The organism is Ruegeria sp. G10, assembly GCF_056533645.1.
In genome coordinates, this window is record NZ_JBQFOQ010000004.1 from 56,371 (window position 1) to 165,381 (window position 109,011).

Annotated in this window: 117 protein-coding genes (2 of these 117 cut by a window edge); 69 read left to right on the top strand and 48 right to left on the bottom strand. The window is 61.0% G+C overall.

Going from position 1 to position 109,011, the window contains the following annotated elements:
• The 3 genes in view from ACR0KM_RS08805 to fliP are tightly spaced (each overlapping or abutting the next) and all read left to right on the top strand, a layout consistent with a single transcriptional unit that may run on beyond the window.
• On the top strand, positions 1 to 137 hold the 3' end of the coding sequence (locus ACR0KM_RS08805; protein WP_480858649.1) for a FliH/SctL family protein. Its footprint begins 460 nt before the window's first position; only the last 137 of its 597 coding nucleotides appear in the window; its start codon lies off the left edge, out of view; it ends in the stop codon at positions 135 to 137.
• Entirely contained in the window at positions 130 to 417 is a 288-nt protein-coding gene (locus ACR0KM_RS08810; protein WP_480824238.1) for a FliM/FliN family flagellar motor switch protein, read from the top strand. The genes ACR0KM_RS08805 and ACR0KM_RS08810 overlap by 8 nt, the downstream gene beginning before the upstream one ends.
• The gene (gene fliP / locus ACR0KM_RS08815; protein ID WP_480858650.1) at positions 417 to 1,136 is read left to right on the top strand and encodes a flagellar type III secretion system pore protein FliP; all 720 of its coding nucleotides are present in this window, start codon (positions 417 to 419) and stop codon (positions 1,134 to 1,136) included. The genes ACR0KM_RS08810 and fliP overlap by 1 nt, the downstream gene beginning before the upstream one ends.
• Before the next feature lie 341 nt (positions 1,137 to 1,477).
• Here fliP and ACR0KM_RS08820 read toward each other — a convergent pair whose 3' ends face one another.
• Both ACR0KM_RS08820 and ACR0KM_RS08825 read right to left on the bottom strand, forming a co-directional pair.
• Positions 1,478 to 2,086 (bottom strand): MlaC/ttg2D family ABC transporter substrate-binding protein, encoded by a 609-nt coding sequence (locus tag ACR0KM_RS08820; protein ID WP_480824242.1) that lies wholly within the window; start codon positions 2,084 to 2,086, stop codon positions 1,478 to 1,480.
• Positions 2,076 to 2,858, bottom strand: coding sequence for an MlaA family lipoprotein (locus ACR0KM_RS08825; RefSeq protein WP_480843430.1), 783 nt, complete (start codon positions 2,856 to 2,858; stop codon positions 2,076 to 2,078). Before ACR0KM_RS08825 ends, ACR0KM_RS08820 begins: the two co-directional genes overlap by 11 nt.
• A gap of 344 nt (positions 2,859 to 3,202) precedes the next feature.
• On the opposite strand from ACR0KM_RS08825, the gene ACR0KM_RS08830 reads away from it, so the two are divergent.
• Genes ACR0KM_RS08830 through ACR0KM_RS08845 form a run of 4 tightly spaced genes read left to right on the top strand, consistent with a single transcriptional unit; the run spans position 3,203 to position 5,949 of the window.
• Positions 3,203 to 3,658 carry a RidA family protein gene (locus ACR0KM_RS08830; protein ID WP_480858652.1) on the top strand — a complete coding sequence of 152 codons (456 nt, stop codon included), beginning with the start codon at positions 3,203 to 3,205 and terminating at the stop codon, positions 3,656 to 3,658.
• Positions 3,655 to 4,425 (top strand): glycerophosphodiester phosphodiesterase family protein, encoded by a 771-nt coding sequence (locus ACR0KM_RS08835; protein WP_480858654.1) that lies wholly within the window; start codon positions 3,655 to 3,657, stop codon positions 4,423 to 4,425. The genes ACR0KM_RS08830 and ACR0KM_RS08835 overlap by 4 nt, the downstream gene beginning before the upstream one ends.
• Before the next feature lie 46 nt (positions 4,426 to 4,471).
• Positions 4,472 to 5,659, top strand: coding sequence for a GNAT family N-acetyltransferase (locus ACR0KM_RS08840; RefSeq protein ID WP_480858655.1), 1,188 nt, complete (start codon positions 4,472 to 4,474; stop codon positions 5,657 to 5,659).
• The gene (locus tag ACR0KM_RS08845; RefSeq protein WP_480471572.1) at positions 5,656 to 5,949 is read left to right on the top strand and encodes a 4a-hydroxytetrahydrobiopterin dehydratase; all 294 of its coding nucleotides are present in this window, start codon (positions 5,656 to 5,658) and stop codon (positions 5,947 to 5,949) included. Before ACR0KM_RS08840 ends, ACR0KM_RS08845 begins: the two co-directional genes overlap by 4 nt.
• A gap of 9 nt (positions 5,950 to 5,958) precedes the next feature.
• On the opposite strand, the gene ACR0KM_RS08850 is transcribed toward ACR0KM_RS08845, so the two are convergent.
• From ACR0KM_RS08850 to ACR0KM_RS08860, 3 genes are all read right to left on the bottom strand, one after another.
• Complete coding sequence (locus tag ACR0KM_RS08850; RefSeq protein ID WP_480858657.1) at positions 5,959 to 6,306, bottom strand: EF-hand domain-containing protein; 348 nt, start codon at positions 6,304 to 6,306, stop codon at positions 5,959 to 5,961.
• A 10-nt stretch (positions 6,307 to 6,316) separates the two neighbouring features.
• On the bottom strand, positions 6,317 to 6,562 hold the full coding sequence (locus ACR0KM_RS08855; protein ID WP_480824254.1) for a glycine zipper 2TM domain-containing protein: 246 nt from the start codon (positions 6,560 to 6,562) through the stop codon (positions 6,317 to 6,319).
• Between the two features lie 101 nt (positions 6,563 to 6,663).
• Complete coding sequence (locus tag ACR0KM_RS08860) at positions 6,664 to 7,149, bottom strand: redoxin family protein (protein WP_480824256.1); 486 nt, start codon at positions 7,147 to 7,149, stop codon at positions 6,664 to 6,666.
• Between the two features lie 99 nt (positions 7,150 to 7,248).
• On the opposite strand from ACR0KM_RS08860, the gene ACR0KM_RS08865 reads away from it, so the two are divergent.
• From ACR0KM_RS08865 to ACR0KM_RS08880, 4 genes are read left to right on the top strand one after another with little or no spacing between them, the layout of a single operon-like run.
• Positions 7,249 to 8,460 carry an NAD(P)/FAD-dependent oxidoreductase gene (locus ACR0KM_RS08865; protein WP_480858942.1) on the top strand — a complete coding sequence of 404 codons (1,212 nt, stop codon included), beginning with the start codon at positions 7,249 to 7,251 and terminating at the stop codon, positions 8,458 to 8,460.
• Positions 8,457 to 9,017: a 16S rRNA (guanine(966)-N(2))-methyltransferase RsmD gene (rsmD, locus tag ACR0KM_RS08870; RefSeq protein ID WP_480858659.1), complete on the top strand. Its 561-nt coding sequence runs from the start codon at positions 8,457 to 8,459 to the stop codon at positions 9,015 to 9,017. The genes ACR0KM_RS08865 and rsmD overlap by 4 nt, the downstream gene beginning before the upstream one ends.
• Positions 9,010 to 9,645: an HAD family hydrolase gene (locus ACR0KM_RS08875; RefSeq protein ID WP_480858661.1), complete on the top strand. Its 636-nt coding sequence runs from the start codon at positions 9,010 to 9,012 to the stop codon at positions 9,643 to 9,645. The genes rsmD and ACR0KM_RS08875 overlap by 8 nt, the downstream gene beginning before the upstream one ends.
• Before the next feature lie 25 nt (positions 9,646 to 9,670).
• Positions 9,671 to 9,850 (top strand): hypothetical protein, encoded by a 180-nt coding sequence (locus tag ACR0KM_RS08880; protein ID WP_480824262.1) that lies wholly within the window; start codon positions 9,671 to 9,673, stop codon positions 9,848 to 9,850.
• On the opposite strand, the gene map is transcribed toward ACR0KM_RS08880, so the two are convergent.
• Positions 9,838 to 10,650, bottom strand: a complete 813-nt coding sequence (gene map / locus ACR0KM_RS08885) for a type I methionyl aminopeptidase (protein ID WP_480858663.1) — start codon at positions 10,648 to 10,650, stop codon at positions 9,838 to 9,840. The genes ACR0KM_RS08880 and map overlap by 13 nt on opposite strands.
• A gap of 177 nt (positions 10,651 to 10,827) precedes the next feature.
• On the opposite strand from map, the gene ACR0KM_RS08890 reads away from it, so the two are divergent.
• On the top strand, positions 10,828 to 11,193 hold the full coding sequence (locus tag ACR0KM_RS08890; protein WP_480858664.1) for a hypothetical protein: 366 nt from the start codon (positions 10,828 to 10,830) through the stop codon (positions 11,191 to 11,193).
• 2 nt (positions 11,194 to 11,195) lie between these two features.
• Here the strand turns inward: ACR0KM_RS08890 and sfsA are convergent, their stop codons facing one another.
• Positions 11,196 to 11,897 (bottom strand): DNA/RNA nuclease SfsA, encoded by a 702-nt coding sequence (sfsA, locus tag ACR0KM_RS08895; RefSeq protein ID WP_480824581.1) that lies wholly within the window; start codon positions 11,895 to 11,897, stop codon positions 11,196 to 11,198.
• 51 nt (positions 11,898 to 11,948) lie between these two features.
• Between sfsA and ACR0KM_RS08900 the strand changes: the two genes are divergently transcribed.
• The 4 genes from ACR0KM_RS08900 to ACR0KM_RS08915 are packed head-to-tail and all read left to right on the top strand — an operon-like array spanning position 11,949 to position 14,860.
• Positions 11,949 to 12,671, top strand: a complete 723-nt coding sequence (locus ACR0KM_RS08900) for a competence/damage-inducible protein A (RefSeq protein WP_480824268.1) — start codon at positions 11,949 to 11,951, stop codon at positions 12,669 to 12,671.
• The gene (locus ACR0KM_RS08905) at positions 12,668 to 13,378 is read left to right on the top strand and encodes a GNAT family N-acetyltransferase (protein WP_480858666.1); all 711 of its coding nucleotides are present in this window, start codon (positions 12,668 to 12,670) and stop codon (positions 13,376 to 13,378) included. Before ACR0KM_RS08900 ends, ACR0KM_RS08905 begins: the two co-directional genes overlap by 4 nt.
• A gap of 25 nt (positions 13,379 to 13,403) precedes the next feature.
• Entirely contained in the window at positions 13,404 to 13,961 is a 558-nt protein-coding gene (locus ACR0KM_RS08910; protein WP_480858944.1) for a peroxidase-related enzyme, read from the top strand.
• Positions 13,958 to 14,860, top strand: coding sequence for an OmpA family protein (locus ACR0KM_RS08915; protein WP_480858668.1), 903 nt, complete (start codon positions 13,958 to 13,960; stop codon positions 14,858 to 14,860). The genes ACR0KM_RS08910 and ACR0KM_RS08915 overlap by 4 nt, the downstream gene beginning before the upstream one ends.
• A gap of 65 nt (positions 14,861 to 14,925) precedes the next feature.
• Here ACR0KM_RS08915 and ACR0KM_RS08920 read toward each other — a convergent pair whose 3' ends face one another.
• From ACR0KM_RS08920 to ACR0KM_RS08930, 3 genes are all read right to left on the bottom strand, one after another.
• A complete protein-coding gene (locus ACR0KM_RS08920; protein ID WP_480824274.1) occupies positions 14,926 to 15,831 on the bottom strand; it encodes a LysR family transcriptional regulator in 906 nt (301 codons plus the stop codon).
• 226 nt (positions 15,832 to 16,057) lie between these two features.
• Positions 16,058 to 17,338 carry an MFS transporter gene (locus ACR0KM_RS08925; RefSeq protein WP_480858671.1) on the bottom strand — a complete coding sequence of 427 codons (1,281 nt, stop codon included), beginning with the start codon at positions 17,336 to 17,338 and terminating at the stop codon, positions 16,058 to 16,060.
• 66 nt (positions 17,339 to 17,404) lie between these two features.
• Positions 17,405 to 19,432, bottom strand: coding sequence for a 2,4-dienoyl-CoA reductase FMN-binding domain-containing protein (locus ACR0KM_RS08930; protein ID WP_480858673.1), 2,028 nt, complete (start codon positions 19,430 to 19,432; stop codon positions 17,405 to 17,407).
• A 136-nt stretch (positions 19,433 to 19,568) separates the two neighbouring features.
• On the opposite strand from ACR0KM_RS08930, the gene ACR0KM_RS08935 reads away from it, so the two are divergent.
• The 3 genes from ACR0KM_RS08935 (at position 19,569) to ACR0KM_RS08945 (ending at position 22,353) form a co-directional block, all read left to right on the top strand.
• Entirely contained in the window at positions 19,569 to 20,054 is a 486-nt protein-coding gene (locus ACR0KM_RS08935; RefSeq protein WP_480858674.1) for an RNA pyrophosphohydrolase, read from the top strand.
• Between the two features lie 77 nt (positions 20,055 to 20,131).
• Entirely contained in the window at positions 20,132 to 21,517 is a 1,386-nt protein-coding gene (locus tag ACR0KM_RS08940; protein WP_480858676.1) for a radical SAM protein, read from the top strand.
• Positions 21,514 to 22,353, top strand: a complete 840-nt coding sequence (locus ACR0KM_RS08945) for a DUF547 domain-containing protein (protein ID WP_480858678.1) — start codon at positions 21,514 to 21,516, stop codon at positions 22,351 to 22,353. Before ACR0KM_RS08940 ends, ACR0KM_RS08945 begins: the two co-directional genes overlap by 4 nt.
• Before the next feature lie 17 nt (positions 22,354 to 22,370).
• Here the strand turns inward: ACR0KM_RS08945 and ACR0KM_RS08950 are convergent, their stop codons facing one another.
• Together ACR0KM_RS08950 and nth are read right to left on the bottom strand one after the other, a co-directional pair.
• Entirely contained in the window at positions 22,371 to 23,360 is a 990-nt protein-coding gene (locus ACR0KM_RS08950; RefSeq protein WP_480858680.1) for an adenosine kinase, read from the bottom strand.
• Positions 23,357 to 24,001, bottom strand: a complete 645-nt coding sequence (gene nth, locus ACR0KM_RS08955; RefSeq protein WP_480858681.1) for an endonuclease III — start codon at positions 23,999 to 24,001, stop codon at positions 23,357 to 23,359. Before nth ends, ACR0KM_RS08950 begins: the two co-directional genes overlap by 4 nt.
• A 119-nt stretch (positions 24,002 to 24,120) precedes the next feature.
• Between nth and ACR0KM_RS08960 the strand changes: the two genes are divergently transcribed.
• Complete coding sequence (locus ACR0KM_RS08960) at positions 24,121 to 24,972, top strand: methylated-DNA--[protein]-cysteine S-methyltransferase (protein WP_480824290.1); 852 nt, start codon at positions 24,121 to 24,123, stop codon at positions 24,970 to 24,972.
• Between the two features lie 55 nt (positions 24,973 to 25,027).
• Here ACR0KM_RS08960 and ACR0KM_RS08965 read toward each other — a convergent pair whose 3' ends face one another.
• Positions 25,028 to 26,467 (bottom strand): aldehyde dehydrogenase family protein, encoded by a 1,440-nt coding sequence (locus ACR0KM_RS08965; protein ID WP_480858683.1) that lies wholly within the window; start codon positions 26,465 to 26,467, stop codon positions 25,028 to 25,030.
• Between the two features lie 214 nt (positions 26,468 to 26,681).
• Here ACR0KM_RS08965 and ACR0KM_RS08970 point away from each other — a divergent pair, with 214 nt between their 5' ends.
• On the top strand, positions 26,682 to 27,332 hold the full coding sequence (locus tag ACR0KM_RS08970) for a peroxiredoxin (protein WP_480695596.1): 651 nt from the start codon (positions 26,682 to 26,684) through the stop codon (positions 27,330 to 27,332).
• Here the strand turns inward: ACR0KM_RS08970 and ACR0KM_RS08975 are convergent.
• Positions 27,302 to 27,703 (bottom strand): chlorhexidine efflux transporter, encoded by a 402-nt coding sequence (locus tag ACR0KM_RS08975; RefSeq protein ID WP_480858685.1) that lies wholly within the window; start codon positions 27,701 to 27,703, stop codon positions 27,302 to 27,304. The two genes, ACR0KM_RS08970 and ACR0KM_RS08975, sit on opposite strands and share 31 nt — an antisense overlap.
• 246 nt (positions 27,704 to 27,949) lie before the next feature.
• Positions 27,950 to 30,097 (bottom strand): polyribonucleotide nucleotidyltransferase, encoded by a 2,148-nt coding sequence (gene pnp, locus ACR0KM_RS08980; protein ID WP_480858687.1) that lies wholly within the window; start codon positions 30,095 to 30,097, stop codon positions 27,950 to 27,952.
• 425 nt (positions 30,098 to 30,522) lie between these two features.
• On the opposite strand from pnp, the gene ACR0KM_RS08985 reads away from it, so the two are divergent.
• Both ACR0KM_RS08985 and ACR0KM_RS08990 read left to right on the top strand, forming a co-directional pair.
• On the top strand, positions 30,523 to 32,124 hold the full coding sequence (locus ACR0KM_RS08985; RefSeq protein ID WP_480824296.1) for a BCCT family transporter: 1,602 nt from the start codon (positions 30,523 to 30,525) through the stop codon (positions 32,122 to 32,124).
• Positions 32,125 to 32,312: 188 nt separating this feature from the next.
• Complete coding sequence (locus ACR0KM_RS08990; RefSeq protein ID WP_480858689.1) at positions 32,313 to 33,215, top strand: hypothetical protein; 903 nt, start codon at positions 32,313 to 32,315, stop codon at positions 33,213 to 33,215.
• Between the two features lie 86 nt (positions 33,216 to 33,301).
• Here ACR0KM_RS08990 and rpsO read toward each other — a convergent pair whose 3' ends face one another.
• The 6 genes from rpsO to rbfA form a co-directional block, all read right to left on the bottom strand.
• Positions 33,302 to 33,571: a 30S ribosomal protein S15 gene (rpsO, locus tag ACR0KM_RS08995; protein WP_008757925.1), complete on the bottom strand. Its 270-nt coding sequence runs from the start codon at positions 33,569 to 33,571 to the stop codon at positions 33,302 to 33,304.
• Between the two features lie 143 nt (positions 33,572 to 33,714).
• Positions 33,715 to 34,737, bottom strand: a complete 1,023-nt coding sequence (locus ACR0KM_RS09000) for a calcium-binding protein (RefSeq protein WP_480858691.1) — start codon at positions 34,735 to 34,737, stop codon at positions 33,715 to 33,717.
• 95 nt (positions 34,738 to 34,832) lie between these two features.
• Positions 34,833 to 35,336: a DUF1643 domain-containing protein gene (locus ACR0KM_RS09005; protein ID WP_480858693.1), complete on the bottom strand. Its 504-nt coding sequence runs from the start codon at positions 35,334 to 35,336 to the stop codon at positions 34,833 to 34,835.
• A 21-nt stretch (positions 35,337 to 35,357) separates the two neighbouring features.
• The gene (gene truB, locus ACR0KM_RS09010; protein ID WP_480858695.1) at positions 35,358 to 36,263 is read right to left on the bottom strand and encodes a tRNA pseudouridine(55) synthase TruB; all 906 of its coding nucleotides are present in this window, start codon (positions 36,261 to 36,263) and stop codon (positions 35,358 to 35,360) included.
• A 54-nt stretch (positions 36,264 to 36,317) separates the two neighbouring features.
• Positions 36,318 to 37,058, bottom strand: a complete 741-nt coding sequence (locus ACR0KM_RS09015; RefSeq protein WP_480858697.1) for a phosphodiester glycosidase family protein — start codon at positions 37,056 to 37,058, stop codon at positions 36,318 to 36,320.
• Positions 37,055 to 37,450 carry a 30S ribosome-binding factor RbfA gene (rbfA, locus tag ACR0KM_RS09020; protein WP_010438628.1) on the bottom strand — a complete coding sequence of 132 codons (396 nt, stop codon included), beginning with the start codon at positions 37,448 to 37,450 and terminating at the stop codon, positions 37,055 to 37,057. Before rbfA ends, ACR0KM_RS09015 begins: the two co-directional genes overlap by 4 nt.
• Positions 37,451 to 37,541: 91 nt before the next feature.
• Between rbfA and dapB the strand changes: the two genes are divergently transcribed.
• Both dapB and ACR0KM_RS09030 read left to right on the top strand, forming a co-directional pair.
• Complete coding sequence (dapB, locus tag ACR0KM_RS09025; protein ID WP_480858699.1) at positions 37,542 to 38,351, top strand: 4-hydroxy-tetrahydrodipicolinate reductase; 810 nt, start codon at positions 37,542 to 37,544, stop codon at positions 38,349 to 38,351.
• A 542-nt stretch (positions 38,352 to 38,893) separates the two neighbouring features.
• Entirely contained in the window at positions 38,894 to 39,577 is a 684-nt protein-coding gene (locus ACR0KM_RS09030) for a DUF2306 domain-containing protein (RefSeq protein ID WP_480858701.1), read from the top strand.
• Here ACR0KM_RS09030 and ACR0KM_RS09035 read toward each other — a convergent pair.
• From ACR0KM_RS09035 to tmpA, 4 genes are all read right to left on the bottom strand, one after another.
• Positions 39,574 to 40,434, bottom strand: a complete 861-nt coding sequence (locus ACR0KM_RS09035) for a hypothetical protein (RefSeq protein ID WP_480858702.1) — start codon at positions 40,432 to 40,434, stop codon at positions 39,574 to 39,576. The two genes, ACR0KM_RS09030 and ACR0KM_RS09035, sit on opposite strands and share 4 nt — an antisense overlap.
• Positions 40,435 to 40,526: 92 nt before the next feature.
• Positions 40,527 to 41,195, bottom strand: coding sequence for an ureidoglycolate lyase (locus ACR0KM_RS09040; RefSeq protein WP_480858704.1), 669 nt, complete (start codon positions 41,193 to 41,195; stop codon positions 40,527 to 40,529).
• On the bottom strand, positions 41,192 to 41,782 hold the full coding sequence (tmpB, locus tag ACR0KM_RS09045) for a (R)-1-hydroxy-2-trimethylaminoethylphosphonate oxygenase (protein ID WP_480858706.1): 591 nt from the start codon (positions 41,780 to 41,782) through the stop codon (positions 41,192 to 41,194). Before tmpB ends, ACR0KM_RS09040 begins: the two co-directional genes overlap by 4 nt.
• The gene (gene tmpA, locus ACR0KM_RS09050) at positions 41,779 to 42,915 is read right to left on the bottom strand and encodes a 2-trimethylaminoethylphosphonate dioxygenase (protein WP_480858708.1); all 1,137 of its coding nucleotides are present in this window, start codon (positions 42,913 to 42,915) and stop codon (positions 41,779 to 41,781) included. The genes tmpB and tmpA overlap by 4 nt, the downstream gene beginning before the upstream one ends.
• 99 nt (positions 42,916 to 43,014) lie before the next feature.
• Here tmpA and ACR0KM_RS09055 point away from each other — a divergent pair, with 99 nt between their 5' ends.
• Complete coding sequence (locus ACR0KM_RS09055; RefSeq protein ID WP_480858710.1) at positions 43,015 to 43,875, top strand: LysR family transcriptional regulator; 861 nt, start codon at positions 43,015 to 43,017, stop codon at positions 43,873 to 43,875.
• On the opposite strand, the gene ACR0KM_RS09060 is transcribed toward ACR0KM_RS09055, so the two are convergent.
• Complete coding sequence (locus ACR0KM_RS09060) at positions 43,872 to 44,054, bottom strand: DUF1674 domain-containing protein (RefSeq protein ID WP_480858712.1); 183 nt, start codon at positions 44,052 to 44,054, stop codon at positions 43,872 to 43,874. The genes ACR0KM_RS09055 and ACR0KM_RS09060 overlap by 4 nt on opposite strands.
• A gap of 91 nt (positions 44,055 to 44,145) precedes the next feature.
• Here ACR0KM_RS09060 and ACR0KM_RS09065 point away from each other — a divergent pair, with 91 nt between their 5' ends.
• From ACR0KM_RS09065 to ACR0KM_RS09095, 7 genes are all read left to right on the top strand, one after another.
• Complete coding sequence (locus ACR0KM_RS09065; protein ID WP_480858714.1) at positions 44,146 to 45,405, top strand: RsmB/NOP family class I SAM-dependent RNA methyltransferase; 1,260 nt, start codon at positions 44,146 to 44,148, stop codon at positions 45,403 to 45,405.
• Positions 45,406 to 45,493: 88 nt separating this feature from the next.
• Positions 45,494 to 47,233: a heparinase II/III family protein gene (locus ACR0KM_RS09070; protein ID WP_480858715.1), complete on the top strand. Its 1,740-nt coding sequence runs from the start codon at positions 45,494 to 45,496 to the stop codon at positions 47,231 to 47,233.
• Between the two features lie 22 nt (positions 47,234 to 47,255).
• Positions 47,256 to 48,845 carry a bifunctional phosphoribosylaminoimidazolecarboxamide formyltransferase/IMP cyclohydrolase gene (purH, locus tag ACR0KM_RS09075; RefSeq protein WP_480858717.1) on the top strand — a complete coding sequence of 530 codons (1,590 nt, stop codon included), beginning with the start codon at positions 47,256 to 47,258 and terminating at the stop codon, positions 48,843 to 48,845.
• Positions 48,845 to 49,315: a signal peptidase II gene (gene lspA, locus ACR0KM_RS09080; RefSeq protein WP_480824328.1), complete on the top strand. Its 471-nt coding sequence runs from the start codon at positions 48,845 to 48,847 to the stop codon at positions 49,313 to 49,315. The genes purH and lspA overlap by 1 nt, the downstream gene beginning before the upstream one ends.
• Before the next feature lie 50 nt (positions 49,316 to 49,365).
• Entirely contained in the window at positions 49,366 to 49,875 is a 510-nt protein-coding gene (locus ACR0KM_RS09085) for a DUF3035 domain-containing protein (protein ID WP_480858719.1), read from the top strand.
• A gap of 86 nt (positions 49,876 to 49,961) precedes the next feature.
• The gene (locus ACR0KM_RS09090; protein WP_480824332.1) at positions 49,962 to 51,302 is read left to right on the top strand and encodes a M16 family metallopeptidase; all 1,341 of its coding nucleotides are present in this window, start codon (positions 49,962 to 49,964) and stop codon (positions 51,300 to 51,302) included.
• A complete protein-coding gene (locus ACR0KM_RS09095; RefSeq protein ID WP_480858721.1) occupies positions 51,299 to 52,603 on the top strand; it encodes a M16 family metallopeptidase in 1,305 nt (434 codons plus the stop codon). The genes ACR0KM_RS09090 and ACR0KM_RS09095 overlap by 4 nt, the downstream gene beginning before the upstream one ends.
• 11 nt (positions 52,604 to 52,614) lie before the next feature.
• Here the strand turns inward: ACR0KM_RS09095 and ACR0KM_RS09100 are convergent, their stop codons facing one another.
• The 4 genes from ACR0KM_RS09100 to deoC all read right to left on the bottom strand — a co-directional run bounded on the left by ACR0KM_RS09100 (position 52,615) and on the right by deoC (position 57,643).
• Entirely contained in the window at positions 52,615 to 53,346 is a 732-nt protein-coding gene (locus ACR0KM_RS09100; protein ID WP_480858723.1) for a Crp/Fnr family transcriptional regulator, read from the bottom strand.
• An 87-nt stretch (positions 53,347 to 53,433) separates the two neighbouring features.
• Positions 53,434 to 54,249 carry an SDR family oxidoreductase gene (locus tag ACR0KM_RS09105; protein ID WP_480858725.1) on the bottom strand — a complete coding sequence of 272 codons (816 nt, stop codon included), beginning with the start codon at positions 54,247 to 54,249 and terminating at the stop codon, positions 53,434 to 53,436.
• 23 nt (positions 54,250 to 54,272) lie between these two features.
• Entirely contained in the window at positions 54,273 to 56,606 is a 2,334-nt protein-coding gene (locus ACR0KM_RS09110; RefSeq protein WP_480858727.1) for an aldehyde dehydrogenase family protein, read from the bottom strand.
• A 47-nt stretch (positions 56,607 to 56,653) separates the two neighbouring features.
• Positions 56,654 to 57,643 carry a deoxyribose-phosphate aldolase gene (deoC, locus tag ACR0KM_RS09115; protein WP_480824343.1) on the bottom strand — a complete coding sequence of 330 codons (990 nt, stop codon included), beginning with the start codon at positions 57,641 to 57,643 and terminating at the stop codon, positions 56,654 to 56,656.
• A gap of 199 nt (positions 57,644 to 57,842) precedes the next feature.
• On the opposite strand from deoC, the gene ACR0KM_RS09120 reads away from it, so the two are divergent.
• The 6 genes from ACR0KM_RS09120 to ACR0KM_RS09145 all read left to right on the top strand — a co-directional run bounded on the left by ACR0KM_RS09120 (position 57,843) and on the right by ACR0KM_RS09145 (position 65,159).
• A complete protein-coding gene (locus ACR0KM_RS09120) occupies positions 57,843 to 58,796 on the top strand; it encodes a metal ABC transporter solute-binding protein, Zn/Mn family (RefSeq protein ID WP_480858729.1) in 954 nt (317 codons plus the stop codon).
• Positions 58,797 to 59,603, top strand: a complete 807-nt coding sequence (locus ACR0KM_RS09125) for a metal ABC transporter ATP-binding protein (RefSeq protein WP_480858731.1) — start codon at positions 58,797 to 58,799, stop codon at positions 59,601 to 59,603.
• Positions 59,604 to 59,606: 3 nt separating this feature from the next.
• A complete protein-coding gene (locus tag ACR0KM_RS09130; protein WP_480858733.1) occupies positions 59,607 to 60,812 on the top strand; it encodes a metal ABC transporter permease in 1,206 nt (401 codons plus the stop codon).
• Positions 60,809 to 61,738: a metal ABC transporter permease gene (locus ACR0KM_RS09135; protein WP_480843432.1), complete on the top strand. Its 930-nt coding sequence runs from the start codon at positions 60,809 to 60,811 to the stop codon at positions 61,736 to 61,738. Before ACR0KM_RS09130 ends, ACR0KM_RS09135 begins: the two co-directional genes overlap by 4 nt.
• A gap of 282 nt (positions 61,739 to 62,020) precedes the next feature.
• Positions 62,021 to 63,877 carry a DNA mismatch repair endonuclease MutL gene (gene mutL / locus ACR0KM_RS09140; protein ID WP_480858735.1) on the top strand — a complete coding sequence of 619 codons (1,857 nt, stop codon included), beginning with the start codon at positions 62,021 to 62,023 and terminating at the stop codon, positions 63,875 to 63,877.
• Positions 63,878 to 63,929: 52 nt separating this feature from the next.
• The gene (locus ACR0KM_RS09145; protein ID WP_480858737.1) at positions 63,930 to 65,159 is read left to right on the top strand and encodes a DNA recombination protein RmuC; all 1,230 of its coding nucleotides are present in this window, start codon (positions 63,930 to 63,932) and stop codon (positions 65,157 to 65,159) included.
• Between the two features lie 3 nt (positions 65,160 to 65,162).
• Here ACR0KM_RS09145 and ACR0KM_RS09150 read toward each other — a convergent pair whose 3' ends face one another.
• From ACR0KM_RS09150 to ACR0KM_RS09160, 3 genes are read right to left on the bottom strand one after another with little or no spacing between them, the layout of a single operon-like run.
• Entirely contained in the window at positions 65,163 to 65,567 is a 405-nt protein-coding gene (locus tag ACR0KM_RS09150) for a hypothetical protein (protein WP_480858739.1), read from the bottom strand.
• Between the two features lie 52 nt (positions 65,568 to 65,619).
• Positions 65,620 to 66,270, bottom strand: coding sequence for a ChrR family anti-sigma-E factor (locus ACR0KM_RS09155; protein ID WP_480858945.1), 651 nt, complete (start codon positions 66,268 to 66,270; stop codon positions 65,620 to 65,622).
• Positions 66,271 to 66,280: 10 nt separating this feature from the next.
• Positions 66,281 to 66,937 (bottom strand): sigma-70 family RNA polymerase sigma factor, encoded by a 657-nt coding sequence (locus ACR0KM_RS09160; RefSeq protein WP_480858947.1) that lies wholly within the window; start codon positions 66,935 to 66,937, stop codon positions 66,281 to 66,283.
• 146 nt (positions 66,938 to 67,083) lie between these two features.
• Between ACR0KM_RS09160 and ACR0KM_RS09165 the strand changes: the two genes are divergently transcribed.
• The 4 genes from ACR0KM_RS09165 (at position 67,084) to ACR0KM_RS09180 (ending at position 68,934) form a co-directional block, all read left to right on the top strand.
• Entirely contained in the window at positions 67,084 to 67,854 is a 771-nt protein-coding gene (locus tag ACR0KM_RS09165) for a DUF1365 domain-containing protein (protein WP_480858741.1), read from the top strand.
• 84 nt (positions 67,855 to 67,938) lie between these two features.
• A complete protein-coding gene (locus tag ACR0KM_RS09170) occupies positions 67,939 to 68,256 on the top strand; it encodes a DUF3775 domain-containing protein (protein WP_480778702.1) in 318 nt (105 codons plus the stop codon).
• Between the two features lie 218 nt (positions 68,257 to 68,474).
• Entirely contained in the window at positions 68,475 to 68,708 is a 234-nt protein-coding gene (locus ACR0KM_RS09175; RefSeq protein WP_480858743.1) for a DUF1127 domain-containing protein, read from the top strand.
• 25 nt (positions 68,709 to 68,733) lie between these two features.
• Entirely contained in the window at positions 68,734 to 68,934 is a 201-nt protein-coding gene (locus ACR0KM_RS09180) for a DUF1127 domain-containing protein (RefSeq protein ID WP_480824366.1), read from the top strand.
• Between the two features lie 75 nt (positions 68,935 to 69,009).
• On the opposite strand, the gene ACR0KM_RS09185 is transcribed toward ACR0KM_RS09180, so the two are convergent.
• The 4 genes from ACR0KM_RS09185 to ACR0KM_RS09200 are packed head-to-tail and all read right to left on the bottom strand — an operon-like array spanning position 69,010 to position 72,500.
• On the bottom strand, positions 69,010 to 70,152 hold the full coding sequence (locus tag ACR0KM_RS09185; protein ID WP_480858745.1) for a saccharopine dehydrogenase family protein: 1,143 nt from the start codon (positions 70,150 to 70,152) through the stop codon (positions 69,010 to 69,012).
• 3 nt (positions 70,153 to 70,155) lie between these two features.
• Positions 70,156 to 71,208 (bottom strand): saccharopine dehydrogenase, encoded by a 1,053-nt coding sequence (locus ACR0KM_RS09190; protein ID WP_480858747.1) that lies wholly within the window; start codon positions 71,206 to 71,208, stop codon positions 70,156 to 70,158.
• Between the two features lie 15 nt (positions 71,209 to 71,223).
• Positions 71,224 to 71,838, bottom strand: a complete 615-nt coding sequence (locus tag ACR0KM_RS09195; RefSeq protein WP_480858749.1) for a glutathione S-transferase family protein — start codon at positions 71,836 to 71,838, stop codon at positions 71,224 to 71,226.
• A gap of 11 nt (positions 71,839 to 71,849) precedes the next feature.
• On the bottom strand, positions 71,850 to 72,500 hold the full coding sequence (locus ACR0KM_RS09200) for a histidine phosphatase family protein (protein WP_480824374.1): 651 nt from the start codon (positions 72,498 to 72,500) through the stop codon (positions 71,850 to 71,852).
• Positions 72,501 to 72,629: 129 nt separating this feature from the next.
• Between ACR0KM_RS09200 and ACR0KM_RS09205 the strand changes: the two genes are divergently transcribed.
• The 7 genes from ACR0KM_RS09205 to ACR0KM_RS09235 all read left to right on the top strand — a co-directional run bounded on the left by ACR0KM_RS09205 (position 72,630) and on the right by ACR0KM_RS09235 (position 82,431).
• Positions 72,630 to 73,826 carry a Zn-dependent hydrolase gene (locus tag ACR0KM_RS09205; RefSeq protein ID WP_480858751.1) on the top strand — a complete coding sequence of 399 codons (1,197 nt, stop codon included), beginning with the start codon at positions 72,630 to 72,632 and terminating at the stop codon, positions 73,824 to 73,826.
• 291 nt (positions 73,827 to 74,117) lie between these two features.
• The gene (gcvT, locus tag ACR0KM_RS09210) at positions 74,118 to 75,215 is read left to right on the top strand and encodes a glycine cleavage system aminomethyltransferase GcvT (RefSeq protein WP_480858752.1); all 1,098 of its coding nucleotides are present in this window, start codon (positions 74,118 to 74,120) and stop codon (positions 75,213 to 75,215) included.
• 18 nt (positions 75,216 to 75,233) lie between these two features.
• A complete protein-coding gene (gcvH, locus tag ACR0KM_RS09215) occupies positions 75,234 to 75,599 on the top strand; it encodes a glycine cleavage system protein GcvH (RefSeq protein WP_170798346.1) in 366 nt (121 codons plus the stop codon).
• Between the two features lie 111 nt (positions 75,600 to 75,710).
• Positions 75,711 to 78,566 carry an aminomethyl-transferring glycine dehydrogenase gene (gene gcvP / locus ACR0KM_RS09220; protein WP_480858754.1) on the top strand — a complete coding sequence of 952 codons (2,856 nt, stop codon included), beginning with the start codon at positions 75,711 to 75,713 and terminating at the stop codon, positions 78,564 to 78,566.
• 193 nt (positions 78,567 to 78,759) lie between these two features.
• The gene (locus tag ACR0KM_RS09225) at positions 78,760 to 79,914 is read left to right on the top strand and encodes a phosphoserine transaminase (protein ID WP_480858756.1); all 1,155 of its coding nucleotides are present in this window, start codon (positions 78,760 to 78,762) and stop codon (positions 79,912 to 79,914) included.
• A 73-nt stretch (positions 79,915 to 79,987) separates the two neighbouring features.
• Positions 79,988 to 81,583: a phosphoglycerate dehydrogenase gene (gene serA / locus ACR0KM_RS09230; protein WP_480824385.1), complete on the top strand. Its 1,596-nt coding sequence runs from the start codon at positions 79,988 to 79,990 to the stop codon at positions 81,581 to 81,583.
• Positions 81,584 to 81,702: 119 nt separating this feature from the next.
• Positions 81,703 to 82,431 (top strand): metallophosphoesterase family protein, encoded by a 729-nt coding sequence (locus ACR0KM_RS09235; RefSeq protein ID WP_480858758.1) that lies wholly within the window; start codon positions 81,703 to 81,705, stop codon positions 82,429 to 82,431.
• A 3-nt stretch (positions 82,432 to 82,434) separates the two neighbouring features.
• Here the strand turns inward: ACR0KM_RS09235 and ACR0KM_RS09240 are convergent, their stop codons facing one another.
• The 3 genes from ACR0KM_RS09240 to ACR0KM_RS09250 all read right to left on the bottom strand — a co-directional run bounded on the left by ACR0KM_RS09240 (position 82,435) and on the right by ACR0KM_RS09250 (position 86,110).
• The gene (locus tag ACR0KM_RS09240; RefSeq protein ID WP_480858759.1) at positions 82,435 to 83,952 is read right to left on the bottom strand and encodes a malonate--CoA ligase; all 1,518 of its coding nucleotides are present in this window, start codon (positions 83,950 to 83,952) and stop codon (positions 82,435 to 82,437) included.
• Positions 83,953 to 84,030: 78 nt separating this feature from the next.
• Complete coding sequence (locus tag ACR0KM_RS09245) at positions 84,031 to 84,735, bottom strand: UTRA domain-containing protein (RefSeq protein WP_480858760.1); 705 nt, start codon at positions 84,733 to 84,735, stop codon at positions 84,031 to 84,033.
• 19 nt (positions 84,736 to 84,754) lie between these two features.
• Positions 84,755 to 86,110, bottom strand: coding sequence for a formimidoylglutamate deiminase (locus tag ACR0KM_RS09250; RefSeq protein WP_480858762.1), 1,356 nt, complete (start codon positions 86,108 to 86,110; stop codon positions 84,755 to 84,757).
• A gap of 81 nt (positions 86,111 to 86,191) precedes the next feature.
• Between ACR0KM_RS09250 and hutI the strand changes: the two genes are divergently transcribed.
• The 8 genes from hutI to ACR0KM_RS09290 all read left to right on the top strand — a co-directional run bounded on the left by hutI (position 86,192) and on the right by ACR0KM_RS09290 (position 93,483).
• Positions 86,192 to 87,394 (top strand): imidazolonepropionase, encoded by a 1,203-nt coding sequence (hutI, locus tag ACR0KM_RS09255; protein ID WP_480858764.1) that lies wholly within the window; start codon positions 86,192 to 86,194, stop codon positions 87,392 to 87,394.
• Positions 87,394 to 88,929 (top strand): histidine ammonia-lyase, encoded by a 1,536-nt coding sequence (gene hutH, locus ACR0KM_RS09260; RefSeq protein ID WP_480858766.1) that lies wholly within the window; start codon positions 87,394 to 87,396, stop codon positions 88,927 to 88,929. The genes hutI and hutH overlap by 1 nt, the downstream gene beginning before the upstream one ends.
• On the top strand, positions 88,929 to 89,726 hold the full coding sequence (hutG, locus tag ACR0KM_RS09265; RefSeq protein ID WP_480858768.1) for an N-formylglutamate deformylase: 798 nt from the start codon (positions 88,929 to 88,931) through the stop codon (positions 89,724 to 89,726). The genes hutH and hutG overlap by 1 nt, the downstream gene beginning before the upstream one ends.
• Positions 89,723 to 91,405, top strand: coding sequence for a urocanate hydratase (hutU, locus tag ACR0KM_RS09270; RefSeq protein ID WP_480858770.1), 1,683 nt, complete (start codon positions 89,723 to 89,725; stop codon positions 91,403 to 91,405). The genes hutG and hutU overlap by 4 nt, the downstream gene beginning before the upstream one ends.
• Before the next feature lie 70 nt (positions 91,406 to 91,475).
• The gene (gene serB, locus ACR0KM_RS09275) at positions 91,476 to 92,354 is read left to right on the top strand and encodes a phosphoserine phosphatase SerB (protein WP_480858772.1); all 879 of its coding nucleotides are present in this window, start codon (positions 91,476 to 91,478) and stop codon (positions 92,352 to 92,354) included.
• 40 nt (positions 92,355 to 92,394) lie between these two features.
• Positions 92,395 to 92,724 carry an ArsR/SmtB family transcription factor gene (locus ACR0KM_RS09280; RefSeq protein ID WP_480824405.1) on the top strand — a complete coding sequence of 110 codons (330 nt, stop codon included), beginning with the start codon at positions 92,395 to 92,397 and terminating at the stop codon, positions 92,722 to 92,724.
• On the top strand, positions 92,712 to 93,140 hold the full coding sequence (locus ACR0KM_RS09285; protein WP_480858774.1) for an SRPBCC family protein: 429 nt from the start codon (positions 92,712 to 92,714) through the stop codon (positions 93,138 to 93,140). Before ACR0KM_RS09280 ends, ACR0KM_RS09285 begins: the two co-directional genes overlap by 13 nt.
• A 22-nt stretch (positions 93,141 to 93,162) precedes the next feature.
• The gene (locus ACR0KM_RS09290; RefSeq protein ID WP_480824409.1) at positions 93,163 to 93,483 is read left to right on the top strand and encodes a YciI family protein; all 321 of its coding nucleotides are present in this window, start codon (positions 93,163 to 93,165) and stop codon (positions 93,481 to 93,483) included.
• A gap of 3 nt (positions 93,484 to 93,486) precedes the next feature.
• Here the strand turns inward: ACR0KM_RS09290 and ACR0KM_RS09295 are convergent, their stop codons facing one another.
• Positions 93,487 to 94,485 carry an asparaginase gene (locus tag ACR0KM_RS09295; protein ID WP_480858776.1) on the bottom strand — a complete coding sequence of 333 codons (999 nt, stop codon included), beginning with the start codon at positions 94,483 to 94,485 and terminating at the stop codon, positions 93,487 to 93,489.
• Positions 94,486 to 94,667: 182 nt separating this feature from the next.
• On the opposite strand from ACR0KM_RS09295, the gene ACR0KM_RS09300 reads away from it, so the two are divergent.
• The 5 genes from ACR0KM_RS09300 to ACR0KM_RS09320 all read left to right on the top strand — a co-directional run bounded on the left by ACR0KM_RS09300 (position 94,668) and on the right by ACR0KM_RS09320 (position 98,090).
• Complete coding sequence (locus tag ACR0KM_RS09300; RefSeq protein WP_480824413.1) at positions 94,668 to 95,201, top strand: invasion associated locus B family protein; 534 nt, start codon at positions 94,668 to 94,670, stop codon at positions 95,199 to 95,201.
• Between the two features lie 174 nt (positions 95,202 to 95,375).
• On the top strand, positions 95,376 to 95,546 hold the full coding sequence (locus ACR0KM_RS09305; protein WP_480858777.1) for a hypothetical protein: 171 nt from the start codon (positions 95,376 to 95,378) through the stop codon (positions 95,544 to 95,546).
• Positions 95,547 to 95,635: 89 nt separating this feature from the next.
• Positions 95,636 to 96,007 carry a lysozyme inhibitor LprI family protein gene (locus ACR0KM_RS09310; protein ID WP_480858779.1) on the top strand — a complete coding sequence of 124 codons (372 nt, stop codon included), beginning with the start codon at positions 95,636 to 95,638 and terminating at the stop codon, positions 96,005 to 96,007.
• Between the two features lie 78 nt (positions 96,008 to 96,085).
• On the top strand, positions 96,086 to 97,270 hold the full coding sequence (gene rlmN, locus ACR0KM_RS09315; protein ID WP_480858781.1) for a dual-specificity RNA methyltransferase RlmN: 1,185 nt from the start codon (positions 96,086 to 96,088) through the stop codon (positions 97,268 to 97,270).
• A gap of 208 nt (positions 97,271 to 97,478) precedes the next feature.
• A complete protein-coding gene (locus tag ACR0KM_RS09320) occupies positions 97,479 to 98,090 on the top strand; it encodes a cytochrome P460 family protein (protein ID WP_480858783.1) in 612 nt (203 codons plus the stop codon).
• Positions 98,091 to 98,093: 3 nt separating this feature from the next.
• Here ACR0KM_RS09320 and ACR0KM_RS09325 read toward each other — a convergent pair whose 3' ends face one another.
• The 3 genes from ACR0KM_RS09325 to ACR0KM_RS09335 all read right to left on the bottom strand — a co-directional run bounded on the left by ACR0KM_RS09325 (position 98,094) and on the right by ACR0KM_RS09335 (position 101,065).
• Positions 98,094 to 99,749 carry a U32 family peptidase gene (locus ACR0KM_RS09325; protein WP_480858784.1) on the bottom strand — a complete coding sequence of 552 codons (1,656 nt, stop codon included), beginning with the start codon at positions 99,747 to 99,749 and terminating at the stop codon, positions 98,094 to 98,096.
• A gap of 63 nt (positions 99,750 to 99,812) precedes the next feature.
• Positions 99,813 to 100,151 (bottom strand): hypothetical protein, encoded by a 339-nt coding sequence (locus ACR0KM_RS09330; RefSeq protein ID WP_480824425.1) that lies wholly within the window; start codon positions 100,149 to 100,151, stop codon positions 99,813 to 99,815.
• Positions 100,148 to 101,065 carry a DnaJ C-terminal domain-containing protein gene (locus ACR0KM_RS09335; protein ID WP_480858786.1) on the bottom strand — a complete coding sequence of 306 codons (918 nt, stop codon included), beginning with the start codon at positions 101,063 to 101,065 and terminating at the stop codon, positions 100,148 to 100,150. The genes ACR0KM_RS09330 and ACR0KM_RS09335 overlap by 4 nt, the downstream gene beginning before the upstream one ends.
• 161 nt (positions 101,066 to 101,226) lie before the next feature.
• Here ACR0KM_RS09335 and ACR0KM_RS09340 point away from each other — a divergent pair, with 161 nt between their 5' ends.
• Positions 101,227 to 101,616 (top strand): hypothetical protein, encoded by a 390-nt coding sequence (locus ACR0KM_RS09340; protein ID WP_480858787.1) that lies wholly within the window; start codon positions 101,227 to 101,229, stop codon positions 101,614 to 101,616.
• On the opposite strand, the gene ACR0KM_RS09345 is transcribed toward ACR0KM_RS09340, so the two are convergent.
• A complete protein-coding gene (locus ACR0KM_RS09345) occupies positions 101,611 to 102,708 on the bottom strand; it encodes a cystathionine gamma-lyase (protein WP_480858789.1) in 1,098 nt (365 codons plus the stop codon). The genes ACR0KM_RS09340 and ACR0KM_RS09345 overlap by 6 nt on opposite strands.
• Positions 102,709 to 102,711: 3 nt before the next feature.
• Positions 102,712 to 103,554, bottom strand: a complete 843-nt coding sequence (locus ACR0KM_RS09350; RefSeq protein ID WP_480858790.1) for an LOG family protein — start codon at positions 103,552 to 103,554, stop codon at positions 102,712 to 102,714.
• Between the two features lie 80 nt (positions 103,555 to 103,634).
• Here ACR0KM_RS09350 and ACR0KM_RS09355 point away from each other — a divergent pair, with 80 nt between their 5' ends.
• Positions 103,635 to 104,546 carry a threonine/serine dehydratase gene (locus tag ACR0KM_RS09355; RefSeq protein ID WP_480858791.1) on the top strand — a complete coding sequence of 304 codons (912 nt, stop codon included), beginning with the start codon at positions 103,635 to 103,637 and terminating at the stop codon, positions 104,544 to 104,546.
• Between the two features lie 107 nt (positions 104,547 to 104,653).
• Positions 104,654 to 105,481 (top strand): 2,3,4,5-tetrahydropyridine-2,6-dicarboxylate N-succinyltransferase, encoded by an 828-nt coding sequence (dapD, locus tag ACR0KM_RS09360; RefSeq protein ID WP_480858793.1) that lies wholly within the window; start codon positions 104,654 to 104,656, stop codon positions 105,479 to 105,481.
• A 51-nt stretch (positions 105,482 to 105,532) separates the two neighbouring features.
• On the opposite strand, the gene ACR0KM_RS09365 is transcribed toward dapD, so the two are convergent.
• The gene (locus tag ACR0KM_RS09365) at positions 105,533 to 105,868 is read right to left on the bottom strand and encodes a cupin domain-containing protein (RefSeq protein WP_480858794.1); all 336 of its coding nucleotides are present in this window, start codon (positions 105,866 to 105,868) and stop codon (positions 105,533 to 105,535) included.
• Between the two features lie 99 nt (positions 105,869 to 105,967).
• Here ACR0KM_RS09365 and ACR0KM_RS09370 point away from each other — a divergent pair, with 99 nt between their 5' ends.
• Positions 105,968 to 106,312 carry a hypothetical protein gene (locus ACR0KM_RS09370; protein ID WP_480824441.1) on the top strand — a complete coding sequence of 115 codons (345 nt, stop codon included), beginning with the start codon at positions 105,968 to 105,970 and terminating at the stop codon, positions 106,310 to 106,312.
• On the opposite strand, the gene ACR0KM_RS09375 is transcribed toward ACR0KM_RS09370, so the two are convergent.
• Entirely contained in the window at positions 106,309 to 107,367 is a 1,059-nt protein-coding gene (locus tag ACR0KM_RS09375) for a transporter substrate-binding domain-containing protein (RefSeq protein ID WP_480858796.1), read from the bottom strand. The genes ACR0KM_RS09370 and ACR0KM_RS09375 overlap by 4 nt on opposite strands.
• A gap of 208 nt (positions 107,368 to 107,575) precedes the next feature.
• Here ACR0KM_RS09375 and dapE point away from each other — a divergent pair, with 208 nt between their 5' ends.
• Together dapE and ACR0KM_RS09385 are read left to right on the top strand one after the other, a co-directional pair.
• On the top strand, positions 107,576 to 108,715 hold the full coding sequence (gene dapE / locus ACR0KM_RS09380; RefSeq protein WP_480858798.1) for a succinyl-diaminopimelate desuccinylase: 1,140 nt from the start codon (positions 107,576 to 107,578) through the stop codon (positions 108,713 to 108,715).
• Positions 108,716 to 108,718: 3 nt separating this feature from the next.
• On the top strand, positions 108,719 to 109,011 hold the 5' portion of the coding sequence (locus ACR0KM_RS09385; RefSeq protein WP_480858799.1) for a TIGR04282 family arsenosugar biosynthesis glycosyltransferase. Its footprint extends 283 nt past the window's final position; the window shows 293 of its 576 coding nt (coding positions 1-293); its start codon is at positions 108,719 to 108,721; its stop codon lies off the right edge, out of view.

A 109,011-nucleotide genomic window follows, 5' to 3' on the forward strand; every position in this document is an offset into this window, starting at 1 on the left:
CCCTGAACCCTGGACAGGCCAATCTGCAGGTGGGCATTGCACGACGCGAGGTGGACTGCAGTGCCTTGATCGACGCCATTGCCGGGGCTTTCGACGCATATCTGTTTGAAGCAAAAGAGGCTTTGTCAAATGAGTGACCTTCAATCTCCCAAACCAGAGAAAACCAACCCCTTCGAGGCGGTTCCGATCGAGGTGACTGTCTCGGTTGGGCGCGCACGTCCATTGATCCGGGATCTGCTGAACATGGGCGAAAACGCTGTTCTCACGCTGGACAAACGGATCGAGGATCCTGTGGATTTGTATGTCGGCGACCAACTTGTCGCGCGCGGCGTCCTGGAAGAGATGGAAGGCGATCAGCCCGGGCAATTGGCCGTGCGGCTCACCGAGATTTCGGATTTGCAGAACGGGATTGGCTGATGCGTCTCGCTGTTTGGCTGGTCATACTGCTTTTGCCTTCGATCGCCAGCGCACAAGAGGTATCGCTGTCGCTGGGAGAAGATGGTTCGATATCGGCGCGCACCATTCAGCTGATCTTGTTGATCACGGTGCTCAGCTTGGCGCCGGGGCTGGCAATTATGATCACCTGCTTCCCGTTTCTAATTACCGTGCTGGCGATTCTGCGGCAGGGGATCGGTTTGCAGCAATCACCGCCAAATATGCTGATCGTCAGCCTTGCGCTGTTTCTGACCTATTTCATCATGGAGCCGGTTTTTACCGAAGCCTGGAGCGTAGGTATCCAGCCCATGGTAAACGAGACGCTGGATGTAGAGCCCGCGCTTGAACGCGCGTTGGACCCGTTTCGCCGTTTCATGGCGGCGCGGCTTGATGCCGACACATTTCAGGCGATGGCCGCGCTGCGCCCGGACGATACGGCGGTGCAACTGTCGCCCGATGCTCCGCTTTCGGTGTTGATGCCATCATTCATGCTGTCGGAGATCGCACGCGCATTTCAGATTGGATTTCTGATTTTCCTGCCATTCCTGATCATTGATCTGGTGGTTGCCGCTGTCCTGATGTCGATGGGCATGATGATGGTGCCCCCGGCAACAGTTTCTTTGCCCTTCAAGCTGGCATTCTTCGTCATCGCCGACGGCTGGGCACTGATCGCCAGCGCTTTGGTAAGAAGCTATGGATAGCCCGGCCTTCACCTATTGATCGCCTTGCCTTGCCGCGCAGATCGATCGCGTTCAGGGCCAGGCCTTGTAATGGTGCTTATCAAGCCAAACCCAACGGTGCGCAAAATGCATCTGATTGATGCAACGCTCATCTGCGAAAATGGTAAATGCAGCCGGGGGCGGCCTGCGGGCGGGGTCGCGCGCTGATGCCAGTGGGTTCGATGATGCGCTTGTGTCGCCAGATCTGTTTGAAATCAGTCTGAACGGGACAAGCTGGTGTACGGATCGCACGAGTGTCCTGAGGCGAAACACCGTTGCGCGTGATCGTCGCGCAGCGGCGTTTCAGGTCGTGACGGCCCGGTTTAGCTGATTTTGCCCAGATCGTTGATCAGTTGGTTCAAGTTGCCGCCGCGTGCGTCCAGCATGGCCCCGATCTCGGTGCGTTCGGTTAACAACAGGTTCACCCCTTCAATGAACATATTGAAGAATTTCCCGCTGCCAGACTTGTCCGACACCAGGAATGTCACTTCGAACGGCGACGATCCGCGCAGCTTGACCGAGGTGCGCACCTCGTAGCCTGCCTTGATCTTGCGCGCGTTGCGCACCGTGACTTCGCCGCCGATGAATTCCCTGAAGCGGCGGCCATATTTGCGCGAGATATAGCCTTGGAACGCGCGGGTGAACTGGCGCAGTTGTGCAGGAGAGGCACTGCGCGCTTCTACACCCAAAGCATAACGCGCCATGATCGGCACGTCGCCATACTGCACAAAAATCTTTTCAAAATCGCGCAGCATCGCGTTTTCGGATTTGCCCGAGGCAATCACGCGGTTGATATCTGCCACCACTGAATTGACCAGTTGCATGGCACCCGCCTCGGTCAGCGCGAAAGCGGGCAAGGGCAGGCCGGCTGCCGCCAGCCCGGTCACGGTGGTGGCGATAAACTGGCGTCGGTGCATCAGGTTACTCGGCATAGGGGTCCTCATAGGGGTCTAGGGAGGGATCTAGCAAGGGGTCCCTGACAGGGTCGGTCCCGGCGTCGGAATACGGGTCATCATACAATCCCAGATAGGCATCTTCATCGTCGCGTGCCAGCTCAAAGCGGCGGTTTTGCAGATAGATCGTGCGGGCCTGTGCATAGCTGTCGGCGCTTTCGTACAGAATCGAGTCGATGGTATCAGAGAACCGCCCCCGATCCCCCATACGCCGCACGATTTCAGCATAGACGCCAACGTTGTCGACCGGTCGCACCGGCGAAAAGTTGATCGGGTTTGAGAACAGGTTGAAGACGACACCAACGGCATCGCGCGCCGTTGAGGGGCCATAGAACGGCAGCTCGACATAGGCACCTTCGTTGACGCCCCAGACATGAAGCGTTTCGCCGAAATCTGTGTCGACCGGGGGCAGGCCCAGCTCTTCCGCCGGAGCAAACAGACCAAAGCCGCCAATCGTCGAGTTGACGGCAAACCGCAGCAGCGCGTTACCTGACTGTTTCAGATTGCCCTGCAGCAGGTAGTCAAGCGCCTGGCCGGGCATCGTGAGGTTTATGGCGAAGTTATTGAAGCTCGTGACCACCGGATCCGGTACGATCTTGACGTAGCTTTTCGATGCTGGCCGGAACAGATACCGGTCCACGCCCAGATTGAACTTGTGAATGCCACGGTTGGTGTTTTCGTAGGGGTCGAATATCTCGCCCCGGGCGGCGGCGTCTTGTGGTTGGGACGCACAAGCCGAGAGAACCGTCATAATGGCCAGAATAATCAAGTGCTTTGGGCGGATAGGGCTTGGCACGGTCTTCGGTACTCCAAAAAATTACCCGGTGGTGTGGCCGGGCCTTCAATCAATACGGGCCTTTGCGGTCTTCGTGTCGCAATTGGTCTCACATAGACCTTTCGCGTGGAATTTGAAACAACAACTCGCATGTACCCCAGCCAGTAGGTTCGGGTAAAGTGACACGATATCAACACATCCTGAATAAGTGGAGAGGCGCCCAGATCGCCGATGATCGGAGAAATGCCGCTTTCCCGCTTTTCGAGACGGCGTTTCCCGTTTAGCGTCCCGGCTGAATGGAACCCTTGGAGACCCTTTCTATGAGCATCGCAGCAAAACTGGACAGCCTTGGCATCACGTTGCCGGACGCGCCCGCCCCGGCGGCCAACTACGTCCCTTTCGTTCGGATCGGCAACATCGTCTATGTTTCGGGCCAGATTTCGAAAGATGATGATCTGATCACCGGCAAGCTGGGCGATGACATGGATGTGGAGGCGGGTGCCGCGGCGGCCAAGGTCTGCGCGATCAACCTGCTGGCGCAGGTCAAAGCGGCCTGTGGCGGCGATATCGACAAGCTGGTGCGCGTGATCAAGCTGACCGGGTTCGTGAACTCGACCGCCGATTTCACCGCGCAGCCGCAGGTGATCAACGGCGCGTCCGATTTCCTCGTCGAGGCGCTGGGAGAGGCCGGTCGCCATTCCCGTTCCGCCGTCAGCGCGGCCTCGCTGCCGCTGGGTGTTGCGGTCGAAATCGAAGGTATCTTCGAGGTCCAATGACCCCGCCGTTGCCATCCGAATTCCTGCATCGCCCGATCGCGCATCGGGCGTTGCATGATGTCGCGGATCAGCGCCCCGAGAACAGTCGGGCCGCGATTCGTGCTGCGATTGACGCCGGTTACGGGATCGAGATCGATCTTCAGCTCACCTCGGATGGCCGCGCGATGGTGTTTCATGACTATGACCTGAAGCGCTTGACCGGGCAGTCTGGCCCAATCCAACAAATCACGACCATGCAGGCGCAACGGCTGACGCTATTGCAGTCCGAGGACGAGGGCATCCCGACCCTGGATGAGGTACTGGACCTTGTCGCAGGCCGTGCGCCGTTGCTGATCGAGCTTAAGGATCAGGATGGCGCGATGGGTCCGAATGTCGGCACGCTCGAAGCAGACACTGCGCGGGCGTTGCAGGGCTATGACGGTCCGGTGGCGCTGATGTCGTTCAACCCCAATTCGGTGGCCGAGCTGGCTCGGGTTGCGCCTCACCTGCCACGCGGGCTTGTGACTTGTTCCTACGATCCAAAGGTTGAGCTGCTGCCCACCGAAGTCTGCGATCATCTGCGTACCATCCCCGATTTCCAACGCTCCGGCGCAAGTTTCATCAGCCACGAGGCCGCTGATCTGACCCGTCCGCGCGTGGCCGAGATCAAGGCACAGGGTGTGCCTGTCCTGTGCTGGACCATCCGTTCGCCCCAACAAGAGGCTGAGGCGCGACAGGTTGCCGACAATGTGACCTTCGAGGGATACCTTGCCGCATATCCGGGTTGAACCGTGATCCGTCCGTCACAGATAAAGACAAAAGCGCGGAGGGCACATGGATCAGGCACAGATCGAAGTTCGGATTCTGACGTCGCTCTCGCAGATTCAGGCGAGCGACTGGGATGCGTGTGCCTGCTCCGAAGCAACGGATGGCGGGCGGCCGCTTGATCCGTTTACCACGCATCGGTTCCTGTGGGCATTGGAAGAGAGCGGCTCGGTCGGGCGGGGTACCGGCTGGCAGCCTCAGTATCTGACGGCCTATCTGGACGGGATGCTGATTGGCGCGGCCCCGATGTACGCAAAGTCACATTCTCAGGGCGAGTACATCTTTGATCACAGTTGGGCCCATGCTTATGAAAACGCGGGCGGTCGGTACTATCCGAAGTTACAGATCGCGGTGCCGTTTACCCCTGCAACCGGGCGTCGGTTCTTGGTCCGGCCGGGATATGAGGCAATGGGCATGTCCGCGCTGGTGCAAGGTGCGGTGCAACTGGCCGCAGAAAATCGCATCTCGTCCCTGCACGCCACCTTCTGCACCGAGGGCGAGGCGCTGGCTGGCGAGCAGATGGGTCTGCTGGTCCGGCATTCGCAGCAGTTTCACTGGTTGAACGACAGCTACGCGGATTTTGACGGTTTTCTGGCGGCGCTGTCCTCGCGCAAGCGCAAGAACATCCGCAAGGAACGTGCGCAGGCCTGCGATTTTGGTGGCCAGATTCGGACGATCACGGGCGATGATCTGCGACCCGAACATTGGGACGCGTTCTGGCGCTTTTACCAGGATACCGGTGCGCGCAAATGGGGCGCTCCCTATCTGACGCGGCAGTTCTTTGATATTGCGCATGAAACCATGGCTGATGATATCGCGTTGGTGTTGGCAGAACGCAATGGATATGCGGTGGCGGGTGCGCTGAACTTCATCGGACGCGAAACGCTCTATGGTCGTTATTGGGGCTGCGTCGAACACCACCCCTGCCTGCATTTCGAGCTGTGCTATTATCGGGCGATTGATTTCGCCATTGCCGAAGGGCTGGCGCGGGTCGAAGCGGGTGCGCAGGGCGAACATAAGCTGGCGCGCGGGTACCTGCCGACCCGTACGCATAGCTTGCATTGGGTCGGGGATCCGGGTTTTGCTGATGCGGTTCAGAAATTTCTGGACGCCGAAGCCCACGCGGTGGGAGAAGAGATCGAGATTCTGACGGATTATGGTCCGTTCAGGAAATCGAACCCGGAGGAACAGCAATGACCGAACTTCTGTCGACCGAGACTCGAGGCCCTCTGCTGGACCCGCTGTTCAGAAATGGATGGACGATGGTCGAGGATCGCGATGCCATCACCAAGACCTTTATATTCGAAGATTTCGTGCATGCTTTTGGTTGGATGACACAGGTGGCGATCTTTGCCGAGAAATGGAACCACCACCCGGAATGGTCTAATGTTTACCGCACGGTCGAGGTCACGCTGTCCACCCATGACGTGGGCGGCCTCTCGGCGCTGGACGCCAAACTGGCCCGCAAGATGGACAGCCTGATCTAAATTCTGGCGCTAGTCCAGCTGGCCGTTGCCATCCTGATCGGCGGCGTCAAAATCGCTTTGCATCTGCGCGTCATATTCATCCCGCGAGATCAGGTTATCGCGGTTTCGGTCGACTGCCTGGAACTGTTTGATATCCAGAAACGGCTTAGCCTCGTTCAGGCCCAGTGTGCCGTTTTTGTCGTCGTCCATCTCCTGAAACGCATAGTCCGAGAAGGCATTGAATTCATCCCGCGACAGGAAACCGTCATTGTTGCTGTCGATGGCCTTTAGTTCGGCCTCGTTCAGCTGCGACACGCTCTCGGCACTGGCTGTCGTGGCCAGTGCGATGGTGGCGATGGCGATACAGATATGTTTCATCTCAGCCCCCTCAACACGCATAGCTTTGACCGGCTGCGCCGCCCGCAACGGCTCCGGCCGCTGTCAGGATTGATTTACCCGATCCACCGCCGAATTGATTGCCCAATGCGCCGCCGATTAATATGCCGCCCACGGTACCGCTGAGGCATGCAATTTCATGCTGCCGCGCAGCCTGTTGTTGCGGCGTTGGGGCCGGACCACAGGCGGCAAGCGCCCCGGCGGCGCCAAGAACTAAGGTGATCACTTTCAAACGCATCAATGAACTCCCGCAATGTATGCTGCCGATTTTGGCAGATCGGGACGTTGCATCAAGTTAATTTCGGTTCATGTGCCCCGGTTGCGCCAGGGCACGTGATGTCAGATGGATTGCAGCAAACCCTCGCCTGCCGACACTTCGCATGCACCGGGGTTTTCTTCGAGGTTCAGTGCCATGACCTTGCCGTCTTCAACCAGCATCGCATAGCGTTTCGAGCGCGCAATAAGGCCCGCAGGCGGGGCGTCGAAATCCATACCAATGGCTTTGGTGAACTCTGATGCAGCGTCGGCCAGCATGGTCAGGCCGGCCTCGGATGCGCCGGTTGCTTCGCCCCAGGCTTTCATCACAAACGGATCGTTGACCGAAATGCAGATGATCTCATCCACACCTTTTGCATCGAACTGATCCTTGGTGCGCATGAAACTGGGTACATGGGCAGAATGACAGGTCGGCGTGAAAGCGCCCGGCACGGCAAAGATCACAACCTTACGCCCTTTGGTCTTGTCTGAAATCCGCACTTCCTCGGGGCCTTCAGCGCCCATCTGTGTCAGCGTGGCTTCGGGCAGCGTGTCACCTGTTGCAATCATTTTTCAGCTCCTGTCATTTGGATTTGCAGAGTCGGGCTGTGCCGCAATATAGGTGGTCCAAACAAAGAGACCATGGGTATTCTGCAGGGTGGGCACAACATGAGCCATATCGTCGTGATCGGGGCAGGGCAGGCCGGGGCCTCGTTGGTGGCGCGGCTGCGCAAGGATGGGTTTGCAGGCGACATCACCCTGATCGGGGCCGAGCCGCATCTGCCCTATCAGCGCCCGCCGCTGTCCAAGGCCTATCTGCTGGGCGAGATGGAGCTGGACCGCCTGTTCCTGCGGCCCGAAAGCTTTTATGCCGAGAACGACATCACCCTGCGTCTGGGTCAGCGCGTCACCGCCATCGACCCGCAGGCCAAGACGGTTTCGCTGGGCAATGAGGTCATCTCATACGACGAACTCGCCCTGACCACCGGGTCCGATCCGCGCCGCTTGCCAGCGGCGATCGGCGGCGATCTGGAGGGCGTCCATGTGGTCCGCGATCTGGCCCATATCGACGCGCTGGAGCCCGGCGTCAAAGACGGCGCGCGCGCGCTGATTGTGGGCGGCGGTTATATCGGGCTTGAGGCCGCAGCCGTCTGTGCCAAGCGCGGGGTCAAGGTCACTCTGGTCGAGATGGCCGAGCGTATCCTGCAACGGGTCGCAGCCCCCGAGACCAGCGATTATTTCCGCGCTCTGCACGCCGAATACGGCGCAGACATCCGCGAAGGGGTCGGGCTGGATCGTTTGATCGGGGAAGATGGCCATGTGACGGGGGCCGTCCTGACAGATGGCTCGGAACTGGCGGTGGATTTCGTCATTGTCGGCGTGGGCATCGCGCCCGCGACCCAACTGGCCGAGATGGCGGGTCTGGAACTGGATAACGGGATCAAGACCGACGCCCATGGCCGTACCTCGGACCCCTCGATCTGGGCGGCAGGCGATTGCGCGTCCTTCCCGCATAGCGAGGGGCGCATCCGTCTGGAAAGCGTGCCCAACGCCATCGATCAGGCCGAGATTGTGGCTCAGAACATGCTGGGCGCGGCCAAGGACTATGTGGCGACGCCATGGTTCTGGTCGGATCAATATGATGTCAAGCTGCAGATCGCTGGCCTGAACACCGGCTATGACCGCGTCGTCACCCGCAAGGGGCAGGGAGCGACGGTGTCCTTCTGGTATTACAAGGGTGATCAGCTGATTGCCGTCGACGCGATGAACGACCCGCGCGCCTATATGGTCGGCAAGCGCCTGATCGACGCGGGAAAAACCGCTGATCCGGCGGTGGTCGCCGACCCGGATGCGGACCTCAAACCGCTGCTCAAAGCGTGAGGATCATCGCCGGAGACTTCCGGGGCCGGGCGCTGGCCTCGGTCGGCAAAGGCGACGCGGGCGCACATCTGCGCCCCACCACGGATCGGGTGCGGGAAAGCCTGTTCAATGTGCTCAGCCACCAGATCGACTTTGACGGCTTGCGCGTTCTGGATCTGTTCGCAGGCACCGGCGCGTTGGGGCTCGAGGCGCTGTCGCGCGGCGCGGCGCACGTCACCTTTGTCGATGACGGGCGCGTGGCGCAGGGTCTGATCCGCAAGAATATCGACCTGACCGGCAGCAAGGCCCGCACGGACCTGATCCGCCGCGATGCAACCCGGCTGGGCGACAACCCCGGTGCGCCCTATGATCTGATCTTCCTCGACCCGCCTTACGGCAAGGCGCTGGGCCAGAAAGCCCTCGCCGCCCTGTCCGGCGGCTGGTTGGCGGGTGACGCCCTGATCGTCTGGGAAGAAAACGCCCCCATGGCCGCCCCCGACGGGTTCACCCTGAGCGATACGCGCAAATATGGCGACACGCATATCTCGTTGATGTGGAGGGAGACCCCCGATGCATGATCTGGTCATCTTCGATTGCGACGGCGTTCTGGTCGACAGCGAGGTTCTGTCCAATCAGGTCATGGTCAACAATTTCGCCCGCTATGGCCTGGACCTCAGCCTTTCCGAATGCATGGGGCTGTTTGTCGGCGGCACCATGACCAGCGTGCGCGACAAGGCGCGGGCGCTGGGGGCCGATCTGCCGGATGACTGGACCGAGCAGATTTATGCGGAAATCTATACGGCTTTGAAGGCGGGCACGCCGCTGGTCGAAGGCATTCCCGACCTGCTGGCGCAACTGGACGCACAAGGCATCCCCTATTGCGTCGCCTCGAATGGTCGCCCCGAGAAAATGCAGATCACCCTTGGCCAGAACGGTCTGTGGGACCGGTTCAAGGACGTGATGTTCTCGGCCCATGAACTGGGCACCGGCAAGCCCGAGCCCACGTTGTTCCTGACCGCCGCGCAGCGTTTCGGCGCGCAGAACCCGGTGGTGATCGAAGACAGCGAAAACGGCGTCACCGCCGCGATCCGGGCCGATATGCGCTGCCTTGCCTATGCCGCCCATGATGATGGCGCGCGTCTGGCCGCGCTGGGGGCCGAGGTCTTCACGGATATGTCACAAGTGCCCGGGCTTTTGGGACTCTGAGCGCGAAACATGGTAAGGTCCGGCCATGGACCGCGCCATCTCACCCCCGCTCTGGACCTTTGCCAAGGATACGGACACCACCACCGGGCCGCCGCCCAAGCCGATGCGCGCGCCGGTGTTCATCCATGACGCGGTGATCCCGTGGCGGGATGAGACATTGCTGCTGAAACTGCTGCGCGATCAGGCGGAAGATCAGGAGGAATAGGTCGGGTGATACTTATCGCCCGGTGACAGGGTGAAAATCTCGACCCCATCTGCCGTTACACCCACCGAATGCTCAAACTGCGCCGACAGCGATTTGTCGCGGGTTACGGCGGTCCAGTCATCGGCCAGCGTCTTGGTCTCGGGGCGGCCCAGATTAACCATGGGCTCGATGGTAAAGAACATGCCCTCTTCCAACACCGCACCGGTGCCCGGACGCCCGTAATGCAGCACGTTTGGTGGCGCATGGAACACCCGGCCCAGACCATGACCGCAGAAATCGCGGACAACGCTCATCCGGTGCGCCTCGACATAAGCCTGAATGGCGTGGCCGATATCGCCGAACGTATTGCCCGGCTTGACCATCTCGATGCCCTTGAACAGCGCGTCATGGGTCACTTGAATCAACCGCTCTGCCTTGCGGGGCAGTTTGCCCGCCACATACATGCGCGAGGTATCGCCGAACCAGCCATCGACGATGACGGTGACGTCGATATTCAGGATATCGCCATCCTTCAGCTTTTTGTCGCCGGGAATGCCGTGGCAGACCACATGATTCACGCTGATACAGCTGGCGTGCTTGTAACCTTTGTAACCGATGGTGGCAGACTCTGCGCCCGCATCCTCGACCATCTGCGTGATCAACCCGTCGATCGCGCCCGTGGTCTGGCCCACAAACACATGGTCTGCAATGTCATCCAATATCCGCGCCGCCAGGGCCCCTGCCGCGTGCATTCCGGCAAAGTCACCCTGTTCGTAAATGCGGATACCGTCCTTGGTCAGACGGCCACGATGTTCTTTCATCGACGCTTGGCTCCAAATATTTCGCGCAGCGCCCCTTTTACGCTGCTTGTGCAGAAAGTTCCAGAGGCTGCGACCTTTGGCCAATCAAATGGCGTTGAAGGCAGCATCTTCAATCTTTGACTGCTCGAAATCTCGGATAGGGTGACGAAACGCCTCAGAATCGATGCAGGGAAAGTGATGAAGAAATGGATCGCGCTTTTGCTGGTTCTGACACTGTCCGGCTGCCGGGATGAGGTGACGCTTCTGTCGGGGTTCGAGATAGAAGCGCTGCTGGCCAAAGATCGCAAGATCGCGTTTGACAGATTCCACTATTCCGGGACGGCAACCCTTAGGGCGGATGAAACCTTTGAGGTCCTTATCCCGCGATTGGGACAGGATAGTGGCGTTTGGTGGCTGGATGGTGACAAGCTGTGCAGTCGCTGGAAATCGTTTCAGCAGGGTCGCCAGCTTTGCGCGCGGGTCGGACGGCTGCCGGATGGCGGATATCGCGGTCAGTTTCCGAAATCGGGCGCGTTGATCGGGAATTTTCGGTTCGAGGACTGAATTCAGGCAAATTCCCAACGTCGCATGGGATCAACCCAAACGCCGTCTGGCGAGATCCGCGTACCGACGACCAGCCGCTCAACCCCCTTGGCTGCCTCGAACGCCGCCGCATAGGCCGGATCGATATCCGCAGCCAGCGTGAACCGGTCGCAATCGGTGCGCTGCACCAGATACAGCAACACCGCCCGATGCCCCTGTGCTGCCATCGCCGCCAACTCACCCAGATGTTTGGTGCCGCGCGCGGTCACGCTGTCGGGAAACTCTGCCAGACCGGGCTGGCGCGAAAGCGTGACGCTTTTGACTTCGACATAAGCATCCGGCAGGCCCGGTTGGGTCAGCAGGAAATCGATGCGGCTGTTCTCGCCGTATTTCACCTCGGGGCGGACGGTTTCATAGGCGGCCAGTTCCGGGATCTCGCGCGCCATCAGCGCCGCCCGCAGCGCCCGGTTCGGCAGCGAGGTATCGACCCCGGTGAAATGCCCGTTCTCATGATCAACCAGCCGCCAGCCGTATTTCAGCTTTTTCTTCGGATCGTCATTGGGCTCCAGCCAGATTTTCTCACCCGGTTCCGCCAGCCCCATCATCGAGCCCGGATTGGCGCAATGGGCCGTCACCTCGCGCCCGTCTTCCAGCGTGCAATCGGCCAGAAAGCGTTTATAGCGGCGGATCAGGCGGGCGGGGACAAGGGGGGTTTCAAATCGCATGGCCATGGGCCTATACCTGCCACATGGGCCGATCAAGAGGGAGGGCGCGCCATGGCCAATCCAACCGCCGCAATGCTGGTGATCGGGGATGAGATTCTGTCGGGCCGCACCCGCGACGCCAATATGCACTACCTTGCCGGAGAGCTGACCAAGCACGGCATCGACCTGAAAGAAGTGCGAATTGTCAGCGACGACGCCGCTGCGATTGAGGGCGCTGTAAAAGCGCTGTCAGATGCCTACGACAACGTGTTCACCAGCGGAGGTATCGGCCCGACTCATGACGATATCACCGCCGACTGCATCGCACGTGCATTTGGCCGCTCGATTGATGTACGCGCCGACGCGCGCGCTCTGCTCGAGGCGCATTACGACAAATCCGGGTTGGAGCTGAATGCCGCCCGCCTGCGCATGGCGCGCATCCCCGAAGGCGCGGCGTTGATCGATAACCCGGTCTCGACTGCGCCGGGCTTCACGCTCGGCAATGTGCATGTCATGGCCGGTGTACCTTCGGTGTTCCGCGCTATGGTCGCCAGCGTTTTGCCCGCGCTAACCGGTGGTCGCCCGCTTTTGTCCCAAACCCTGCGTGTGGATCGGGGCGAGGGTGATATCGCGGCGATGCTGGCTGTGCTGGCCGAGGATTTCGCTGATCTTTCGATCGGTTGTTATCCATTTCAGATCAATGGCGTCTTCGGGGCCAATGTTGTGGTGCGCGGTACCGAGGGTGCGCGCATTGACGCTGCCATCACGCGTCTGGCGAAAGAGCTTGAGCTTTGAGCATCGACTGGCCCGCCATCGTCGACGGCACATGGCCCGCGGCCGGGTATGACAGGCTGGGGCCTTTCCGGCTGCGGCGCGGGCAGGGCGGCGGGTCGCGTGTGTCGGCGGCCAGCCGGCTTGGGGGCGTGCATGATGGCGATATCGACACCGCCGAAGCCGCGATGGAGGCGATGGGACAGAAACGCCTCTTTTGCCTCTGGCCGGGGGATGAGGCACTGGATGCGCAGTTGGCTGCCCGTGGCTACGACATTCTCGACCCGGTCAATATCTATACTTGCCCGGCGGCGCATCTGACCGATACGCCCCTGCCACGCGTCACCGTGTTCAACGTCTGGGAACCGCTCGCCATCATGCGCGAGGTCTGGGCGCAGGGCGGCATCGGACCGGAACGGCTGGCCATCATGCACCGCGCGCCGGGGCCGAAGACGGGCCTGCTGATCCGCCGCAATGATCAGCCCGCCGGGGCCGGGTTTGTGGCCATTCATAACGATATCGCCATGGTCCATGCGCTGGAAATCCTGCCCGACCACCGCCGTCAGGGCATGGGCGCTTGGGCGATGCGCGCCGCGGCGTTCTGGGCGCTGGACAATGGCGCAAAGACCCTTAGCGTGATCTGTACCAAGGCGAATGCGGGGGCAAATGGGCTCTATCATGCGCTGGGGATGGAGATCGCGGGCGAATATCACTATCGCCAGCAGGTTTGAGGAGAGCGAAGTGACCACACAGGACATGCCCACCGCCCTGAACCTGCCGATGGTGGACCCGCTGCCGCCCGAGACGCAGAAATATTTCGATATCTGCGTCGAGAAACTGGGCATGGTCCCCAACGTGCTGCGCGCCCATGCCTTCGACATCGACAAGCTGAACACGTTCACGGCGATGTATAACGACCTGATGCTGGCCGATAGCGGGTTGACCAAGCTGGAACGCGAGATGATCGCCGTTGTGGTCTCGTCCATCAACAAGTGTTTCTACTGCCTCGTGGCCCATGGTGCGGCGGTGCGGCAGCTTTCGGGCGATCCGCAATTGGGTGAGATGCTGGTGATGAACTACCGCGTTGCACCCCTGGATGATCGCCAGCGTGCAATGCTGGATTTCGCGGCGCAGATGACCCATGCCAGCGCAACGGTCGAAGAGGCGGACCGCCAGCGCCTGCGTAATGCGGGCTTCAACGACCGGGATATCTGGGACATTGCCAATGTTACCGGCTTTTTCAACATGACCAACCGCGTGGCGAGCGCAACAGCGATGGTCCCGAACCCCGAGTACCACGCCCAATTCCGATGATTCGTTGCCTATCTCTTTTCTTGGTCCTTCTGACCGAAGCTGCACTGGCGCAGGAGATTGCCCTGCCCAGCAGCGCGCGCCAAGTCAGCGAACGCATCAGCGCGCTCGACAGCTATGATCTGCCCACGGGCGTGTTCACCGATGGCGTGGTGCCTGCGCGCACAGTCGAAGGCCGCGTTGAGCGTTTGACATGGCGCTTGCAAGCGGGCTCGAGTACCACGCTGCAAATCCTTGCGCCCTTGCGCGATCAGTTGCAGGCGCAGGGGTATGACATCACCTTTGAATGCGAGGCGCGTACTTGCGGCGGCTTCGATTTTCGCTTTGGAACCGAGGTTGTGCCAACACCCGATATGTATGTGGCAATTCATGATTATCGGTTTCTCTCGGCTACAAAAGGCGAGAACGCGCTGAGCCTGCTGGTCAGTCGTAACGAGCCTGATGGCTATGTGCAGATGATCCGCGTGACACCGGTCGGAACCCAACCTGCGCCACCTTTGGTGATCGAGGAAACCGTAGAGGGTACAGAGGGCCTGTTGAGTGATCTTGGTCAGAACGGCCATGTAATCCTTGACGACCTGCATTTCCGCACCGGCGAGGTGGCATTGGGTGAGGGGCCATTTACCTCGCTGGATTTGCTGGCGGGATATCTGACCGACAATCCGCAAGCTCGTCTGGCGCTGGTGGGTCACACCGATGATACAGGTGCGCTACAGGCCAATATCGCGGTCAGCAAACAACGCGCCGAGGCGGTTCGCACACGTCTGATCGAGGCACACGGCGTCGCCGCCGACCGGATCGAGGCGCAGGGCGCCGGTTATCTCGCCCCGATCACCTCAAACGCGACGCCCGAAGGACGCGACATAAACCGCCGGGTCGAGGCCGTCCTGCTGATCAACTGAGACCTGACGCAAAAAAAAGACCCGCACTTTTCAGCGCGGGCCATCGAGGTGCCTCAGGGAGAATTCTACCAATCCATCGAGCCTTTTTCAGCATAGGCCTCGACAAGAAAATCAATGAATGCCCGAACTTTGGGCTGGGTGAAGCGACCGGGCGGATAAACGGCATAGATGCCCTGAACCTCGTCCGGCAGCGACGGCATCGCGTCTACGACCTCGCCGGATTTCAGCGCGTCCGCATAGAGATAGCTGGGCAGATGCGCGATCCCCAGACCAGAGATGGCTGCGTTCAGCAGCGATTGCCCGTCATTCACGCTCAGCCAGCCGGCGGTGCGCACCTGACGCTTTTCGCCCGACGGCGCAGTCAGTTTCCAGACACTGCCCGAAGACTGGCTTGAATAGTGCAGTAGCTTGTGTTCGTTCAGATCGTCGATCTTTTGCGGGCGCCCGAACTGTTCGATATATTTCGGCGAGGCGACCAGCCGCTTGACCGTCTCGGTCAGCTTGCGGGCACGCAGGGTGCTGTCTTCCAGCTCGCCAATGCGCACAGCGACGTCAAAGCCTTCGGAAATCAGTTCCACATAGCGGTTGTTCAGCACCATGTTGACCGTGATCTCGGGGTAGGCCGACAGAAAATCCGACAGGACCGGGGACAAATGATTGACGCCAAAATCTGTCGCCACACTGATCCGCAGCAGACCAGAAGGAGCCGATTGCATAGAGGTCACCAGCGCATCCGCCTCGCCCGCGTCGTTGAGAACGCGACGTGCGCGGTCGTAGTAAGCCAATCCAATCTCGGTCGGTGAAACGCGGCGTGTGGTGCGGTTTAGCAGCCTCGCACCCAGCCGTGCCTCAAGGCTCGACACGTGTTTGGAAACGGCCGATTTGGAGATGCCCATTTTCTTGGCCGCGTCGGTGAAACCCCCTTGGTCCACCACGTTGGAAAAGGCCTCCATTTCGGTCAGTCGATCCATTATCGTACCCCAGGTCTTCAAGTTGTTGTCTCTTTATCGCGATCAATCTGGGCAAGAACGGGGCAGACATGGGATAATATCAGGGTTTTGAATCGGATAGTTTGCGACTGGGAAACGCCGGTGAGCTTTGGCACCGAGCGACCAGATTCTGCGCAAACCCCCGGTTTCTGGACTTTCTCTCAAATGTGCTAAGATCAGAGTGGCATTTTTGTGACCACCCTTGCCCTCAGGGCTGTTTATTTTGCGGGCCTTTTCTACCAGGCGGAACAATAGTCACGATCGCTGCCAAAGCCAGCAGACTACCGATCGAGACGGCGGTAACGGCCCAGATCGGATCACCGTGGTGGGCAAGGGCGGCCAGACCGGCGGATATTACAATGACCACTATACGGGCCAATGTGGAGGCCACGGCCTGTGCCCGCACCCGCTGCGCCTTGGGGGCGCTGTCCATAAAGTACAGCATCCGTGCGCTGCCCAGCCCGGTGACTGCGACTGTTACGACAAATACGGTTACCGCATGAATATGCTCGCCGTGATCAAGCCCGCTGCGATGCAGGACGATCAGGACCAGACCCGAGACGAGGATCATACCGGCACCGCACAGCATGACCGCCCGATTCGACAGAATGGTCATTGTGCGCCAAAGGGGGGCGGCCACCATAAGTGCTGCAGCCGATGATACGACGAGGGCCGTCAGCCCTTGGGTCGAACTGTGGTGCGCCGCTGCGGCCAGGAGGGCGTAAAACGGAACCGATAACCCGGCGATCACAAAGGTGATGCGGATCGCGATAAACCTGCGGAACCAGGCTTCGGCCCACAAATCACGTGTATCCCGCCAAAACGCCCTAACCGCCTGCGCAGGAGATTGTCGCTGGTTGGCGACCTGCCCAGGGTGCCGCGCCGTTTCGCGGATGCTTAGAATCAAGCAGGCCGACAGCATAAAGCACACCACACCGAACCCGATGACCAGACTGTGCCGTGTCGGGGCTGGTGCGTCCCGGACAAGCTGATGCAGCAGCAAAACGGTGATGATGGTCGCTGCCCCGCCGATGGTTTTTTGCGCATAGCTTAGCCGCATCCTGTCAGGTGAGGGCAGGGTATCGCTGATGAAGTCGACAATCATCAGGGTCTTGAACTCTTCCAACACGCCGATTGCGAAGATCACCGCGACAAAGGCGATCATCACCATCGTTTGCGAACCATAGAGCGCAACCAGAACAAGGGTCAGAAAGCAGGTGGCGATTGCCAAATCAACCCGGGCAATAACCGATGCTTTGCGCGGCAATCGAGCGACATATCCTGAAAGGATCATGTCTGACAGGGTTCCTGCGGCTTGCCTGACCGAGATCAAAAGCCCTGCCAGAACCAATGGCAGACCCATGGATACCGCTAGAAACGCCACCACGATCGACGGGTTCGCCATGGACCACGCCATTACCGATAACGAACCCTGTCCTGCCATCAGTGGTAGGGTATGACGGTTGGGCTGCATGCGGGTTTCAGTCACTGGCACATCCGCGGTAGGAACAGAACCTGTCCATACTGCGTCAGAGTTCCGCCTGCGGCAACATTGTCAGAACGTTGCCGCCAGACGCGTCCCTTGATCGATCGCCCGTTTCGCATCCAGCTCGGCGGCCACATCAGCGCCGCCGATGACATGGCATGGAATGCCGCGCGCGCCCAACTGATCCGCCAGCGACCTGTCCGAGACCTGACCCGCACACAGCACAATGGTCTCTGCCGGGATCACGGTCGGGTCATCGCGGGTTTCGCCAAAGCTGATATGCAGACCCTCTTCGTCGATGCGCTCGTAATTCACGCCGCCTACGAAATTGACATCCTTCATCTTCAGGGTAGCCCGATGAATCCAACCGGTGGTCTTGCCCAGCCCTTTGCCATGCCGTTGCGCTTTGCGCTGCAGCAGGGTGACCTGACGGGCGGGCGCGGCGGGCTGAGGCCCCTCAGGCGCCAGCCCTGAACGGTGCTCTGCGGGATCTGTCACGCCCCACTCTTTCATCCACGCGGGCAGGTCGGTGGTTATGCTGTGACCGTCCTCCAGCAGGAACTCGGACACGTCGAAACCGATGCCGCCTGCACCGATCACGGCCACGGATTTACCGACCTCGGCCGTGCCGCGCAGCACGTCAATATAGCTGAGCACATTGTCCCGATCCTGCCCGGGAATCTGCGGATCACGCGGTGTGACGCCGGTGGCGATGACCACCTCGTCAAACCCGGTCAGGTCGTCGACGCTGACCTCGCGGTTCAGTTCCAGCTTGACGCCCAGATCGTCCATCATGGTGCGGTACCAGTCGACGAGGCCCCAGAATTCCTCTTTCCCCGGCACCTGCTTGGCCATGTTCAACTGGCCGCCAATTTCAGCAGCGCGGTCGAACAGAGTCACGTCGTGTCCGCGTTGGGCGGCGGTCATCGCAGTAGAAAGCCCCGCCGGTCCTGCGCCCACGATGGCAACCGTTTTGCGGGTCTCGGCCGTGCCAATGACCAGCTCGGTCTCATGGCAGGCGCGCGGGTTGACCAGACACGAGGTCAGCTTGCCGCTGAACGTGTGATCCAGACAGGCCTGATTGCAGGCGATACAGGGTGCGATCTGTGCTGCCTGCCCGGCAATGGCCTTGTTTACGAAATCCGCATCCGCCAGCATGGGGCGCGCCAGCGAGACCATATCGGCGCAGCCCGTCGACAGAACCTCTTCTGCGACCTCGGGCGTGTTGATCCGGTTCGAGGTGATCACCGGGATGCCAACCTTGCCCATCAGCTTCTTCGTCACCCAAGCGAAGGCTGCGCGCGGCACGGACGTGGCAATCGTCGGAATCCGCGCCTCGTGCCAGCCAATGCCTGTGTTGATGATCGTCGCCCCGGCCTGCTCGATCCGCTGCGCCAGCTCGACCACCTCATCATGGGTCGAGCCATTGGGGACCAGATCGATCATCGACAGCCGGTAGATGATGATGAAATCCGTCCCGACCGCTTCGCGCGTGCGGCGCACGACTTCGATGGGCAGGCGCATCCGGTTCTCATACGATCCGCCCCAGCGGTCGGTACGCTTGTTGGTGTGGGTCACAAGGAACTGGTTCAGGAAATATCCCTCGGAGCCCATGATCTCGACCCCGTCATACCCGGCCTTCTGCGCCAGCACGGCGGCGTTTACGATGTCACCGATCTGCTTCTCGATCCCATCCTCATCCAGCTCATGCGGCGGGAATGGAGAGATCGGGGATTTCACCGGGCTGGGTGCCACGCATTTCGGCCCATAGGCATAACGCCCCGCGTGCAGAATCTGCATCGCGATCTTGCCGCCCGCCTCGTGCACTCGCTGCGTCACGATTGAGTGGTTCGCGACCTCTGTGTCATTCGTCATCATCGACGCACCGGGCAGAACCGAGCCCTCAAGGTTCGGGCCAATGCCGCCAGTCACCATCAGCGCCACACCACCGCGCGCCCGGTCGGCATAGAACTCGGCCACGCGGTTCCAGTCGCCGGTTTCTTCCAATCCGGTATGCATGGACCCCATCAGCACCCGGTTTTTCAGCGTGGTAAAGCCCAGATCCAGCGGGGCCAGCATGTTTGGGTACGCGGTCATGACGAACTCTCCCTCCCGATTTTGAGGTTAGATTGACCTTCGCGTCACCTTTGTCACGTGAAACCTAACGTCATTCCCTTTGCCTTTGCCGCACTGCTTGCTAGAGACGATGCAAAGCGAATTCATGAGGCCCCGCATGACCCCCGACCAGATTGCCGAACTGCCCTATCGCCCCTGCGTCGGGCTGATGCTGATGAATGCCGAGGGTCGGATATTTGTCGGCCAGCGTAACGATCGCCACAAGGACGCCTGGCAAATGCCCCAGGGCGGCGTGGACAAAGGCGAAGACCCGCGCGACGCGGCCCTGCGTGAGCTGTGGGAGGAAACTGGCGTGACCCCCGATCTGGTCGACATCATCGCCGAGACAGATGGCTGGCTGCCTTATGATCTGCCGCATGAAATCGTGCCCAAAATCTGGAAAGGCCGCTATCGCGGGCAAGAGCAGAAATGGTATCTGATGCGCTTTACGGGCCGCGACGACCAGATCAACATCGCAACCGATCACCCGGAATTTACCCGATGGAAATGGCAGGAACCTGCGCGCCTCATCGCCGAAATCGTGCCTTTCAAGCGTGCGGTCTATGAACAGGTGGTAGCGGCCTTTGCCGCGCATCTGCGCTGATCACCTCGACCTCATGAACTGACAACTTGCCGTGAGCGGCATAGCGCTGGACCTCATGCCTCACTAGCCTTTGAGGCATGAAAGATACCGCAGATCACCAAATCTCAGACGTTGTCGGAACGGCGCCCGCAGGCCGCCAATTCCATGGGGCTGATCGCCGTACGCCGCTGCGTGATGGCCTGTGGTCCGCAGGCGAATACGGACCCGGCCAGACCGCCGGGCGGTTCTACCCCATCGCCTGCGTCGCGCTTGAGGTCACTCAGCGCTGCAATCTGGATTGCACGCTTTGTTACCTCTCGGACCGGGCCGAGATGACCTATGACCCCCCGCTCTCGGTCCTGTTTGCACGGCTGGCCACGATCCACAGCCATTATGGGCCTGGCGTTTCCGTCCAGTTGACCGGCGGCGACCCGACCCTGCGCAAGGTCGGGGATCTTGAGGCGTTGTGCCGCGAGATTCGCCGGCTGGGGATGCGATCCTGCCTGATGACCAACGGCATTCGTGCCAGCCGTGCGGCGCTGACCCGGCTGGCGGCGGCAGGGCTGGACGATGTGGCATTTCACGTCGATCTGACGCAGGAACGAAAGGGTTTCGAGACCGAGGTCGAGCTGAACACGGTGCGGCGCGCATATATCCGTCGGGCCGAGGGGTTGGGCTTGCGTCTACTGTTTAACACCACCGTGTTCGAGGGTAATTTTGCGGAACTCCCTGCAATTTCGCGTTTTCTGCGCGATCAGCCCGATGTGGCATTCGTCTCGTTCCAGATGCAGGCCGACACAGGGCGCGGTGTTTTGCGCGAACGGCCTGACATCATCACGCAGGACAGCGTCATACGCGCGATCGAAGAGGGATACGAAACCCCGCTGCACTTCGATTCCGCTGCAGTGGGTCATTCCAAATGCAACCGCTATGCCAGCGTGTTCGCGGCCGGAGGCAAAGCGCGGTCAACCTTGTCCGACCGGCGCCTTGTTCATCGCGTGATCGAGGCGTTGGAACAGCAGGATTGCTCGGAGGATGGGCATCTGGACATCCATGACAGTGTGCGGCTTTTGGCGCTGCGGCGCCCCATGCTGGCACTGCGCGCCGCCGCTCACCTCGCGGGCTGTGCGCTGCGCCTTGGAGCAGGATTGCTGCGGGGGCCCCTGCGCCGGCAGTCGGTGTTCATTCACAACTTCATGGCGGCTGACGCGCTGGAAGAAGACCGCTGTGCCTCGTGCGTCTTTATGGTCGCAACTGCCAACGGCCCACTGTCGATGTGCGTTCACAATGCGCAACGCGATCTGCATCTTGCAGCGCCCGATCGCGTCGACAGCGACGATGGCCCGCGTTGGTGGAACGCTGCGGCGCGCGATTTGTCCACAAACCCGAACCTACCGGACCTGAACGACCCCGCGCTGGCTCCGCTCAAAAAGCTCAAAGGGCAGCTTCGGGCGAAACGCGCAAACCAGAAGGCCGCCTCATGAGAAAACTGCTGATCCTGCTGCTTCTTCCGCTGCTTGCCGCCTGTGCCAGTGTCGAACGTTTGGCGCTGCCAGCGCCCACACCGCTTGAGAACACCGCCCTGACCCGGACTGCGCCCCCACCCGGAGAGCGGGTCGACCACCGCGACTGGAGCACTTTTCTGAACCGCTATGTTGCGACCGATCCGCAGGGCGTCAACCGTGTGGCTTATGGGCAGGTGTCAAAGGCCGACCGCGCGCGACTGGATGGCTATCTGACAACTCTGCAAAGCGTCGATCCGGCAGAGCTGGGCCGGGATCAGCAACTTGCTTACTGGATCAACCTCTATAACGCGCTGACAGTTGACCTGATCCTTGAAAACTACCCTGTCGCTTCGATCCGCGATATCACGGATGGGGCGTTTTCCTTTGGACCATGGGATCGGCCCGTGGCGCGGGTCTCTGGGCAGACCCTGACGCTGAACGAGATCGAACACCGCATCATCCGCCCGACATTCGACGAACCGCGTATCCATTACGCGCTGAATTGTGCGGCGGTTGGATGTCCCAATCTGATGAATCGCGCCTGGCAAGCACAGACGCTAGAGCGCGACTTTGCAGCTGCCGAACGCGCCTATGTCAATGATCCGCGCGGTGTGCGCTATGACGGGCGCGGGCGGCTCATCCTGTCGAAGATCTATATCTGGTTTCGCGAGGATTTCGGGGCGAATGAGAAGGCCGTGATTGCCTATCTGGAAACCGCAGCCGAGCCAGAATTGCGCGCAAGACTGCAAGGGACGGCGCGCGTGAGTGGCTATGAGTATGATTGGGCCTTGAACGACGCGGCAGCGGGGTCTTAGCGGCGCGGCTCAGCGCTTTATAGCAACCCTTCGGCGCGCAGCAGATCCAGCATATTCGCTTCGGGGCGCGGTCCGATATGGCTGATCACCTCGCGGGCGCAGACATTGCCGATTTTGGCGCAGGTCTCGTAATCGCGCCCCGTGGCCATGCCAAACAGGAACCCGGCTGCAAACTGGTCGCCCGCTCCGGTCGCATCCACCGGCACCACCTTTTGAACTGCCACATCGATGCGTTGCCCCTCGGACAACACGCTCACCCCGTCACCCGATCGCGTACACACGACCAGGGGGCAGATTGCGGCAGTCTTGGCGAGTGCTTCTTCCAGATCGTCGGTTTCGAACAGCGATTTGATCTCGGCCTCATTGCCGATCACGAAATCCAGTTCGTTCTCGATCAGCAGCAGGAAATCTGTGCGATGCCGCTCTACACAGAACGGGTCGGAGATTGCGATGCCGGCTTTGCCGCCACCTTTATGGCAGGTTCGCGCCGCCTCAAGGAATGCCGCCTTGCCCTTTTCCTTGTCGAACAGATAGCCCTCAAGGAACATGATCTGGGTGCTTCCCGCGACCTCATCGGGCACATCTTGCGAGGACAGTTCCGATGAAATCCCCAGATAGGTATTCATCGACCGCTCGCCATCTGGCGAGACGAAGATCATCGAGCGTGAGGTCGGCAGCTCGCCGCCCGGGACCGGGGGGTTCACGAAATCCACCCCATCCTCGTTCATCGCATCGGCATAGAACCGGCCCAGCGCGTCGTCATGCACGCGTCCGATAAAGGCTGCATCCAGACCCAGCGCACCCGCGCCCGCAATCGTATTGGCCACCGAGCCGCCGGGCGTCTGCACGCGGCCTTCCATCGAGGCATACAGCACCTCGCCGCGCTCCTGCTCGATCAGCTGCATGATGCCCTTCTCGATGCCCATCAGTTCCAGAAAACTGTCATCGGCCTGCGAAATCACGTCCACAACGGCGTTTCCGATACCGGTGAGTTGATAGGTCTTCATTGGGTCTTGTCCTCGAATTCGCAGAGATCACGGATGATACAGGTCGGGCATTGCGGCTTGCGCGCCTTGCAATGGTACCGTCCATGCAGGATCAGCCAGTGATGCGCATGGAGTTGAAAGTCGGCCGGAATATTGTCCTCGATGGCGCGTTCGACCGCGTCCACGTCCTTGCCGGGGCAGATGCCGGTGCGGTTGCCGACGCGGAAGATATGGGTGTCCACCGCCTGCGCCGGTTGCCGCCACCACATATTCAGCACCACATTGGCCGTCTTGCGGCCTACACCCGGCAGCGATTGTAGTGCTGCGCGGGAATTGGGCACTTCGCCGCCATAGTCCTCGACCAGAATGCGGCTGAGTTTGATGACGTTCTTCGCCTTTTGGCGGAACAGGCCGATGGTCTTGATGTGCTCGGTCAGCCCCTCTTCGCCCAGATCCAGCATTTTTTGCGGGGTGTCGGCGATCTTGAACAGCTCACGCGTCGCCTTGTTGACCCCGGCATCTGTCGCCTGCGCCGAAAGCGCCACTGCGACGACCAGAGTATAGACGTTCACATGCTCCAGCTCGCCCTTGGGTTCCGGGTCCGCCTCCTGAAAACGCGTAAAGATCTCGCGGATCGTGTGATAATCGAGTTGCTTTGCCATCCGCGCCTTAATGCCGCCCACCGGGCCGTGACACAAGCCCAAAGCCAATGCGCAAGTTCCGGGTCGCGGGGGCGTGAGGGGGACGCTATGGTCCGGTCATCAGGAATGAGGTGAGTCCCATGAATGTCCAGACCCCCGAAAGCGGATACCATTATAATGTCATGCGCCGGGCAATTGACCTGATTGATCAGGGTGGCGAAACCCTGAGCCTTGAGGAACTGGCCAGCCAGATGGATATGAGCCCTGCCCATTTCCAGCGGCTGTTCTCACGGTGGACTGGTGTATCGCCGAAACGCTATCAGCAATATCTGACACTGGGTCATGCCAAGGCGCTGTTGCGCGAACGGTTCACAACGCTAGAGACCGCGCACAACGTGGGCCTGTCAGGGAGTGGCCGTCTGCACGATCTGTTCCTGAAATGGGAATCCATGAGCCCCGGCGAATACGCGCGCAAAGGCGCAGGGCTGACGATTTACTGGGGCTGGTTCGAAAGTCCCTTTGGCCCGGCATTGGTTATGGGTACGGACAAAGGCATCTGCGGTATGGCTTTCGGCGCAGAAACCGGCGAGGAAGCGGCAATGGAAGATATGCTTTCGCGCTGGCCGTTGGCCGAGTTTGTGGAAGATCCGATGCATCTGCGCCCTTGGGTGCTGAGCGCTTTTGGTGCCGCCAATGACCGGTTGGAGCCGACACCGTTGTACCTGATTGGCTCGCCCTTGCAGATCAAAGTGTGGGAGGCGCTGATGCATATTCCTTCAGGGCAGGTCACGACCTATTCCGAAATCGCGCAACGCGTGGGGTCCCCTCAGGCCGTGCGCGCGGTCGGCACGGCTGTGGGGCGCAACCCTGTCAGTTGGCTGATCCCGTGCCATCGCGCCTTGCGCAAGTCAGGCGGATTGGGGGGCTATCACTGGGGCCTGCCCGTCAAGCGCGCCATGCTGGCCTATGAGGCTGCTCAGGCGGATGCCTGAGAAATAAAGCGAGGCACCCTAGGGTGCCTCACAACTGGATCACGTTTGATCTGGGTTATTCGGCCGCCCAACCGCCAACGGCTTTGACTTCAAGAAAATCCTCAAGCCCAAATACTCCGCCTTCGCGCCCGTTGCCGGATTGCTTCATCCCTCCGAACGGAGAGCCGGCGCTGCGCGACTGGCCGTTCATTTCAACCATGCCGGACCGCAGATGCCGCGCCATGCGATTTGCCCGGGCACCGTCCTGCGTCTGGACATAATTGGTCAGCCCGTAAGGCGTGTCATTGGCGATCTCGATGGCCTCGTCCTCGGTGTCGAAGGGGATCATGGTCAGGACCGGACCAAAGATTTCCTCGCGCGCGATGGTCATCTGGTTGTTGGCGTCGGCAAAGACAGTAGGACGCACATAGTAACCCTTGTTCAAACCTTCGGGCCGCCCGGTGCCACCGGCGACAAGACGTGCGCCTTCGTCGATACCCTTCTGGATCAGGTCCTGAATCTTGGTCCACTGCACCTCGTTCACAACGGGGCCGATGTGACGACCTTCTTCCAGGGCGGGCCCGACCGAGACCTTGTTTGCCACCTCGGCCGCCGTTTCCACCGCCTGATCATAGATCGGCCGCTGCACCAGCATCCGGCTGGGCGCGTTACAGCTTTGGCCGGTGTTGTTCATCATATGCAACACGCCGCGCTTGACCGCCTTTTCATCCGCATCGGCAAAAACCACATTCGCGCCCTTACCGCCCAGTTCCAGATGCACCTTCTTCAAGGTATCGGCGGCATTCTTGGAAATCGCGGTGCCCGCGCGGGTCGAGCCCGTAAAGCTGACCATATCCACATCCGGATGACCTGAAAGTTGCGAGCCGACACCTGCACCATCCCCGTTCACAAGGTTGAACACACCCGCCGGGAAACCGGCCTCGTCCATCATCTCGGCAAAGATCATCGCGTTCAGCGGGCTTTGCTCGGACGGTTTCAGCACCATTGTGCAGCCCGCGATCGCCGCCGCGCCCACCTTGAGTGTGATCTGGTTCATCGGCCAGTTCCACGGGGTAATCAGGGCGGCCACGCCCACGGCCTCATAGATGATCCGGTCATTCGGGGCGTGATCACCCAGCGGGCGTTCGAAGGGGAACCCTTTGGCGGCACGGATGAAGTTTTTCAGGTGATAGATGCCTGCCCCCGATTGCTGCGTGCGCGCCATGTCAATCGGCGCGCCCATTTCGAGTGACATCGCCTGCGCCAAATCTTCCGAGCGCGTCGCATAGATGTCGACCAGCTTTTCCACCAGCGCGATACGGTCCGCGACCGGGGTCTCCATCCAGCTGGGCAGGGCGGCTCTGGCGGCGGCGACGGCAGCGTCGGTATCCGCCGCACTGCCCAGTGAGATCACCGCGCAGGGCTCTTCTGTCGACGGGTCGATGACCTGAAAGTCGTTGGCCGCCGCCGGCGAGACCCATTGGCCGTTGATATAGAAATCACGTTTTTCGATCATGAGAGAGCCTCCGCAGCACATTACATTCGACCGCACGGTCGGTTTTGTTGGCTACTCTGTCACTGCTGAAAGGGCGGGGCAAGGGAAAGCTGTGATCCGGGCATTGCGATATATGAATTTACCTGACGTCAAATCTGAGAGCTTTAACCTGCGGCCAAAGTGATTAAGTTTGCTGCGACCGACTCGGTTTACATACCAGCAGAGGAGATGCCCCATGGGTTTGCGCATCAATGATACAGTTCCGAATTTCACCGCAGAAACGGATCAGGGCACCATTCAGTTCCACGACTGGATCGGCGACAGCTGGGCAATCCTGTTCTCGCATCCCAAGGATTTCACCCCCGTCTGCACCACCGAGTTCTCGGCTGTGGCGCAGTTGAACGACGAATGGGCGGCGCGGGGGACCAAGGTGATTGGTGTGTCTGTTGACGGGGTTGAGGACCACAAGAAGTGGAAGAAAGATATCGAGGCTTACGGTAATGCCAATCCTGGCTTCCCGATCATTGCTGATGACGGTCTGGCCGTGTCGAAAGCCTTCGACATGCTGCCCGCCGAGGCTTACCTACCCGATGGCCGCACTCCCGCTGACAGCGCCACCGTACGCTCGGTCTTTATCATCGGGCCGGACAAGCAGCTGAAGCTGTCGATGACCTATCCGATGACCGTGGGCCGGAACTTTGCCGAGATCCTGCGCGCGCTGGACGGGTTGCAGATGTCGTCCAAGGGCGTTGCGACGCCTGCGAACTGGGTGCCAGGTGAGGATGTGATTATCCCGCCTGCTGTTTCGAACGAAGATGCCAAAGAGAAGTTCGGCGAGTTCGAGACGATCTTTCCCTATCTGCGCAAGACCAAAGCGCCGTCCTGAGCTGAGGCTAGGTAAAGGGGGGCTGTCTGCCCCCCATCGCGCCAGAGGCGCGATTCCCCCCGAGGATATTTTTGGCCAGATGAAGCTGCGGATGCGCGCCTGACCTTCGCTGTTTTGTCCACGGGGCGGATGCGGTCAAAGGTGATGTGAAACACATTGGTGTACGCCGTGTAGGTCAGGGTCAGCCCGAGATTCAGCGCGCGTGCCGAGCCCAGAGAATGGTCCCCCGCAGCCATCGGCAGGGGAAAGGTGATCATCACGGCAGTGATTTCGTGCAGGGATGTATAAATGACGCGCAGCGTATGAGGGTTTTTGCAGGCCAGTCGATCAGCTCGAAGCTGCTGGTCTGGATGATGCGTTCGCGGGGGCACTGAGTACCATATCCATGCTCATCAATCTGGGGTGGCCCGAAGAGCCGGTTTAGATGTTCTGAGCTATGCGCCTGAGTGGATGGCTACGGGTTCAACTTGGGTTGGAGAATCGCACGTCACGATTAGGGTGGCTGTGATATGGGACAATGTCTTGATCGAAAGTCGGAGAAGTGTCTGTTTATTCTAAAAGAAAAGACCCCGGCAATGGCCGGGGTCTTTCAGTTCTCGTGTATAGATAGGCGCTGATTACTCAGCGTCTTCCTTCTTTTCTTTCTTCTCGGGCACGATCTCTTCGCCGGTTTCCTGATCGACGACTTTCATCGACAGGCGGACCTTACCGCGGTCGTCAAAGCCCAAGAGCTTGACCTTCACTTCCTGACCTTCCTTCAGAACGTCTGAGGGATGGTTCAGGCGGCGGTTTTCGATCTGGGACACGTGGACCAGACCGTCGCGCTTGCCAAAGAAGTTCACGAAGGCCCCGAAATCGACGATCTTGACGACTTTACCGGTATAGATCTGACCCTCTTCCGGCTCAGCGACGATCGAGTGGATCATCTCATAGGCCTTCTTGATCGACTCCCCATCGGGCGAGGCGATCTTGATGACACCGTCGTCGTTGATGTCGACCTTGGCACCCGACACTTCGACGATTTCGCGGATGACCTTACCACCCGAACCGATCACTTCACGGATCTTGTCGGTCGGGATGTTCATGGTCTCGATGCGCGGGGCGTGGACCGAGAATTCGTTGGTCTCGGACAGGGCTTTGCCCATCTCGCCCAGGATGTGCATCCGGCCGTCCTTGGCTTGCGCCAGGGCTTTCTCCATGATCTCGGGCGTGATGCCCGCGACCTTGATGTCCATCTGCAGCGAGGTGATGCCGTTTTCGGTACCAGCCACTTTGAAGTCCATGTCGCCCAGGTGGTCTTCGTCACCCAGAATGTCCGACAGGATGGCGTATTCGCCGTCATCTTCCAGGATCAGGCCCATGGCCACACCGGCAACCGGCGCTTTCAGCGGAACGCCCGCATCCATCATCGACAGCGAACCGCCGCAGACCGACGCCATCGAGCTGGAGCCGTTGGATTCGGTGATCTCGGACACGATGCGGATCGTGTAGGGGAAGTCGGTTGCCGCAGGCAGAACCGCCTGCAGGGCGCGCCATGCCAGCTTGCCGTGGCCGATTTCGCGACGGCCGGGGCCACCAACGCGGCCAACTTCGCCAACCGAATAGGGCGGGAAGTTGTAGTGCAGCAGGAAGTTCGATTTGAAGTTGCCATGCAGCGCATCGATGAACTGTTCGTCGTCACCGGTGCCCAGCGTGGTCACGGCCAGCGCCTGCGTTTCACCACGGGTGAACAGGGCAGAACCATGGGTCCGCGGCAGCATCGAGGTTTCTGCAACGATCGAACGGATGTCGGTGGTCGAACGACCATCGATCCGCTTGCCGCCTTTGACGACGTCGCCGCGCAGAATGCCGGCTTCCAGCTTTTTCATTGCCGAACCGAGGTTGCCGTCTTCCAGCTGTTCTTCGGTCAGCGCTTCTTTGATCGCTTCACGGGCGGCAGCAACAGCGGCGGTGCGCTCCTGCTTGTCGGTGATTGCGAAAGCGGCGCGCATCTGCTCTTCACCGGCGGCCTTAACAGCTGCGTACAGATCCGAATAGTCAGGCGCTTCGAATTCAAACGGCTCTTTCGCGGCGTCTTCGGCCAGCGAGATGATCAGGTCGATCACCGGCTGAATCTGCGCGTGCGCAAAGTTCACCGCGCCCAGCATTTCCGCCTCGGACAGTTCGTAAGCTTCGGATTCCACCATCATCACGGCGTCTTTGGTGCCGGCCACAACCAGATCCAGACGCTGTTCAGGGTTCAGGCGCAGGTCCTGCATGTCGTCCACGGTCGGGTTCAGGACGTATTCGCCATCCACGAAACCAACGCGGGCACCGGCGATCGGGCCCATGAACGGCGCGCCGGAAATGGTCAGCGCAGCCGAGGCAGCGATCATCGCAACGATGTCGGGGTCGTTGACCAGATCGTGGCTCAGCACGGTGCACATGACCAGAACTTCGTTTTTGAAGCCGTCAACAAACAGCGGACGGATCGGACGGTCGATCAGACGCGCGGTCAGCGTCTCTTTCTCGGTCGGGCGCGCCTCGCGCTTGAAGAAGCCACCCGGAACCTTACCGGCGGCATAGTATTTCTCTTGGTAGTGGACGGTCAGCGGGAAAAAGTCCTGACCGGGTTTTTGCGCCCGTGCAAAGGTCACGTTTGCCATGACGCTGGTTTCGCCCAGCGTGGCAATCACGCTGCCGTCAGCCTGACGGGCAACCTTGCCGGTTTCCAGTGTCAGCGTCTCTTCGCCCCACTGCATAGATTTCTTTGTTACATCAAACATATGCGTATCCTAGAACGGAGCACTCCCGCCCCTGCGGGTCTCCGGTTTGCATGGCGGCCCCATTGCCGCCGACCCCACTTTATCTTCCATTCGAGTGCCGGGGTCAGGGCACAACGTCTCAGATACCCGCGCGCATACATGAGAATGTGTTGAAAGGAAAGGGGAACCGGTCACAGTTCAGACCGGTAGTCAATGCGCCGCGATCAGGCGTTGGGGCTGGATGTCGAATGACCATTGACACCGAGTTCCAGTGTTCAATACATTTCAAAAATGGAATACGTTTTGTGAAATTTCGATGTCGGTATAGGCTGTTATCCTAAGGCCCGCGGTAGAACAGACGGAATGACGCCAGGGACAGCACTATCTTATACGCCCGCCGGCCGAACACCTTGGCGTTTGCACTTAGCAAACAGAAGGGCAAACGAATGGCTCAAACCAAGAAAATGCTGGATCCGGATCCGCGGATTTATGACTTCGAGACCGAATATGAGCTTGGGCAAGACAATGTCCGACCGTTCGGTCTGGACATCCACAACCCGGTCTTTTTGATTTCGAGCGTGCTGATTTTCGCGTTCGTTCTGATCGCTCTGGCCAATCAAGAGGAAGCCGCCGCGTTCTTTGGCTGGCTCCGGCCTTGGCTGACCAGTACCTTCGACTGGTTCCTTGTCCTGTCGGTCAACGCGATCACTCTGTTCTGTCTGGCACTGATCATCCTGCCGGTGGGCAAGGTGCGGATCGGTGGTAAGGATGCCAAGCCCGACTATTCCTATGCCGGATGGATCGCGATGATGTTCGCCGCCGGTATCGGCATCGGGCTGTTGTTCTTTGGCGTGATGGAACCGGTCTATTACAACTTCGCAGAAGGTGGCAACGCTGCGCCGCTGGGTATCGATATCGCGGTTCCCGGTAATGAATATGCAGGCATCGTCGGGACCATTCACCATTGGGGCCTCGAAGGCTGGGCGGTCTATGCGGCCGTGGGCCTGAGCCTTGCGATCTTTGCCTACAATCTCAACCTGCCGCTGACCCTGCGCTCGGCCTTTTATCCGATTCTGGGCGAGCGTGTCTGGGGCTGGTGGGGCCATATGATCGACACGCTGGCAGTCTTTGCCACGCTGTTCGGTCTGACCACATCGCTGGGTCTGGGCGCGCAACAGGTTGCCGCTGGCCTCTACGAGGTGTTCGGCATCGAACCCAGCCCAACGGTCGTGGTCCTGCTGATCATCGGGATCACGCTGATCGCGCTGGGCTCGGTCCTGCTGGGCATGGATGCGGGCGTCAAACGGCTGAGCGAGATCAACATGATCATGGCCGTGGGTCTGTTCATCTTCGTTATCGTGGTCACCGGCGTCGGCACCGCCATTGCGCGGTACTTCAACGTGATGGTGGATTACGTGTTACATCTACCGGCGCTGTCGAATCCGTTCGGACGAGAAGACACCAGCTATTTCCACGGCTGGACAACGTTTTACTGGGCCTGGTGGATCGCATGGTCGCCGTTTGTGGGCATGTTCATCGCGCGCATCTCGAAGGGCCGCACGGTGCGTGAGTTCGTCATCTGCGCGCTGCTCGCGCCGACGGCGGTCTGTGCGCTGTGGATGTCGACCTTTGGCGGAGCCGCCATCGATATGCTGAACGCAGGCGGTGCCGAAGGTGTCCGTGCCACGGTGATCGACAGCTATGCCCCCGAAGGCGCGCTGTTTGGCTTCCTCAAAGAGCTGCCGTTTTACGGCATCATTGCACCCATCGCGCTGATCCTGATCGTGGTGTTCTTTGTCACCTCGTCCGATTCCGGCTCGCTGGTGATCGACACGATCACGGCTGGCGGCAAGATGGACGCGCCCGTGATCCAGCGTGTGTTCTGGTGTACGCTCGAAGGTCTGGTCGCCATCGCGCTGCTCTTGGGTGGCGGTCTTGCTGCTCTGCAAGGGGCTGCGGTCTCGACCGGTATCCCGTTCACGCTGGTGGTACTGATGATGTGCTATTGCCTGTGGCTGGCGCTGAAATCGGAAAAGGCGAAAATGTAGTCTTGGACTGTACGAAACAAAAACGCCCGCCCCACGGTGGGCGTTTTTTCTGCCTTGATACAAGCGGATCGCCCAAGCGGCGAAGACAAAGCTGCCTTTGTTTGCCAGTGTGATCTGCGCCACAGCCGGGATGCGAAATCTCGGTATTGTCTGTGGTTATTGGTTCTATCTCTGGAAAAGGTATACGCATGCTACTTCATTCCGCCTCGGGCATTTCATTTAACCCAGACGTATTCGATGAGTCCTTTGTCGAGATGCTCGACAAACTGCCTGAAGACGCGGTTGAAGATGTGGATATCGACGCAACCCCCGACATGCCACTGATGGCTACAGCCCCTGCCGCTGAACCGACCGAGGCCGAGGTGGCCGCGATCATGGAAAGCGCTTGGGAAGAGCTTTATGCCTCGGACGAGGGAGCCGAGATTCGCTCGCTTCCTGAAGATCAGCAGGCGCAGATCAAGGCGCGTTTTCTGTCGCCGGATCCTATTTCCCAAGCTGATGCGGCGACCGTCCCAATTGATGACGCGCCCTTCACGGTCGAAGAAACGGCGGATAGCCTGATCCTGATGCAGGGAGATACGCCACTGCTGGGTGCACCGCTTGGGTCCAGTAAAAGTAAGCGCAAGAAGGCTGCGCTGCACACTTTTATCGGAGCTGCAGCCAAGGCTTTCGCCGATATTATCACCATGGCGATGGCGGCTCTGGGTGTGTATCAGGCGCTGGGTAGCAAGACGGTGACCAAGGCTGGCGCGGGTATCGCGGTCAAGTGCAGCGGACCGATCAGCCGTCACGCAGGTGCGATCGCCAAGGCGGGAAAGGCGGGCAGCGATGTGGCCAAGATGAAGGCGATGCTGGGCGTGGCCAAAGCATCGGTTGGGTTCACCAAACTCGCAGGTATCGTGCTGACCGATATGAGCGGTCTTGAGAAGGCTGCCGCGATCGCGACCTGTGTGGGCGGTATGACCTTGGCGCTGGCCTCTGCCAGTGGGTCGTTCTGGCTGTCTATGGTTGCGATGGTCGCTGCGGTCGCGATGTTCGTCATCGACACCGCTCTGGCCGTCGACACGTACAAGAAGTGGCAGGCCATTTGATACCAAATTGAAAACGCCCGCCAAATCTGGCGGGCGCTTGGAACATAAGGCTGGCCGAAGGGGCTGAGTGAGCCCTGCGAACCCGCTTAGCGGCGGATGCCCAGCTTTTTGATCAGGTCCTGGTAACGCGCTTCTTCTTTACCTTTCAGATAGTCCAGCAGCTTGCGGCGCTGGGCAACCATCTTCAGCAGACCACGGCGACCGTGGTTGTCTTTCTTGTGGGTCTTGAAGTGCTCGGTCAGGGTGGTGATGCGCGAGGTCAGGATGGCAACCTGAACTTCAGGCGAACCGGTGTCGCCGTCCTTGGTTGCGAATTCTTTCATGACGCGTGCTTTTTCAGCGGCAGTAATCGACATCGGGGTCTCCTTGTAAAAGGTTAGCGTTAATGGCGCAGGCCGGGATGTCGTCCAGCACAGGCCCATGGAGAAAACCGCACTGATTCCGATGCGGATGGGCGCGTATAGGCGCTTTTGCCGACAATGGCAAAGGGTTTCTGCGTCTAACCCGTGGCGGTCAGCCGGGCCAGATGCGCTTCGCTCACCAGCTGAATATCTTCGATGCGCAAGCCTTCTGCGCCATAAAGCTGTGCGATCTCTTCGCCGTTCAGGCGCACGCGGGTCAAATCGTCGGTCTCGGGGTCTTTTTCGATTTCGATAGCGGGATCGTCAGCGCCGTCCCAGGTGACCAGAAGCTTGTCCTGCCCCACCTCGAAGTCCATGATCGTCACGCTGTCTTCCGGGGGCTCTGACTGCAGGACGACCTGATCTTCACCCTCGCCGCCGGTGACCACGTCGCCGTCCTGCGCCAGAAGGATGTCATCGCCCGCACCGCCATTCAGGAAATCGCGCGAGTCTTCGCCTTCACCATCATCGCCTGTCAGGATATCGTCGCCGTCGCCACCGAACAGGGCGTCCTCTCCGGCGTCGCCTGCCAGATAATCCGCGCCTTTGCCGCCTTGTAGCGCATCATCCCCGCTGCCGCCGTCAAGCCTGTCGTCACCCTGCCCACCAAAGAGCTGATCGTCCCCTTCTCCGCCTTGCAAGTGATCCGCGCCGAAATGGCCATACACAGTGTCATTTCCCGACTGTCCACGCAGAGTGTCCGCACCACCGTCACCATGCAGCACATCATTTCCCGTACTGCCCAGGATCACATCATCCCCGGCGCCGCCATGCAGAACATCATGCCCCGCACCGCCGTCGATCCGGTCATCGCCGCCATATCCGTTGATCTGATCGTCACCTTCCTGCCCGCACAACGCATCTGCGCCGTCTTCCCCGGCGATGATCAGATCACCGTCGTGGTTCGAGATCACCTCACCCGTTCCCGCCGGTTCAGAACCGGCAGGATTGTCGGGGATGTCGTCGGGTTCCAGAAGATTGCCCTCGGTCAGGTCTTCTTCGACCGCCTCTTCGATTTGGTTGTCCTCTTCCTCGACCTCTTCTTCGGGGGTGAGGATGCCCCCCATTGCGTAGGCGGCGCCGCCGATGGCGGCCAGCCCAAACAACCCGATCAGAAACATGACACCGCTCCGCATTCACTATGCACCGAGTGTGAAATATCTCATGGTGTCAGGTACTTGGTCAAAACCTAGTTGGGGGCGTGGTTAACCCTTTGTCACCAGCGTTCGGGCTGTTGGGTATAGGCGATATAGAGCGGGTGTTTCGGGTGCCCGTCCTTGGTTAGCCCCAGATGGAACAGCGGCTGCCCGGTGTCCCGCAGCAGGCTTTCAACCGCCGGGCCGCGATCCAGATGCGCGCCATGGGTACCCCATGCGGCGATGACCTGATCGGCCCATTTGACGCCGTCCAGAATGGCCGCGTCGTTTGCCGGACCGACCGGATCAGCAACGGCGCGCATTTTGCGCGGATCGGTGTCGCGCCAGGCGAAGATGTTGGTGACCTGAAACGCCCCGAACCCCAGCGCCCGCGCGCGGCGTTCGCAGCGTTCGACCGTGGGGTCGTTCTGCACTTCGGTCGCGGTCGAGGGGTTCAGCATCACAAACAGCGCTTTACGTCCCGCGGAGTCCCAAATGCGGGTCAGGCTATAGCGATACTTTTCGCAATCGGAATAGACGGCGGTCGAGGGCGCGTCGCCCTTGGTATGCGTTCGGGTGATCATGCCCTTCGCCTATCACGCGGGTCAGGAAACGAACACCCGGCTGGGATGCAATTCGCCGGATTTGTAAATGCCAACGGCCACAGCCTTGCCATCCAGCGAGGCCCAAGCCTCGTCGCCGTATTCGACGTCCGAAGCCAGCACGATGCCCGGATTGCCGTTGCGCAGGCGGGTGGCCCCTTCGGGGGTGCATTTCAACTCGGGCAGGTCGGCGAGGCCGGTTTCCAGCGGGTGTAGGTATTTGTCCAGCGCGGTGGTCTTGGCCATTTCGTCGATCTGTTCGATGGACAGACCGTCTTCGGCCTCGAACGGGCCGGACCAGATGCGGCGGAGTTCTTTGACGTGGCCATGACAGCCCAGAGCCGCACCCAGATCGCGAGCGATGGACCGCACATAGCCGCCCTTGCCGCATGTCATCTCCAGCACCACGTGCTCGGCGTCGGGGCGGTCGACAAGGATCAACTCCTCGACCCACAAAGGACGGGCCGACAGTTCCACGTCCTCGCCATCGCGGGCCAGTTTATAGGCGCGCTGGCCGTCGATTTTCACGGCCGAGAACTTGGGTGGCACCTGCATGATATCGCCCAGAAACGGGCTGAGCGCCTGTTTGATGTCCTCATCCGTAGGGCGCGCATCGCTACTTGCAATCACCTCGCCCTCGGCGTCATCAGTGTTGGTGGCCTGACCCAGACGCACGGTGAAGGTGTAGGCTTTCAAGGCGTCGGTGATATAGGGAACGGTCTTGGTCGCCTCGCCCAAGGCCACGGCCAACACCCCGGTTGCTTCGGGGTCCAGAGTACCCGCGTGGCCCGCTTTCTTCGCGTCCATCGCCCAGCGCACTTTGTTCACTACGGCGGTCGAGGTCATGCCCGCAGGCTTATCCACCACCAGCCAGCCCGAGATATCGCGGCCCTTGCGTTTGCGTCCCATAGTTCACCCAGAATCTTGCCAAGGCGCGCGGGGTAACGGATCGCCTCGGCCCTGTCAATTTGCAGGGACGTCTTCGACCACGCCGACAATCGGCCCCAGCGAGAATCCGATATCCGACCGGTTGCCCGCGCGGTCATAGAGACGCGAGATATTGCCGTCGAAGAACAGCGCGTTCGGGGTCTGCAGCACATCACGAAACAGCCTGCCGAATTCGTGGAAGGTGACGTAATCCTCAGAGATCGCAAAGACCACCCGCGTCCCATCATCGCTGGTGCCCACCCCGTTGCGCACGAAAAGCGAGGTCGAATCGGGCAGGAACCGGGGGTGCAGCTCTCCGTCGATCACCAGCATGGGGCCGGATTGGGTGGCGAAACGGCAATCGGGGGCTTGGTCGATATAGTCCAATGTCTCGAACACGTCCGCCCGACCATCGCGGATACAGAACACACCATTGGGCAACAGGCCGAAATTGCCGGGACCGGGGTTCGAGATGACGCGCATCTGTTCTTGCCCGTTCTCGACATAATGACCGACGGGCGAGCGGTCGTCGTGATACATGCCCGCATTCATCGCAAAGGCGAGGCGCTTGCCCTGCGCGGCCAGCAGCTCGTTTACGCTGGAAAAGTGGCCCAGCACCTCTCCGTCCGCATCGTTCAGAAACAGGCGCAAATCTTCCGACGCATCCACCTCGCAGACTGTGTAGCGTTTGTCCTCATGGGTGACCTTCTCGCAAGTCACCGCGCCAGCCTGCGCGGCCCACAAGACCGCGCCCAAAGTGGCAAGCGCTCGGATCACTCGTCCAGATCGCGGCGCACCGCGTCCTGTTCGAACATGCGGCGGGTGTCATCCAGACGGTCGAACGTGTCGTCCAGACGGAAGCGCAAATCGGGCGAGAATTTCAGGCCGACCTTCTTGCCGACCATGCGCCGTAGCTCACCTTTGTTGCGGGCCAGCAGTTCGATCACATCCTCCTGCCCCTTGCCGCCCAAAGGCAGCACATAGGCGGTGGCGATCTTCAGGTCAGGCGAGGTGCGCACCTCACCCACGGTGATCGACATACGGTTCAGGTCAGGGTCGTGGACATCTCCGCGCGCCAAAACCTCGGACAGAGTGCGGCGGATCAGTTCGCCGACACGCAGTTGCCGTTGGGACGGGCCGGGGCCATCGTGGAATTTGTTCTTTGCCATAATCCCCGATCTAAGCGCAAAGTGTGGCTTTGCCAAGCGGGCGCGAACGGGGTAGGAGGCTTTGAGCCGACTGCAACAAGGGAACAAAGCAATGACCCATATTCCGGGGATCGTCATCACAGGGGCTTCGGGCCGGATGGGGCAGATGCTGATCAAAACCGTGACCGACAGCGATCAGGCGCGTCTGGTCGGGGTGGTCGAACGCAAAGGCCATGACTGGATTGGTCAGGATGTGGGTACAGCGATGGGCGGAGCGGCGCTCGGCGTCACTGTCATGGACGACCCGCTGGAGGCCTTTGCGCAGGCGCAGGCGGTGATCGATTTCACCGCGCCCGAGGCCACTTTGGAGTTCGCCGCGCTGGCGGCGCAAGCGCGGTGTGTACACGTGATCGGCACCACCGGCATGACGGATGAGCAGATCGCGGCGCTGGAACCCGCCGCGCGCCATGCTGTGATCGTGCGGGCGGGCAACATGAGCCTTGGCGTCAACCTGCTGGTGCAACTGACCAAAAAGGTCGCCGCTGCGCTGGACGAAGATTTCGACATCGAAGTGATCGAAGGCCACCACCACCACAAGGTCGACGCGCCCTCGGGCACCGCGCTGATGCTGGGCGAAGCCGCCGCCGAAGGGCGCGGGGTCAATCTGGCGGACGTGTCCGACCGCGCCCGCGACGGTATTACTGGCGCCCGCAAGCGCGGCGATATCGGATTCCACGCCATTCGCGGCGGAGACATCGTGGGCGAACACGATGTCCTGTTCGCCGCCCCCGGAGAACGCATCGTCCTGCGCCATCTGGCCACCGACCGCGCCATATTTGCCCGAGGCGCGCTCAAGGCGGCGCTGTGGGGGCAGGGGAAGGCTCCGGGTCAGTATGATATGGTGGATGTGCTGGGGTTGTAGGTGGTGCTAGAAGTAGGCAGTTACAACAGCAAAAACAATGAACACCATAATCCAGAATAGCACTGCTGTGAAAAGCGAAACAAACTGTATCATGAAAAAGTGGAAGTGGTTGGAATTCGGCACGATTCGAATTCCGTTGGGCACGTTTAGATCATCGCATATTTCGTTCCTGAACCAGCTGTTGCCTGCCCCATGGGCGTTCAGAAGCAATTGCTTGCGTGATGGCGGTGCGCCTCTTGTTCTGATCCAGAAATCAATAAACTCGTCCTTAAATTTGAATATCGGAAAAACCGAAGTCAGAAAAATCATAATAGCCCACGACGTCAGAACCATGATCAAAACGAAGCCAGACATGAACAAAAACAATGTTAGCATGTTCTTCCTTGTTTCATGTTTAATCACAATATCGGTTGAGGCCACGCAGTCTTAATGAGGCTCGATCTCAGACGGTCGAAGCGTAGCAGAAACCTCTTTTTGACGCCAAACAGTAAGTCTCGTTCTAAAACTGTGGACCCCCTCTTTTGCAGCACTAGGCTCGAACCATGGAGACTAAAGTATCCACCGTAGTCTTTGGAGTGTTGCTGGCGGTGTTCTATATGACGCTGCTGCCTTTTGTTGTGCACGGGTTCGGAATGCTTGGTGTCGAGCTGTCCGAGGATGCGCCGCAACGCAGCTACCTGTTCCAAAAGGGGCAAGACGTCGGAAACGCGGCGATGATGCTGCACATCTTTGCTGGCACGGTGATGCTGGTGCTGGTTCCTCTGCAACTGCTGAAAGGGCTGAGGCGTAAACTCACAGGGTTTCACCGGCTGTTGGGCAAAGTGCTGGTGACCCTGGCTTTGATCACCGGGCTGGCGGGCATGACCTATATCCCGCTGCGCGGCACAATCGGTGGGCCGGTGATGTCTGCGGCTTTCTTCCTCTATGGTCTGTGCCTGTTCACTTCGGCCTTGATGGTTGCGCGTATGGCGCTGGTCCGGGATCGCGCGGGTCATTGGGCGTGGGGGTTGCGGTTGTTCTGGCTGGCGCTGGGATCGTGGCTGTATCGGCTGCACTACACGTTTTGGTATCTGCTGACCGGTGGGCTGGGGTCCGAGCCCGATTTCTCGGGCTCGTTCGATCTGGTGCAGAATTTCGCGTTTTTTGTACCCTACCTTGTCGGTGTGCAAGTCTGGGTCATGTGCAAACGCCCCTTGCATCAAGGTGATTTGCCTCAAAGGCCCTAACGGAACGCAGCAAGCCCCGGTGGATTGGTGCCCTCGTGCTCGGCCTCTGCAAACAGCGCGCCCAACCTCTGATCCCATGTCGGGAATTGCCCGGTCAGCGCATAGGTCAGCCGTTCAGCCCCGATGGAAATACCCAACGGCGCGACCTCACCGCCGATGATGATCTCGCCGATCTCGGTCCAGTTGGCCGATGGGGGATAGGCTGTTGGCGCGGGTTCGGGTTGGTCGCCAACGCGGTAATAGACGCCCATCGTGACCAGATACTCTTCGCCAAATGGGTCGGGAAAGAAATAGCCCGAGGCATCGCGGGCGGCCAGCGCCTCGGCCTCGTCGCGCAGCAGGACTTTTTCAGCGAAGGAGAGGTTCAAGCCGTCCAGCACGGGGCGCATATCTTCTGCCTGCGGCACACTGACAAAGGCGATGCGCGCGGGGTCGAGGCCGAAGGTCTCGGTCAGGAGCTGCAGCATCAGCTGGGTCGTCTCTCGACCCGTGACCGTTCCGCCCGGATGGCAGCCGACCTCGTGAAACAGAGGCAGGATATCGGGGCGGGTTCTTTCGTCGACATCGCCGACACGGGCCAGAGGTTGGATGATGAAAGCGTTCGTCGGCAGAGCATCCTGATCAAAGTCGTGCCGCAGGCCGCCGTTATAGTTCGCATCACCGGTGGCGATTGACAGAGGCGGGGATTCGGCGAAACCAAGCGCGGCATAGGCCGCGCGCAAGCGATCAAGCGTGTCGGTAAACTGAGCCTCGAACGCGTCATTGTTGCCGGTTGCGCCAAGGGCAATTCGCGGCAGCACCGCGCTTGCCGTGGCTGCGGTTCCCAGTTGGACCAGTTTCCGTCGGTTCAATGCCATCTTTGCCTCCATCGCACACGCCCAAGGAGAGTATCGCAGATGTTTGCGGCAAAGGTTAAGGGAATCTGAAAACGCCCCCAAAGGGTGTGTCCTTACAGGTCCTTGATCTTATCCGCGCGCAGCGGGCAGGCGAGGTAGACACCGAACTCCTGCCCGATATCGGCACTGACACGAGCATGAACTGCGCCCTGACGATCAAGGAACCGCTGGGTGTCTTCGACCGGGAAAATCCCCTCGTGCCAAATGCCGGGATGGATATAGAGGCCTTTGGAGCCGTCACACCAGAAGGCCACCACCTTTTCCGGTGTCAGATTGTCACCCGGCAGGGCAGCGGGGATGATGAAGGGTTTGTTGTCCAACGGCCAAAACATCTGACCGCCATCGGGGTGATAATTCATGTGCCACAGCAAGACCTGATCGCGCGGCGCGGTTTGCCGGTCCGCCTGCGCCTGCTGCGGGTCGGTGGACCAGCCCAGAACATAGTGGCCGCCGACCGCCTCGTTCCTGCCATAGAGCACATCGCCCTTCCATTCGCCGTGGAAGGTGCCTTCGACCCAGCCGCCTTCGTCACCCGTGCCCTCGTCGATGGGCCGCCAGCCTTGCTGCGGCCAGCGGGCGATCTCGATCTCGAAGCCTTCGGGGTCATCGACCAGACAGCCATAGCCCTTGACGGATTCGTCGGTGGCCCGGATCAGGGGAACCTCATGCCAGGGCAGAGAGGGCTTGGTGCTGGCTTCAAAGATGTATTCGGGGGCGTTCATGCGACCTCCATATGTTTGTCGACCATACGCTGCACCATCGGGGCGAAATGAGCGAAATCAGGGGTTTCCATATCGGCGCGCTTGCCGGCCTCATCCAGATATCGCACCTGAATGATCTCTTTCAGGTTCGGGTTGGCCTCGAACGCGGTGACTTCTTCGGCGCTCATCGGGCCGCCCTGTAATTCCAGCGTGTGGACGGAGGCGGCTGACAAGCGGTTGAAATACTCGGGCTTTGTGGCGCAGAGATAGCGCTTGGCCGCCACATGGTATCGGCAGCAATCGGTGATGACCGAGGGAAAGAACTGCTCCAGCACTTTGGCCCCTGCATCTTCGTGATGCCGGTCTTCTGTGTCGTCAGGTTGGTAGGTGCCGAATTCCGAGGTGAAGTGGCCGATGTCATGCAGCAGCGCGCCGACGATGATTTCCTCGGGCATACCGTTTTGTTCGGCGATGGTTGCGCCTTGCAGCATGTGTTCGGCCATGGTGACGGGTTCGCCCAGATATTCCTCGCCGCCGCGGCGGGTAAAGATATCGCCGATGAAGGCCACGATATTGTCTCGGGTGAGGGTCGAGAAATCGGGTTTCATTCCGCCGCCTCCGGTTGCGCCATCTCCATTGCCGCCAGCGTGGACAGCAGCCCGTCTTTGTCCGCATAACATCCCTGTAGCCAGCGAGAGCCTGCGCCCGAGTACCCAAGACGGGCGTGCAGGACGCGGGTGTTGTCGACGATAAAGCTTTCGCCGGGCTCCAGTTTGAACGACACGCCCATCGCCGGGTCGTCGATGATCTCGGCCAACTGACGATAGGCGGCATAATAGGCCTCCATCTTGTCGAACGGGATGTCGACCAGCGGCGCGGTCGAGCGATTGTTGAAGCGGATGCCGATCAACTCGCCATCAGGGGACAGTTCGATCATCGGGCGGCGTGCGCGCAGGCAGACCCCGTCCGAGCCCTTGTATTCGAACCGCGCGGGATAGCCTGCCAGCAGGGCGAAGCCCTCGGGGTTCTGATCGCGCAGCTTCTCAGCGGCACGGAACCCGTCGACCACGATGGAGTCACCGCCCTCGGCGCTGTTCTCAAGACAGTAGAGGATTTGCAGCGTCGGCACCGGATCGCGATATGGATTGTCGGTATGGGCCTGCAACCCCAGCCCGGTATAGGCGAGGTTGGTCGGGTTCACTTCCGTGCGTACCTCGAAATAGGGGCCATAGTTGGTCTCGCGGACATAGCCGAACAGGTCCGCCACCCGCAGCAGCGATTCCGGTTCGGTCGGGCCGCCCGTCAGCTTGGCAAAACCGTATTCGGCAACGGCGGCCAGCCAGTTGCGCTTGGCGGTCGGGTCCGTGTGAACCTGCGCCCAATCTCCGCTGGGGGCTTCGATGCCCTGCGCCCATGTGGTGATGCCGGGGGCGATGCGCCCGAATTCGGTGCTCTGATCGCGGTCATAGCTGTTCTTGGCCAGCCAGTCGGCGGGGAAGGTGACGGTCTTGTCTTCAGGTAGGAAGGTGACCTGCAGATCGCCATTGGTGACCTCGGCGGCGCTGATCGCAGTATCAGCGGGGATGTCGCCGATGGTGATCAGACGCTGACCATTGCCCGGCGCGCGGGTCTCAGGGTCAAGCGCGTTGTCGCGCAGCCAGATGGCGTGAAAGCGGGAGCGTGTGCCATCGGCGAATTCAACGGTGACAACGGACGGATCGAAGGTGGCGGTGCGCAGCATCGGGTCTCTCCTGTTCAGCGCGGGCTTTGGTTGAGGAGATACGCGGTTCATGGCATTACGACAATTAATCCTTATTGCGACTGAGGCTCGGAAAATCTTATGGCTAAGAAACAGATCGGATTGCCGCCTCTGGATTGGCTACGCATGTTCGAGGCCGCAGGCCGGTTGGGCGGCTTTTCCGCCGCCGCGCGCGAGTTCGGGTTGACGCAGGCAGCGGTCAGCCAGCGGATCGGCAATCTTGAGGCGTGGCTGGGCCGGTCGCTGTTCGTGCGTGAGGCGCGGGGGGTGTCTCTGACCATCGAAGGCGAAAGCTATCTGCCGCTGGTGCAGGACAGCCTGCAGGCGCTGGAGCGCAATACCGAGGACCTGTTCGGCAAATCCCCCCGCGAATTGCGGGTGGCGGGGTTGTCGTCGCACATCCATGCTTTGGTCCTGCCCGCCTTGCCCGCGTTTCTGGAGGCACGGCCCAAAGTGCGGGTGATGACCGATTCCATGGCCCGCCGATCGTCGCTGGAGGAAGAACGCACATGGCTGCAAATACGCTATGGTCGCGGGTCTTGGTCCGGTCGCGAGGCGAAACTGATCGCGCCCGAGGTACTGGCCCCGATGGCTGCGCCTGGTGTCGAATGGGGTGCGCCGCTGATTGATCTGCGCGGAGAACGCCCCGGTTGGCAGGATTGGGCGCGGATTGCCGGGGTCGAGGAATTGCCGACCGGGCGGCTGAGTTTCGATTCTGTTGGCCACGCGATCACAGCTGCGCGGCAGGGGATGGGGATTGTCTTGGGCTCGGTGCCGTTGGCGGCGGGAAACCTGCAGACGGGGCGGCTGAGCCGTCTGAACTTGCCTGAGTTGCAGACCAAAGACGGCTATTGGCTGACATGGCCCGAGGATCGGGTGCGGTCAAAACGCCAGCGGGCCTTGATTGACGATTTCCTGCTGGCGCTGCGGGGTGCGGCCTAGAAGTCGATGGCGATGCCCTTCTTTTCCCAATCGCCATAGCGGGCCGGGTCGGGGCCGTCGCGCCCGCCCAGTTCCTTGGGCTGCTCTTTCGCCTCGGCCTCGGCCTTTTTGCGACGGGCCTCGGCCTCGGCAAGGGCGCGCTGGGCGGCGGGGGGCAGGTCTTTGTGCTCGTCACTCATGAGATCGGGTTCCTTTCCGTTCCGCGCCTTGATATACGCCCTCGTCCGCCCAAGGCAATGCGGGCAAAGGTCATCAGGGGCAACCAGCATCATGTCAAATTCCGCAACCGCCGCGCGCCGCAGCGCCATCTATCTGCTGGATCAGATACTCGGCGAGGGGCGGCTGCTGCCCGAGTGTCTGGCGGCGGGGGCGCTGGATCGATTGACTCCTGAAGATCGTGCGCGGGCGCAGCGGCTGACCATTGAAACCCTGCGTGGGCTGGAGCGCGCCGACCGGCTGTTGGCGGATCACCTGCGACAGACGCCCGCGCTGACGGTTCACAATGCCCTGCGGTTGGGCACGATCGAGCTGTGTCAGGGCGAGGCGGCTCATGGGGTCGTCAATGCGATGGTCGAGATTATCGGGCGGTCACGAAAGCATGGGCGGCTCAAGGGTTTGGTGAACGCGGTCCTGCGCAAGATCGCTGCTGATGGGCCCAAAGCATGGCCCAAGATGCGCGTACCTCGCCTGCCGGAATGGCTGCGCGACCCGCTGATCATGGCGTGGGGTGAGGATGCGGTGAAGGGCATGGAGCAGGCCCATTTCCACGGTGCGCCTTTGGATGTGACCCTGAAACCGGGGGCCGAGGCCCCGGGCGGAGACGCCTTGCCCACCGGCTCGGTCCGGTTGCAGGATGCGGGGCAAGTATCGACCCTGCCGGGATATGACCGTGGCGATTGGTGGGTGCAGGACGCCGCAGCGGCATTGCCTGCGCGGGTTCTGGCCCCGAAGCCGGGGGAAAAGGTGCTGGACCTCTGCGCCGCGCCGGGCGGCAAGACCTTGCAACTTGCGGCGGCCGGGGCCGAGGTCACGGCGCTGGATATCTCAGAGGCGCGGCTGGCGCGGGTGCATGAGAACCTGAAACGCACGGGTCTGAAGGCCACCGTGATCGCCGGTGATGCGCTGGACCATCAGGGCGAATACGACGCCATCCTGCTGGACGCGCCATGTTCGGCGACCGGCACCATTCGCCGCCACCCGGACCTGCCCTTTGCCAAGGACGGCTCAGAATTCGGCGGGCTGATGGATCTGCAGGCGCGGATGCTCGCCCATGCGTGGTCTTTGCTCAAACCCGGAGGGCGGCTGGTTTATTGCACCTGTTCGCTGTTGCCCGATGAGGGCGAGGTACAGATCGAAGAGGCGCTGGAACAGCATTCTGATATGCAAACTGACCGTGTCGCGCTGGATATTGCGGGCATTGAAAGCGACTGGATCACCGAGGAGGGCGGCCTGCGTCTGCGCCCCGATTACTGGCCCGACATAGGCGGCATGGACGGGTTCTACATCGCCTGTCTGAACAAATCCGCCTGAGGCGACGCTTTTCGATGACTTGACGAACGGACCGGTCTATCGTGTGCTCAAGCGCCCGCAGAGCGCAAGGGGCAGAATCGCAAGCGTCATGTCAAACTCGGACCCAATGGCCAATCGCTGGACACGGTTTCAGAACCGTCTCTATGCGCGCCTCAGCCAACGGCGCAAGCCGGTCGCCGGTTTCGTCGGCCAGCCCGAGCCGCGCACGGTGGGCTCGTTCGCGCGCGGGCGGCAGTTGGTCGCCGGCAACCTGCTGTTTGCGGGCTATCTGGTCGAGGCCGAAGATACCGAGCTTTGGGACGTCATCGCCCCCAGTGCCGATTTCGACAATGAGCGCCACGGATTCGCATGGCTCGACGATCTGGCCGCCGTCGGAGACTACCGCGCGCGCGAAAAGGCGCAGCGCTGGGTCTGGGGCTGGATCGAGGCGCATGGGTGCGGGCATGGCCCCGGTTGGGCCCCCGATCTGACCGGGCGACGTGTGATGCGCTGGATCAACCACGCCCTGTTCCTGCTGCGCGGAATGGATGAGGCGCACAGCAAGCTGTTCTTCCGGTCGCTGGCGCAGCAGACGTGGTTCCTGTCCAAACGCTGGGCTGCGGCTACGCCGGGCCTGCCCCGGTTCGAGGCGCTGGGCGGTCTGGTGCAAGCTGGGCTGGCGCTGGACGGGCTGGAACAGATGGCCGACCCTGCACTCAAGGCGCTGGCCCGTGAATGCCAGCGCCAGATTGATGCCGAAGGGGGTATTCCGACCCGAAACCCCGAGGAATTGCTTGAGGTTTTCACGCTGCTGGCCTGGACCTCTGCCGCACTGAGCGAGGTGGGGCGCGGCACGCCTGCGGCCCAGACCGAGGCGATCCGGCGGATCGCGCCGACCCTGCGCAACCTGCGACATGCGGATGGCGCACTGGCGCGGTTCCATGGTGGTGGGCGGGGGCTTGAAGGGCGGCTGGATCAGGCGCTGGCTCATAGCGGGGTGAAACCGCAGGACCATTCGGACCTATCGATGGGCTTCGCACGGCTGGCGGCGTCGCGGACCACCGTTCTGGTGGATGCCAGCGCACCACCCAAGGGGACCGCGTCTTATAACGCCCATGCCTCGACCCTTGCGTTCGAGCTGACCTCGGGCCGCCGTCCGCTGATCGTGAATTGCGGCTCGGGCGGCAGTTTCGGGCAGGATTGGCGCCGGGCGGGCCGGGCAACGCCCTCGCATTCGACATTATGCGTTGACGGATATTCCAGCGCCCGCCTTGCCGCGCCGATGAAAGGTGCTGCGCATGAGGCGCTAGTCGATGGCCCGCAAGACGTGCCGGTGGATTTCGAGGACGCCTTCGAGGGCACCCGGTTCATGGCCGGCCATGACGGGTACGCCAAGGTCTTCGGCCTGACCCATGCCCGCACGCTTGAACTGCGTTTTGACGGGCGCGAATTGGTGGGCGAGGATATTCTGCTGACCGCCACCGACAAGGCCAAGCGGCAGTTTGACCGGGCGATGGACGCGGCGAACCTCAAAGGGATCGGTTTTGACATCCGCTTTCACCTGCATCCCGACGTCGATGCGGCGCTGGATCTGGGGGGCGCTGCGGTGTCGATGGCGCTGAAAAGCGGCGAGATCTGGGTTTTCCGCCATGACAACATCGGAAAGTTGTCAGTTGAACCAAGCGTTTATCTTGAAAAAGGCCGCCTGAAGCCACGCGCGACAAAACAGATCGTTCTATCCGGCCGCGCAATGGAGTATGCGACGCGCATCCGGTGGACGCTGCGGAAGGCTCAGGATACAGCCTATGCCGTGCGGGACACGCACCGGGACGAGCCCGTATTCGACTGACGCCAAAAGGACCTTTGGACCCATGACCGATCTTCACCCCGTGCGCCGCGCGTTGCTTTCCGTTTCCGACAAGACCGGGCTGATCGAGCTGGGCAAGGCCTTGGCCGAGCGTGGGGTCGAGCTGCTGTCGACCGGCGGCACGGCCAAGGCGCTGCGCGATGCGGGGCTGGCGGTGAAGGATGTCAGTGAGGTCACCGGTTTCCCCGAGATGATGGATGGCCGGGTGAAAACGCTGCACCCGATGGTGCATGGCGGGCTGCTGGCGCTGCGGGACAACGACACGCATGTGGCGGCGATGGATGAACATGGCATCGGCGCGATCGATCTGCTGGTGGTGAACCTCTACCCGTTCGAGGCGACCGTGGCCAAAGGTGCAGGCTATGACGAATGTGTCGAGAATATCGACATTGGCGGCCCGGCGATGATCCGCGCGGCGGCCAAGAACCATGCCTTTGTGAACGTGGTCGTGGATGTCGAGGATTATGACAAGCTGCTGGGCGATATGGACCAGCACAACGGTGCAACCTGCCCGAAATTCCGACGCAAGCTGGCGCAAAAGGCCTATGCCCGCACCGCCGCCTATGACACCGCCGTGTCGAACTGGTTGGCCGAGGCGCTGGAACTTGAGGCCCCCAAGCGCCGCGCCTTTGCCGGTGAGCTGAAACAGACCCTGCGCTATGGCGAGAACAGCCATCAGACGGCGGCGTTCTACACCGATGGCACGGGCCGCCCCGGCGTGGCCACCGCCGTGCAGCATCAGGGCAAGGAACTGAGCTACAACAACATCAACGACACCGATGCCGCGTTCGAACTGGTGGCCGAGTTCGATCCGGCAGAAGGTGCCGCCTGTGCCATCATCAAACACGCCAACCCCTGCGGCGTGGCCAAAGGCGCAACGCTGCTTGAGGCCTATAAGGCCGCGTTCGACTGTGACCGCACTTCGGCCTTTGGTGGCATTGTGGCGCTGAACCAGCCGCTGGATGCGGAAACCGCGCAAGAGATCACCGGGATTTTCACCGAGGTCGTGATCGCTCCGGGTGCGTCAGACGAGGCCAAGGCGATCTTTGCTGCCAAGAAGAACCTGCGCCTGCTGACAACCGAGAGCCTGCCGGACGTGACCGCCGGTGGCAAAACCGTGCGTCAGGTCGCCGGAGGTCTGCTGGTGCAGGATAAGGATAACGGTTTTATCGGCATGGATGACCTGAAGGTCGTCACCAAGAAAGCCCCGACCGACGAGCAGATGCGCGACCTGCTGTTCGCGTGGAAAGTCGCGAAACACGTCAAGTCGAACGCCATCGTCTACGTCAAAGACGGCGCAACCGTGGGCGTGGGTGCAGGGCAGATGAGCCGCGTGGATTCGGCCCTGATCGCGGCCAAGAAGGCCGAGCGTATGGCTGATGCTCTGGGCCTTCCGCAACCGCTGACCATTGGCTCAGCGGTGGCGTCGGATGCGTTCTTCCCCTTCCCCGACGGTCTGCTGGAGGCCGCTGAGGCCGGTGCAACCTGCGTGATCCAGCCCGGCGGCTCGATGCGCGATGACGAGGTGATTGCTGCTGCGGATGAGGCCGGTCTGGCCATGGTCTTCACCGGCATGCGGCATTTCCGGCACTGATGCGCAGCCCGCTCCTTCTCTGGGCCGGATTGGCGGCGTTTCTGATCGACCAGATCAGCAAGTATCTGGTCGTTCACGTGATGCGCGTGGCGCAGGGCGATATCGACGTGTTGCCGCCGCTTCTGGTGTTCAAGTACGGCGAGAATCGCGGCATCAACTTTGGCCTGTTCCAAGGTAACAGCGAGGCTGCGCGCTGGGTGCTGATCGGCGTTTCGCTGGCGATCTGCGCCGGGGTTCTGATCTGGCTTGCGCGCGCGGCCCCGTCCAAATTGATGCTGTTCTGCGGTGGCCTTCTGGTCGGCGGGGCGCTGGGAAATGTCGTGGACCGGGTGCTTTACGGCTATGTTCTGGACTTTCTGAATATGTCCTGCTGCGGCATCAACAACCCGTTTGTGTTCAATCTGGCGGATGTATTCATTTTCGCGGGAGCGTTGGGGCTGGTGCTGTTTGACGGCAAAAAGCCCTCGTGACCTGTTCGCAGATATGCGATAGAGATGCCTGAAACTGGCTGGAGATACCAATGCGACTGCCGCACGCCATCCTTGTTCTGACGCTCGCGCTTGCGGGGTGTTCCGATATTGGTTTGCGCAACCTCGAGCCTCCGGGGCAGGGGCCGGATGAGTTTTCCGTGTTGCCGGTCAAGCCGCTGACCCAGCCGAAAGACTATGCTTTCCTGCCCGCGCCGACGCCCGGCGGAAGCAACCTGACCGATCCCAACCCCAAGGCCGATGCGGTCGTGGCGCTGGGCGGCAGCGAAGCTGCGCTGAATCCAAATGCCGGCGTGCCGTCCAGCGACGCCGCGCTGGTCACCGCGTCCAGCCGCTATGGCGTTGCGGCCAACACGCGGCAGGTCGTGAACGAGGAAGATGCCGATTTCCGCAAACGCAAGGGCCGGCTGACCCGCCTGCGTTTGTTCCCGGTGGATCGGTATGCGCAGGTCTACGAGCGTGAAGCGATCAACGCGGATGCCGTCAACGAGGCGGCGCGCAGCCGTGGGATCGAGACGCCTTCGGCCCCGCCACGGCAATGAAATCTTCTTAACTTTCCGTCATTGGTCTTGAACCCGCGCGGTCCCACCGTAGTTTGAATATCAGCAAACGAAACGGAGGACGCCCCATGGTTCGGGCCCTGGCATTGTCGGCTGCCCTGATCGCCGCGACCCCTCTTTGGGCGAAAGAGGGGCATGAGGCGGTTACGACTTTCACACTCGACAACGGCATGGATGTCGTTGTGATCGAGGACAACCGAGCGCCGGTCGTACAGCATATGGTTTGGTATCGCGCCGGATCGGCAGATGAACCTGTCGGATCGTCCGGCGTTGCGCATTTTCTGGAACACCTTCTGTTCAAGGGCACGGATACTCTGGCACCGGGTGAGTTCTCGGCCACGGTTGCAGCGAATGGCGGCAATGACAATGCCTTCACCTCTTACGATTATACCGCCTATTTCCAGCGCGTCGCGGCTGACCGGCTGGAACTGATGATGCGGATGGAGGCAGACCGGATGCGCAACATCCGCCTGACCGAAAACGATATCGTGACTGAACGCGACGTGATCCTGGAAGAACGCAACCAGCGGACCGAGAACAATCCGCGCGCGCTGTTCGGCGAGCAGATGAACGCGGCGCAGTATCTCAACCATCGCTATGGCGTGCCCATCATCGGCTGGCGCCACGAGATGGAGACGCTGGATATGGACGACGCGCTGGCCTTCTACCAGACCCATTATGCGCCCAATAACGCTATTCTGGTCGTGACCGGCGACGTTGACCCCGATGAGGTCCGACAGCTGGCCGATCAGTACTACGGCGTGATCCCGGCCAACCCGGATCTGCCTGAGCGTATCCGCTCGCAGGAACCGCCCCAAACGGCGGAACGTCGTCTGACCTTCAAAGATCCCCGCGTGGCTCAGCCCTATGTGCAGCGCAGCTATCTGGCCCCCGAACGCGATGCGGGCGCGCAGGAAAAGGCCGCCGCTTTGTTTTTGCTGGCTGAGCTGTTGGGCGGTGGCACGACCTCGTATCTGAACGAGAAGCTGCAGTTCGAGCAGCAGAAAGTGGTCTATGCGGGGGCCTTCTATCGGGGTGTGTCGCTGGATGACACAACCTTTGACCTGCTCGTTGTGCCGGCCGCTGGCGTGTCGTTGCAAGAGGCCGAGGATGCGATGGACCAGACCGTGGCCGATTTCATCGCCGAAGGCGTGAACGAGGACGACCTGAACCGGATCAAGATGCAACTGCGGGCATCGCAGGTTTATGCGCGCGACAACGTGGACGCCATCGGCAACCGCTATGGCCGGGCGCTGACCAGCGGTCTGACGGTCGAAGATGTGCAGGCCTGGCCCGATATCCTGCAGGCTGTCACCGGGGATGAGATCATCGCCGCCGCGCGCGAGGTTCTGCAACCCGAGACATCCGTTACCGGCTGGCTCATGCGCGATGATGAGGTGACCCAATGAAACGGATTTTCGCGACCCTGATCGCCTTTGTCATAGCCCTGCCTGCCTGGGCCGAGATCGAGATCAAAGAGGTGACATCCCCCTCCGGGATCAAGGCCTGGTTGGTCGAGGATCACTCGATCCCCTTCACCGCGCTGGAACTGCGATTCCGCGGCGGCACCTCGCTGGACGAACCCGACCGACGCGGCGCGGTCTACCTGATGAGCGGTCTGATTGAGGAAGGCGCGGGTGAGATGGATGCCCGCACCTATGCGCGCGAATTGGAATCGCTCGCGGCTTCGTTCAGCTATCGCGCGACTGATGATACTGTGTCGATCTCGGCCCGGTTTCTGACCGAAAATCGCGATGATGTTGTTGATCTGCTGCGTACCACCATTCACGAACCGCGCTTCGATCAGGATGCTATCGAGCGCGTGCGTGCGCAGGTGATTTCGGGCCTGAAATCGGACCAGACGGATCCGAACGATATCGCCGGGCGCAGCTTCGCGCAGATGGCCTACGGGGATCACCCCTATGGTTCGGACGGCAAGGGCACGATCGAAAGCGTCGCGGCCCTGACCCGCGATGATGTCGTCGCGGCCTATGACAGTGTCTTTGCCAAAGACCGCCTGTATGTCGGGGCCGTTGGGGACATCACAGCCGAAGAACTGGGCGCGCTTCTGGACACGCTACTGGCGGATCTGCCTGCCACTGGCAAAGCCATTCCCGGCCGCGCCGAAGTGAGCATTCCCGGGGGCGTCAGCGTCATAGAGTTCGACACACCGCAGTCGGTCGCCCTGTTCGGCCACGCGGGGATCGACCGCGATGATCCGGATTTCTTTGCCGCCTTCATCCTGAACCACATTTTGGGCGGCGGCGGCTTTGAAAGCCGTCTGATGCAGGAGGTGCGCGAAAAGCGGGGTCTGACCTATGGCGTCTCGACCTTCCTTGTGCCCAAGGATCTGGCCTCGGTTTATCTGGGCTCGGTGTCTTCGGCCAATGACCGGATCGCGGACGCGGTCGAGGTGATCCGGCAGGAATGGGCCCGCGCTGCCGCCGACGGTGTCACGCAAGAAGAGCTGGACGAGGCCAAGACCTATCTGACAGGGGCTTATCCGCTACGCTTTGATGGCAACGGTCAGATCGCCGGAATTATGGTCGGCATGCAAATGCAGGATTTGCCGATCGACTACATCGCAACGCGCAACGACAAGGTGAATGCGGTCACGCTGGATGAGATCAACCGTGTAGCCTCGGAACTTCTGGATCCCGAAGGTTTGCACTTTACCATTGTCGGCAAGCCGGTCGGTCTGGACGGGTAGACGGGTAAGGTTCAGGCTGCGATCGCGGTGCTGCGTGCTTTCACTGTGTGGTTGTTGCTGCTCAGCAGTTTCTGGCGTGCATGCCGGAAATGAGCGGCCTTGAGCGCGTCATCGATGTGACGGTTGCGCCGCAACAGGCGGGCGAGTCGTTGGCTGTCGAATACAAGGCAGGTGGTCGGTTCGGCGGCGCGTACCGTCGCCGTGGCAGGCAGGCCGATGCCAAATGTCAGCTCTCCGAGGATCTGGTCGGGCCCGCATCGGTTGATGACTTGCCCGTTCTTCAAAATGGTGGTGCGGCCCGACAGAACATAGGCCAGGTAATCGCTGGTGATGCCTTCTTCGATCACGATTTCTTCTGGCTCGAATGTGACGAGACTGGCAGTGTTCAACAGTTTGCGGGCATGGTGAGGTTTCAGTGTTTCCAGATAGTTCTCGACAAACTGCCGTTCCGGTTTGGAAAATCGTACCAGATGGCGCGACAGATACCCGCGCAACAAACCCATGACCGATATCAGGATATAGGCCATCTGGATGATCGACCCGGCCAGATTGAATTCCACGGCCATGCTGACCAGCACGCAGCTGGCTGCGATTATGACCAGGAGGGGATAGAGAACGCCGCTGCCCCGGACGATCCCCATCTGAAGCAGAAAGTAATTCAGGATATAGAGCCCCGCGCCCAATACACCGATCATCACAATGATCTGTGCCGTCTCAGCGGTGCCGAATGGCAATGTCAGCATGTCTGGCCCATCCTTTCGATGTGATGAGCCGTAAACTGCGGGATTGATCAGGCGCTGTATATGAACCGCTTCACAGGTTAAACAAGATTATGTCTGCGCTTTAGCCCGCGCGCGCAGCATCTGACCCATCATCTGGCCGAACTTGCCCGAGCCCCGTTGGTAGAGCGCGCCATCCACTGCCAGAACCGTACCGCTGATATAGCTGGCAAGGTTCGAGCTGAGAAACAGGCACGCGTTTGCCACATCCTGCGGCTGGCCCCAGCGCCCTAGTGGCACGTCGCGGCGCAGCGCGTCTTCGGCATCGGGAGTTGGCGCCAGTCTTCTGGCCCCCTCGGTGCCTTCGATAAATCCGGGCACAACCGAGTTCACACGGATGCCTTCGACGCCCCATTCCATGGACAGCGTCCGGGTGATCTGATCCACCCCTGCCTTGGCGGCGCAGACATGGGCCTGACCCTCGTAAGGCAGATAAGACTGCGGGGCCGAGATATTGATGATGCTGGCTCCGGGCCGTTTGAGATAGGGATAGGCCCCTTTCAGAACATGAACAGTGCCCATCAGATCGATATCGACAACGGTTTTGAACGCGTTCACCGACATCTCGGATGTCAGCGCCGGAAAGTTCCCCGCAGCCCCCGAGATCAGTACGTCGAAATCCCCAAGCGCGTCGTGGAGCTGCTTCAGGCCCGCAGCCACCGCCTCCGGGTCGCGCACATCAAACGCCGCACCGATGGCCTCTGCCGCTCCTGCCGCTTTCAGCGCAGCGACGGTGTCATCGACCTTGTCCTGAGACCGGCTGGCCACGGCCAGCTTGGCACCCGAGGACGCAAAGGCCTCCGCAATGCCCCGGTTGATACCGCTGGTGCCGCCGATGACGATGACGGTTTGTCCTGAAAAATCCATATAGGCCTCCCGTAGCGGGAGCCCTACTCGCCGTAGGGCACCCAGATGTTTTTCACTTCGGTCGCAGCCTGCAGGAAGCGGCGCGAATGGTCCACGCTCCAGTCAAATGCCGTCGCGTTATTGACCCATGTGCGCTTGAGGTTCCCGGCAGACACTGCCTCGATCTCTTTTGACAGGTCGGTGGACGAGAAAGACCAGACCGCATCGACATTCAGATGCGAAGCCAGAGGTTTCGCCAATTCAGCATGGCTGCCGGTCAGAATATTGACGACGCCTGCGGGGACGTCTGAGGTTTCGAGGATTTGGTAGAAATCCGTCGCGGCCAGCGGGTAGGGCTCACTCGCGGCCAGCACCACTCGGTTGCCCATTGCAATCGCCGGTGCCAGGACCGAGACAAGGCCCAGCAGCGGTGCCTCGTCCGCGCAGAGCGCACCGATCACACCAACGGGTTCCTTCATTGCAAGTGCAACACCCCGGATCGGTACCCCATGCACCTGGCCGTCATATTTATCGGCCCAGGCCGCAGCGGTGAACAGGCGCTGGATCGAGGCATCCACTTCTTTCGCGCCGGTCTTACCGCCGGTCATGGCGTCGATACGGGCAGCGAACTCACCGGCACGAGCCGAGAGGTTCTCGCCGATGTAATACAAAATCTGTGCGCGCAGATGGCCGGTGGTTTTGGACCAGCCCTTGGCACCCGCCGCAGCCTCGACCGCGTTGCGGACATCCTTGCGGTTGGCGAGCCCCACATGGCCCAACAGGCCGGTCTTGCCCCAGACAGGTTTCGAATAGCCGCCATCCGGGCGCGCCTGCTTACCGCCGACGTACATCTTGGCGGTGCGATCAATGGGATCGACTGGCGCGCCTTCGCCCATGATCGCCTCGGCCTTCGCCAGCGGTTTGGCCTTGCCTTTGGGCTTGGTATAGGCCGTCAGACCCTCCCAACCGCCTTCGCGACCAAAGCCGCTTTCGCGCACGCCGCCGAACCCTGCGGCAGCGTCGAACAGGTTGGTGGCGTTCACCCAGACCACGCCGGCGACCAGCTTGGGCGCGATATCCAGCGCGAGGTTCACATTCTCGGTCCAGACCGTCGCGGCCAGCCCATAGCGGGTGTTGTTGGCCAGCTCGACCGCCTCAGCCGGAGTGCGGAAGGTGGACGAGACCAGAACCGGGCCAAAGATCTCCTCCTGCATCAGAGGGTCCGAGGTCTCAAGCCCTGAGATCAGTGTGGGCGGGTAATAGCAGCCGTTCTCGGGCAAGTCGCAGGCGGCCTGATGCACATGCCCAACCGTGTTGCTCTCGACCATACCTTTGATGGTCTGCAGCTGCACCGGATCGACAACCGCGCCCACGTCGATACATTTGTCCAGCGGGTCACCAACGCGCAAGCCATCCATCCGGGCGCGCAGTTTGTCGTGGAAACGATCGGCGATGCCCTCCTGCACTAAAAGGCGCGATCCGGCACAGCAGACCTGACCCTGATTGAACCAGATCGCATCGACCAGACCTTCGATGGCTGAATCGATATCGGCGTCGTCAAAGACGATATAGGCGGACTTGCCGCCCAGCTCCAACGTCAGTTCCTTGCCTGAGCCGGCCGTCGCCTCGCGAATGCGCCGCCCCACAACGGTCGAGCCGGTAAAGGCAATCTTGTCCACGTCGGCGTTCACGATCATCTCACCCACCGCGCCGTCTCCGGTCACGATATTGACGACGCCCTTGGGCAGCCCAGCTTGCGAACAGATATCGGCGAATAACAGCGCGGTCAGCGATGTATACTCGGCCGGTTTCAGAACCACCGTATTCCCCATCGCCAGCGCAGGCGCGATTTTCCACGCCAGCATCAGCAGCGGGAAGTTCCAAGGGATGATCTGGCCGCATACGCCCAGTGCCTGCGCGTCAGGCAACTCGCTTTCCATCAACTGCGCCATACCCGCGTGATAGTAGAAATGCCGCTGCGCCAGCGGGATGTCGATATCGCGCGACTCGCGGATGGGCTTTCCGTTGTCCAGGCTCTCGAGCACCGCAAACAGCCGCGCATGCTTCTGCAACAGCCGCGCAATGGCATAGAGGTACGGCGCCCGCCCCGCGCCACCCAGTTTTTCCCACTTGGGCTGCGCCTTGCGCGCGGCAGCAACGGCTGCGTCTACGTCACCCTGCTTGGCCTGGGTCAGCTTGGCCAGAACCTCGCCCGTCGCGGGGTTGCGGCTGTCAAAGCCTTTGCCGGGTTTGGTGAAAGCCCCGTCAATGTAGTGGCCGAACTTATCGCCCTGATCGACCAGCCAGGCCAGCGCCTCAGCCGCACTTTCAGGGGCGGGGCCGTAGTCCATCGTTTCGAATATCTCTTTGACGCTCATGACTTCATCTTTTCCCAAATACTCACTGTCCGGACGTTTCCGCCGACTCAGCCCATCGCATGCCGATAACCGGCCGAATACGCGCGGGTGACATAGTGTTCCAATTGCCGCTCGATATCACCCAGCAGCGACGAGGCACCGAACCGGAACAAATCCGGCTGTAACCAGCGGTCACCCAGTTCGTCTTTGATCAGCGACAGATAAACCAGCGCGTCCTTGGCTTTGGAAATCCCGCCGGCGGGTTTGTATCCAACGCGGTATCCAGTCCGGTCGTAGTAGTCGCGGAGTGCGCGGATCATGACGAGCGAGACCGGCAGAGTGGCGTTGACACCCTCTTTCCCGGTCGAGGTCTTGATGAAATCTGCGCCCGCCATCATGCAAACCAGCGAGGCGCGGGCAACATTGCGCAGGCTGCCCAGCTCTCCGGTGGCGAGGATCGCTTTGACATGGGCATCCCCACAGGCGGCGCGAAAGGTTTTCATCTCATCATACAAGGCCTGCCAGTCCCCCGACAGCACGTGACGGCGTGAGATCACGATATCGATCTCTTCGGCCCCGGCCTTTACGCTCTCCTCAATCTCGGCCACGCGCAGATGGAAGGGCGACAGTCCTGCTGGAAAGCCGGTTGAGACGGCGGCCACCGGGATGCCGGTGCCGTTCAGTGCCGCAACAGCGGTTTCGACCATATCATGATAGACACAGACGGCGCCTGTGGTGATCGGGGGCATATCCAGCGCCTGCAGCAGCGCAGGGGCCACGGGCTGGCGCGCTTTGGCGCACAGGCGACGCACGCGGCCCACTGTATCGTCGCCCGCCAGCGTCGTCAGGTCGATCATGGTGATCGCCTTCAGAAGCCACGCGGCCTGATAGTCCTTTTTCACTGACCGCCGACCCGGCAGAGTTGCCGCACGGCGCTCGATGGCCGAGGTGTTGGCCTGCGCGCTGCGCACCCAGTTCAGATCCAGTTCCATTCCCGGGTTCCGGGGCTCGGTCACTTGCGGCAGATGCGCGGTGCGCACGGGGCTCTGCGTTTCCATCATCGCGTCCTTTGGGAGATTTGCGCCAAATTCGCACGGGCTGGCGTCAATTGAAAGACGCGGCAGCGCGTGAATGGCAGAAAATTTGACCAAATGGACAAATTAAGTACCTTTCTTGCGAATAATTCTCAATAGCATTGACTTAGTTGCGAATGGTTCTCATATTTAGTGTTAACAGGACACTCAAAGGGGATTGCACATGATTCGGCGCAGCTTTCTTGCAGCATTGGCCTTTGCCGCGACCTTGCCCGCGGCGGCTTGGGCGGCGGAGCCGCTCAAGGTGGTGGCGACCACAGGCATGATCGCGGATGCGGCGCGCCAGGTCGGCGGCGATCAGGTCGAGGTCAAGGGCCTGATGGGCCCCGGCGTCGATCCGCATGCCTATCGTCAGACCCGGACCGATATCGTGGCTATGACCCGCGCTGATCTGGTGCTGTGGCATGGGCTGTATCTTGAGGCACAGATGGAGGGCTTCTTTCACGATCTGGGCCGCAAACGCACCGTTGTCGCGGTGGCCGAGGGGATCGATACCTCGAAGCTTCGGGCGCATGACGATTACGCCGACAAATACGATCCGCATGTCTGGATGACCCCGGATCTGTGGCGCGATGTGGTGGTCGAAGTCCAGACAGCGCTGACCGAAGCCCGCCCCGAGGCGGCTGAGGTCTTTGCAGCCAACGCGCAGGCCCATCTGGCTGATGTCGACCGGCTGACGGCTTATGCGCAAGACGCACTGGGCTCGGTGCCGGACCACAACAAGGTGCTGGTCACCGCCCATGACGCATTTGGCTATTTCGGCGACAGCTTCGGGTACGAGGTTCTGGGCATTCAGGGTATCTCGACCCAGTCCGAGGCTGGTCTGAACCGGATCGGAGAGCTGGTAGACCTGCTGGTCGACCGTCAGATCACTGCCGTATTTGTCGAAAGCTCGGTTTCCGACCGCTCGATCCGCGCGCTGATCGAAGGGGCTGCGGCCAAAGGGCATGAGGTGACCGTGGGGGGCGAGTTGTACTCGGACGCCATGGGCGAGCCCGGCACCTACGAGGGCACCTATCTGGGCATGCTGGATCACAACATTACGGTCATCGCCGGTGCATTGGGTGGCGACGTGCCCGGACGGGGTATGGATGGCAAACTGTCGGCGGGGTTTTGAATGATGCTAGAGCTTGCGTCGGATCAGGGTGTTTCGGTCGAAGATCAGGGGATCGACAACAGTCCGCTGGCCATTCGCGGGCTGACAGTATCTTACGGCCAGAAACCGGCGGTGTTCTCGGTGGACATGACCGTGATGCCCGGTGCTATGACGGCAATCATCGGACCGAACGGGGCTGGTAAATCGACCATGCTCAAGGCGGCGTTGGGGATCGTTTCGCCGCTGTCCGGGCAGGTCACGGTCTACGGCCAGCCGCTTGAAGCGCAGCGCGCACGTATCGCCTATGTGCCGCAGCGCGCCAGCGTGGACTGGGATTTCCCCACTCGTGTAATCGACGTCGTTCTGATGGGCTTGTCGCGCCAATTGGGTCTGCTGGGCCGGGTGCGAGCGCGCCACATGGCCTGCGCATTGGATTGTCTGAACCGCGTCGGCATGCGCGATTTCGCCGAGCGCCAGATCGGGCAGCTTTCGGGTGGTCAGCAACAGAGGGTGTTTCTGGCGCGCGCGCTGGCCCAGGATGCCGACCTGTATCTGCTGGACGAACCGTTTGCCGGGGTCGATGCCGCAACCGAAAAAGCCATCATCGCAGTGCTGAAATCTCTGAAAGTGGCCGGCAAGACCGTTGTTGTCGTGCATCACGATCTGGCCACGGTGACCGATTATTTCGACCATGTTTTCCTGATCAACACCCGCAAAGTCGCCGAAGGCCCGGTGTCCGAGGCTTTCACTGCCGAAACCCTGCAGGCCGCTTACGGGGGCCGTCTGGCCACCGCTCAGATCGACCAGATCTCGCGCGCGCTGGGGTAATTCATGATTTGGGACGCTCTGAGCCTTCAGCTTGGCTATAACGCCACGCTGGTCGCCATTGGCGCGGCCTTGCTGGGTGTTTCGGCGGGGGTGACGGGCACTTTCCTGTTTCTGCGCAAACGCGCACTGGTCAGCGATGCGATCAGCCACGCCACGCTGCCGGGCGTCTGTATGGCCTTCATGCTGCTGGTGGTGCTGGGCGGAGACGGGCGTAACCTGATCGGTTTGCTGGCAGGTTCCGCAGTGTCAGCATGGGTTGGTCTGCTGTGCCTGAACTGGCTAACACGCCATACCCGACTGGCCGAGGATGCGGCCATCGGCGCGGTGCTGTCGGTGTTCTTCGGGCTGGGGATTGTCCTTCTGACAGTGATCCAGACCATGGGCGTGGGACGTCAGGCGGGGCTCGAAGGATTCCTGTTGGGCTCAACCGCCGGGATGCTGTGGGCCGATGCGCTGATCATCGCCGTCGGAGGGGCCGCGACGCTGGTTCTGGTGATGCTTATCCGCCGCCCGATGATGATAGTTGCGTTTGATCCCGAATATGCAGCGGCGCGTGGATTGCCCGTGCATAGAATTGATCTGGCGATGATGGGTCTGGTGATGGCGGTGACGGTTGTCGGGCTGAAAATCGTCGGTCTGATCCTGATCGTGGCGCTTCTGATCATCCCGCCGGTCACCGCGCGGTTCTGGACTGAAAGGTCCGACCGCGTTGTATTGCTGTCCGGGCTGGCCGGAGGGCTGGCGGGCTATCTGGGTGCGGCACTGTCCGCTTCGGCCCCGAACCTGCCGACCGGTCCGATTATCGTGCTGGTCAGCTTCGGCTTTTTCGCGCTGTCGCTGCTGCTGGCCCCGGTGCGCGGGGTGCTGGCTGCGGTGTTGCGCCACCTGCGGTTCCAGCGTCGGGTGCATGTTCGGCAGGGTCTGCTGGCACTGGCGCAGGGCCAGAAGATTTATGAACCCCTGACGCTGCGGCTGCTGCGGCGCGCCGGGCTCGTGCGCGCCGATGGTGTGGCCACTGAAACCGGCAAGGCGCGCGCCGCCAAAGCCCTGCGGGACGAGAAGCGCTGGGAGCTGGTGCGCGCCGATCAGGCGCATGAGGCGACGGCGGCATTGTATGACGGGCTGCGCGACATCGAAACGGTGCTGACCCGTGACCAGATCGCCGAGATCGACCGCCGCATCGGCGGCCCACAGGGGGTGACATCATGAGCGGTGAAGAGTTCGTCCCCCTGTCGCTGACGCCCCTGCTGATCGGCACCTTCGCAGCGATTGCCTGCGCCCTGCCGGGTAACTTTCTGGTGCTGCGCAAACAGGCGCTGATCGGTGACGCGATCAGCCATGTGGTGCTGCCGGGCATCGTTGTGGCCTTTCTGTTGACCGGTGCGATCTCGACCTGGCCCATGATGCTGGGCGCTGCCGGGGCCGCTGTGGTCGCCGTGGTGATGATCGAGGCAATCCGGCGGCTGGGTCAGATCGAGCCCGGTGCGGCGATGGGCGTCGTGTTCACCACTATGTTCGCAGGCGGCGTATTGCTGCTTGAGCAGACCGATACCTCGACTGTGCATCTTGATGTGGAACATGCGCTGTACGGCAATCTGGAAAGCCTGATCTGGCTGGATGCAACCGGCTGGTCCTCCGTATTGGACCTGCAGGCGCTGGCCGGATTGCCGCCCGAACTGCCGCGGATCGCGCTGACGCTGGTCGGCGTAATCCTGTTCACCTGGCTGTTCTGGAGACCGTTGAAAATCTCGACCTTCGACGAAGGCTTTGCCCGCACCATTGGCATTCGGACCGGGGTGCTGGGTATGGCGTTGGTCATCACTGCGGCCATTGCCGCCGTTGCGGCCTTTGATGCGGTCGGCTCTATCATCGTAATCGCGATGTTCATCTGTCCCCCCGCGGCGGCCCGGATGATGACCAACCGGCTTGAGACCCAGATCGCGTGGAGCGTCGTGTTTGCGATTCTGTCGGCGGTCGTGGGCTATGTGCTGGCCGGGTACGGGCCACTGTGGCTTGGCGCGGCAGATGCGGTCAGCGCGGCCGGGATGATCGCCACGGTGTCGGGTGTGATCCTGGCGCTGGCGGCCCTGTTTGGACCCTGCCGCACACGGGCCGGCGCGCCGAGTACCGCTTGACTTGGCGTATTTGCGCCAGCGCGCGCTGCGGCGGATCGGCGCATATTTGCCAATGGAAACAATCACTCAATCTTAACAAGATTTATTCCGTTTCTCGTGTTACGAGTCCTTCAATTGTTAAATGGATGACCACCACTCACTTCGGTTTGTCCGGCCAGCATTGACCCAAGTCGCTACCCCCTTGTCGGCGTGGTCAATCTGGCCGGACACCTTATTTTTTGGCCTTTGATTTCTGCTCAAACCGGTGGCAGAATCGCGCGTATATGTGCTAGGTCTAGCGGTATGGCGCAGACGAACCCCAATATCAGCGAAAATCGACCGGTGATCCGGCAGCTTGACGATGCCGCCATCAACCGTATTGCAGCAGGTGAGGTGGTCGAGCGTCCGGCCTCGGCGGTCAAGGAACTGGTCGAGAATGCCATCGATGCCGGGGCGACTCGGATCGCGATTGATGTTGCGGATGGCGGTAAGACGTTGATTCGCGTCACTGACGACGGCTGTGGCATCGCTGCAACAGACCTGCCGCTGGCGCTGTCACGTCATGCGACCTCGAAAATCGATGGGTCTGATTTGCTGAACATCCACACCTTCGGTTTCCGGGGCGAGGCGCTGCCCTCACTGGGCGCAGTAGGCCGCCTGACCATCACCAGTCGGGTGCCGGGTGCGGAAGCGGCGCAGATTCAAGTGGCGGGCGGCAAGATGGTCGGGGTCAAACCCGCCGCTCTGCGCTCCGGCACGGTGGTCGAGCTGCGCGATCTGTTCTTTGCCACGCCCGCACGGCTGAAATTCATGCGCACCGACCGGGCCGAGGCGCAGGCGATTACCGACACCGTGAAACGTCTGGCCATGGCGGAACCTGCGATCACCTTCACCTTGCGCGATGTGTCGGGTGGAGGCGAAGGGCGCGTGACTTTCCGCGCCGACCGCGAGAATGGCGATCTGTTCGATGCCCTGCATGCCCGTCTGGCGCGCGTGATCGGGCGCGAATTTGCCGAAAATGCGCTACAGATCGACGCTACGCGCGAGGGGATCCGGCTGTATGGCTACGCTGCTCTGCCGACCTATTCGCGAGGTGCTGCGGTGGCGCAATATCTGTTCGTCAATGGCCGCCCGGTGCGGGACAAGATGCTGACCGGGGCGCTGCGCGCGGCCTATTTCGATTTCCTCAGCCGTGACCGCCACCCGGCGGCGGCGCTGTTCATTGATTGCGATCCGACGCTGGTGGATGTGAACGTCCATCCCGCGAAATCCGAGGTTCGGTTTCGCGATCCCGGCATCGCGCGCGGGCTGATCGTATCGGCCTTGCGACATGCGCTGGCAGAGGCCGGGCATCGGGCCTCGTCGACGGTCGCCAATGCGACCTTGGGCGCGATGCGACCTGAACCCGCGCAGTCAGCACCTGCGCGGGTGTATCAGATGGACCGCCCCTCACCTGCCGCGCGGCAAGCAGCGTATCGGGCACAGTCCCCCGGCTTTGCCGAGCTGTCGCAGGATTACAGCGGTCGCATTGTCGAGCCCGCGCCGGACCCGGTGCCCGTTGCCGAGGCTCCGGCGGATGATTTGCCCTTGGGCGCTGCGCGCGGGCAGGTGCATGAGAATTACATCATTGCCCAGACCGCCGATGGCATGGTTATTGTCGACCAGCATGCCGCGCATGAGCGGCTGGTCTATGAAAAGCTGAAAACCCAGATGGCCGAGAATGGCGTCGCGGCGCAGGCATTGCTGATCCCAGAAATTGTGGAACTGTCAGAAGGCGACTGTGCCCGTCTGATGGCTGTTGCCGACGATCTGTCGCGCCTTGGCCTGACGCTGGAACCCTTCGGCGGCGGAGCCATTGCGGTTCGGGAAACCCCAGCCATTCTGGGCGAGGTTGATGCCCGTGCGATGATCCTCGATATCCTCGACGAATTGACCGATCAGGGCGAAAGCCAGATGGTGCAGGCGCGGATCGAGGCAATTCTGTCCCGCGTGGCCTGCCATGGCTCGGTCCGGTCTGGCCGCCGGATGCGGGCCGAGGAAATGAACGCCCTGCTGCGCGAGATGGAGGCGACGCCCCATTCCGGCCAGTGCAACCACGGGCGGCCGACCTATGTGGAACTCAAGCTCAGCGATATCGAACGCCTGTTCGGGCGCAGTTGATCCCGGCGCACGACCGGGTTATGAAGAATAAAACAAGAACATCCGAGGCGACATGATCGAGATTGCCGGAACCCCATACGCATTGACCGACCCCGTGATCCTGATCGCGGGAGGGGTTGTCGCGCTGATCCTGCTGCTGCTGTTCATGTCGCTGCGCGCGGCACAGCGCTCGGCGCGGATGGCGGAACCTCTGGCGCGGCAGATGGCGCATCTGGGTCAGCATGTGCAGCAGTTGGGGCAGGGTCAGGAGCAGTTGCGGGGCGGTTTGCAGCATGTCTCGGACACGCAGGCCAATGCGCAGGTGCAGGTGATCCAGACGGTCGAATCGCGCCTGTCCTCGGTGCAGCAGCAGATGAACGACCGGCTGGCGGATAATGCGATGAAATCGGCGCGCGCTTTGGCTGAGATGCAGGAGCGGATGAAAGAGACCCTGCATGGCTCGTCAAAACAGACCGCGACCTCTCTGACGCAATTGCAGGAACGTCTGGCGGCCATCGACAAGGCGCAGGATAACATCACCAAACTATCGGGCGATGTGTTGAGTTTGCAGGATATCCTGTCGAACAAGCAGCGACGCGGTATGTTTGGTGAGATTCAACTGAACGATATCGTCTCCAAGGCGCTGCCTGCCGACAGCTATTCGCTGCAGGCGACCCTGTCGAACGGCAAGCGCGCAGATTGCCTGATTCACCTGCCCAATCCGCCGGGACCCATCGTGATCGACGCCAAATTCCCGCTGGAGGATTTTGAGGCGCTGGCCGCCGCGCAGACCCGCGAAGAGGTCGAGAAATGCCTGCGTGCCTTTGGTGCGGCGGTAAAGGTGCATATCAAGGCGATATCCGAGAAATACATCCTTGATGGCGAAACCGCCGATGGCGCGCTGATGTTTGTCCCGTCCGAGGCGATCTATGCCGAGTTGCACGCGCGCTTACCGGATGTCGTGCGCGAAGGGTTTGCGGCACGGGTCTGGATCGTGTCGCCTACGACCTGCATGGCGACGCTGAACACGATGCGCGCGATCCTGAAAGACGCGCGGATGCGGGAACAGGCGGGCGCGATCCGTAAGGAACTGGGCCTGCTGCACAAGGATGTGGACCGGTTGGGCGACCGTGTGTCCAACCTCGACCGGCATTTCGGGCAGGCGGCCAAGGATATCTCGGAAATCAAGATCAGCGCGGAAAAGGCCGGGCGTCGGGCGCAGCGGCTGGACAATTTCGATTTCGAGGAACTGGCCCCCGAAGATCACACCAACGTGGTGCCGCTGGGCAAGACCGAGGGCTAGACGTTACTGGATCGACAGGTCCAGATTGTACCCGACCGTCTTGCCGGTATCGCGATCATTGCCCATCAGGTAGACGCGGATCGTGTAGTCCCCGTCCTCGGGCAGGTCGATCCGGGCGGTGTTGCCGTCAATCGAGCCGTTATAGATCGCAACACCATCGCTGCCAGGGGGCAGGATGTTGAAATAGATCACGCCATTGCCACTGGTGTCGCTGACTGCGAGGTCTGCGAACATCTCCTGACCCGCCTTCGCGCCCAGTTTGTAGTCGAAATATTCGTCGCCTGTGATGGTTCCATTCACCATTGTCCCGAAATTGCCAGGCTGGAACTTTACGTCGGCGGTCATCTGGGCCGACAGGCTGCTGGCGCAAACCAACAGGCAGGCTGCAAGGACTAGGGGTTTGATCATCACAGAGACCTCCTCGCCCGCGCACTGGTTCGCTTCAGCCTGTCACATGCGGTCAAATGCGCAGGAAGGGCTGGAACAGGCGCGGCATCAGTTTGGTGAATTTCAGCGGCGCATCAGTGACCGCGAAACAGATGCAATCCTCGACCATGTCCGCCACCGGAGTATGGTGCAGATCCTCGTCGGCGATTTCCACATCGCCGCGGGCGAAATGGTCGACCTCGTCCGAGAAGGCACCCTGCAGGACCATTGTCAGCTCGGTGCCATGGTGGCTGTGATCGGGTACAGCCGCGCCTGCGGGGATGAACAAAAGCCGGGCTGTGGCCTCGCGCGTGGTGGGCAGGATGGCTTGCTTGACCCCCATGCCGATGGATTTCCACTTGATCGCGGTCACATCGCCGCCGACATAATCCTGCAGCGGGGCGGGAAGCACCGAACAGACGGGGCGCGAAGGCTTGGGCGTCGGTGCGCCCTGCGCAATCAGCGCCATAGTTGCGGCCAGCGAGTCCTGACCCATCTGGGCCGAGCCGGTCTGTTCGTCCAGCACGCAGCCGCCCACCGCATCAAAGCTCTCGGCCCGGGCGCGGCAGTGGTCGCAGAGCGACAGGTGCGTGGCGACCATCAGATCGAACGCCTCGGGCAGGTTGCCTGCGGCATAGGCCATCAGCAGGTCATCTGTCAGGTGATGTTTGATCGTTTGTTCCATCATCTTCATCTCAGTTCATCGCATGGCGCAGGCGGTCCAGCGCCAGCCGTATCCGTGATTTGATCGTGCCCAGTGGCAATCCGGTCTGAGATGCGATTTCCCGATGGCTCAGATCACCAAAATAGGCTTTCTCGATCAGCTGTCTTTGCGCCTCTGGCAACGCGGTCAACGCGGTGCGCAGCTGCGCGGTTTCTTGTTGTAGCGCCAGCACGTCTTCTTGTTCTGGCTCTGCTTCGGGGCCCCAGCCCAGATCTTCCGGCTCGGGGCGGCGTTGTTTGCGGATCACGTCGATGCGCTTGTTCCGCGCGATCGTGAAGACCCATGTGGCCACGGTGGCCCGTGTCGGATCGAACAGATGTGCCTTGTGCCACAGGGTCGCCATCACCTCTTGCGCGCATTCCTCGGCCAATGTGGCGTCGGAACCCGACTTGATCAGGAACGCCTTGATCCGGGGTGCGAAATGCTGAAACAGCTCGGCAAAGGCCGCCTGATCCTGATCGTCCCGGATGCGAATGACGTGGCCCGTCCACTCTTGCCGTTTGTCACACGTTCTGTTCGTTCCGTTCACCGGCCTGCCCTTGATGTTTTTGGGTCCGCGCACGGCACGTCGCAGGCCAGCCTCGGCCATTGGTTCGTCCAGAGTCACGGTCTCAGTCTCGGTAAACATAATCACAATACGCGGCGCAGCCCAAGCTGGATCAGTTTGTATGCTCATTTTCATCCAAACTGCGCTAGATAACGTAATGCAGGATAGGTTGCTCTGCGGAAAAGAGCATCTTTTGAACAGTTTACGGGCAGATCGGATAATCTGAGATGAACAGGATCGATCATATAGCGGGGCACACCTACCACGGGCGCAAGGGTGTGATCGAGAACGCGTTCCGCTATTCTGTGGACTACATACTGTTCGACCCCGAGGCGCAGCCGACGACCCCGGCGCTGTTTTCGATCAACACAGCCAACCTGACCAACTGGCGGGACCGGGACCACGGTGGCGAGCCCGGTCAGGGCCGCGGCGCGGTCTGGTTGCGCGAGCAGATCGAGCAGCACGCGGTGCCGCAGCCGGACCATATGTTGCTGCTGACGCAACCACGCGTTTTGGGTCATGTATTCAACCCGGTCAGTTTCTGGTTCTGTTTTGATGCTGCGGATCAGTTGTATGCGGTTGTGGCCGAGGTGACGAACACCTTTGGAACGCGTCATAGCTATTTGTGCCATAAACCCGATTTTGCGGCGATTGAACCGACAGACCGTATTCTGGCGGACAAGCTGATGCATGTCTCTCCGTTTCAGCAGATTGAAGGGACCTATACGTTCCGGTTTGACTTTCGTGCGGACCGGGTCGGGGTCTGGATCGACTATGGCAGAGACCACGGCGGGTTGATTGCAACACTGACCGGAACACGCGCACCCCTGAGCAATCGGGTGATCCTGCGGTCACTTTGGCGGCGGCCGTTTGGCGCGCGGCGGGCGTTGTTTTTGATTCACTGGCAGGCTTTGAAGCTGTGGTTCAAGAAAGCGCGGTTCAGCCCGTTTCGCACTGCCCCGGTGCCTGATCGCCCGGTCTCGCGCTCGCGTCAGTAAAGGTTGCGGGTTTGCGTAAGATCAAAGACGGCTGCTGTGTGGGTGGTTCAGATAGGAAGAACCGCGAACACGAGGAGTTGGGACATGCTGGAAATCTCGGCAAGAAAAATCGCCCAGGTTGCCATGATGGGACGTGAACTGGACCGGGCCGAGGGCGAGCTGCGCGCCTTCATCGACCGAATGGGGGAAGATGAGCAGGCCGAACTGGTGGCCGTCATGTGGATTGGCCGCGAGAGTTTCTTTGCTGAAGATCTGGCAGAGGCGGTCGCAACTGCCAAGTCCGAAGCCTCGACCCCGTGTGCGGACTATCTTATCGGTACGCCGCATTTGTCAGACCATCTTGAGAACGGGTTGGATGCGCTGGGTATCTCGGCAGAGGATATCGAAAACGATCTGATGTGAGCGCATCCGTCAACGAACGGAGCGAGGGGCCAGCCCCTCGCACCTACGTTGGTGAGGCCTTGTGCGGTGTTCGGGCGTGACGGCTTGAAATACGGGGATCAGGGCGGCTCGTCGTATGACATGAAGCAAAGTTAATTTCGCGCTCGGGCGCCGTTAATGCCGAGGTCTTTTCTCAGGTACATCACCAACCCTGGTGCTGACACTTGGAGGAGAACGACATGGCATATGTACACACAGCAGACGCCCGGAAAGGTCTCTTTTTTGGCCTGTTTGCAAAGCACGCAGAAGCAAAGGTTGAACTGTATCGTCGACGGATCTTGGGCAAAACGATCCGCGAACTTGAGCGATTGAGTGACACCCAGTTGCGCGATATCGGTATTCCGCGCGATGAGATCAATGAGCGGGCCTATCAAAGTGTCTATCACGCCAAGCCCTATCGGGCGCAGGCCTGAGCGCACGCATCGGGGAGGCTAAACAATGCTGGATACCAATCTTGCTTATCACCAACGTCCGTCAAATAGCGCGCTTATGCTTTTTGACCGGGCAATGCAGATGCGGGCCATCCGCGCGGATATCGTGGGTGCTGCCCAGCAGTTGAACCGGCTGCCGGATCACACACTTGCAGAGCTTGGGATCAACCGTGTCGATGTGGAAGCGGTGATTGCGCAATATATCTAAGCGCGGCTTCATCTGCGCTTTGGAGTACAAAACAGCCATTCCCGCATACCCGGAGTGGCTGTTTTCTTTTGGTGTTCAGGTCAGATGGTCCACGATCTGCAAGTGCTGTGCCTGTTTGTCGATTTCGCTCATCCAGTGCTCTAGCAGTTTCGGATCGCTGGGGGCTGCGTGTACGCCTGCCGGGATCGCCCGGTTCAGGACGGACTCGACGGCCAATGACACCGGGATCGATACCAATCTTGCCATCGCGGTGCCACGCGCGTCGCCCCAGGCGTCCATGACGTAGGTTTTGTGCCAAACCGGGATGCCTTCTTTCTCGGACTTGAGCCCCACGCACAGAACCACGCGGTCTGGTTCGCCCTCGTCATAGGCGTTGTCTGCCCAGAACTGGTCTGACATCTCTTTCAGGCGGGCGTCGCCTTCGGCCCCCGAGAGGGTTTCGATCTCGGCGAACACATCCGCCCACGCATCCGCCCAGCCGTTCAGGCGCAGGGTGCCGCGGACGAATTCCTTGACCGTCCAGTGATCATCGAACTGGTATTCCGCCATGAACGGGATCGAGTCGCGGTTGGGATAGACTTCGAAGCTTTCTGGTGTGGGCAGCGGGGCAATGTAGCTGCTGATCGCGTCCCAAGGGCGGGCGACGTCCAGCGGGGCGTAGTCGCGGATGGACTTGGACGGTGAGCGCAGCGCCTTGAGCACACCCAGAGGCGACCAGCTGAACTTGTACCGGAACGGGTTCGGGTTTTTGGGAATGCCACCGCAATAGGAAATGAAGCTCAGGTGGTTTTGCGGATCGAATGCGTCCGAGGCGCGGTAGTCCGCGACCAGAGCGTGCGCCATCAGGTGGTCGATGCCGGGGTCAAGGCCGACCTCATTGACGAGCGCGACTCCGGCTTCGCGCGCTTTGTCATCCAGAGCGCGCATTTCGGGGGCGATATACGAAGACGAGACGAAATTCGCGCCCTTTGCGATCGCCAGTTCCGCCAGCGGGACGTGCCAGTCGCCGGGCAGCATCGAGACGATGATGTCGCCCTGTTCCAGGACCTCACCGAGCGCGTCGATGTCGAAGGCGCGGATGTCGTCGGTCAGGTCTCCGATCTCGGTCTTCGCTTTCTCGATGGTTCGGTTCCAGACGGTGACCTTGTGCCCGCCTTCGATCAGGCGGCGCAGGCCGGGGATGGCCGACAGGCCGGTGCCACACCAGTGAATCGTCATCGCTCAGATCCCTTCGATATGAGTCTTGTAGGTTGTTTCCGCCCGGCCCCAGACGCCGCTGTTCAGATCGGTGAGCGTCAGCAGCGAGGGTAGCAGTTGCTTGGCATAGTCTTCCGAGCTTTCGACCGGCAGCATTGAGGGCAGGTTGTCGATGGCCATGACATCCATCACCGGATCGGTGGCCACGCGCAGGGCGGGGGCGTCCCATGTAGTGGCGCGATCATAGACCGGCACGGGATTATAGTCGCTGTCCGGGTCACAGGCCACGTCGCCGATGGCGGTCAGTTTGCGCGGCGCGGTCAGCGCCTCGCGCGGGACAAAGACCGGTGTGCCGGGGCGCGCGAAGATGCAGTTCAGGAACAGATCGTGGTTCAGGATTTCCGGGAATGGCCCACCGCTTGCGGTTTCGGCAATGTCCCATTTGGTGACGGCGACACCCATCGCCTCGCAGAGGTCCGCAGCACCCGTGCCCACGCGCCCCAGTGCACCGATTACGATCGCAGTCGGGCGGGTGCCTGTGGCATCCAATTCGGCCCGTAACTCGGCGTTCAGTGCATCTTTGTTCGGATAGACTCCGACCGGCGGGCATTCCTGACCTCTTTGCTGCGCCGCCCATGTTTTCAGCGTGACAGCCGCGCCTGCGTAACCTGCCCAATAGCCAAAGGCGGCCACCCGGCGATCGTCTTCATCCACAAGGTATTCCAGATCATAAAGCGTGCCGCCCCCGGCCTTGAACCGCTGCAACAACGCCCGGCCCGAATGTTGTCCCTTATAGGCATGGCCAAACATGATGTGGCGATGGGGCAGGGGCGTGCCGTCTTCCGGGAGCTCCTTCAGGCCGAAGATGATCGCGTCCTGCGGGGCCTGAGGCCAGCTGTTCTCAGCCGCAATCTCACACCCGGCGTCTTTATAGCCGTCCAGCGGAATCGCGCGCACCGAGCTTTCCTCGACCGTGACGCGCAGACCTGCCGCGATCAGCGCGGCGGCCCCTTCGGGGGTCAGCCCAACCCGTTCCTCGTTCGGGCGCTGTTCTGCCCGGACCCACAGATGTGTCATTGCTATTCCTTTATGTCAGAGCATGCCTGCAGCGCGTACCGCCTGAACCGAAGGCCGCGCCTCCATCGCCTCGCGGAAAGCGATGATCTTGGGAAAGGCCGCGACATCGACGCCGTCTCCCTCCAGCCAACTGCACACCACATAGAGATAAGCATCGGCTAACGAGAACGCCTCACCCAGCACAAACGGCCCGCGCAGGCCGTTTGACGAGATATACGCACAAGACGCCGTCATCGTCTGCGCGACCTTGTCCTTCATGTCCTTCCAGCTGGATTTCTTGTCGGCCCAGCGGTGGCCACGCATCTTGTGCGCGTGGTTCACATGCATGGTCGAGGCGAGGTAGTACATCACCTCGCGCATGCGCCCCGCCATCACCGGATCGGCAGGCACCAGACCGGCGTTCGGCGCAACGGTCGCGACATAGTCCAGCAGTGCGCCGGTCTCGGTCAGGATGCCACCATCCACCACAAGCGCGGGAACGCGTCCCTTGGGGTTGATCTGGCGATAGGCGGGCTTGGTCTGCTCGCCCCCGGCAAAGTCCAGCTTGATGGCTTCATACTCAAGCCCTGCCTCTTCCAGCGCGATGGCCACAGCAACGGAAATGGTGCGGGGGGCGTAGTAAAGCTGCATACGGGGCCTCCTTACAGATGGGTTTGCGCGAACTGCCGGTCGGGTGCTTCCAGATGGGGCACCGCGTTGAACAGAACCGGGCTCAGCTGCGTGCCAATCGGGTGCAGACGATGCATCGACGTGTTCATGATGGCAAGCGCCACGCGGGCCATCGACGGGATATCCAGCCCCATCGCCTGCCGCACCACCATCGAGATCAACCCGCCCGAGGTCACAACGATCGCAGGCCCGCCCTCGGTCCCGATCTCGCGCAGGGCGTCGCGTACGCGAGTTTCGAACTGATCGAACGTTTCGGGTGCGTTGGCGATCTCGCCCCGGGACCAGGCGGCGAAAGTGCGGGGCAGATGTTCGACAAACCCTTCGCGATCAGTGGGGATTTCGACGCCGTGTTGCTGCTGGAAAAGCTGCGCGAGGGTGAAATATTCAATCTCGTTCAAGCGCGTATCGCGGATCGGGTCAGTTAGCCCCATGCTGGTCGCGGTTTCCACATGCCGGTTCAGCGTGCCGCAATAGACACGCGGATAATGGCGCTGGGTATCGCGCAGATGCGCGCCCAGCCAGCGCGCTTGCTGGTGACCCAGATCGCTGAGCCGGTCATAGCTCAGCTCGTCCCGCGCGGTTGTGTTGGCCTGCCCGTGGCGCACCAGTGTGATATATGACATGACGGTCCCTCTTGCGGGCAAGTCTTAGGGCAGGTTCGGGGCCGGGACCAGAGGAGTTTGGTAAAAATCGAACGGTGATTGCACCTTGCCGGTCGGGCGCTATGGTTGGCCCGAACAAGGGGGAGTGTCATGGCGATAGACGAAAACCGATTTCTGGCCGATCTGCATAAACTGCGCAGCTTCGGAGCATCAGGTGTCGGCAAGGGCGTCGTCCGTCCGGCCTATTCCGAGGCTGACATCGCCGCGCGCCAATGGCTGGCCACGCGTATGGCAGAGGCGGGCCTGACGCCGCATTGCGACCCGGTTGGAAATCTGTTCGGCCTGACGGACGGGCCGTCCCTGTTGATGGGCTCGCATTCTGACAGCCAGCCCGAGGGCGGCTGGCTGGACGGCGCGCTGGGCGTCATTGCCGCGCTAGAGGTCGCGCGCGCCAGTGACCGGCCGATCTCGGTCGTCAGCTTTCAGGACGAAGAAGGGCGGTTCGGCGTCACCACCGGCTCTGCCGTCTGGTCCGGTGGCTTGCCGCTGGAAAAGGCAGACGGGCTGACTGATGGAAAGGGAACCAGCTTTGGCGCGGCGCGGGCGTCGATGGCCGACATGGTGCAGGATTTTGTCGATCCGTCCCGGTTCAGCGGCTTCATCGAGATGCATATCGAACAGGGACCTTCGCTGGATGCCGCTGGTGAACAGATCGGCGTGGTGACGGATATCGTCGGTATCCGCGACATGCGCATCACGTTTGAGGGGCAGCAGAACCATGCGGGTACGACGCCGATGCACCTGCGCCGCGATGCGTTTCAGGCGCTGTCGCTGTTCAACACGCGGCTCAATGACCGGTTCCGCAATGTGGTGACCCCGCAAACGGTCTGGACCATCGGGCATGTTGATCTGCACCCGAACGCCTCCTCCATCGTGCCGGGGCGCGTGCGGTTTTCGATGCAATGGCGCGATGGCGACGCCGACCGTCTGCTGCGCATGGAACAGATCATCCGCGCCACTGCGCAGCAGGTGGCCGAGGAACTTGGCATGACACTGGACTACGGCCCGATGCTGGGATTGGAGCCGGTGAGCATGGATTCCACCCTGCGCGACGCGTTGGAAAGCGGGGCGCAGGCGGTTGCGCCGGGCAAATGGCGCAGAATGCCATCAGGTGCTTTGCATGACGCCACCAATGTCTCACGTCTGATGCCGGTTGCGATGCTGTTCGTGCCCTCAATCAACGGAATCAGCCATGATTTCGCCGAGGACACCGCCGAGGATGACCTGATTGCAGGTCTTAATGTGCTGGATCATGCCGTTCAGGCGCTCGGGGCGGCTGCGCGATAAGGCGCGATGAAAATACAAATTTTCCAGCGGTTTGGCTTGGGGTAAACAGTCGACTATAAGGACGTGTCTGTTGGCGCATGCTGCAGCTGATCGACGTCGGCACATCGAGTGTTGCCTAACGGAAAAAAGTTTCCTATAGGAACATTATTGATGCATACGCCCGTATACAGGTCTGTCCCGGTGGTTATGAATCACCGAAACTCCGGGGCTGAATCGTTGCAAAATATGCAGCTTGGGTCAGACTGATGGGCATGCGTTCCGACCATTAGATACGAAAAGAAGGTATCCGCCATGACAGACGCACCGAAGCGCACTCCGCTCTACGACCTGCATGTTGAGTTGGGAGGGAAGCTGGTTGATTTCGCGGGTTGGGAGATGCCGGTTCAGTATCCTTTGGGGATCATGGGGGAGCACAAACAGTGCCGCGAGAAGGCGGCGGTATTTGATGTGAGCCATATGGGTCAGGTGATCCTGAGGGGTGAGAATGTGGGCGAGAAGCTTGAGGCTTTGTGCCCGCAGGCCTATGCGACGTTGAAGGATGGCAAGGCGCGGTACGGGTTCTTCACCAATGCCGATGGCGGGATCATGGATGATCTGATCGTCTCGAATGCGGGCGATCATTACTTTGTGGTGGTGAACGCGGCTCTACGGCATCAGGACATTCCGCATATGCGCGAACACCTTAAAGGCGTTGAGGTGACCGAGATCTTCGACCGGGCACTGGTGGCGGTTCAGGGGCCGAAGGCCGAGGATGTGGTGGCCGCGCTGTGCCCCGCCGCCCGCGACCTGAAATTCATGGAAACCACCGTGGCAGATATCAACGGCGTCGAGTGCCGCATATCGCGGCTGGGCTACACGGGCGAAGACGGTTACGAAATCTCGATCCCCGAGGACAAGGCAATCGAGATCACGAAGGCATTTCTGGCCCATGAGGATTGTGAAGCCGCTGGTCTGGGTGCACGCGACAGCCTACGGCTGGAGGCGGGGCTGTGCCTCTATGGCAATGACATCGACCAAAGCACCTCGCCGATTGAAGCCAGCCTTGGCTGGGCGATTCAAAAGCGCCGCAAGGAAGAGGGCGGCTTTCCAGGCGCGGACCGCATTCAGAAGGAACTGACCGAAGGGCCTGCGCGCAAGTTGGTGGGGATCAAACCCGAGGGTCGTGCGCCCGCGCGTCAGGGCGTGGAAATCCAATGTGCTGAAGGCAACACCATTGGTGAAATCACCTCGGGCGGATTTGGCCCCACGGTCGGCGGGCCCGTTGCGATGGGCTATGTTGCGACTGCGCATGGCGCTCCGGGTGAGACGGTCAAACTGATCATCCGGGGCAAACCGCAACCGGCACAGATCGTGGCGCTGCCCTTCGTCACCCAGAATTACAAGCGTTGAAGTCAGGAGAGAAACACCATGGCAACCTATTACTCCGAAGAACATGAATGGCTGAGCGTCGAGGGCGACACCGCCACATTGGGCATCACCAAGCACGCCGCCGAGCAACTGGGCGATGTTGTGTTTGTAGAACAGCAGGAAGTCGGAGATGAATTCGAAAAAGACGGCGAGATCGGTGTGATCGAATCCGTCAAGGCGGCCTCGGAACTCTATGCCCCGGTGGATGGCGAAATCACCGAGGTCAACGAAGCGCTGGCCGACAACCCCGGCGCGCTGAACGAAGACCCCGAAGGCGAGGCGTGGATCTACAAGATCAAGATCGCGGATGCATCGCAACTCGAAGATCTGATGGACGAGGCCGGCTACAAAGCCTTCATCGGCTAAGGCCCGGCGGCGGCTCCTTCACTGGTCCGCCCATTCATCTTTTTACAAATACTCCCGCCGGAGGCTCCCGCAGTCTCCGCCGGGCCAGACCTATCCGTGAGGAGCGCAACGATGGCCTTCAAACTGACCGATTACGAAGCCTATGACTTCGCCAACCGCCGCCATATCGGGCCCAGCCCGACCGAGATGCGCGATATGCTCAAAGTGATCGGCTTCAAGACGCTGGACCAGCTGATCGATGCCACCGTCCCACCTGCGATCCGGCAGAAAGAGCCGCTGGAATGGGGTCCGGCGATGACCGAACGCGATGCGCTCTTTTATATGAAAGAGGTGGCGAGCAAGAACACGGTCCTGACCTCGCTGATCGGGCAGGGGTATTACGGCACCACCACACCCGCGCCGATCCTGCGCAACATCCTGGAAAACCCGGCCTGGTACACGGCCTACACCCCTTATCAGCCCGAGATCAGCCAGGGCCGTCTTGAGGCGCTTCTGAACTTCCAGACCATGGTCAGCGACCTGACCGGGCTGGACGTGGCCAATGCCTCGCTGCTCGACGAAGCCACAGCGGCGGCCGAAGCCATGGCGATGGCCAAGCGCGGCGGGCGGTCCAAGGCCAACAACGCGGCGTTCTTTGTGGACAAGAACTGCCACCCGCAGACCATCGCGGTGATCAAGACCCGCGCCGAGCCTCTGGGCATCGACGTGCAGGTTGCGGATCCCGATACGCTGGACGCAGGCGCCGTCTTTGGTGCGATCTTCCAATACCCCGGCACCCATGGCCATGTACGCGACTTCACCGCCGAGATTGCCGCCCTGCATGAGCACAAAGCCATCGCCATCGTCGCTGCCGACATCCTGTCGCTGGCGCTTCTTAAATCCCCCGGAGAGATGGGCGCGGACATTGCCATCGGCTCGACCCAGCGCTTTGGCGTACCGATGGGCTATGGTGGCCCGCACGCGGCTTACATGGCGACCACCGACAAGCTGAAACGCGCGATGCCGGGCCGGATCATCGGTGTGTCCATCGACAGTCGGGGCAACAAAGCCTACCGCCTCGCCCTGCAAACCCGCGAGCAGCATATCCGCCGCGAGAAAGCGAATTCAAACGTCTGCACCGCGCAGGCGCTGCTGGCCGTCATTGCCTCGATGTATGCCGTGTACCATGGCCCCGACGGCATCAAGGCCATTGCGCAATCGGTGCACCGCAAGACCTCGCGCATGGCCGCCGGTCTGGAAGAGGCCGGATTCTCGGTCGAGCCAGAGGTCTTCTTCGACACCATCACGGTTGAGGTTGGTCATCTGCAGAAAACGGTCATGGAGGCCGCTGTCGCCCGTGGCGTCAACCTGCGCAAGGTGGGCGACACGCGCGTGGGCATCAGCCTCGACGAACAGACCCGGCCCGAGACCATCGAGGCCGTCTGGGGCGCCTTCGGCATCGACAAGGAAGACGACAGTTCGAATGTGGCCTACCGCCTGCCAGATTACGCCCTGCGCGAGACGCCCTATCTGACCCACGAGATCTTCCACAAGAACCGGGCCGAGGCCGAGATGACCCGCTATATGCGCCGTCTGGCCGACCGCGATCTGGCGCTGGACCGGGCGATGATCCCGCTGGGGTCCTGCACCATGAAGCTGAACGCCACGATTGAGATGATCCCGGTCACCTGGCCCGAGTTTGGCAACCTGCACCCGTTCTGCCCCGAGGATCAGGCGCAGGGCTATCATGAGATGATTGCCGATCTGAACGACAAGCTGTGCCAGATCACCGGCTATGACGCGATCTCCCAGCAGCCCAACTCGGGCGCGCAGGGCGAATATGCGGGGCTGCTGACCATCCGCAACTATCACTTCGCGCGCGGCGAAGGGCATCGCAATGTCTGCCTGATCCCGACCTCGGCGCACGGCACCAACCCGGCCTCGGCGCAGATGGTTGGCTGGCAGGTTGTGCCGGTGCAATCGGATGAGAACGGCAATATCGACCTGAACGATTTCCGCGCCAAGGCGGAAAAGCACTCGGACCATCTGGCCGGTTGCATGATCACCTATCCTTCGACCCATGGTGTGTTTGAGACCACCGTGCAGGAGGTCTGCCAGATCACCCATGACCACGGCGGTCAGGTCTACATCGACGGCGCCAACATGAACGCCATGGTGGGTCTGTCGCGTCCCGGTGACATTGGCGGCGACGTCAGCCACCTGAATCTGCACAAGACCTTCTGCATCCCGCATGGCGGTGGCGGCCCCGGCATGGGTCCGATCGGCGTCAAGGCGCATCTGGAGGAACATCTGCCCGGCCATCCGGAATACGGCACCGCCGTGGGTCCGGTCTCGGCAGCACCCTTCGGCTCGCCCTCGATCCTGCCGGTCAGCTGGGCCTATGTGCTGCTGATGGGCGGCGCGGGCCTGACCCAGGCCACGAAAGTGGCGATCCTGAACGCCAACTATATTGCGGCGCGTCTGCAAGATGCCTATCCGATCCTCTACACCTCCGAGACCGGCCGTGTGGCGCATGAATGCATCCTCGACACGCGTCCGCTGGACGAGACGGCGCATGTCACCGTGGATGACGTCGCCAAACGTCTGGTCGATTCCGGCTTCCACGCCCCGACCATGTCCTGGCCGGTGGCTGGCACCCTGATGGTCGAACCCACGGAATCGGAACCCAAGGACGAGTTGGACCGCTTCTGCGATGCCATGCTCTCGATCCGCTCGGAGGCACAGGACATCATCGACGGCAAGATCGACGCGGAAAACAATCCGCTGAAAAACGCCCCTCACACGGTGCGCGATCTGGTCGGCGACTGGGACCGACCCTACAGCCGCGAACAGGCCTGCTTCCCTCCGGGCTCGATGGGCGTCGACAAATACTGGTCCCCCGTGAACCGCGTCGATAACGCATACGGTGACCGAAACCTCGTCTGCACATGCCCTCCGATGGAAGCCTACGAAGAGGCCGCTGAATAGAACCAAAACCCCGCCGCGAAATCGGCGGGGTTTTCGCTTATCGGAAACCTCTGTTCTCATTTGCACTCATCTTTGGTGTCGTTTTTTACGGTGAAAGCGTCTTTTTTGCTTGCTGCGCCTGCGAAGGCCCCATAGCTCTGTCCGTGGGACACCCCTCCCCAACGAGGGGCGTGTATCTGGAAGGGTAATACAGATGACTATCGAACAACCGGCGACGCGGCCGGCGAACCCGCGTTTTTCCTCGGGCCCCTGCGCCAAACCCCCCACATTTGAACTGTCCAAACTGGCCGATGCTGCATTGGGTCGGTCGCATCGTGCTGCTGTCGGCAAGGACAAGCTGAAAGCGGCCATCGAAGGCACGCGCGAGGTGCTGGGCATTCCGGCGGATTACAAGATCGGCATCGTTCCCGCCTCGGACACCGGCGCGGTTGAGATGGCGCTGTGGTCGCTGCTGGGCGAACGCAAGGTTGAGATGCTGGCGTGGGAGAGCTTCGGCGCGGGCTGGGTGACCGATGTGGTCAAGCAGTTGAAGATCGACGCCGAAGTGAAAACGGCTGATTACGGGCAGATCGTCGATCTGACCTCGGTCGATTTCGCCAATGACGTGGTGTTTACATGGAACGGCACAACTTCGGGCGTGCGCGTTCCCGATGGAGATTGGATCGCGGATGACCGTCAGGGCCTGACGATTTGTGATGCGACCTCGGCGGCGTTTGCGATGGACCTGCCCTGGGACAAGCTGGATGTGACCACCTTCAGCTGGCAGAAGGTTCTGGGCGGTGAAGCGGCTCATGGGATGCTGATCCTGAGCCCGCGCGCGGTTGAACGGCTGGAAAGTTATACTCCCGCATGGCCGCTGCCGAAGATTTTCCGGCTGACCAAGGGTGGCAAGTTGATTGATGGCATCTTTACCGGAGCGACGATCAACACGCCTTCGATGTTGGCGGTTGAGGATTACCTGTTTGCTCTGGACTGGGCGCGCTCGGTCGGTGGGCTACAGGGCTTGATTGCCCGTGCCGATGCCAATGCCGGGGCGGTTTACGCTTTCTGCGACCAAAACGACTGGATCGCCAATCTGGCCGAGGATGCGGCGACGCAATCGAACACCTCGGTCTGCCTGAAATTCACAGATGCGCGCATTCAGGACGGTTCAGCATTCGCGAAAGCCGTGGCCAAACGGCTTGAGGCCGAGAATATCGCCTTGGACATCGGTGCCTATCGCGACGCGCCTGCGGGCCTGCGCATCTGGTGTGGTGGCACGGTTGAGACCTCGGATATCGAAGCGATGCTGCCTTGGCTCGCATGGGCCTTTGAGGCCGAGATCGCGGCGCAAACGGCAGCCGCCTGACAAGATTTTTCGACGAAAAATCTGGGCCCGCCTGTGGCCCGGACATCTCTCAAATTATCAAGGACCAGAGAAAATGGCCCCCAAAGTACTCGTATCTGACAAGCTCAGCGAAACCGCCGTGCAGATTTTCCGGGATCGCGGCATCGACGTGGATTTCATGCCCGATCTGGGCAAGGACAAAGACAAACTGGCCGAGGTGATCGGTCAGTATGACGGCCTTGCCATTCGTTCGGCCACCAAGGTCACACCGACCATTCTGGAGAAAGCCGACAAACTGAAAGTGATCGGTCGTGCCGGGATCGGGACCGACAATATCGACAAGGATGCGGCCTCGAAAAAGGGTGTGATCGTGATGAACACGCCCTTCGGCAACATGATCACCACAGCCGAGCATGCAATTGCGATGATGTTTGCCGTGGCGCGGCAGATCCCCGAGGCCAGCACCTCGACCCATGCGGGTAAATGGGAAAAGTCCAAGTTCATGGGCATCGAGCTGACCAACAAGACCCTCGGCGTGATCGGGGCAGGCAATATCGGCGGTATCGTCTGCGAACGCGCGCTTGGCCTGAAGATGAAGGTTGTGGCCTATGACCCCTATCTCGGCGAAGAGAAAGCGGCGCAGATGGGTGTGGAGAAGGTCGAATTGGACGAACTGCTGGCCCGCGCTGACTTTATCACTCTGCACGTGCCGCTGACGGATCAGACCCGCAATATCCTGAGCCGAGAAAACCTGGCGAAGACCAAGAAGGGTGTACGGATCATCAACTGTGCCCGCGGTGGTCTGGTCGACGAAGAGGCGCTGGCCGAGGCGCTGAAATCGGGTCATGTCGCCGGCGCGGCGTTTGATGTGTTCAGCGAAGAACCGGCCAAGGAAAACGCCCTGTTCAATCTGCCCAACGTGGTCTGCACGCCTCACCTTGGCGCGGCAACGACCGAGGCGCAGGAGAACGTGGCGCTGCAGGTGGCCGAACAGATATCGAACTACTTGCTGACCGGCGCGGTGGAAAACGCACTGAACATGCCCAGCGTGACAGCAGAGGAAGCCAAGGTCATGGGACCGTGGATCAAACTGGCAGGCCATCTGGGCAGCTTCATCGGCCAGATGACGGATGAGCCGATCAAAGCCATCAACATCCTTTACGATGGCGTCGCCGCCGAGATGAACCTTGCTGCGCTGAACTGTTCGGTCGTTGCGGGTATCATGAAGAAGTTCAACCCTGAGGTGAACATGGTCTCGGCCCCGGTTGTCGCGAAAGAGCGTGGCATCCAGATTTCGACCACCAACCAGGACAAGACCGGCGTGTTTGATGGTTACATCAAGGTTACCGTTGTCACCGATAAGCGCGAACGCTCGATCGGCGGGACCGTGTTCAGCGACGGCAAACCTCGGTTCATCCAGATCAAGGGCATCAATATCGATGCCGAGATCGGGGCCCATATGCTCTATACCACTAACGAGGATGTGCCCGGCATCATCGGTGCGCTGGGTCAGACCATGGGCGAGAACGATGTGAACATTGCGAACTTTACGCTGGGTCGCTCTGCGGCTGGCGGTGAGGCGATTGCGCTTTTGTATGTCGATGAACCCGTTCCGGCCGAGGCGCGCGCGAAGCTGGCGGAAACCGGTCTGTTCACCCAGATCAAGCCGCTGCAATTTGACGTCGCCTGATAGCGACCAAGGCATGGCCTGTTTGAAGGCCCGCGCTGCTGTCAGTGCGGGCCTCCTCTTTCCAAGCTCCTGTTTTTCCGGCAGAACGGCAGCATTCACAGTGGCTCCGGGGGACCGAGATGACCAATCCAGTTTATGCCATCGGTGATCTGCACGGGCGCGCTGATGAGCTTGAGCGCGCCCTGTCGTTGATCGAGCGGGACGGTGGTCCCGATGCCGAGATTGTCTTTCTGGGTGATTACGTGGATCGGGGGCCGGATAGCCGGGGTGTGATTGACCGGCTGATCGCCGGGCGCGACGCGGGCAAGCGCTGGGTGACCTTGATGGGCAATCATGACCGGATGTTTGCGTGGTTTCTTGAGGATGTGCCCCGCCACGATCCCCACCTTCTGATCGGGTATCACTGGTTTCACGAGCGTCTAGGCGGAATTGATACCCTACGCAGTTATGACGTCGTGTTCGAAGAGCGGACCCGCCTTGAGGATGTGCATGCCATGGCAATGGGTGCCGTGCCCGAGGCGCACCGGCTGTTTCTGCGCGGTCTGAGCGCGATGCACCAGACGCCTGAGCTGGCTTTTGTGCATGCGGGTATTCGGCCCGGCGTTCCTTTGAATGAGCAGCAGGAAAATGATCTGGTCTGGATTAGGCAGACATTTCACGCCCATCCCGGCCCGCACCCCAAACTGATCGTGCATGGACACACACCGGTCGACCGGGTGACGCATTATGGCCACCGGGTGAACCTGGACAGCGGGGCGGGGTATGGACGCCCGGTGGGTGTTGCGGTTTTCGAAGGCCGCGCTTGTTGGGAATTGACCGGTAAGGGGCGCGTGCGGTTGGAACCTTAAGGTTCAGCTTTTGGCGAACAGATCCTTGTAGGTGTCGCGCAAGATGTTTTTTTGCACCTTGCCCATCGTGTTGCGTGGCAACGCGTCCAGCAGGATCAACTGGCGCGGATGCTTGAACCGGGCAAGGGCCTGCTGAACGGTCTCCATAATCGCCCGCGTGTCCGGCGTGGCGCCCGGTTCGGGCACCAATAGGCCGACTGGGGTTTCTCCGAAATCGGGATGCGGAACGCCGATCACAGCGCTTTCCAGCACGCTGGGCTGGTCGTCCAGCAGCATCTCGATCTCTTTGGGATAGATGTTGTAGCCGCCCGAGATGATCAGGTCTTTGCCGCGTCCGACGATGTGGACGTAACCATCCGCATCGACCCGGCCCAGATCACCGGTGATAAAGAATCCATCTTCGCGCAGCTCGGCCGCAGTTTTCTCGGGCATTTGCCAGTAGCCTTGAAAGACATTGGGTCCGCGCACTTCGATCATCCCGATCTCACCCTTTGGCAGCGTTTCACCCGTCTTGGGGTCGGTCACCTTCAGGTCCACATCCGGCAGGGGAAAGCCAACGGTGCCCGCGCGGCGTTCGCCTTCATAGGGGTTCGAAGTGTTCATGTTGGTCTCGGTCATGCCATAACGTTCGAGTATACGGTGACCGGTGCGCGCTTCGAATTGTTCATGGGTATCCGCTAACAGCGGAGCCGAGCCCGAGATGAACAGTCGCATGTCCTGCGCCAGATCGCGGGTAAACCGCGGATCGTCCAGAAGCCGCGTATAGAAGGTTGGGACGCCCATCATAGTGGTGGATTGCGGCATCAGGCGCAGCATGTCTTCCAGATCAAACCTGGGCAGAAAGATCATCGACCCGCCCGAGGCCAGCACCACATTGGTTGCCACAAAAAGCCCGTGCGTGTGGAAGATCGGCAAAGCGTGCAACAGGACGTCGCGTTCGGTAAAGCGCCATTCCCGCACCAGTGTTTCGGCGTTTGACAGCAGGTTTGCCTGCGTCAGCATCGCCCCTTTCGAGCGTCCGGTGGTGCCCGAGGTATACAGGAAAGCGGCCAGATCGTGCTCGTCCTGGCGCACGGGTTCGAATGCGGGCAGCATCCCCAGCGCCCGTAGCATCAGACTGCCCGAACCATCTGCATTCAACGTCTCAAGCCGTGCGGTATGGGTCTGCGCGATGGGGGTCAGCCCGGCCTCGGTCGAGGCAGCGCACACGACCAGCGCGGCCCCGCTGTTTTCGATGAAATAGCTCAGTTCCTGCGTGGTATAGCCAGTGTTCAACGGCAGAAAGATCAGCCCGGCCTGCGCGCAGGCGGCATAGAGTGCCAGCGCTTCGGGGGATTTGTCGATCTGGGCAGCCACGCGGTCACCGGGTTCCAGACCCATTCCGGTCAGGGCGTTGGCAAGGCGCGCCGCCATGTCCAGAAAGTCGGCATGGGTCAGCGTCTGGCCATCGGGCAGGTGCAGAAACGGCGTGGTCTTGCCCGCGTGGATGCCAAACAAACGATCATAAAGCGGGTTGCCCATCCCGGTCTTCCTTTGTGTTCAAGCCAAAGTGTTGCGGCTGAATGTGTCGTGGAAACTCAGCAGCGTAAAGACCAAGGGTCAGAATTGAGTGGTCATCCGATACCCGGCGGCGAAATACATCTTGGCAAAGGTCACGGGGCTGTCCTGCAGCCATGTGATGCGTTCGGCGGTAAAGACCGGCTCGCCCTCGGGAACATCGAGGAACCCGGCAACCGACGGGTCAGCGCGGCTGGCCAGAAAGGTGAGCTCGACATTGGTGAAGGGAACCGTTTGCACCAGCCAGTCATTGGGGCCAATTTCGGTGAAATCGGCCTGCGCCACCTGCGGGACGCTGTCGATCACGATCCAGCGGTCCTCGAACTGGAACGGGGTGTTGCCGGAATAGTGCATACAACGCACATGCATCACCGATTGTCCCGCCTGCAGGGCCAGCCGGGCGCGCAGCCAATCCGGGGCGGGCCGCGTTTCGGATGAGACCAGCGCATAGCGATAGGTGCTGCCCATCGCCTCAACCTCATCCCGGACCAGAGGGATTGTAAACCGTGCCTGCCTGAGTGGTGCGCTCAGCACGCGGGTCCCTGCCTTGCGGCGGCGTTCCAGATAACCTTCATCCGCCAGTTCACGCAGCGCACGGTTCACCGTGGTACGGGTGCAGGAAAACTCGACCGCAAGCTCTTGCTCATTGGGTAACAGAGTATCGGGCTGCCACTCGCCGGATCGAATGCGGCGCAGGACGGTCTGCTTGATGTCTTTGTAGCTGGTGGTGTCGCTGCTTTGGGTCATATCGGGTCCGGGTGAGGTGTCAAAGGTCGGCCAGAAGATCGGCCATTGCCTGGCGGTAGGTCGACAGGATGGCGTCGCGGGCGATATGTCGTCCTGCGCGGACCTGATGGCGCCCCGCCGACCACAGATCGGTCACGGTGCCATCGGGTGCTGCAAAGCAAAGACCATCCAGCAACTGATCATCCCGCAAGGCACACAGCGTCGGATGCGTCCGGTCGATGGCCACCAGATCGGCCAGCATGCCCACGGCGATCTCGCCCGCCGCACGTCCCAGCGCCTGCGCCCCGCCGCGCGCCGCGCCGGTATAGAGCGCATGGCCGACCGAGCCCGCGCCGCGCACAAGCACCGTCCGGGCCTGGTCGCGCAGCCGTTGGGAATATTCCAGGGTCCGCAGCTCTTCGGGCAGTGAAATCCGCACATTCGAATCGGACCCGACCCCAAACGCGCCGCCGCTTTCGACATAAACCGTGCCGTTGAAGATGCCATCGCCCAGATTGGCCTCAGTGATCGGACACAACCCGGCGACTGCGCCCGAGCGCGCCATCTTTCTGGTCTCATCATCTGTCATGTGGGTGGCGTGGATAAGGCACCAGCGGTCGGTGACCTCGATGTTGTCCAAAAGCCAGTCGACCGGGCGCTGACCCAGCGCGGTCTCGACATCCGCGACCTCTTGAACCTGCTCCGCGATATGGATGTGCACCGGGCCTTGCGGGGTCTGGGCTAACAGCTGTTTTAGATCATCGGGCGAGGTTGCCCGCAGCGAATGCGGGGCGATGCCCAGATGGCTGTCGGCATGCGGTAGGGTTGCGCGGCAGTCGTCGACCAGACGCAGGAACCGGTCGAGATCATTGCCAAAGCGCAGCTGCCCGCCGACCAAAGCCTCCTGCCGGACCCCGCCATAGGTATAGAGTACGGGCAGATGCGTCAGGCCAATCCCTGTTTGCGCTGCGGCTGCAAAGATGCGCTGGCTCAGCTCGGACAGTTGCGCATAAGGCGCGCCGCCGGGCTGGTGGTGGACATAGTGAAACTCACCGACCGAGGCATATCCGGCCTCTTGCATCTCCATGAAGACCAGCGCGGCGATGGCTTCGATCTGCGCGGGCGTCAGGCGGTCCAGAAAGCGGTACATCAGGTTGCGCCATGTCCAAAAGCTCTCGCGCCCAGCGGCGCGGACCTCGGTCATCCCGGCCATGGCACGCTGAAACGCATGGCTGTGCAGGTTGCCCAACGCAGGCAACAGAACGTCGACGCGGGTGTCGCCGGGCTGGGCCGCGCTTTGTGCCTGCAGCGCGGTGATCTGCCCATCGCAGATTTCGACCCGCAGATCGTGCACCCAATCCGACCCTAACAGGGCGGTTTTTGCATGAACCGTCATCGCATTTCCATTTTGTGTAGACTTTACATTAATACACGTATACGAAAAATCCAAGCGCGAGGGGAGCCCAAAAGAATCGCCATGACGAAAAAAACCGTTCTTTGCAGCAAACAGATCGCAACCATGCAGCCAGGCCAGCCTTACGGGCTGATCGAAGATGGTGCGGTCGTGGTGGATGAGGGCCGTATTGCCTGGGTTGGCCCGCAGGGCCAGCTGCCGCAGACATATGCAGATTGGCGGGTTACGGATTTTGGGGATCGCCTGATCACCCCGGCCCTGATCGATGCCCACACCCACGTGATCTTTGGCGGCAACCGCGCAGTTGAGTTCGAGATGCGTCTGAACGGCGCGACATATGAAGAGATTGCGCGCGCCGGGGGTGGCATCCTGTCGACCGTCAACGGCACCCGCGCTGCATCCGAGGATGATCTGCTGGCCGGGGCGCTGCCGCGCGTCGATGCGCTGCTGGCTGAGGGGGCGTCCTGCATCGAGGTCAAATCCGGCTATGGGCTCGATTCTGAGACCGAATTGCGTATGTTGCGCGCCGCGCGCCGGATCGCGCAGGAACGGCCTGTGCGGGTGCGCACCAGCTTTCTGGGTGCCCATGCGATCCCCCCGGAATATGCCGGGCGGGGTGATGCCTATATCGACGAGATCTGCATCCCGACCCTGCGCGCGGCCAATGCCGAGGGTCTGGTGGATGCTGTCGACGGGTTCTGTGAGGGCATTGCCTTTAACCCGGCACAGATCGAGCGCGTCTTCCGGGTGGCAAGAGAGCTGAACCTGCCGGTCAAGTTGCATGCCGAGCAGCTGTCCAATCTGGGCGGGGCGAAATTGGCGGCCTCCTACGGCGCATTGTCCGCCGATCATATCGAATATCTCGATGTCGAAGGTGTCGCTGCCATGGCGCAGGCGGGCACCGCTGCGGTTCTGCTGCCCGGCGCTTTCTATACGCTGCACGAGACCCAGCTGCCGCCGATTGAGGCGCTGCGCGCGCAAGGCGTTCCGATGGCGCTGGCCACCGATTGCAATCCGGGCTCGTCACCGCTGACCTCGCTGCTGCTGACGATGAATATGAGCTGCACCCTTTTCCGTCTGACGCCGCAAGAGGCGCTGGCGGGCGTGACCTGCCATGCCGCCCGCGCCTTGGGCCTTGAGGACACCGGCACTATCGCCGCCGGGCTGCGCGTCGATCTGGCGGTCTGGGATGTTTCTCATCCCGCTGAACTGTCCTATCGCATCGGCTTCAACCCCTTGCAAACACGTATTTTCGGAGGTCTGTGATGACATCCATGCCCCTTGTGCCGGGTCAGGTTTCACTGGCGCAGCTTGAAAAGATCTATTGGTCCGAGGCCCCGATTGTGCTGGACCCCTCATGTCGTCCAAAGGTCGAGACCGCCGCCGCCCGCATCGCGCAGGCCGCGCAGGGGGCTGATGCGGTTTACGGGGTCAACACGGGCTTTGGCAAACTCGCCAGCCACAAGATCGCGGCCGAGGATACCTCGACGCTGCAACGCAACCTGATCCTCAGCCACTGCTGCGGTGTCGGGCCTGCGGTCCCAAGGCGGCTGGCGCGGTTGATGATGTCGCTCAAGCTGCTGTCGTTCGGGCGCGGCGCGTCCGGGGTGCGCTGGGAACTGATCGAATTGTTGCAACAGATGCTGGCGCGCGGCGTGACGCCGGTGATCCCGGCGCAGGGTTCGGTCGGGGCGTCGGGCGATCTGGCCCCGCTGGCGCATATGACCGCCGTAGTGATCGGTGAGGGCGAGGCCGAGGTGAATGGCGCCGTCCTACCGGGTGAAGAAGCGCTGAAAACGGCCGGTTTAGAGCCGATTCAGCTGGGCCCCAAGGAAGGCCTGGCGTTTATCAACGGCACTCAGTTCTCGACGGCTTATGCGCTGGCAGGTCTGTTCGAGGGATGGCGTGCTGCGCAGAACGCGTTGGTCATTTCTGCCGTCTCGACCGACGCGATCATGGGCTCGACCGCGCCGTTGCAACCAGAAATTCACACCTTGCGCGGTCATCGCGGCCAGATCGAGGCCGCCGCGGCGATGCGCGCCACGCTGGACGGGTCCGAGATCCGCGAAAGCCACCGCGACGGCGATACCCGCGTACAGGACCCCTATTGCATCCGCTGCCAGCCGCAAGTGACTGGGGCGGCAATGGACGTGATCCGTCAGGCTGCTGCCACGTTGGAGGTCGAGGCAAATGCCGCCACCGACAACCCTCTGGTGCTGACGGAGGCCGATATCATCGTCTCGGGCGGCAATTTCCATGCCGAGCCGGTGGGCTTTGCCGCTGACATGATCGCGCTGGCCTTGTCCGAGATCGGCGCGATTGCGCAGCGGCGGATCGCGTTGATGGTCGACCCGGCGCTCAGCTTCGATCTGCCACCCTTCCTGACGCCCGAGCCGGGGTTGAATTCGGGCTTGATGATCGCCGAGGTGACGACTGCGGCCCTGATGAGCGAGAACAAGCATCTGGCCAACCCTTGCGTGACCGACAGCACGCCAACCTCGGCCAATCAGGAGGATCACGTCTCGATGGCCGCCCATGGCGCGCGGCGGCTGACGCGGATGGTCGAGAACCTGAACTATATTCTGGGGATCGAACTGCTCTGTGCCGCGCAGGGTGTGGAATTCCGCGCTCCGCTGCAAACCAGCGCGTCGCTGGCCCGCGTGATCGCGCGGCTGCGTGCGGATGTGCCCGCGCTGGCCGAGGATCGCTATCTGGCCCCCGATCTGGAAGCCGCCCGGGCCTTGGTGGCTGATGCGGCCCTATTGGAGGCGGTCGACCTGCCGCTGCCCGGGTTGGTCTGATGCAGGTGTTCAGCGTTTCCCAAGGCGACGGGCCGATTGTTCTGGGCCAGCCCCATGGCGGCACCTTCGTGCCCGATGCCATTGCCACGCGCCTGAACCCGAACGGTCGGGCGCTGGCGGACACCGATTGGCACATAAACAGGCTCTATGAAGGGCTTTTGGACGGTGCGACTGTGGTGCAGTCGCATATCCACCGCTATGTGATCGACTGCAATCGCGACCCCGCGGGCGTATCCCTGTACCCCGGACAGAACACCACGACGCTGGTACCTCTGACCGATTTCGACGGGCAGCCGATCTGGGCCGAGGGGCAGGACCCCTCAGCTGACGAAATCGAGGCCCGTCGCCAAGCCTATCACGCGCCCTATCACGCCGCGCTGGAGCAGGAGTTGCAGCGGGTCCGAGCAAAACACGGGGTTGCGGTTCTGTTCGACTGCCACTCGATCCGCAGCCGCATCCCGTTCCTGTTCGACGGCACTCTGCCAGACCTCAACATCGGCACCGATGGGGGTGCGACCTGTGCGCCGGAAATCGAGTCTATTACGGACGAATTCTCCGGCTCCTCGCCCTACACTACGGTTCTGAACGGTCGGTTCCGGGGCGGCTGGACGACCCGCCACTATGGCCGCCCGTCCGAGGGGCTGCACGCCATTCAGATGGAACTGGCCCAATCCACCTATCTCAGCGCCGAGGCCGCGCCCTGGGCCTATGACACCGACAAAGCCACGCGCCTGCGCCGCTGGCTGTACGACATTCTGGACGCCATCCAAGACACCGCATTGGAGTTGACCTCATGACTGATCCCCGCAAGAACACCCGCGACATCTATCCGCCCACCGGCACCGACCTGAACGCCAAAAGCTGGGTCACCGAGGCTCCGCTGCGGATGCTGATGAACAACCTGCACCCCGATGTGGCCGAGAACCCTCATGAGTTGGTTGTGTACGGCGGTATCGGGCGTGCAGCGCGCACGTGGGACGATTTCGACCGGATCGTCGCTGGGCTGAAGGATCTGGAAGAGGACGAGACCTTGATCGTCCAGTCCGGGAAGCCGATTGCGATCATCCGCACGCACAAGGATGCGCCGCGGGTATTGATTGCGAATTCGAACATCGTGCCCCATTGGGCGACTTGGGATCATTTCAACGAATTGGACCGCAAGGGCCTGATGATGTACGGCCAGATGACCGCGGGCTCGTGGATTTACATCGGCACGCAGGGCATCGTGCAGGGCACCTATGAGACCTTTGCCGAGGCAGGACGTCAGCACTATGACGGCGACCTGACCGGCAAGTGGATTCTGACCGGCGGTCTGGGCGGCATGGGTGGCGCGCAGCCTTTGGCGGCGGTGTTCGCCGGAGCCTGCTGTCTGGCGGTGGAATGCAACCCGGACTCGATTGATTTTCGTCTGCGCACCAAATACCTCGACGAAAAAGCCGAAACGCTGGACGAAGCGCTTGAGATGATCGACCGCTGGACCAAGGCGGGTGAGGCGAAATCGGTGGGTCTGCTGGGCAATGCGGCAGACATCTTCCCCGAGATATACCGCCGCATGGCCGAGGGCGGAATGCGCCCCGATATCGTCGCCGACCAGACCAGCGCCCATGATCCGATCAACGGCTATCTGCCTTTGGGCTGGACCATGGCGCAATGGCGAGAAAAGCGCGAAACAGACCCTAAAGCGGTAGAAAAGGCCGCACGGGCGTCGATGAAACAGCATGTGGCCGCAATGGTCGAATTCTGGAATGCGGGCGTTCCGACGCTGGATTACGGCAACAACATCCGTCAGGTGGCGCAGGATGAAGGGCTTGAGAATGCCTTTGCCTTCCCCGGTTTCGTGCCTGCCTATATCCGCCCGCTGTTCTGCAAGGGGATCGGACCGTTCCGCTGGTGCGCCCTGTCCGGCGACCCCGAGGATATCTACAAAACCGACGCCAAGATGAAAGAGCTTTTCCCCGAGAACGAACACCTGCATCGCTGGCTGGATATGGCGCAGGACCGTATCGCCTTTCAGGGCCTGCCCGCCCGCATCTGCTGGATCGGGCTGGGGGACCGGCACCGCGCCGGGTTGGCGTTCAACGAGATGGTCGCCAGCGGTGAGCTGAAAGCGCCGGTCGTGATCGGGCGGGATCACCTGGATTCCGGCTCGGTCGCCAGCCCCAACCGCGAGACCGAGGCGATGCTGGATGGCTCGGACGCGGTGTCGGACTGGCCTCTGCTGAACGCGCTGATCAATACCGCCAGCGGCGCGACATGGGTCTCGCTGCACCATGGCGGAGGCGTCGGCATGGGCTTTAGCCAACATGCGGGCGTGGTGATCTGCGCCGACGGGACCGAGGACGCCGCGCGGCGATTGGAACGTGTATTGTGGAACGACCCGGCTTCGGGTGTCTGGCGGCACGCGGATGCGGGGTACCAGATCGCGAAGGATTGCGCCCGCGAACACGGGCTGCGGCTGCCGGGTATTCTGGGTTAGCGCGCAACTGTCCTCTGGCGCACATGCTGCACCTGCGATATCCCGCAGGTGAGCTTGCCGGAGATCGAAGATGTACGTTGCCACCCTGCTGACCAACCCGACCGCGCCGACATTGGATCAGGCACTGGTCGACTCGCTGCGCAACGCGTGGGGCGGGGGCGATGGTGCTTGGCTCAGCCCCGATGAGGCGGCAGAGTTCACTCTGTCCGAGATGCCCGGCAACCTGTGGGAGGTCTGGGCCGATCTACAGCAGATGGGCGTGGACCTGATTGTGCAGCCCTCTGAGGGTCGCCGCAAGAAGATGCTGCTGGCCGATATGGACAGCACGATGATCCAGCAGGAATGCATTGACGAACTGGCGGATGAGGCCGGTGTCGGCGACCGGGTCAAGGACATCACCGCCCGCGCGATGAATGGCGAACTGGATTTCGAAGGCGCGCTGACTGAACGGGTTGGCCTGCTGAAAGGCCTTGATGAAAGCGTGATTGGCAAAGTTCTGAACGACCGGATCACGCTGATGCCCGGCGGCAAGGCGTTGCTGGCGACGATGCGCGCAAACGGGGCTTATGCGGCGCTGGTTTCGGGCGGGTTCACCGCCTTTACCGCACGGGTGGCCGAACAACTGGGCTTTGACGAGAACCGCGCCAATACGTTGCTGGTCGAAAACGGCAAACTGATCGGAGACGTGCAGCGCCCCATTCTGGGACGGCAGGCCAAGATCGAAGCGCTGGAGCAGATCTCCACCCGTCTAGGCATCGCTGAGGCGGACGTGATCGCCGTCGGCGACGGGGCCAATGATCTTGGGATGCTGGGCCGCGCGGGGACGGGGGTTGCGCTGCATGCCAAACCCTCGGTCGCGGCGGAATGCGATGTGCGGGTCAATCACGGGGACCTGACCGCGCTGTTGTATGTGCAGGGCTATGCGCGTTCTGAATTTGTCAAAAGCTAACGGGCTTCCTTTAATTTAACATTTGTGTTAAATAATGGTCATGAACACGCTTCTGACCAGTTTCTCCGCCTTGTCCGACGCCACACGGTTCTCAATCGTCGAGCAGTTGATGGAACACGGAGAGCTGCCCGCAGGTGACCTGATCGAGGGGCGGGGCATCTCGGGGGCCGCAATCTCACGCCATCTGAAAGTGCTGCGCGAGGCCGGGTTGGTGCAACAGCGCGTGAAAGGTACGCAGCGGATCTATTCGATCCGGCCGGAGGGGCTGCGCGCGATTGCCGAGTGGACGATTTCGAAACGGCAATTCTGGGAAAACAGCCTCGACCGTCTGAGCGAGATTATCGAAAGGGAAAATTCATGGCCGACCTGAAACTCGAACGGGATTTCCCCGTCACCCCCGAGGTGCTTTTTGCATGGATCAGCGATGGCGCGAAGCTGCTGCAATGGTGGGGGCCGGAAGGGTTGCATGTGCCGGAACATGATCTGGATTTCTCGCGCACGGGGCCGTGGTATTCGGTGATGCAGAATGGCGAAGGGCAGCAGTTCAAGGTCTCGGGCCATGTGACCCATGTCGATCCGCCGCATTCGGTGGGGTTCACATGGGGCTGGCACGACGATCAGGACAAACGCGGGGCCGAAAGCCATGTGACTTTTTCGGTGGTGGCGACAGATACCGGATCGCGCCTGACGCTGGATCACCGCGAATTGGCCGATGCCGAGGCGGCAGCGAACCATAATCAGGGTTGGACGTCTTCGCTGCGCAAGCTCGAAGCGCTGGCAAAATAGATTTTCAACAGGGAGGAGCGTTATGCCCCAATATTTGTTTGTCTATCACGGGGGCCACACCCCCACCGACCCCGCCGAGATCGAGGCGACCATGGCCGCCTGGGGTGCTTGGTTTGGGTCCATGAGCGATGCGCTGGACATCCCCGGCAATCCGGTGGGCCAATCCTATACCGTCAGTAGCACGGGCGTGGTCGACAATGGCGGCGCGAACCCGGCCTCGGGCTTTACGGTCATCAAGGCCGACAGTATCGAAGCCGCGACCGAAATGGCCAAGGGCTGCCCGATGGTTGCGAACGGGTCTGGCTCGGTCGAAGTGGCCGAGGTGCATGAGATCGAGATGTGAGCCTTAACCGGGGAACCCCGGCGCTGGCTTGATCACGCCGAATTCCAGCCCTCGGCGGCTGTATTGCGTGGCATTCAGGAACTTGCGCGTGGCTGGGTGATCGGCCTCAAGCACCCCAAGGCTGACCAGAATGGCGGCGATGGCGCATTCGCTGGCGCGGGTGGTGCCATCTGCGATCTTCAGTGCGACGCCCATGCGTTTTTCCGGGATGATCGCAACAAAGACGGCCTCGGCCCCGGTCTTGATCGCGGCGCGGCCACCCATGGCTCGCATCAACTCGGTACAGGCGCGGGTTTCGCCGGCGACCAACTCGGGGTGCTGCATCATCGCCGCTGTCAGTTGCTGCGCCGCATCGCTGGCCCGGTCCGATCGGTCCGCAGCTGAGGCGAACCACGCCATCGACCGCGCCAGCCCCGCCAGAGACGTCGCAAAGTTCGGTGCGGAACACCCGTCGATACCGTAACAGGGGCTGGCCTCACCCGTGGTTTCTTCCAACGCGGACAGGCAGGCCTGTTGAACTGGATGGTCGATCTCAAGATATTCCGGCCCCGCGTCCATATGCTGCGCCACGGTCAGAAAACCGCAGTGCTTTCCGGAGCAGTTGTTGTGAATCTGGCAGGGTGTGTCATCGGCCAGGATCAAGCCGTCACGGGCGGCCATGTCCTGCGGCTCTTGCGGGCCGCAGCGCAGGTCGGGTTCGGCCAGACCGAGGTGATCCAGCCAGGCAGACACGCGGTCGGTGTGGATATGCGCGCCGCTATGCGAGGCGCAGGCCAGCGCCAGATGTTCAGATGTCAGACCGTATTTCGCGGCAGCGCCCGAGGTGATCAGCGGCAGTGCCTGTATCATCTTGGCCGAGGACCGCGGATAGATCACCGCATTCGGATCACCCCAGCTGCGCACGATCTGACCGCTGTCATCGCAGATCACCGCATGGCCCAGATGCAGGCTTTCCAGCAATGGCCCGCGCCAAAGCTCTGTCATCGCTACCGGTTGTGTCATCTGCCTCTCCGAATCCATGCGCAAAAATCTGCCAATCGCCCTTTCGCCTGTGGCGAAACCTGCGTTAGTGTGTGTATGTCGACAATCATCGGATTACGCAACTTACCAAAGACGAGCCGGGCAGAGCTCGCGATGCGATTCTGATGGGTATGAGGTATTGGTCGGGCTAGGAGGCTGAACAGATGGGATCAAAGCTCGTCCGCGTGATCGCGGGCCTGTGCATGGCAGGAATGGCGACAACGGCGTTTGCGCAGCAGGCAACAAGTACAAACCGGGTTGCGGCAAAAACCGACTGGAGCGTGTTCGTCGAAGAAGACCCCACCGAATGCTGGAGCGTTTCCGCACCCAAGGAAACGGTGAATACACGCGGTGGTCGAGTGGTCTCGGTCAGGCGGAGTGATATCCTTCTGTTTGTATTCTATCGCCCGAATGCCGAGGTCAAAGGTCAGGTCACCTTTACGGGCGGCTATCCGTTCGCGTCCGGTTCGACCGTTAATCTGGTCGTGGACGGAACCGAGTTCGAACTGTTCACCGACGGCGAATGGGCGTGGCCCGCAACGGCTTCGGATGACGCCAAGATCGTGACCGCGATGAAACGCGGCAGCGAGGCGGTACTGACCGCCCGCTCGGAACGCGGCACGCAGACCAAGGACACGTTCTCGCTGCTGGGCTTTACTGCAGCGATCGAGGATGCCGAAAAACGCTGTACCAACTGATCAGCGCGCAGTTTGCGTCACGAAACCCCGCTATCAGGCGGGGTTTTCTGTTTTTGGAGTAGTTCCTTTTTTCAAAGGCTTACGCAACGTCGGTCGGTGGTTTTTGATCCGTATCAAAGTCTGATATCTGAATTTCTGAACTCATCAGTTCAGAAATAATCAGAGGAGCTGACCATGACCCTGAACACTTATCTGGCTACGCTGCTGGTGGCGTCCGCCGCGGTCCTTGCGGGCTGCGAAAAGGCATCGGACACCTACCCGATCACGGGTGAGCAATGCGGGCCCGAAGACCCGGTGAAAACGCTCGATGCCTCGGATTGCTACATCCCGCCCGCGGTGAACTGATCCGACTGTCTATAAGTGCGCCCCGTTTTGAGCGCGGGGCGCATTGTGTTAAATTCCTGAGAAATATTCCCCATCCTGAGAGGTCGCCAATGCGCTGGGTGTTGATATTCGTTCCGTTTGCCGCGCTGGCAGATCCGACCTTGGAGTGTTCCGACGCCGGGTCGCAGGTGGAAATCGGATCCTGCGTCTCGGATATGGAAGAGCGCGTGACCGCAGCAGTCGACGCCAGCTATGGGCTTGCCATGAATGCCGCAGGGGAGCTGGACGAGGTCACCGGACGCATCGTCGCGCAGCCCGCGCTGGAGGCTGCTCAGCGCGCATGGAGCGCTTACCGGGATGCGCAATGTGACGCTGTTGGGGCCTCGTTCGGCGGCGGCTCGGGCACAGGTATTGCGATCTCTGCCTGTCGGGTCGATCTTGGCCGGGCGCGCGTCGATGAATTGCTCAGTTTCGCGAATTGAGGCACGAATTCTTTTGATCTTTGCGAGCGTTCCTATATAGAGGCGCATCCCAAGCCAGAATCCGCAGAGATACGCCAAATGTCGCCCAAAGCGCCGATCACTCAAGACGTCATGACCATCCCCCGCAAATTGCCTGAGGGGAAGGTGAACCTTGTCGGTCTGACCCGCGACCAACTGCGTGCGGCGCTGATCGAACATGGTACGCCCGAGAAACAGGCGAAGATGCGCACGGGTCAGATCTGGCAATGGATCTACCAATGGGGTGTCCGTGATTTTGCCGAGATGACCAACCTTGCCAAAGCCTATCGCGCGCAACTGGCCGAGCAATTCGTGATCGAAATCCCCGAGGTCGTGACCCGTCAGGTGTCCGAAGATGGCACCCGCAAATACCTGTGCCGCATCGCGGGCGGACATGAGGTCGAGGTGGTCTATATCCCCGAGGAAGATCGCGGCACGCTGTGTATCTCGTCTCAGGTCGGATGCACGCTGACCTGTTCCTTCTGCCACACCGGCACGCAAAAGCTGGTGCGCAATCTGACGGCGGCGGAAATCGTCGGGCAGGTGATGATGGCCCGCGACGACCTTGAGGAATGGCCCACCCCCGGCGCGCCCAAGGATGAAACCCGCCTGCTGTCGAACATCGTTCTGATGGGCATGGGTGAGCCTCTGTATAACTTCGACAATGTCCGCGACGCGATGAAGATCGCCATGGACCCCGAGGGGATTTCCCTGTCGCGCCGTCGGATTACGCTCTCGACCAGCGGTGTGGTGCCCGAGATTGCGCGCACGGCTGAGGAAATCGGCTGCCTGCTGGCGATCTCGTTCCATGCAACGACCGACGAAACCCGCGATATACTGGTGCCGATCAACAAGCGCTGGAATATCGAGGAACTGCTGGGTGCTCTGGCCAGCTATCCCAAGGCGTCGAACTCGGAGCGGATTACCTTTGAATACGTGATGCTGGACGGCGTGAATGACACCGACGCAGACGCGCATCGGCTGATCGAGCACATCAAGCGGCACAATATTCCGGCCAAGATCAACCTGATCCCGTTCAACGAATGGCCCGGCGCGCCGTATAAGCGCAGCTCGAACAACCGTATCCGGGCGTTTGCGAATATCATCTATCAGGCGGGTTATGCCTCACCTATTCGCAAGACGCGGGGCGAGGACATCATGGCCGCCTGTGGTCAGTTGAAATCAGCCACCGAACGCGCCCGCAAATCGCGCAAACAGATTGAATCCGAGGCCGGGTTGGGCTGAGCATTCAGAATTAAAGTGAACATTCCGCGCTGATTTGGTATGATTGTTCCCGTACTGGCGGGGATGGAAGCTCACCAATACGCACAATACGGTGAGCCCGTGATCCGGCTCATGGCAAGATATTTCAGGCGTCCTATCCTTTATTTCAGGGAGTTATGGGGGCGTTCGGGCGAAACCGTTTATCGGATGGGCCATGAAGATGATTGGAATGCAAAACTATCTAGTCGGCGCATTATTCTGTGCGTTGGCGACAGGTGCTTTGGCGCAAACCACCGATAAGGACGCCCATTTGGCGATCGAGAATCCGGCTGATTTGTCAAAGGATGAGGCGCGGGACCATTACCGCGGGCTGACCCGGCGCATGGCGCGTGGGTATGCGGCGGCGCAGTTGGATATATTGCGCAACTATCAGAGCTGGCCACTGTTCAACGATGCGCCTTATATCTCTGCCACCCACGGGCAGCGCTACGTGAACACCTATGGCAACCGCATGGCGCATAACTACGCCACACTGGCCGAGGGTGAGGTGCTGCCGGTAGGCTCGGTTCTGGCCAAGGACAGCATGACGGTGACGGATGAGGGCAACATTCATCCCGGCGCCATGTTCGTGATGGAGAAATTGGCCCCCGGCACCAGCCCCGAGACGGCAGACTGGCGCTATGTCATGGTGTTGCCCGACGGGTCATTGTTTGGTGACACCACGGGGTTCCGCGCAGGGGCGGTGGCCTATTGCCACGCCTGCCATGAGGCCGTGGCTGACCGCGACTACACCTTCTACGTGCCCGAAGACTACATCGCCGAAGAATATCGCACTGACTGATCGTTAGACGGCGTCAGGCAGTTTCAATGCAGTTGCTTCGCTGCGGCTGAGTTGTTCGCCTTGTTTGCGTTTCGACAGTACGTCGCGGGCCAGTGCGTATTTCTCATCCTGCCAGAAGATCAGACACCCGTTGCAGCCCTTGCCGCAGCAGCCTTCGGTGCCGATGCGATTGGTTTTGAAGCGGCGTTCATTTCCGTCCTCACCGATCTTTTCCACCAGCGCGTCACGGCGGCGCGCATAGGCTGCGGGATTGTCTCGGCCCGAGGTTTCGAGCCCCTGTACCAGCTTGTCAAAGCGGATGCGGCTCCAATGTTCGTCGGTCAGCGCACGCTCCTTGCGCAGGACCGAATAGACGGGGAAGCGGGCGCGCAGGTCATCCGGATCTTCGTGATCAAACAGGGTGAAGGGCAGGCGGATGACGGTCTTGGTGCTGCCATGCACCACGTCCAGCCGCGCGCCGTCATGGGCCCGCTCGAAATCGTAGACGCGCAGCAGAACCGTCTCACGCGAAATGGGTGAGACGAAATCCAGCACATCGCCCGGTTCCAGTTTGTTCTTTACTTCGACCAGAAAGGCGTCCTCGGTCACCTCGGTGACGATCCCGGCATATTCCCATTGCGCGATGGCGGCGGTGTGTTCGTAATCATGCGCATAATTGGTCAGCCGCCCTTCGTGGAACGCCAGCGTATAGCCGCGATTTCCAACGGTTTCGAGTTCGCGCATGTAAGGCTTTGGGTCCCAGTTCTCGGGGTCCGCGTGATAGTCGTCGATGGCCATCCGATAGGCGCGCGCGACGATGGCGGCGTAATACTCCGACTTGCCGCGCCCTTCGACCTTGAGGCTATCGACGCCGATCTTCAGATACTCATCCAGCTTGGGCATGATGCACAGATCACGCGAGTTGAGGATATACGAGCCGCGATCATCCTCTTCGATGGGCATCAGATCACCCGGGCGGCAGCCCTCTTCCAGAAGGAATTCGAACAGGTCGGCGTTTTCGTCTGTGATGCGCAACTCCTGATGGGTGCCGTCCTTGAGGCGCAGCTTTAGCCCATAGTTCCAGCGGCAGGAATTGGCGCAGTTGCCTTGGTTCGCCCCGCGCTCGGCCATGAAATTCGACAGCAGGCAGCGGCCCGAATAGGTCATGCACATGGCGCCGTGCACGAAGGCCTCAAGTTTGATGTTGGGGCATTTCTCGCGGATTTCGACCAGTTCGGGATAGGACACCTCGCGCGCCAGAACCACCAGCTCGGCCCCCTGATCCTGCCAGAATTTCACCGACAGCCACGAACAGATATTGGCCTGCGTCGAGATATGCAGCGGCAGTTCCGGTGCGCGTTCGCGGACATATTGGAACACACCGGGGTCGGCGATGATCAGGCCATCGGGTTTCACTTTGCGGACGGTATCGATGTATTCGTCCAGCTTCGGGATGTCCTTGTTGTGCGAGAACAGGTTCAGCGTCAGATAGGCGCGCCGCCCGTGGCTGTGGCAGAACTCGACCCCCTCGATCACCTCTTCCAGCGAGAACTCGGATTTCGTGCGCAGCGACATATCGGGTGTGCCCAGATAGACCGCGTCCGCCCCATAGAGGATGGCGAGTTTCAACTTGCGCAGATTGCCCGCAGGCATCAGCAATTCGGATCTGGACTGGGTCATGGGAACACCGGGCATTGGATCAAGCGCGCCTTCTACGCCAAATCCCGCGCCGCCTAAACCCCGTCAGCTGCGACGGAACCGCGCTGTGCCGATGACCTCGATCAGTTGTTGGCGTACGGGTTCCGGTTGGGCCTCGACCGCGTTCAACACCTCGCGCAATTCGGCGCGCAGCCCGTGCATCTGGTCGATGAGAGAGATCATCATCGACAGCGCATCGGCCTCCATATCGTATTGGTCATGCAATTCGCAGGCCAGTTCCAGGCGGGCAACGTCGATACGCTGATACACAAGTCCATCGTCGGACTGTTCGGGGATCACGATCTCGGCGGCCAGATACTCGGTCAACCGGTCCGAGGTCAGGCGGGTGACAGTTTCGATCAGTTGCTTTTCGGTCAGGCTCATGACGGCATTCCTTTCCGCGGATCATAGCGGTGGGTGTCGCGCCACGTCTCCATGAACTGTTTCAGGTCGTCATCCATTGTGTCGGGCAGGGTGACGGTCAGTTCAATCAGCTGGTCTCCACGATCAGATGAGCCGCGTTTCTTGACCCCTTTGCCCCGCAGACGCAGGGTTTTGCCGCTGCTGGTGCCAGCCGGGACACTGACATTGACCCCGCCATCGATGGTTGGGGCCGGGACCTTGCCGCCCAGCACAGCCTCATCAATCGTGATGGGCAGCGTAATGTGGATGTCATCCCCCTGCCTGTCAAAGACCGGATGGTCCGTGACCGAGATCGTGACCAGCGCATCGCCCGGCGGCCCCTCACCATAGCCCGGAGCGCCTTTGCCGCGCAGGCGGATGGTCTGGCCGTCGGTGATCCCTGCCGGAATCTTCACCTCTATCCGGTCCCCATCTGGCAAGGTCAGCTTTTGACTGGCCCCAAAGACCGCATCCAGAAAGCTGATCTGCAGGGAATAGTTCAGGTTGTGACCCGGTGCGTGGAATTCATGGCTGCGCTGGCCATACCCTCCGCGTCCGCGCATGAACTCGGCAAAGATGTCGGACATATCGTCCGGGTCTGCCTGTCGTCCGCGATAAGGGTTTCCGGCGGCCTCGGCATAGTCGCGATAATACTGCTGCTGTGGGCGTTCCTGACCCGAGGCGTCAATCTCGCCCCTATCATACTGCGCCCGCTTCTCAGGGTCTTTCAGCAGGTCATAGGCCGCGGCCGCGGCTTTGAACTTGGCTTCGGCCTCGGCATCGCCCGGTTTCAGGTCCGGGTGGCACTCCTTGGCGATGCGCCGATAGGCTTTCTTGATCTCGGCCTCGCTGGCGTCTTTGGCGACGCCGAGGATGGTATAGGGATCGTCGCTCATCTCACCTCTCGCGGATGGGGGAAGGGCTTATCCTGATGAAGGTATTTTATCATGCGATTTCAACAGGTCAAAAAGAAGAGACCGCTGAAATGCCTCGCAAAATCCGTAGACCCTGCTAACATCAGGATGTTTGAGAGTGTTCATTGACGGAGAGTGTTTTCATGACGCGCAGACTCAAGTCGGTTCTGGCCCTGCTGGCCGGGAATGCCATCGGGTTGTTGCTGGCGGCTTTGCTGCTGTCGGAATTTGCGATCCGTCCGATCTCGTTCATCGTGGTGGTGGTCGTGTTCACCCTTGTGCAGGTTGTGGCTGAGCCACTGATCCTGAAACTGGGGGAGAAACGCGCGCCGTCGATCAAGGGCGGGATCGCGCTGATCGTGACCTTTGTGGGCCTGCTGATCACCGATCTGGTGACAAACGGGCTGACCATTGGCGGTATCTCGAACCTGCTGGCGGCAACGCTGCTGGTCTGGCTGGGGGCGTTGATCGCCAGCGTGGTGCTGCCGATCTATGTGTTCACTGAACTGCGTGAGCCCCGGAAGAAATCATAACGCGTTCAGGCTGGCCTCGATCGCCTGCCACAGCTCTTCGACCGGCTCGCATCCGACCGACAGACGCACGAAGGCGGGATCGACATCGTCGCCCCAGCGCGCGCGGCGTTCGGCGGAACTGTGGACGCCTCCGAACGAGGTGGCGGGGCGCAGCAGGGGGCAGGTGTTGATGAACGCCTCGGCCTTGTCTTCGCTGTCCAGCGTCAGGGATAGCAGGAACCCGAACTGCTCGGTCTGCGCCTGTGCGAGTGCGTGCGAGGGGTCGCCCGGCAGGCCGGGATAGCGCACTTGCTTGACGGCGGGATGTGCCGCGAGCCGCTCCGCCATTACCTGCGCCGAGGCGCACATGCGGTCGAACCGCACGTCCAGCGTCTCAAGCCCGCGATGCAGCAGCCATGCTTCATGCGGACCGGGGATCGCGCCCGAGACCTTCCGCCACTCCTCAACCCGTTCCATGATCTGCGGGTTGCGGCTGGCGACATGGCCCATCAGCATGTCCGAATGCCCGCCCATCGCCTTGGTGTCCGAGGACACCACCACGTCGATGCCCAGATCAAGCGGGCGCTGCCCCAGCGGCGTCATCGTCGTGTTGTCGGCAATCGTCACGCCACCGGCGGCCCGCACCTGATCCGCGACAGCCCTTAGGTCGATCATGTCCAGACCGGGGTTCGAGGGGCTCTCAGCATACACCACATCGAACCCATCAAACCCGCCGTCCGAGAACGCGGTGGTCGGGCGTTCCTCGACCTCGACCCCCAAACGCGACAGGAACTTGTCCGCCAGAAGGCGGGTCACATAGTAGCCATCCGAAGGGATCAACACCCGCGATCCGGCCTGCACCGTTGCAAAAAGCGCGGCCGAAATCGCCCCCATCCCGGATGGAAAGCTGAGACAGGGCGCGTTCTCCAGATGCGACAGGACATGTTCCAGTTGCACCCATGTCGGGTTGTCGACCCGGCCATAGGTGGCGTGGCCGTCCGGCGCGCCCGGCAGATGGTACATGCTGCTTTGCGTCAGCGGCAGCGCCACGGGCTCACCCTTGTCCAGAGCATTCCCGCGCAGGTGCAACATCTCTCCGATCTTGGGGGCCATCGCTCAGCGCCCCGGAATGGCGTCGCGGGGCGGGGCGGGTTCCCAATTGTCGATCAGATCGACCGCCTCTTGCGCCGTGTCGACAAAGCGAAACAGGTCCAGATCCTCGTCCGAGATCGTGCCCGCATCGGCGAGAGCCTCCCAGTTGATGACCTTCTCCCAGAATTCGCGGCCAAACAGCAGGAAGGGCACACGCTCCATCCGGCCGGTCTGGATCAGGGTGAGGGATTCGAACAGCTCATCCATGGTGCCGAAGCCGCCGGGGAAGATGGTGATGGCGCGGGCGCGCATCAGGAAGTGCATTTTGCGAATGGCGAAATAGTGAAAGTTGAAGCTGAGATCGGGCGTCACATAAAGGTTCGGTGCCTGCTCATGCGGCAGTACGATGTTCAGCCCGATGGAACAGCCGCCCGCGTCTTGCGCGCCACGGTTTCCGGCTTCCATAACACCGGGGCCGCCGCCAGTGACGATGACGTTCTCGCGGCAGCCGGTCTCGTTCGACTTTTCGGTCATCAGCCGGGCGAACTCGCGCGCCTCGTCGTAATATTGAGACAGTCCTGCCAGCGTTTCCGTCCGCGCGGTGTGTTTCTGCGATGGTTCGGGGATGCGCGCGCCCCCGAACATGACGATGGTCGAGGTGATCTGACGTTCGGACATGATCATCTCGGGTTTCAGCAGTTCCAACTGCAGGCGTACCGGGCGCAGCTCGTCCCGGCACAGGAAATCGTCATCAGCGAAGGCAAGGCGATAGGCCGGAGAACGGGTCTGCGGCGTGTCCGGCACCTCGCTGGCGGTCGAACGGTCAGTTTGCGCGTCGCGGAAGGGGCTGAGGCGGTCTTCTCTCATTGGTGATCGATCCCTGCTTGCGTGTCTCTGAAACAGCTATAGGGTTCGCGGGCAGAGTGCCAGTCACGGAAAGACAAGTAATGGATTGGAAGAGTGAAATATCCGCTGCACGTGCCCGTATCGCCGGTTACGCGCAGGTCACACCGGTGATGGAAAGCCAAATGCTGGGCTATCCGGTTGAGATGAAGCTGGAGCATATGCAGCACACAGGCAGCTTCAAGGCGCGCGGGGCGTTCAACACGCTGCTCAGCGCGGACGTGCCTGAGGCCGGGGTCGTGGCGGCCTCCGGCGGCAACCATGGGGCTGCGGCGGCATTTGCGGCAAAGGCGCTGGGCTATCCGGCCAAGATATTCGTTCCGGAGTTGGCGGGGCCATCCAAGATCGCTCTGATCGAGCAAACCGGTGCAGATCTGAGCGTCGTGCCCGGTGAATACGCCAATGCGCTGATGGGCGCGCAGGCGCATGAGGCCGAGACCGGCGCGATGCAGATCCACGCCTATGACGCGCCCGCCACCGTGGCCGGGCAAGGCACCTGTTTTGCCGAATGGGACGCGCAGGGCCTGCAGGCCGACACCGTTCTGGTCGCCGTGGGTGGCGGCGGCCTGATCGCCGGGGCGCTGGCGTGGTTTCAGGGCGCGCACAAGGTTGTGGCGATCGAGCCTGAAACCTCATGCGCCCTGAACGCGGCGCTGCGGGCCGGAGAGCCTGTGGATGTTGCCGTCTCGGGCATAGCCGCAAACGCGCTGGGCGCGCGGCGGATCGGGTCGATCTGTTTCGATCTGGCGCAGGGCATGGCGTCGGTTCTGGTGCCGGACGCCGCTATTGCCGAGGCGCAGGAACGTTTGTGGCGGGCGCATCGCATTCTGGTCGAGCCCGCCGGTGCGGCAGCCTTGGCCGCGTTGTTGTCGGGCGCGTATCAGCCCGAACCGGACGAGCGTGTGGCGGTGCTGATCTGCGGCGGCAACATCTCGCCCGACCCGTTTGGCGGCTAACGCGCACCTGTCAGCCGCAAACCGTGTGTTCTGCGTCGCATTGCGGCCAGTTCTGCGCGCGCTTATACGCAAGACCAACGTGAACAGATTCTTCAGGGAGCCCTCATATGTCCAACGCGCAGCTGGAAGCCGCCATCGAAGCCGCCTGGGAGGCGCGCGACACCATCACCCCCGCCACCACCGGCGAAACCCGGGAGGCGATCGAGGATACACTGAACGCGCTCGACAGCGGTTCGCTGCGGGTGGCCGAGAAGCTGGACAGCGGCGATTGGTATGTGAACCAGTGGGCCAAAAAGGCAGTCCTTCTGGGCTTCCGCATCAAGGACATGGAAATTCAGAACGGCGGCCCGCAGGCGGGTGGCTGGTGGGACAAGGTCGACAGCAAGTTCGCCGGTTGGGGTGAAAACCAGTGGAAAGCCGCTGGCTTCCGCGCGGTTCCGAACTGCGTCGTCCGCAAATCGGCCTTTATCGCACCCGGCGTGGTGCTGATGCCGTCTTTCGTGAACCTTGGGGCCTATGTGGATGAGGGCACCATGGTCGACACATGGGCCACTGTCGGATCCTGCGCGCAAATCGGTAAAAACGTGCACCTGTCGGGCGGCGTCGGCATCGGCGGCGTGCTGGAGCCGATGCAGGCAGGCCCCACCATCATCGAAGACAACTGCTTTATCGGTGCCCGGTCCGAGGTGGTCGAGGGCTGCATCGTCCGCGAGGGCTCGGTTCTGGGCATGGGCGTGTTCATCGGCAAGTCCACCAAGATCGTCGATCGCGAAACCGGCGAGGTCACCTATGGCGAGGTGCCACCCTATTCGGTGGTCGTTGCGGGCTCGATGCCATCGAAGAACAACATCAGCCTGTACTGCGCGGTGATCGTGAAGCGCGTGGATGAGAAGACCCGGTCCAAGACCGGGATCAATGAGCTGCTGCGCGACTAAAGCGACAGCATCCGTATGCGGGGCCGCAGCAGGACGCTGCGGCCTTTTTTGTCAGCTTTTGACCGGGTAGCGGTCGGGTTCCTCGAACACATCGATCACCCGCGACCCGGCCTTGATCTTACCCCCATGCTCGACCCCCGATGGGATCGAATAGCTGTCGCCAGGGCCATAGGTTTTGGTCTCATCCCCGATGGTCAGTTCGATCTCGCCCTCAACCACGGTGCCCCATTGCGCCTTGTGCGCATGCATGGGCAGCTCAAAGTCCTGCAGGAAGGTAAAGAACGCCACCAGACCCGCATCCGAGCGGATGACGGCGGTTTGCACCACGTCTTCGGGAAAGGGGACGTCAAGGCTGGGAAAGTCGGTAATGAAATCTGGATACGTCATATGGCACCTTTGCGAATTCGCTGCCCGGCCAGTATGGCGACCTCGCACCTTTGGCGCAATTGCTTGACCGGACACGGGCGCACGGCTATGGCCCCAACCATGGAAAAGAAAAAGAAACCCTCACGCCAGCAGGTATACACATTGCTGGTTCAGATCGGCCGGAAAGAGGGCGACGGGCTGCCGGACGGGGCGACCGGGGCAGCACTGATGTGTTTCGCCAGCGGCGTGGACGAGGCCGAGGCGGTGCGCGAAACGGTGGCGATCCTGAAACAGGCCGACACCGCGCCGCTGGATGTCACCGGCTATGGCACATTGGCCGAGCGTGAGGCGCAGGGCCATGATATCGATCCGGATGAACGTGCGCTGATGCAGCGGGCGTTGGATGAGAACGCCGTCATCGTCGCACAAATGACCCCGTTCTTCGGCGATGAGGCACCGGCCTAGTTCAGGCTGCCGAACCACTTGCGGTAGATTTCGTCATATGTGCCATCCTCGCGCAACGACAGCAGCGCCTGGTTGACCTCTTCCACCAGCGGCGACCCGGTCGGAAAGACGATGCCATAGTTTTCCCGCAGGAAGATGCCGCCGGTCATGGTGGCGATGCGTCGTCCCTCGTGCGAGGCGTAGTAGGACAGGATCGGGGCATCAAACACCACTGCGGTCAGTTCGTTGTTTTCGAATGCCGTCAGCATCTCCTGCAGGCCGGGGTATCCGGTGAATTCGATCTCGCGCCGATCTAGAAAGCTGGCCGCAGTCGAACCGGTGATGGTACCGACATCCTTGCCATACAGGTCGTTGACCGAGTTCACGCTGCCGGTGATCGCCTCGACCGTCATGACCGACGTGATGCGGGCGGTAAATACAGATACGATGAACAGCGACGACACCACCAGGATGACGCCCAGCAGGCGGCCAAACGGGGTGCGCGGCATCCGTTCCTCGAACCCGCCATTGACCACGAGGTTCAGCGCCCACCAGAATGAGGGGAACCAGGCTTCGTTCAGTTTGCGGTCGAAATACGGCTGCGCCCGGCGCTCAAAGCTCCACATTAGCATCCCACCGCCCAGCAGGATCGCAAAGGCCAAGCCAATGGCGATGAACAATTCGCGCGATAACAGCGCCTGCAAAAGGGACGGGCTGCGCGCAGCTTCGGACGGCACCATGATCTGCAGACCGGCCTCGAAAATCGGCTGGCTGAAGTCCATCTGTGCCTCACGCTCTGCCGTGATCGATATGTTTGCAATCGCAAGATCGGCTGAGCCGTCCTGAACGGCACCCAGCATCTGGCCGAAACCTTCGACCCGGTCGATGGAATAATCCCATCCAAGGTAAGCGGCCAAGGCGTCCAGAAGGTCCAGAGAGAATCCGGTTTGCTCGCCATTCTCGACAAAAGAGAACGGCGCGCGGGTCACGGTGGTGACCGTAAAGGTCTGTGCCTGGCTTTGCTGTGCGACGACGGCGAGGATCAGGCAGATCAATGCGAAAAGGCTGCGCTTCATGGTCAATTCACCTGTTTCGCGGCCCTCTAACGCAATTTATTGCAGCGCGGCAAGGTCATCGCTGGGTCAAGGCTCATGTTTTATTGGGGTGTCAAACCGAGATATTGCTGTGACCGTCCGGGGAATTTGTCGCTTCGGGGTTGGCAATCCGGTCAATTCGTTGAATCTGTGCAGGAACACCGGCACGCGCAAAGACGAAAGGCCCGTTATGACTGATCCCGTGCAGCTGACCGCAGACCTGATCCGTTGCCCATCGGTCACACCCGAGGAGGGCGGCGCCTTGGTTCTGCTAGAGCGCGTACTGTCCGAAGCGGGTTTCGATTGCACCCGCGTGGATCGTGGCGGCATCAGCAATCTGTTTGCGCGCTGGGGCCAAAAGGGCCATGCCCGGAGCTTTGGCTTCAACGGTCACACGGATGTGGTTCCGGTGGGGGATGAAGGTGCCTGGACCAAACCTCCGTTCGGGGCAGAAGTGCACGGCGGTGTGATGTATGGGCGTGGAACCACGGATATGAAGTCGGGTGTGGCGGCCTTTGCCGCAGCGGCGGTAGATTTCGTGCGCAGCACGCCGCCCGACGGAGCCATCATTCTGACCATCACGGGGGATGAGGAAGCAGACGCGCTGCACGGCACGACCGCGCTGCTGGATCACATGGATGCGACCGACGAGCGGATGTCAGTTTGCTTGGTGGGTGAGCCTACGTGTCCGAACCACATGGGTGAGATGATCAAGATCGGGCGGCGCGGCTCGATGACCGCTTGGTTTACGGTGACGGGTGTTCAGGGCCATTCGGCCTATCCGCATCGGGCCAAGAACCCTCTGCCCGCGATGGCGCGTCTGATGGACCGGCTGGCCAGCCATGAACTGGATAAGGGCTCGGACCATTTTGATGCCTCGACACTGGCGGTTGTGACCATCGACACCGGAAACCCGGCCACCAACGTGATCCCGGCGCAATGCTCGGGCGCGGTGAATATCCGCTTCAACGACCGGCATTCGGGGGCCAGCCTTAGCGCGTGGCTGCAAGACGAGGCCGAGAAGGTGGCGCATGAGTTTGGTGTCGAGGTCGACACCCGTATCAAGATTTCAGGCGAGAGCTTTTTGACCCCGCCCGGCGCCCTGTCTGATCTGGTGGCAAAGGCGGTGGAAGCCGAGACCGGCATGCGCCCGGAATTGTCCACGACCGGCGGAACCTCGGACGCGCGGTTCATCAAGGGGCATTGTCCTGTTGTCGAATTTGGTCTGGTGGGCAAAACCATGCATCAGGTCGATGAATGTGTCGAGGTTTCCCAGATCGAGCAGCTCAAGGCGATCTATTCCCGCATTCTGACGGACTACTTTGCCTGATCCATGCAACGCACTCTGGTGATCATGGTGAAAGAGCCCCGCCCGGGTCGGGTGAAGACGCGGTTGGGGCGCGACATCGGTATGGTTGGTGCGGCGTGGTGGTTCCGGCACCAGACCAAGTCGCTGATCCGTCGGTTGCGCGACCCGCGCTGGCAGATCGTGCTGGCGGTTTCGCCGGATCGCGAAGGGCTGCGCAGTCGTATCTGGCCTGCGGACCTGCCGCGCGCGGCGCAAGGATCGGGTAATCTGGGCGACCGGATGGGGCGGATGTTGCGGGAGATGCCGAAAGGGCCGGT

Excerpts from the sequence above, each read along its gene's own strand:
- ACR0KM_RS08810 (WP_480824238.1), top strand. The coding sequence starts at position 130 with ATGAGTGACCTTCAATCTCCCAAACCAGAGAAAACCAACCCCTTCGAG.
- fliP (WP_480858650.1), top strand. The coding sequence starts at position 417 with ATGCGTCTCGCTGTTTGGCTGGTCATACTGCTTTTGCCTTCGATCGCC.
- ACR0KM_RS08820 (WP_480824242.1), bottom strand. The coding sequence starts at position 2,086 with ATGCCGAGTAACCTGATGCACCGACGCCAGTTTATCGCCACCACCGTG.
- ACR0KM_RS08825 (WP_480843430.1), bottom strand. The coding sequence starts at position 2,858 with ATGACGGTTCTCTCGGCTTGTGCGTCCCAACCACAAGACGCCGCCGCC.
- ACR0KM_RS08830 (WP_480858652.1), top strand. The coding sequence starts at position 3,203 with ATGAGCATCGCAGCAAAACTGGACAGCCTTGGCATCACGTTGCCGGAC.
- ACR0KM_RS08835 (WP_480858654.1), top strand. The coding sequence starts at position 3,655 with ATGACCCCGCCGTTGCCATCCGAATTCCTGCATCGCCCGATCGCGCAT.
- ACR0KM_RS08840 (WP_480858655.1), top strand. The coding sequence starts at position 4,472 with ATGGATCAGGCACAGATCGAAGTTCGGATTCTGACGTCGCTCTCGCAG.
- ACR0KM_RS08845 (WP_480471572.1), top strand. The coding sequence starts at position 5,656 with ATGACCGAACTTCTGTCGACCGAGACTCGAGGCCCTCTGCTGGACCCG.
- ACR0KM_RS08850 (WP_480858657.1), bottom strand. The coding sequence starts at position 6,306 with ATGAAACATATCTGTATCGCCATCGCCACCATCGCACTGGCCACGACA.
- ACR0KM_RS08855 (WP_480824254.1), bottom strand. The coding sequence starts at position 6,562 with ATGCGTTTGAAAGTGATCACCTTAGTTCTTGGCGCCGCCGGGGCGCTT.
- ACR0KM_RS08860 (WP_480824256.1), bottom strand. The coding sequence starts at position 7,149 with ATGATTGCAACAGGTGACACGCTGCCCGAAGCCACGCTGACACAGATG.
- ACR0KM_RS08865 (WP_480858942.1), top strand. The coding sequence starts at position 7,249 with ATGAGCCATATCGTCGTGATCGGGGCAGGGCAGGCCGGGGCCTCGTTG.
- ACR0KM_RS08875 (WP_480858661.1), top strand. The coding sequence starts at position 9,010 with ATGCATGATCTGGTCATCTTCGATTGCGACGGCGTTCTGGTCGACAGC.
- ACR0KM_RS08880 (WP_480824262.1), top strand. The coding sequence starts at position 9,671 with ATGGACCGCGCCATCTCACCCCCGCTCTGGACCTTTGCCAAGGATACG.
- map (WP_480858663.1), bottom strand. The coding sequence starts at position 10,650 with ATGAAAGAACATCGTGGCCGTCTGACCAAGGACGGTATCCGCATTTAC.
- ACR0KM_RS08890 (WP_480858664.1), top strand. The coding sequence starts at position 10,828 with ATGAAGAAATGGATCGCGCTTTTGCTGGTTCTGACACTGTCCGGCTGC.
- sfsA (WP_480824581.1), bottom strand. The coding sequence starts at position 11,897 with ATGCGATTTGAAACCCCCCTTGTCCCCGCCCGCCTGATCCGCCGCTAT.
- ACR0KM_RS08900 (WP_480824268.1), top strand. The coding sequence starts at position 11,949 with ATGGCCAATCCAACCGCCGCAATGCTGGTGATCGGGGATGAGATTCTG.
- ACR0KM_RS08910 (WP_480858944.1), top strand. The coding sequence starts at position 13,404 with ATGCCCACCGCCCTGAACCTGCCGATGGTGGACCCGCTGCCGCCCGAG.
- ACR0KM_RS08915 (WP_480858668.1), top strand. The coding sequence starts at position 13,958 with ATGATTCGTTGCCTATCTCTTTTCTTGGTCCTTCTGACCGAAGCTGCA.
- ACR0KM_RS08920 (WP_480824274.1), bottom strand. The coding sequence starts at position 15,831 with ATGGATCGACTGACCGAAATGGAGGCCTTTTCCAACGTGGTGGACCAA.
- ACR0KM_RS08930 (WP_480858673.1), bottom strand. The coding sequence starts at position 19,432 with ATGACCGCGTACCCAAACATGCTGGCCCCGCTGGATCTGGGCTTTACC.
- ACR0KM_RS08935 (WP_480858674.1), top strand. The coding sequence starts at position 19,569 with ATGACCCCCGACCAGATTGCCGAACTGCCCTATCGCCCCTGCGTCGGG.
- ACR0KM_RS08940 (WP_480858676.1), top strand. The coding sequence starts at position 20,132 with ATGAAAGATACCGCAGATCACCAAATCTCAGACGTTGTCGGAACGGCG.
- ACR0KM_RS08945 (WP_480858678.1), top strand. The coding sequence starts at position 21,514 with ATGAGAAAACTGCTGATCCTGCTGCTTCTTCCGCTGCTTGCCGCCTGT.
- ACR0KM_RS08950 (WP_480858680.1), bottom strand. The coding sequence starts at position 23,360 with ATGAAGACCTATCAACTCACCGGTATCGGAAACGCCGTTGTGGACGTG.
- nth (WP_480858681.1), bottom strand. The coding sequence starts at position 24,001 with ATGGCAAAGCAACTCGATTATCACACGATCCGCGAGATCTTTACGCGT.
- ACR0KM_RS08960 (WP_480824290.1), top strand. The coding sequence starts at position 24,121 with ATGAATGTCCAGACCCCCGAAAGCGGATACCATTATAATGTCATGCGC.
- ACR0KM_RS08965 (WP_480858683.1), bottom strand. The coding sequence starts at position 26,467 with ATGATCGAAAAACGTGATTTCTATATCAACGGCCAATGGGTCTCGCCG.
- ACR0KM_RS08970 (WP_480695596.1), top strand. The coding sequence starts at position 26,682 with ATGGGTTTGCGCATCAATGATACAGTTCCGAATTTCACCGCAGAAACG.
- pnp (WP_480858687.1), bottom strand. The coding sequence starts at position 30,097 with ATGTTTGATGTAACAAAGAAATCTATGCAGTGGGGCGAAGAGACGCTG.
- ACR0KM_RS08985 (WP_480824296.1), top strand. The coding sequence starts at position 30,523 with ATGGCTCAAACCAAGAAAATGCTGGATCCGGATCCGCGGATTTATGAC.
- ACR0KM_RS08990 (WP_480858689.1), top strand. The coding sequence starts at position 32,313 with ATGCTACTTCATTCCGCCTCGGGCATTTCATTTAACCCAGACGTATTC.
- rpsO (WP_008757925.1), bottom strand. The coding sequence starts at position 33,571 with ATGTCGATTACTGCCGCTGAAAAAGCACGCGTCATGAAAGAATTCGCA.
- ACR0KM_RS09000 (WP_480858691.1), bottom strand. The coding sequence starts at position 34,737 with ATGTTTCTGATCGGGTTGTTTGGGCTGGCCGCCATCGGCGGCGCCGCC.
- ACR0KM_RS09005 (WP_480858693.1), bottom strand. The coding sequence starts at position 35,336 with ATGATCACCCGAACGCATACCAAGGGCGACGCGCCCTCGACCGCCGTC.
- truB (WP_480858695.1), bottom strand. The coding sequence starts at position 36,263 with ATGGGACGCAAACGCAAGGGCCGCGATATCTCGGGCTGGCTGGTGGTG.
- rbfA (WP_010438628.1), bottom strand. The coding sequence starts at position 37,450 with ATGGCAAAGAACAAATTCCACGATGGCCCCGGCCCGTCCCAACGGCAA.
- dapB (WP_480858699.1), top strand. The coding sequence starts at position 37,542 with ATGACCCATATTCCGGGGATCGTCATCACAGGGGCTTCGGGCCGGATG.
- ACR0KM_RS09030 (WP_480858701.1), top strand. The coding sequence starts at position 38,894 with ATGGAGACTAAAGTATCCACCGTAGTCTTTGGAGTGTTGCTGGCGGTG.
- ACR0KM_RS09035 (WP_480858702.1), bottom strand. The coding sequence starts at position 40,434 with ATGGCATTGAACCGACGGAAACTGGTCCAACTGGGAACCGCAGCCACG.
- ACR0KM_RS09040 (WP_480858704.1), bottom strand. The coding sequence starts at position 41,195 with ATGAACGCCCCCGAATACATCTTTGAAGCCAGCACCAAGCCCTCTCTG.
- tmpB (WP_480858706.1), bottom strand. The coding sequence starts at position 41,782 with ATGAAACCCGATTTCTCGACCCTCACCCGAGACAATATCGTGGCCTTC.
- tmpA (WP_480858708.1), bottom strand. The coding sequence starts at position 42,915 with ATGCTGCGCACCGCCACCTTCGATCCGTCCGTTGTCACCGTTGAATTC.
- ACR0KM_RS09055 (WP_480858710.1), top strand. The coding sequence starts at position 43,015 with ATGGCTAAGAAACAGATCGGATTGCCGCCTCTGGATTGGCTACGCATG.
- ACR0KM_RS09060 (WP_480858712.1), bottom strand. The coding sequence starts at position 44,054 with ATGAGTGACGAGCACAAAGACCTGCCCCCCGCCGCCCAGCGCGCCCTT.
- ACR0KM_RS09065 (WP_480858714.1), top strand. The coding sequence starts at position 44,146 with ATGTCAAATTCCGCAACCGCCGCGCGCCGCAGCGCCATCTATCTGCTG.
- ACR0KM_RS09070 (WP_480858715.1), top strand. The coding sequence starts at position 45,494 with ATGTCAAACTCGGACCCAATGGCCAATCGCTGGACACGGTTTCAGAAC.
- purH (WP_480858717.1), top strand. The coding sequence starts at position 47,256 with ATGACCGATCTTCACCCCGTGCGCCGCGCGTTGCTTTCCGTTTCCGAC.
- lspA (WP_480824328.1), top strand. The coding sequence starts at position 48,845 with ATGCGCAGCCCGCTCCTTCTCTGGGCCGGATTGGCGGCGTTTCTGATC.
- ACR0KM_RS09085 (WP_480858719.1), top strand. The coding sequence starts at position 49,366 with ATGCGACTGCCGCACGCCATCCTTGTTCTGACGCTCGCGCTTGCGGGG.
- ACR0KM_RS09090 (WP_480824332.1), top strand. The coding sequence starts at position 49,962 with ATGGTTCGGGCCCTGGCATTGTCGGCTGCCCTGATCGCCGCGACCCCT.
- ACR0KM_RS09095 (WP_480858721.1), top strand. The coding sequence starts at position 51,299 with ATGAAACGGATTTTCGCGACCCTGATCGCCTTTGTCATAGCCCTGCCT.
- ACR0KM_RS09100 (WP_480858723.1), bottom strand. The coding sequence starts at position 53,346 with ATGCTGACATTGCCATTCGGCACCGCTGAGACGGCACAGATCATTGTG.
- ACR0KM_RS09105 (WP_480858725.1), bottom strand. The coding sequence starts at position 54,249 with ATGGATTTTTCAGGACAAACCGTCATCGTCATCGGCGGCACCAGCGGT.
- ACR0KM_RS09110 (WP_480858727.1), bottom strand. The coding sequence starts at position 56,606 with ATGAGCGTCAAAGAGATATTCGAAACGATGGACTACGGCCCCGCCCCT.
- deoC (WP_480824343.1), bottom strand. The coding sequence starts at position 57,643 with ATGGAAACGCAGAGCCCCGTGCGCACCGCGCATCTGCCGCAAGTGACC.
- ACR0KM_RS09120 (WP_480858729.1), top strand. The coding sequence starts at position 57,843 with ATGATTCGGCGCAGCTTTCTTGCAGCATTGGCCTTTGCCGCGACCTTG.
- ACR0KM_RS09125 (WP_480858731.1), top strand. The coding sequence starts at position 58,797 with ATGATGCTAGAGCTTGCGTCGGATCAGGGTGTTTCGGTCGAAGATCAG.
- ACR0KM_RS09130 (WP_480858733.1), top strand. The coding sequence starts at position 59,607 with ATGATTTGGGACGCTCTGAGCCTTCAGCTTGGCTATAACGCCACGCTG.
- ACR0KM_RS09135 (WP_480843432.1), top strand. The coding sequence starts at position 60,809 with ATGAGCGGTGAAGAGTTCGTCCCCCTGTCGCTGACGCCCCTGCTGATC.
- mutL (WP_480858735.1), top strand. The coding sequence starts at position 62,021 with ATGGCGCAGACGAACCCCAATATCAGCGAAAATCGACCGGTGATCCGG.
- ACR0KM_RS09145 (WP_480858737.1), top strand. The coding sequence starts at position 63,930 with ATGATCGAGATTGCCGGAACCCCATACGCATTGACCGACCCCGTGATC.
- ACR0KM_RS09150 (WP_480858739.1), bottom strand. The coding sequence starts at position 65,567 with ATGATCAAACCCCTAGTCCTTGCAGCCTGCCTGTTGGTTTGCGCCAGC.
- ACR0KM_RS09155 (WP_480858945.1), bottom strand. The coding sequence starts at position 66,270 with ATGGAACAAACGATCAAACATCACCTGACAGATGACCTGCTGATGGCC.
- ACR0KM_RS09160 (WP_480858947.1), bottom strand. The coding sequence starts at position 66,937 with ATGTTTACCGAGACTGAGACCGTGACTCTGGACGAACCAATGGCCGAG.
- ACR0KM_RS09165 (WP_480858741.1), top strand. The coding sequence starts at position 67,084 with ATGAACAGGATCGATCATATAGCGGGGCACACCTACCACGGGCGCAAG.
- ACR0KM_RS09170 (WP_480778702.1), top strand. The coding sequence starts at position 67,939 with ATGCTGGAAATCTCGGCAAGAAAAATCGCCCAGGTTGCCATGATGGGA.
- ACR0KM_RS09175 (WP_480858743.1), top strand. The coding sequence starts at position 68,475 with ATGGCATATGTACACACAGCAGACGCCCGGAAAGGTCTCTTTTTTGGC.
- ACR0KM_RS09180 (WP_480824366.1), top strand. The coding sequence starts at position 68,734 with ATGCTGGATACCAATCTTGCTTATCACCAACGTCCGTCAAATAGCGCG.
- ACR0KM_RS09185 (WP_480858745.1), bottom strand. The coding sequence starts at position 70,152 with ATGACGATTCACTGGTGTGGCACCGGCCTGTCGGCCATCCCCGGCCTG.
- ACR0KM_RS09190 (WP_480858747.1), bottom strand. The coding sequence starts at position 71,208 with ATGACACATCTGTGGGTCCGGGCAGAACAGCGCCCGAACGAGGAACGG.
- ACR0KM_RS09195 (WP_480858749.1), bottom strand. The coding sequence starts at position 71,838 with ATGCAGCTTTACTACGCCCCCCGCACCATTTCCGTTGCTGTGGCCATC.
- ACR0KM_RS09200 (WP_480824374.1), bottom strand. The coding sequence starts at position 72,500 with ATGTCATATATCACACTGGTGCGCCACGGGCAGGCCAACACAACCGCG.
- ACR0KM_RS09205 (WP_480858751.1), top strand. The coding sequence starts at position 72,630 with ATGGCGATAGACGAAAACCGATTTCTGGCCGATCTGCATAAACTGCGC.
- gcvT (WP_480858752.1), top strand. The coding sequence starts at position 74,118 with ATGACAGACGCACCGAAGCGCACTCCGCTCTACGACCTGCATGTTGAG.
- gcvH (WP_170798346.1), top strand. The coding sequence starts at position 75,234 with ATGGCAACCTATTACTCCGAAGAACATGAATGGCTGAGCGTCGAGGGC.
- gcvP (WP_480858754.1), top strand. The coding sequence starts at position 75,711 with ATGGCCTTCAAACTGACCGATTACGAAGCCTATGACTTCGCCAACCGC.
- ACR0KM_RS09225 (WP_480858756.1), top strand. The coding sequence starts at position 78,760 with ATGACTATCGAACAACCGGCGACGCGGCCGGCGAACCCGCGTTTTTCC.
- serA (WP_480824385.1), top strand. The coding sequence starts at position 79,988 with ATGGCCCCCAAAGTACTCGTATCTGACAAGCTCAGCGAAACCGCCGTG.
- ACR0KM_RS09235 (WP_480858758.1), top strand. The coding sequence starts at position 81,703 with ATGACCAATCCAGTTTATGCCATCGGTGATCTGCACGGGCGCGCTGAT.
- ACR0KM_RS09240 (WP_480858759.1), bottom strand. The coding sequence starts at position 83,952 with ATGGGCAACCCGCTTTATGATCGTTTGTTTGGCATCCACGCGGGCAAG.
- ACR0KM_RS09245 (WP_480858760.1), bottom strand. The coding sequence starts at position 84,735 with ATGACCCAAAGCAGCGACACCACCAGCTACAAAGACATCAAGCAGACC.
- ACR0KM_RS09250 (WP_480858762.1), bottom strand. The coding sequence starts at position 86,110 with ATGACGGTTCATGCAAAAACCGCCCTGTTAGGGTCGGATTGGGTGCAC.
- hutI (WP_480858764.1), top strand. The coding sequence starts at position 86,192 with ATGACGAAAAAAACCGTTCTTTGCAGCAAACAGATCGCAACCATGCAG.
- hutH (WP_480858766.1), top strand. The coding sequence starts at position 87,394 with ATGACATCCATGCCCCTTGTGCCGGGTCAGGTTTCACTGGCGCAGCTT.
- hutG (WP_480858768.1), top strand. The coding sequence starts at position 88,929 with ATGCAGGTGTTCAGCGTTTCCCAAGGCGACGGGCCGATTGTTCTGGGC.
- hutU (WP_480858770.1), top strand. The coding sequence starts at position 89,723 with ATGACTGATCCCCGCAAGAACACCCGCGACATCTATCCGCCCACCGGC.
- serB (WP_480858772.1), top strand. The coding sequence starts at position 91,476 with ATGTACGTTGCCACCCTGCTGACCAACCCGACCGCGCCGACATTGGAT.
- ACR0KM_RS09280 (WP_480824405.1), top strand. The coding sequence starts at position 92,395 with ATGAACACGCTTCTGACCAGTTTCTCCGCCTTGTCCGACGCCACACGG.
- ACR0KM_RS09285 (WP_480858774.1), top strand. The coding sequence starts at position 92,712 with ATGGCCGACCTGAAACTCGAACGGGATTTCCCCGTCACCCCCGAGGTG.
- ACR0KM_RS09290 (WP_480824409.1), top strand. The coding sequence starts at position 93,163 with ATGCCCCAATATTTGTTTGTCTATCACGGGGGCCACACCCCCACCGAC.
- ACR0KM_RS09295 (WP_480858776.1), bottom strand. The coding sequence starts at position 94,485 with ATGACACAACCGGTAGCGATGACAGAGCTTTGGCGCGGGCCATTGCTG.
- ACR0KM_RS09300 (WP_480824413.1), top strand. The coding sequence starts at position 94,668 with ATGGGATCAAAGCTCGTCCGCGTGATCGCGGGCCTGTGCATGGCAGGA.
- ACR0KM_RS09305 (WP_480858777.1), top strand. The coding sequence starts at position 95,376 with ATGACCCTGAACACTTATCTGGCTACGCTGCTGGTGGCGTCCGCCGCG.
- ACR0KM_RS09310 (WP_480858779.1), top strand. The coding sequence starts at position 95,636 with ATGCGCTGGGTGTTGATATTCGTTCCGTTTGCCGCGCTGGCAGATCCG.
- rlmN (WP_480858781.1), top strand. The coding sequence starts at position 96,086 with ATGTCGCCCAAAGCGCCGATCACTCAAGACGTCATGACCATCCCCCGC.
- ACR0KM_RS09320 (WP_480858783.1), top strand. The coding sequence starts at position 97,479 with ATGCAAAACTATCTAGTCGGCGCATTATTCTGTGCGTTGGCGACAGGT.
- ACR0KM_RS09325 (WP_480858784.1), bottom strand. The coding sequence starts at position 99,749 with ATGACCCAGTCCAGATCCGAATTGCTGATGCCTGCGGGCAATCTGCGC.
- ACR0KM_RS09330 (WP_480824425.1), bottom strand. The coding sequence starts at position 100,151 with ATGAGCCTGACCGAAAAGCAACTGATCGAAACTGTCACCCGCCTGACC.
- ACR0KM_RS09335 (WP_480858786.1), bottom strand. The coding sequence starts at position 101,065 with ATGAGCGACGATCCCTATACCATCCTCGGCGTCGCCAAAGACGCCAGC.
- ACR0KM_RS09340 (WP_480858787.1), top strand. The coding sequence starts at position 101,227 with ATGACGCGCAGACTCAAGTCGGTTCTGGCCCTGCTGGCCGGGAATGCC.
- ACR0KM_RS09345 (WP_480858789.1), bottom strand. The coding sequence starts at position 102,708 with ATGGCCCCCAAGATCGGAGAGATGTTGCACCTGCGCGGGAATGCTCTG.
- ACR0KM_RS09350 (WP_480858790.1), bottom strand. The coding sequence starts at position 103,554 with ATGAGAGAAGACCGCCTCAGCCCCTTCCGCGACGCGCAAACTGACCGT.
- ACR0KM_RS09355 (WP_480858791.1), top strand. The coding sequence starts at position 103,635 with ATGGATTGGAAGAGTGAAATATCCGCTGCACGTGCCCGTATCGCCGGT.
- dapD (WP_480858793.1), top strand. The coding sequence starts at position 104,654 with ATGTCCAACGCGCAGCTGGAAGCCGCCATCGAAGCCGCCTGGGAGGCG.
- ACR0KM_RS09365 (WP_480858794.1), bottom strand. The coding sequence starts at position 105,868 with ATGACGTATCCAGATTTCATTACCGACTTTCCCAGCCTTGACGTCCCC.
- ACR0KM_RS09370 (WP_480824441.1), top strand. The coding sequence starts at position 105,968 with ATGGAAAAGAAAAAGAAACCCTCACGCCAGCAGGTATACACATTGCTG.
- ACR0KM_RS09375 (WP_480858796.1), bottom strand. The coding sequence starts at position 107,367 with ATGAAGCGCAGCCTTTTCGCATTGATCTGCCTGATCCTCGCCGTCGTC.
- dapE (WP_480858798.1), top strand. The coding sequence starts at position 107,576 with ATGACTGATCCCGTGCAGCTGACCGCAGACCTGATCCGTTGCCCATCG.